Raw genomic sequence first — 115343 nt, 5'->3', positions numbered from 1 at the left:
AGCTGTCAAAGGTAGTGCCGTTGGTGAGCTTGCCGGTGTAGTGAACAGTCACCACGTCGGTTGGCTTAGGCTGGGCGCCGTCGGCCTTCTTCACGATCTTGTACTGCAGACCGGAAGCGGTGGTGACGACGCCGTCTTTCTTGGCGTTGTCTTCGAGGAATTTCTTGCCGGCAGCTGCCGACTCTTCGCTCATTTTGGTCATGCGCTCTTCGGCACGCTTTTGCAGCGCGGCGAAGGCTTCAACCAGTTCGTCATCTTTGAGCTTCTGCTCTTTCTTGCCGACAGCATCTTCAATGCCTTGGGCTACCGCTTTGGAGTCCAGGTCATCCATGCCTTCTTGGGCAAGGCTCTTGCCCATGTTCAGGCCGATGCCATAGGAAGCTTTTTGCGCCGGGGTTTTCAGCTCTACGCTGGTTTGCGAATCACAACCCGCAAGTACCAGGCTAACCAGGGCCACCGCCGCCGCCAACCGATGCTGTTTCATGCTATTTCCTTGTTCATGCGCCAAAAGGGCATTCGAATAAAGTCGCGAGCTTATCAGGCGGCCCCGACCAATGGCTACCGGCATGTGAGCAGGAAACTTCTGATAAGTTCACGTGTTTAAAAGCATTTCCATTTATCATGGGCCACCGCGACGGATCGCGGGACCGCCTGCCAGCAGGCTAATCGCTACTTGCCGCACCTGTGGCGCAGTGGCATAACAACGCGACAATTCGACAAGGATAGTTATCTTGCGCATTTTTTCCCGAGTTTTACTCCTGATACTGATCGCACTGGGCCTGATCCTGGCCGTGGTGCTCTATTACACCCTCAACCCCAAGCTGCCGGATTACGTGCCCGTGAAACAGGTGCACTATCAGGAGCAATGGAGTGCCGCCGACCGCCAGACCTACTACTTCACGCCCCAGGGCACTCAAGTAAAAGGCCTGCACTACGACTGGTTCACCGCCCTGGAGCTGCCGTTCTCCGAGCAACGCTTTGCCGCGCCGCAGTACCTGGCGCGCTTTGGCTTCCTGGTCGATCCCAAACAGGTGCCCACCGCGCAAAACCCTGGCAACCTGCCGGTAGGGTTCGCCCGGCACCAGAACGCCGACAGCAAGGCTCAGTACCTGGATATCACCTGTGCGGCCTGCCACACCGGCGAATTACACTTCCAGGGTCAGGCCCTGCGTATCGACGGCGGCTCGGCGCAACACGTACTGCCCTCCAGCGTTCCCACGTTGCGTGGCGGCAGTTTCGGCCAGGCCCTGGTCGCCAGCCTGGCCGCTACCTATTACAACCCATGGAAGTTCGAGCGCTTTGCCCACAAGGTCCTGGGGGATCAGTACGACGCCCAGCGCGATCAACTGCGCAAGGACTTCAAGCAATCGCTGAACCAGTTCCTCAAGGTTGCCTGGAATGACACCCACCGCGGCCTTTACCCCACCGAAGAAGGCCCGGGCCGCACTGACGCCTTTGGGCGCATCGCCAACGCCAGTTTTGGCGACGCTATTTCCCCAGACAATTATCGCGTCGCCAATGCGCCGGTGGACTACCCGCAGTTGTGGGATATCTGGACCTTCGACTGGGTGCAGTGGAATGGCTCGGCCCAACAGCCCATGGCGCGCAACATCGGCGAAGCTCTTGGCGTAGGCGCGACCCTGACGTTCTTCGACACTGCCAGGCAACCGCTCAAAGGCGATGCCCGCTACCCGTCCAGCGTACGGGTGCGCGACCTGCACCTGATCGAAGAAACCCTGCAACGGCTCAAACCGCCGACCTGGCCGCAAGACTTGTTCGGTGCCATCGACAAGCCCCTCGCCGCCCAGGGTCGCGCACTCTTTGCCGAGAACTGCGCCGGCTGCCACCTACCCACCGTCACCCAGGAAAACGGCCGTCCGGTGCAGCAGTTGAAAATGCTGCCGGTGAACTACATCGGCACCGACCCCGGCACGGCCAACAACATTGCCGACCAACGCTATGACCTCAGCGCGTTGCAATGGGACCCAGCCGAACTGGCCCGGCTCAATGTCGAACTGCACCCCACCCCCACCGCGCCGCTGGACCTGAAAAAAATGTCGGTGGCCCAGGGTTTGGCCTATGTCACCGCCTTCGTCGAAGAGCATGCCTACCGTGCGGCCGGCGTTACCGCGGCCGAGCGCCCAGGCCTGGACGGGTTCGGCCTGCCCATCGGCGTGCGCGAATTGCGTGCCTACAAGGCGCGGCCACTGGCAGGCGTATGGGCCACCCCACCATTCCTGCACAACGGTTCAGTGCCGACGATCTACCAACTGCTCTCGCCCCAGGACGAACGCAGCACTACCTTCTATAAAGGCACCTTCAACTACGACCCGCGTCACCTGGGGTTTGAGACCATCGCCTTCAAGAATGCCTTCCTGTTCGATACCAGAATCACCGGCAACCACAACAGCGGCCACGAATTCCGTGCCGGCGAACGTGGCAATGGCGTGATCGGCCGTGGCCTGCTGCCGCAGGAACGCTGGGCGCTGCTCGAATACCTCAAGGTGCTGGGCGGCCCGCTGGAGCAACAACTGCCATGATTATCCGCTCGCAAAACAAGGACCGCTCCATGCTTGCTCGTCTCTGGCTACGCCTTGGCGCCTTTGTTGGCAAAACCCTGCTGTGGCTGCTGGGCCTGGGCCTGCTGGGGTGGGTGTTGGCCACGGCCTGGTTCGCCTGGCAGCACAGGGGCCCGGTGTCGGTGAAGGAACAGATCCCGCCGGGTGAAGCGGCGATGACCCAAGGCATCATCCAGACCGCCGTACGCATCGTTGACCAGCATCGCGAAGGCACTCGCTACCTGCGTGATGCCCATGCCAAGGCCCATGGGTGCGTGAAAGCCGAGGTCAGCGTTCTGGCAGATCTCGACCCGGCCTTGCGCCAGGGTGTGTTTGCCGAGCCGGGCAAGACCTGGCAGGCGACGATGCGCCTGTCCAACGGCAACGCTTATCCGCAATTCGACAGCATCCGCGATGCCCGCGGCATGGCCATCAAGCTGTTGGATGTGCCGGGCAAGCAACTGATGGCCGACCAGCAAGCGCGCACCGAACAGGATTTCGTGATGTTCAGCCACCCGAACTTCTTTGTCAGCGATGTCGCGGAATACGCGCAGAACATCGGTGCGCAAGCGGATGGCAAGAAGGTCCTGGCGTTCTTTCCCAAGCTCGACCCGCGCAGTTGGCAAGTGCGTCACTTGTTTATCGCCCTGGCAACCCTGGCGCCCGCACCGGCCAGCCCGACGCAGACGACTTACTTTTCAGTGTCGCCCTACAAGTTTGGCGCGGCCAACGCCAAGTTTCGCGTCGCGCCAGACCCGCAAAGCTGCCCGGATTATGTATTGCCCAAACAGAACCAGGACCTGCCCAACTTCCTGCGCAGCGCGCTCAACCAGCAACTGTCCACCGATCGTGTAGATGCGTGTTTTGTGCTGCAGATCCAGCGGCAAAACCCGCAGGCGTTCATGCCGATCGAAGACACCAGCATCGAATGGAAGGAAAGCGACGCGCCGTATGAAACCGTGGCCAAGGTCAGGATTCCCGCCCAGGACTTCGACACGCCGGCGCAGAACCTGGCGTGCGATAACCAGTCGTTCAACCCCTGGTTCGGGCTGGAAGCGCACCGCCCCATCGGTGGCATCAACCGGCTGCGTAAAGCGGTGTACGAGGCCGTCAGCGATTACCGCCACAGCCGCAACGCACCGTAAGGCGCGTTAAATCGCAGGCGAAAAAAAACCCGCTCAATGAGCGGGTTTCTTTTGGCTACCTGGCGTTCAGTATTCCAGGTGACCGAATATGGCGCAGCGGACGGGACTCGAACCCGCGACCCCCGGCGTGACAGGCCGGTATTCTAACCGACTGAACTACCGCTGCGCGTAACACTTGAAGCGAATGGTGGGTGATGACGGGATCGAACCGCCGACCCTCTGCTTGTAAGGCAGATGCTCTCCCAGCTGAGCTAATCACCCTTCGTTTCGGTGTGGGCGCATCATACACCAAAAAATCGTAATGTCTTGATTTAAATGCAATTTATTTAAAAAAAGTTTAGCGCACGATTTTTTGCCATATTTCGGACAGAAAAAAACCCGCTCAATGAGCGGGCTTTCTTTGGTTACCTGGCGTTCAGCATTCCAGGTGACCGAATATGGCGCAGCGGACGGGACTCGAACCCGCGACCCCCGGCGTGACAGGCCGGTATTCTAACCGACTGAACTACCGCTGCGCGTAACACTTGAAGCGAATGGTGGGTGATGACGGGATCGAACCGCCGACCCTCTGCTTGTAAGGCAGATGCTCTCCCAGCTGAGCTAATCACCCTTCGTTTCGGTGTGGCGCGCATTCTACGGAGCGACCCTAAGTCTGGCAAGCACTTTCTTAAATCTTTTTTTTCAGCCCTTCCAATGGCTTAGGCAGGGTTGGCCTGCGGCGTGATCAAGAGAATAATGCCCCCCTTTGTATAGAGGAGAGACTCACCCCATGTGGTTCAAGAACCTGCTTATCTATCGCCTGACCCAAGATCTGCCTGTTGATGCCGAGGCGTTGGAAGCGGCCATGGCCACCAAGCTGGCGCGCCCTTGTGCAAGCCAGGAGTTGACCACTTACGGTTTCGTCGCGCCTTTTGGTAAAGGTGAAGACGCTCCCCTGGTTCACGTCAGCGGCGATTTCCTGCTGATCGCCGCTCGCAAGGAAGAACGCATCCTGCCGGGTAGCGTGGTGCGTGATGCACTTAAAGAGAAAGTCGAAGAGATCGAAGCCGAGCAAATGCGCAAGGTCTATAAGAAGGAGCGCGACCAGATCAAGGATGAAATCATCCAGGCCTTCCTGCCGCGTGCCTTTATCCGTCGCTCGTCGACCTTCGCTGCAATCGCGCCGAAACAGGGCCTGATCCTGGTCAACTCGGCCAGCCCCAAGCGTGCCGAAGACCTGCTGTCGACCCTGCGTGAAGTGATCGGCACCCTGCCCGTCCGCCCTCTGACGGTAAAAACCGCACCAACTGCAATCATGACTGACTGGGTCACCACCCAGAAACCGGCTGATGACTTCTTCGTCCTCGACGAATGCGAACTGCGCGACACCCACGAAGACGGCGGCATCGTGCGCTGCAAACGCCAGGACCTGACCGGCGAAGAGATCCAGCTGCACCTGACCACCGGCAAGGTCGTAACCCAACTGTCCCTGGCGTGGCAGGACAAGCTGTCCTTCATGCTCGACGACAAAATGACAGTCAAGCGCCTGAAGTTCGAAGACCTGCTGCAAGACCAGGCGGAACAGGACGGCGGCGATGAAGCTCTGGGCCAACTGGATGCCAGCTTTACCTTGATGATGCTGACCTTCGGCGATTTCCTGCCGGCGTTGGTCGAGGCACTGGGCGGCGAAGAGACACCACAGGGCATCTAAGCAACACCGATCCAATGCGGGCACAGTCAGTGTGGGAGCTGGCTTGCCTGCGATAGCGGAGTGTCAGCCAGAGCAGTGCCGACTGATACACCGCTATCGCAGGCAAGCCAGCTCCCACATTTGATTGCATCGACAACTCGGAAATCGAATAAAAAAGGACATCCCCATGCGCGCACTCGCCGCCTTGAGCCGCTTCGTCGGCAACACCTTTGCCTACTGGGTGTTGATCTTTGCCGTTGTCGCCTTTCTCCAACCCAGCTGGTTCATCGGCCTGAAAAGCGCCATCGTCCCACTGCTGGGCCTGGTGATGTTCGGCATGGGGTTGACCTTGAAACTGGAAGACTTCGCCGAAGTCGCTCGCCACCCGTGGCGCGTGGCCTTGGGCGTGGTCGCGCATTTCGTGATCATGCCGGGCGTGGCATGGTTGCTGTGCCAGGCGTTCCATTTGCCTGCGGAAATTGCCGTTGGCGTGATCCTGGTCGGCTGTTGCCCAAGTGGCACGTCGTCCAACGTCATGACCTGGCTGGCCCGGGGTGACCTGGCGTTATCGGTGGCGATTGCCGCGGTCACCACCCTCCTCGCCCCGCTGCTCACACCGGCGTTGATCTGGCTGCTGGCCTCGGCCTGGCTGCCAGTGTCGTTCATGGAACTGTTCTGGTCGATCCTGCAAGTGGTGCTGCTGCCCATCGTACTGGGCGTGGTCGCGCAGCGCTTGCTCGGTGATCGGGTAAGGCATGCGGTGGATGTGCTGCCACTGGTGTCGGTGGTCAGCATTGTGATCATCGTCGCGGCCGTGGTTGCCGCAAGCCAAGGCAAGATTGCCGAGTCGGGCCTGCTGATCATGGCCGTGGTGATGCTGCACAACAGCTTCGGTTACCTGCTGGGCTACTTCACCGGGCGCCTGTTCAAGTTGCCCTTGGCGCAACGCAAGTCGCTGGCCCTGGAAGTGGGCATGCAGAACTCCGGGCTGGGTGCCGCGCTGGCCAGTGCGCACTTTTCGCCACTGGCGGCGGTGCCCAGTGCGTTGTTCAGCGTCTGGCACAATATTTCCGGCGCATTGCTGTCGACCTATTTCCGCCGCATGAGCGAAAAGGAAGACCGCCGCGCCCTGGAAACCACGCCGTAACTTGATCGCCCGGTCCAATTTCGGCACTCTACCGAACTTCGCGGGGACGACCTCGCGACGCTATCAAGCGCTCACCCGGGGACGACCCCACTTTGATAGAAGCGAGGTCATCATGTCCTGGATCATTCTGTTTTTTGCCGGGTTGTTTGAAGTGGGCTGGGCCGTCGGCCTGAAGTACACCGACGGGTTCAGCAAGCCGCTGCCCACCGCCCTGACGATTGCCGCCATGGCTGTCAGCCTTGGGTTGTTGGGGCTGGCCATGAAGGAATTGCCGCTGGGCACCGCCTATGCCATCTGGACCGGCGTGGGGGCCGTGGGCACCGTGATTGCCGGGATTATACTGTTTGGAGAATCCATGGCGTTGTTTCGGTTGGCGAGTGTGGCGTTGATTATTTGCGGGCTGATTGGGCTCAAGATTTCCACCTAAGCCACTACCGCTATCGCAGGCAAGCCAGCTCCTACATTTTGAATTGTGAATACAGTCAAATGTGGGAGCTGGCTTGCCTGCGATGAGGCCCTGATAAACAACAAAAAACTACCTGGCACTCCCCCGCAAACCGCCCACCACAGCCTGCAACTGCTCAGGCGTTGCCGCTTCCACAGCCACCGGCTCGCCCGCCACCAACACCACCCGCGACCAGATCCGATGAAACAAACCCTTGTTCGGATCACGGCTGAAGAAACTCCCCCACAACCCCTGCAATGCCATCGGGATCACCGGCACCGGCGTCTCCTCCAGGATGCGCGTCACCCCACCGCGAAACTCATTCATCTCGCCATCAGCTGTCAGCTTGCCTTCCGGGAAGATGCACACCAGCTCGCCATCCTTGAGGTACTGGGCAATGCGCGCGAACGCCTGCTCGTAGATCTGAATGTCTTCATGGCGCCCGGCAATCGGAATCGTCCCGGCGGTGCGGAAGATAAAATTGAGCACCGGCAAGCGGTAGATCTTGTAGTACATGACAAAGCGAATCGGCCGACGTACTGCGCCACCAATCAACAGCGCATCGACAAACGACACATGGTTGCACACCAGCAACGCCGCGCCTTCATCCGGGATGGCTTGCAGGTTGCGATGCTCCACGCGGTACATGGAATGGCTGAGCAGCCAGATCATGAAGCGCATGGTGAACTCGGGGACGATTTTAAAAATGTAAGTGTTAACCGCGATGTTGAGCAGCGACACCACCAGGAACAACTCGGGGATCGACAGCTTGGCCACGCTCAACAGCAGAATGGACACGATGGCCGAGACCACCATGAACAGTGCATTGAGAATGTTGTTCGCCGCGATCACCCGTGCCCGTTCGTTCTCGGCGGTACGCGACTGGATCAGCGCATACAGCGGCACGATGTAAAAGCCGCCGAACACCCCCAGGCCGAGGATATCGAACAGCACCCACCACGCCTGGCCGTAGCTGAGCACCGCGAGCCAATCGTTGGCTTGCACGTTCTGCGGGAAGCCGCCGGAGTGCCACCACAGCAGCAGGCCGAACACGGTCAGGCCAAATGAGCCAAACGGCACCAGGCCGATTTCCACCTTACGCCCGGAGAGCTTTTCGCACAGCATCGAGCCCAGGGCGATGCCCACCGAGAACACCGTGAGGATCAAGGTCACCACGGTTTCGTCGCCGTACAACCATTCCTTGGCATAGGCAGGTATTTGCGTGAGGTAAATCGCGCCGACAAACCAGAACCATGAGTTGCCGACAATCGAGCGCGACACCGCCGGCGTCTGCCCCAGGCCCATGCGTAAAGTCGCCCAGGACTGAGTGAAGATATTCCAGTCCAGGCGCAGCTGCGGTGTCGAAGCCGCTGCGCGCGGGATGCTGCGGCTGGCCAGGTAGCCCAGCACCGCCACGGCCACAATCGCCACCGCCACCACCGGCGCGTAATGGGTGGAAGACATCATGATCCCGGCACCGATGGTGCCGGCCAAAATTGCCAGGAACGTGCCCATCTCCACCAGGCCGTTACCGCCGACCAACTCATCGTCGTGCAATGCCTGGGGCATGATCGAGTACTTCACCGGGCCGAACAGCGCCGAGTGAGTGCCCATGGCAAACAGCGCCAGCAGCATCAGTTCAAGATGATTGGTCAGAAAACCCGTCGCGCCCACCGCCATGATCACGATCTCGCCGATCTTGATCGCGCGGATCAACGCGTCCTTGTTGAATTTCTCGCCAAACTGCCCGGCCAACGCCGAGAACAGGAAGAACGGCAGGATAAACAACAAAGCACACAGGTTGACCCAGATGGAGCGGTCGCCCTCGATGGAGAGCTTGTAAAGGATGGCCAGGATCAGCGATTGCTTGAAGATGTTGTCGTTGAACGCGCCCAGCAACTGGGTAATGAAAAACGGCAAGAAGCGCCGCGTGCGCAGCAAGGTGAATTGGGAAGGATGGCTCATCGTCGTCCGTGTTCCTGCGTGGCCTTTATTTATCAGGCCACGACTTTACCTAATCCTGCTTACTTATTCGCTAGCCCGGCAATACAAGGCGAAACAAAAAGCTCGCCTTTATAAGCGCCCTGCACGGTGCGCTTGGCCACGATCAGCCACATCAGCGCCAGCGCAACCACCAGCACACTGCCAAACACACTGAAAAACGCCAGCTGTAACAGGCTCGCCAATTTAAGCGTGGCCAAGGCGTAAACCCCCAATGGGAAGGTGAAGCCCCACCAACCCAGGTTGAACGGGATACCGGCGCGCAGGTAACGCAGGGTGATCAACACCGCAATCAACATCCACCACAAGCCGAAGCCCCACAGGGTGATGCCCGCAATCAGGCCCAGGCCGTGGGCCATTTCACCGACACTGGCCAGGCCATTGGTGGCAAAGATCGCGGGGGCATCCGTACCGAGCAGCAACATGCCCAGGGCACCGGTACCGATCGGGCCCAGGGCCAACCAGCTCGACGCGGCCATATTGGCGTGAGGCAACTTATGCAAGGCCATGCGCAGCATCAGGATGGTCAGGATGCTGAACGCTACCGGCAGGGAAAACGCCCACAGCACGTAGCTGGTCACCAACATCACCAGTTGCGAATGGGCATCGGCCAAGTGCGGCGCGAGCAAGCCGCCGCTGGCCGCCGCCACTTCGGCCGCCACCACGGGCAACAGCCAGACGGCGGTCATCTGGTCGATGCTGTGCTCCTGGCGCGTGAACATCATGAACGGGATCAGTACGCCGCAGGCCAGGGACATGGCGACGTCCAGCCACCACAAGGCCTCGGCCAACGGGATCACATCACCGCCCCAGCGCGGCAGGCCGAACAGCAGCAAGCCGTTGAGAATGGTCGCCAGCCCCATGGGGATGGTGCCGAAGAACATCGAGACCGTTGAGTGCCCGAAGATGCGTCGCGCCTCGTGGAAAAACATCACCCAGCGGGCGGCATACAGCACGCTGAACAGCACAAACAAGCCGATAGTGAACAGCCACAGGCCCTCGGCGACGGCATGCAAGCCGGGCAGGTTGACTGGCAGCTGGGCCAAGGCCAGGGCCAGCACACCGGTGCCCATGGTCGCGGCAAACCAGTTCGGGGTGAACTGGCGAATCACTTCCCGGGGACGGGCCAGGTGACTGAAGGGTTTGTAGCGGTGAGTGGTCGAGCAGGTCATGGTTAATCCTCTTCCTCATATGAGGTTGAGGCCATGATAGAACCTGATCGAATATCTATATAACGGGTAATATCTCTAACTGTTATCTGTTTTATCTATATTAACCACGTTTATGCCCTCGCCTTTGCTGGCGCCGAGTCCCGCCACCACAACCCACCAAGGGCCCCGAGAGACAGCAAGATAAGCACCGCACCGTAGCCGTCCGTGGTCGCGACCAGGCCAAACACGCGGCTCAGGTTACCCGCCAACAACGCCGGCACGCAGAACGCCAGGTAACTCAATACATAGAACGCCGACATCAGGCCCGCCCGCTCATGGGGCAACGCCAGGCCCACGATGCTGCGCACACTGCCCATGAAGCCGCCGCCGAACCCCAGGCCTGCGATCACACTGGCGACAAAGAACAGCCACAGGCTGGCGATGTTTACGGCAACCAGCAGCAACCCCACGCCCACGGCCAGCAGTGCAGCCGACACGCGCATGACCCTGTCAGCCGCGTGGTTGCGCAGGCTGTAGATCATCACCGCGCCGCTCAAGGTCACCACCGCCACCAGCCCGCCGCCGATCAAGTGCGAGGTCGACCCGGTGGCGACACGCACCAACGACGGTGCCAACGAGGAAAAAAACCCACCCAGCGCCCACACGGCCACATTCAATGGCATCGCCAACCACAACGCGCGGCGCGCCTGCGGCGGCACATGCAGGGTTGGCGCCAGGGACTTCAAGGCGCCGGGTATGCGGCTGACCGTTTCAGGCAGGCGCCAGATATACAGAGCCTGTAACACCATCAAGGCCAGCAGGGTGTAGTAGATCAATTGGGTTGGCCACGGCGCGAACTCCACCAGCAGCCCGCTGCCCAGGCCACCACTGGCCATGCCGAGCATCGGTGCAAGGCTGTTGAGCATCGGGCCGCGGACGCGGTCGGTATCGAGCAGCGTCGCACTCAATACCGCTGTGGCAGTGCCAGTCGCGAAGCCCTGCAGCGCGCGGGCGGCCAGCAGGCAGGCGGTGCTGTCCGCGTTGATAAACAGCAGCATCGCCACACTATTGAGCAGCAGCGCGACGAAGATCACCGGCTTGCGCCCCAGGTAATCCGAGAGCGACCCCACCGTCAGCAGGGCCGCCAGCAGGCTCACGGCATAGACACCAAAGATGGCCGTGAGCATGGCCGCCGAAAAATGCAGGTGGTCTTGATACACCTGGTACAAGGGCGTCGGCGCGCTGGAGGCGGCGAGAAAGGTCAGCACCGTGATCACTAGAAAAGCCAGACTGGACCGCTGAGAGATGACACTGGACATGGGCACGCTCCGCTAAAGCTAATATTTTGCTTTTGCGCAGTGTGCTATTCGCTGGCGCTTAAAGCAAATTCTTTGTGTTAAGGTCTTGCCCATGGCGATCAAAGAAGGCCTCCGCCCGGGGGGCCGCAGTGCCCGGGTACAGGAATCCGTCCACAGGGCGGTGCGCGAATTGCTGGAAGCCCATGAGCGTTCCAGCGTCACCGTGCCGATGATTGCGGCATGTGCAGGCGTCACGCCGTCGACCATTTACCGGCGCTGGGGCGATCTGTCAGTACTGCTCGCCGACGTCGCCCTGGCCCGTATGCGCCCCGATACCGAACCGGCCAACACCGGCAGCCTGCGTGGCGACCTGCAAGCCTGGGCCGAGCAATACCTGGATGAGATGAGTTCGGACGTAGGCCGCAACATGATGCGCGACGTGCAAAGCAGCCCGACGCCAGGGTATTGCGTGAGCATCCTGAGTGGGCAGTTGCAGGTGATTGTTGACCGCTACCCGCAGGAACAGCCGCCGAGCGTTGACCATCTGATCAACCTGCTCGCCGCACCGACGGTGTTTCGTATTCTGTTTTCGGCCCAGCCTTTGGCGGTAGAAGAACTGCATGCCCTGATCGAACTGGCACTGAAAATCTAAGGCACGTGCGCCGACCAGAATGTGGGAGCTGGCTTGCCTGCGATGCAGACACCTCCGTACACCCGTCAAGCGAAGTCGATACCATCGCAGGCAAGCCAGCTCCCACATTTGTTCTGTGTGCATCCAATAAAAAACGGCCTCTGATGAGGCCGTTTTGTTATTTCCAATCCCACATCATGTACGCATCCCACGCCCACTCACCAGCAACCGCGCACAACCGATATACAGCACCACGGTCGCAACGATCATAAAGGTGATCGCCACACTGATCTTGATATCCGACACGCCCAGAATGCCGTAGCGGAAGGCGTTGACCATGTGCAGCACCGGGTTGGCCAGGGACACCGTCTGCCAGAACGGCGGCAGCAAGGTGATGGAGTAAAACACCCCGCCCAGGTAGGTCAGCGGCGTGAGCACGAAGGTCGGGATGATGGAAATATCATCGAAGTTGCGTGCGAACACGGCGTTGATAAAGCCCAGCAGCGAGAAGATCGTCGCCGTCAGCACCACCACCAGAATAGTGACACCCAGGTGATGCACCTGCAGGTGGGTAAAGAACAGGGACAGCAGCGTCACAATCACTCCCACCATCAGGCCACGCAACACGCCGCCCAGGGTGTAGCCGATGAGGATGGTGTGCGGTGACACCGGCGAGACCATCAGCTCTTCGATGGAGCGCTGGAACTTGCTGCCAAAGAAACTCGACACCACGTTGCCATAGGAGTTGGTGATCACCGACATCATGATCAGGCCCGGCACGATGTATTCCATGTAGGTGAAGCCACCCATGTCGCCGATCTGCCGGCCGATCAGGTTACCGAAGATCACAAAGTACAGGACCATGGTGATCGCCGGTGGCAGCAGGGTCTGCGGCCAGATCCGGGTAAAGCGCTTCACTTCGCGATAAACAATGGTTTGCAGCGCGACAAGGTTGGGTTGCAGTTCGGAACTCATACCGCCACCTTCGCCAGATTTTTCTCCACCAGGGACACGAACAACTCCTCAAGGCGATTGGTTTTATTACGCAGGCTCAGCACTTCGATGTTCTGAGTCGCCAACTGGGTGAACAGCGCGGTGATGCCCATGGCCTTATCCACCTGCACCTCCAGGGTGTGGCTGTCCACCAGCCGGCTTGGATAGCCGAGCAACTGCGGCGCCACCGACAGGTTGCTCTTCAGGTCGAGCAGGAAGGTTTCCACATGCAACTGGCCCAGCAGGTTGCGCATGCTGGTGTTCTCGACAATGGTGCCGTGGTCGATGATGCCGATGTTGCGGCACAACTGCTCAGCCTCTTCCAGATAGTGGGTGGTGAGGATGATGGTGATGCCCTTCTCGTTCAGTTCGGTGAGGAAGGTCCACATCGAGCGGCGCAGCTCGATATCCACGCCGGCTGTAGGTTCGTCGAGGATCAATAGGCGCGGCTCATGCACCAAGGCGCGGGCGATCATCAGGCGTCGCTTCATGCCACCGGACAGCGAGCGCGAAGGTACGTCACGCTTGTCCCACAGGCCCAGTTGGGTCAGGTACTGCTCGGCGCGTTCCTTGGCGACTTTCGCCGGAATGCCGTAGTAGCCGGCCTGGGTCACGACAATGTCGAAGGTCTTTTCGAACTGGTTGAAATTGAATTCCTGGGGCACCACGCCAATGGAGCGCTTGAGCGCTGCCGGGGATTTGTCCAGGTCATGGCCGAAGATATTCACCGTGCCGCTGGTCTTGTTGACCAGGGTGGAGAGAATGCCGATGGTGGTGGATTTGCCGGCACCGTTGGGGCCGAGCAAGGCGAAGAAGTCACCTTCGGCAACGTCCAGATCGATACCACTCAGGGCCTGGAAACCGTTGCCGTAGGTTTTGGTTAGCTGCCGGATGGACAGAGCGGAACTCATATGGAAGTACGCACCAAAGAAGGGAATAGAAAGAATAGATGAAGGCACACCGCAGGTAGTTCAACCTGCGATGCAGTGCGAGCATGGTGCTTGCCCATGCCGCACAAGTACAGTCACCCGTATTAATAGTGTGTATTAAGTCAACGCGGTCATCACCGCCTTGCGGTAGGCCGGGCGCTGCTGCAGGCGCTGGTACCAGGCCTCCAGATGGGGCATGGCAGGGCGTTCGATGGGCATCTCGAACCAGGCGTAGATGAAGCAGCCCAAGGGAATATCGCCCATGCCGAACGCCTGGCCGGACAGGTAGGGTTGCTCGGCGAGGGCTTGTTCGACGGTTTTGAGCGCGTCGATACAGGCTTGGCGCCCGGCATTGATGCTGTCCCAGTTTTGCTGGTCAGCCGGGGTGCGCACGATGCCCCAGAACACCGCTTTGAACGGATCGGCGAGCGTGGAAGTGGTCCAGTCCATCCACTTTTCGGCGTTGGCCCGGGCTTGCAGGTCGCTGGGGTAAAAGTCCGATGCCTGCTTGGCGCACAGGTAACGCACGATGGTGTTGGATTCCCACAGCACAAAGTCGCCATCTTCGATCACCGGCACCCGGCCATTGGGGTTCATGGCCCGGTATTGCGGGGTATCGACCACACCAAAAGCCCCGCCCGCATCAATTGCTTCATAGTCCAGGCCGAGTTCCTCGGCGCACCACAGTGCTTTCCTGACGTTTGATGAATTTTTACGACCCCAGATCTTCAGCATGACCGCGCCTTATCGTTGATGAACATGGCTTGATGAACGCAGCAGCATACGCCGGTTCAGCCGCGGCTTAAATCGCCCTGCATATCGCCGAGCAAGGTGGGCGCATCGTCGCCAAACAGGTGCGGGTAGCACTGGCGGATATGCCCGAAGAAAAATGCTTCGGGCACGTCAGCAAATTGCCCGTGGTCCACCACGTACTCCATAGAACGCTGGCCCTGGCGATTGAACGCGTGGAACACGCTGTCGTGCAGCCCATCGAATTCCAACGGCGGCACGTCGAACACTTCGCACAGTTGCTGGTTGAACGCCGGAGTGGCCTTGACCCAGCGGCCGTTCAGGTAAAGCTCGGTATAACCGTGCATGGCGAACACGTCACTTTTGAGCAGAGCGAGCAGTCGCGGTGTGGACAGGTGGTTGCGCACGTCCGCCAGGCCAATGCGTGCGGGAATGCCGCAGTGGCGCGCGCAAGCGGCGAGCAACGTAGCTTTGGGCACACAGTAGCTTTCGCCGGCCGCCAGGGCGAAGCTGGCGCTCAAGGTGTTGGGGTCACGGCTGAAGGTATAGGGGTTGTAGCGAATGGCCTCACGCACCGCGTAGTAAAGACTGACTGCCTGGTCACTTAAATCCGGGCGGGTTCCGCGATGTTTCTCGGCGAACTCCACCACCACAGGGTGGTCACTATCGATGAAGCGGCTGGGACTCAAGTACGTATTCATGAGCTTGATCTCCGAGGGGAGCCTGGAGTTTAACCACCAGGCCTGCCAGAGAGATAACGACGATTCGGCCAAATGCCGGCGCCGGCTGATGGGTTGCCCAGTACACCTTGTTACACCCTGATCACCCGGCTTGTTCGGATGCCGACTAAGCTCCCTGGTGGTTTCGCCCCTGGTTCACGGAGGATTGAATATGCTGTTGTTGTGGATACTGGTGCTGGTGGTCGGCATTGCCTACCTGGCACACCGCCGTACTGCCCCCCTGCCCGCCCTGGGTGTGGTCGCCGTCTACCTGCTGGCGATGGGCGCCTGGAGCCACGCACCGGGTTGGCTGCTGCTGATCTTCTGGGTACTCCTGGCCGTGGTGGCCGCGCCTTTGCTGCTGCCTGACCTGCGCCGCCAATACTTCACCAAGCCGCTGTTCAGCTGGTTCCAGAAAGTGCTGCCGCCGATGTCCGAGACCGAGCGCGATGCGATTGATGCCGGTACCGTGTGGTGGGATGGCGAGCTGTTCAGTGGCCGCCCGGACTGGGACAAATTGCTGGCCTACCCCAAGGCGCAATTGACCGAGGAAGAGCAGGCGTTCATCGACGGCCCCACCGAAGAACTCTGCGCCATGGTCAGCGACTGGGAAATCGGCCAGGCCATGGACCTGCCGCCGCAAGCCTGGGAACACATCAAGACCCATGGCTTCTTCGCCCTGATCATTCCCAAGGAGTACGGTGGCAAGGGCTTCTCCGCCTATGCCCACTCCCAGGTCGCCATGAAACTCGCGACCCGCAGCGGTGACCTGGCCTCCACCGTGATGGTCCCCAACTCCCTCGGCCCCGCCGAACTGCTGCTGCACTACGGCACCGAGGAACAGCGCAATCATTACCTGCCGCGCCTGGCCCGTGGCGACGACATCCCGTGCTTCGCCCTCACCGGCCCGCTGGCCGGCTCCGATGCGGGCGCCATGCCCGACACCGGCGTGATCTGCAAAGGCGAATGGCAGGGCAAGGAAACCCTCGGCCTGCGCCTGAACTGGGAAAAGCGCTACATCACCCTCGGCCCGGTCGCGACCCTGCTCGGTCTGGCCTTCAAGGCTCATGACCCAGACCACCTGCTGGGTGAGGAAGAGGACCTGGGCATCAGCCTCGCGTTGATTCCTACCGACACCCCTGGCGTGGAAATCGGCCGTCGTCACCTGCCGCTTGGCGCCGCCTTCATGAACGGCCCCAACTCCGGCAAGGATGTGTTCATCCCCCTGGAATACCTGATCGGTGGCCAGGAAATGCTCGGCAAGGGCTGGATGATGCTGATGAACTGCCTGTCGGTCGGCCGTTCGATCTCGCTGCCCGCCGTCGGCACCGGCGCCGCCAAGTTCACCAGCCTGGTGACCGGGCAATACGCCCAGGTGCGCGAACAGTTCAACGTACCGCTGTCGGCCTTCGAAGGCATCCAGGAAGCCCTGGCACGCATCGGTGGCAACGCCTGGCTGATGGACAGCGCGCGCATGCTCACCGCCAACGCCGTGGACCTGGGCGAGAAGCCGTCGGTGTTGTCGGCGATCCTCAAGTATCACCTGACCGAACGCGGCCGTGAGTGCATCAGCCACGCCATGGACGTGCACGGCGGCAAGGGCATCATCATGGGCCCCAACAACTACCTGGGCCGCAACTGGCAGGGCGCACCGATCTTCATCACCGTGGAAGGCGCGAATATCCTTTCGCGTAACCTGATGATCTTCGGCCAGGGCGCGATTCGCTGCCACCCCTTCGTGCTCAAGGAAATGGCCCTGGCCGGCCGCGAAGACCATGACCAGGCGTTGAAGGAATTCGACGGCCTGCTGATGCAACACATCGGCTTCGCCGTCAGCAACGCCGCCAGCACCCTGGTGCTGAACCTGGGCTTCGGGCACTTCGAAAAAGCCCCGGGCAACCGTTTGAGCCAGGGCTACTTCCGTGCCCTGAACCGCCAGGCGGCTGCGTTTGCCCTGCTGGCCGACCTGAGCATGATGTTGCTGGGTGGCGAGCTCAAGCGCCGCGAACGCTTGTCCGCTCGCCTGGGTGATGTGCTCAGCCACATGTACCTGGCGTCGGCGGCGCTCAAGCGTTATCACGACCTGGACTCGCCGGACCATCTGGAGCCGCTGTTTGCCTGGGCCATGGAAGAAAGCCTGGGCGAATCGGAACGCGCGTTGGATGAGCTGCTGAGCAACTTCCCGAACAAGGTGCTGGGCTGCCTGTTGCGGGTGATCGTGTTCCCATTCGGGCGTCGTCATACCGGGCCGTCCGACGCGCTGGATGCCAAAGTGGCAGCCGTGATCGGCCGCGCCAAAGGCGACCCGACCCTGGAAGAATTGCTGGCCGGCTGTTATCGCCCGCAATCAGCAGAAGATCCCGTGGGCGCCCTGCAACATGCCTACGACCTGCTCGGTGCCAGCCACCCCTTGCAGAAAAAACTCCACAGCGCGCTCAAAAGCGGCCAGGTCAAGCCGGCTGCCGGCGAGCATGCCATCGACGCGGCCCTGCAGGCCGGCGTGCTGCAACCGGCCGAGGCACAAACCTTGCGCGATGCCGAGGCTGCGCGACGCAAGGTGATCGACGTGGATGATTTCAGCAAGGAAGAGCTGATGCAGGCAGAAGGTAAAGTCCGCTGAGTCGAGCGGTCATATAAAAACGGGCGCGAGAGGCTTATACTCTCGCGCCCGTTTTTGCTTTAGAGGCCTTATCTCGTGTCCAACGTCGTTGCCGATCATCTTGTCTTGCTCGACCACTTGCGCAGCATCCTGGTTGCCGTCGGCGAAGCCGAACAGGTACCCGAGGAAAGCCACTCGCTGTTCCTGGAGCGTTTCGACGAACTGCGCGCCCTGTTGCCAATCGACCCGATCGAAAGCCAGTACCTGGGCCAGGACCTGATGAGCCAGGTCATCCTGCGCTACCCGCAAATCGCCCACCTGGTGCCCCGTGACCTGCTGTGGTTCTTTGGCGGCGACTGCCTGCACTTCATGCCCGACGAAGAACTGGACCTGTACCAGGCCCTGGAAGAACGTCGCTATGAAGCCGAACAGAACGACGAACCGTTCGACTGGAACCAGGAAAAACAGCTGCTGGCCATGCCTCAGGACCAGAGCAAGCACTGACAACTATGCTCGTTCCTACGCTCTGCGTGGGAACCTATCCTGTGACGCTCTGCGTCACCCGTGCACAGGCATAAAGGCAGGACGCGGAGCGTCCAGGTGGCATTCCCACGCAGAGCGTGGGAACGAGCAACCGCGCTCCTACCGTCGGCGCAGCGTGGGCTCCCTGGCCATGCACTCCACCAGATAATCGATAAACACCCGCAACTTCGGCGGCAGGTAACGTGTGGGCGAATGCAGCAACCACGCCTCGCCATGGTACGACGCAATAAAATCCCACCCCGGCAACACCTGCACCAAATCTCCTGCTTCCAATGCGTGCCGCGCGGTGAAATACGGCAAGCTGGCAATCCCGACATGCTGCAACGCAGCCTCGAGTCGCACCCCGGTGTGGTTCGCCGCATACCGGCCGCGTACGCCGACCGTTACCGCCTTGCCAGCCTGGCGAAACTTCCAGCGTGAATCTCCCGGTGTCTCACCCAGATAGATGCAACTGTGCCCGAGCAGATCATGGGGATGGCTCGGTGTACCGTGCTCGGCCAGGTACTGCGGCGTCGCGCACAGCAAATGTTCGATGGGCAACAGTTGGCGCCCGACCAAACCTGGCGGTGGGCTGTCGGTGATGCGGATGCTCAAGTCGACGTTGTCGTCGATCAAATCCACATGCCTGTCTTCCAGGATCAATTGCACATCCACCTTGGGATAGCGCCGCAAAAATTCCGGCATATGCGGGTGCACCACAAATCGCCCCACCGCCTTGGGCACACTGACCCGCACCAGCCCCTCGGCTTCAGGGGTAAATTGCCCACTGATTTCCATCACCGAGCGCGCCGCATTGACCATCTCCTGGCAACGCTTGAACACCTCCTCGCCGCCCTCGCTCAGGCGCAGCTTGCGCGTGGTGCGTTGCAGCAGGCGCGTGGCCAGGGCTTGTTCCAGGCGCGAGATGCTGCGGCTCACCGCCGAAGGTGAAACGCTGAGTTGCCGCGCCGCTTCGGAGAAGCTGCCGGTTTCCACGACCTTGACGAAAATCGCCATTTCACCCAATAGCGGCAAAGGAAGATTGATGCTCATGACGCACAGATCCATTGATAATTGAGCGGATTATCACTCATCTGCGCACTATTTATACTGCCCACAGAACCCTGATGCGGATGTAGATGATGACCGAGCGCCTGTTTTTTACCCACGACCACCTGACGGCCGAGCTGGAAGTGCTCAGTTGCACCCCGTACGAAGAGCAATTCGCCGTGATTGTGCAGTCGACCATTTTCCATCCCCAAGGCGGAGGCCAGCCGTCCGACACCGGCTGGCTCGGCGACAGCCAGGTGCTGCGAGTCATGCAGGAAGCCGAACAGGTGGTGCACTACGTCGACCGACCTCTGGAGCCCGGTCTCGTCGTTGCACGAGTCGACGCACAGCGGCGCGCCTTGCATACGCGTCTGCATTCGGCGGGGCACTTGATTGGCAATGCCGGCGAACGCCTGGGCTGGATGCCGATCAAGGCCCACCATTGGCCCGGCGAAGGCAAGATCACTTTTATCCGTGGCGAGACCGCGCAAGACATGGATGCGCAGGCGCTCCAGCAGTGGGTCAACACATGGATCGCCGCCGACTATTCCCGCCATATGACGCTGGAAGACGGCACCCGCGAAGTCGGCTTCGGCGAATTACCGGCGTACGCCTGTGGCGGTACGCATGTTCAAGCGTTGAGCGAACTGGGCCAGGTAACGATCCTGGCGTTGTCGGAGAAAAAAGGCGCGCTCTCGGTGCGCTACAGCCTCGCTGATACCCTGACACTGTAGGAGCGAGCTTGCTCGCGAAGACCGTTAACGATAACGCGGGATACCTGATTCTCATCGGCGCCCTTTGGTTTTTCGCGAGCAAGCTCGCTCCTACAGGGCCACGCTCGGCTGGTCCGATTCATTGATGAACGACTTCAACGTCGACACCGTCGCCGCCGGGTCACGCGGGTCGCTGATCGCACGAAAATTCGTCAACATGGTGTTGGCCGCCAACTCCACCGACACATACCCACGCTGGCGACTGTCGAAAAACTTCACATGGGGGTTGAGCGGCATGATCTTCATGAACGCGTCGTAGGGAGGGCCATCTGAGGTGACCGACGAGCCGACGAACTCGGTGGCGACCACCGCCGAGTCTGGCCTGTCGGCGTCGAGATGCAGGTCGGTGGCCCAGAACGAATGTATATCCCCTCCCCAGAACACCGGGTTCTTCACGCGATTGCGCACGATCGACGCCAGCATCCGTGAGCGGTTCGCCATGTAGCCATCCCAACCATCGGTCCAGCGGCCAAGCTTATGGTTGGTCAAGTCACGCTGCATCAGCGGCGCCACCAGCAAATCCTGGGCGATGACATTCCACTGCGCACTGGACTGGGCAAACCCCTGGTCCAGCCAAGACTCTTGCTGCCAGCCGAGCAACGTGCGGCCAGGGTCACGCAGGTCGCTGCAAGGGGTGGTGACAATATGCCCTTGGTGGCTGCCATTGGCCGCGATGCAGGGTTGCTCGGAACGGTACTGGCGACCGTCGAGCACATGAAAACGCGCGAGCCGCCCATAGTCCAGGCGCCGGTAGATGCGCATGTCCGGCCCCTTCGGCACGCTGCTGGCACGCAGGGGCATGTGTTCATAAAACGCCTGGTACGCCGCGGCCCGTTGCTTGAGAAACTGCGCCACCGCCACCTTCGGGTCCTGGGACCAGCGGTTGGCGTAGTCATTCTGTACTTCGTGGTCGTCCCAGGTTACGACGCTGGGAGCCGCGGCGTGCAGGGCCTGCAGGTCTGGATCAGTCTTGTACAGTGCGTAGCGGTTGCGGTAATCACTCAGGCTTTGCGCATTGCCGCTGCCGTGCGAACGAAACACCTTGCCCGACTCCGCAGCATAGGAACTGTCGTAGATGTAATCACCGAGGAAAAACACCAGGTCCGGCTGCTCGGCGGCAAGGTGTCGGTAGGCGCTGAAATAGCCACGTTCCCAGTGCGAGCAGGACACAAACCCCAGCCGGGCCGAGGCCATGGCCTGCAGCGGCGGCATCGTGCGCGACTGGCCCACCGGGCTCTGCGCACCGAGCCCTTCAAACTGGTACCAATACGGCCGATCCGCCGCCAGCCCCGCCACTTCGACATGCACTGCGTGAGCGAAACGCGGCGTCGCCAGTACTTCGCCCTGCTTCACAATGCGCGTCATCGCCGCATCGCTGGCCACCCGCCAACGCAGCGGCACCGAGCGACTCAGGCCGCCACGGCCATCCGCGGCGTTGAACAACGGCGCCAGGCGCGTCCAGATCACAAAGCCATCTGGCAACGGGTCACCGGAAGCCACGCCGAGGGTGAACGGATAATCCACCCCGGCACTGCGCGCAAACGGGCTGAGAATCGAAAACGCGCTCGCGACCGCCAGCCCGCCGAGGACCCGGCGCCGGCCATGGTCCACTTCGCCGCTCACAGGCAGCGCTCTAAGTCGTCGCGCACGGTGGCAAACCCGAGCAAGTCCTCATACACGCCGTTCTTTAAAAACGCCTGGCGCATGCAGCCTTCATAACGCAGGCCGATCTTTTCCATGACCCGCGCCGATTCCTTGTTGCGCGCGAAACACTGGCTGCCCACGCGCTGCAACCCTAGCGCCTCGAACCCGAAGTCCATCACCGCACTCGCCGCTTCCGCCGCATACCCCTGGTTACGGCAGTGCGCCGCCACCCAGCCACCCAAGTGCCCATAGTGATGCCGAGCATTGATACGCAGGCTGACCATGCCGACCAATTCGTCAGTGCTGCGCACATGCATCCCCAGGTTCAGCAGTTCACCAGTGCGGTACTTGTCGGCGGCCCCGACAATAAAATCCTGGGCGGTTTCCAGGGTGTAGGGCGCTGGAATGTTCGCCGTGTTGTCGGCAATTTTCGGCCCGTTGGCAAGCGTGAAAAGCACCTGCGCCTGATGCATTTGCAGGGCGCGCAACAGCAGTCGCGGGGTCGTCAATTGAGGCAATGCAGTAGGCATGGAGGCCGGCTCTCAAGATAAATTTCTCAAGCATGGATGCCCCGAGTGTCAGTTTCATTACGCCCGAAAACTGACCGGTAAGTTTTCTGAAAGACGCGTCCTAGAGCCTCTAAACGGTCAATTAAAGTTAACCAATCGGTCATTTTTGGCTGTTAGCGTTTTGCCCCTAATTCAATGACGGGGTAACGGAATGAGAACCTGGGACGAACCCAAGAAACGCAAGGCGCACATCGAGCTGATCCCGATGATCGACGTGATGATGTTCCTGCTGGTGTTTTTCGTACTGGTGAGCCTGAACGTGATTCCCGCGCTCGGCATGAAGACCCAATTGCCCAGCGCCAGCAGTTCGCAGCAGCTCAAGCCGCAAAACAAATTCATCCTCACCCTGGGCCTGGAAGGCCAGTTGCAACTGGACGGCAAGGACCTGACGGTGGAGGCCCTGGTGCCGGCGCTGAAGGCTGCCGAAAAGCCCGATACCAAGTCGACGATCATCGTCAACAGCGACAAAGGCGTGGAGGTTTCGCGCCTGGTGGAAGTGATGGACACCCTGCGCCTGGGTGGCTTCACCTCCGTGTCCATCGCCACGCGTAAGTCCTGATCATGTACGTTCTGTTTCGTGCGCGTCAGCTGCTGGGCAGTGTCCCGGCCCTGATCGCCCTGGTGCTGATTGCACTGGGTATCCAGTCCCAGACGTTGAAGGTCGAGCCGGTGTATGACGAGTCGGCGGTCGAATTGGCCTTGGTTGAGCCGGAACCGGAAGTCATACCGGAACCGGTGGTGGAGCAAGAACCGCCACCGCCGGTGATCGAAGAGGAAGAGGCCGAGCCGGCGCCCCCGCCGCCACCGCCCAAGCCGCTGCCAAAACCCGAACCCAAGCCAAAGCCAAAACCTGTGCCCAAGCCTGCGCCCGTGGTCGCCAAGCCCGTGCCGACGCCGCCACCGGTGGCCGCCAAGCCAGCCCCGGCCGCCGTCACCCAAGCGGCACCGACGCCAGCCCCACCGGCGCCACCGAAGGTCGATGGCCAGGCCCTGGAAAGCGGTTACCTCAAAGGCTTGCGCAACGAACTGGACACCTACAAGCAGTACCCCACCGGGCGCCAGGCGTCCCTCGAACGCCCGAGCGGCGAGGTGGTGGTGTGGCTGTTGGTAGACCGTCAGGGCCGCGTCCTCGACTCAGGTTTACAAACCCAGGCCTCGAGCATGTTGCTCAACCGGGCAGCCACCAACAGCTTGCGTCGCATCAAGCAAGTCAAACCGTTCCCCGAGCAAGCCTTCGGGGGGCGCAATGAGCAGCGCTTCACCGCCACCTTCAACTACAGCGTGCAATAAGCACCCGACACCAGGACGACAGTGATGAAGTTCACCCGTATTCATCTGGCACTTGTGGCCGCGACCAGCATGAGCCAGGGACTGGTCATGGCAGAGACCAGCGACAGTGATGTCGGCACCATTGGGGTACAAGGCAAGGCGACCGCCGGGGGCGGTTACATGGTGCCGGAGGAAAGCATCAAGGGCCGCTCCACGGTGACCAAGGAAGCACTGGATAAACAGGCGGCCACCGGCAATGCCATCGACAAGCTCAAGTACACCCCGGGCTTGAACATCTCCAGTGAAGACAACACCGGCCTGTCGGGCTTTCGCTTCACCATGCGCGGCATGAACTCCGACCAGGTGGGCATGTCGGTGGACGGCATGCCGATCAACGACTCCGGCAACTACGCGCTGTACTCCAACCTGCTGGGCGACCCGGAAAACATCGACCAGATCTTCGTCACCCAGGGCGCTTCGGAATCCGACGGCCCGCACATTGGTTCCAGCGGCGGCAACATTGGCATCGTGACCATTCGCCCGACCAAGGAAACCGGCGCCTTCGTCAAACAGGTCGTCGGCAGCAATGCCACGCGCAAGACTTTTGCCCGCCTCAATACCGGCGAAATCAACGGCCTGAGCAACTGGCTGTCGGTGTCCCATACCGAAGGTGAGATGTGGCGCGGTTCGGGCGCAGTACGCGCGGACAAGGTGGAGTGGAACAGCTTTTTCGACGCTGGCAATGGCAACACCGCCAACCTGATCCTCAAGTACCACGAGCAGGACAACAACAGTTACAGCCAGTTGACCAAGGCGCAGTTCCAGCAATATGGCCGCAAGTACGACCCTTATCCGGCAACACCCAGCGTGGGCAGCAACGGCAAGTACAACAGCTATTACGCCCTGGCGCAGAACCCGTTCCAGACGTTCACCGCCGTGCTCAACACCCAGTTCAAACTGGCCGATAACCTCGCACTGTCGGTGATCCCGTATTACTACTGGGGCAATGGCAGCGGCGTCGGTTCATCCAGCTATGCCCTCAACCGTGGCTCCAACCAGGGCGGTGTGTTCGACCTCGGCAACCTGCCCACGGCCGCCCAATACAACGCCGACGGCACACCCAACAGCGGCGTGTACTACCGCCCTTCACGCACGCAAACCTGGCGTCCGGGTATCACCACCAAGCTGACCTGGGACCTTGGCGACCACAGCCTGCAATTCGGTTACTGGTACGAGCGCGCACGCCAGAGCCAGACCCAGCCGTTCATTCCGCTCAAGAGCAACGGCAAGCCAGTGGATACCTGGCCAGATTCCAACAGCGCCATCGTCGATGCCAACGGCAACACCGTGCAGGGTCGCGACCGTTTCACCGTGACGCCAGCGCAAAAGGTCTGGGCCCAGGACACCTGGTACATCAACCCGGACTGGACCCTCATCGCAGGCCTGGCCTACATGAACGTCGAGCGTGAAGGCACCAACCACGGCAGCCTCAACGAACGCCCGGAAAAACGTAACCAGACCTACAACAAACTGCTGCCCAACGCCGGCCTGAAATACCAGCTGGACGAGCGTGACCAGTTGTTCTACAGCCTGTCGCGCAACATGCGGGTACCGCAGAACTACGTGCTCTACGACAAAGGCGCCGGCTCGATCGACGCCGAACCGGAAACCAGCTGGAACCACGAACTGGGCTGGCGCTACAGCGGCGACGATATGAACCTGGCCGCCACCCTGTTCTACATGGACTTCAAGAACCGCCAGGTTTCGTCCCGGGACATCAACGGTGACTTTGCCGACATCAACGCCGGCTCCGTGGTCAACAAAGGCCTGGAGCTGGAGTGGAGCGGCCAGTTGCCCCACCACTTCAATTACTACACCTCCTACACCTACACCAAGGCCGAGCAGCAGGATGACCTGACCGTCTACAACGCCGGCAAACCCATCGTGCTGCCCACCAGTGGCAAGCAGTTCGCCAACGTGCCCAAGAACATGCTGGCGGCCAACATCGGGTATGACGACGGGCGCTTCTACGGCACCTTCGGTGGCAAGTACACCAGCAAGCTCTACGGCGACCTGACCAACGACGAGGCGATTTCCGGTCGCACCGTGTTCAACCTCGGCGCCGGTATTTACCTGCCGGTGGACAAGAAAGTGGTCAAGGACGCGACCCTGCGCCTGAACGTCGACAACCTGTTCGACAAGAAATACCTGGACGGCGTGTACACCACCAAGACCAACGCGGCCAGCTACAGCGGTTTCCGCGATGGCGACCCTGCGTACATCGTCGGCCTGGACCGTACCGTCACGGTTTCGCTGGAAGCGAATTTCTAAGACTCACCCCAAGAGGAACACCATCATGGATATGAACCTGCTCCACGACGTCACTTTCTATGTGATGTACGCGGCGATGGCCATTGCGATCTTCATCGCCATCGAACGCGGCATCTACTTCGCCTACGTACGCCGCCAAGCACGCGCATTGATCGACGCCCTGGGCGCCAATGTGCACGGCGAGCGTGACCTGCCGGACAACCTGACCCGTCGCGACAGCCTGCCGCTGAACATGATCTTGCCGGTGCTGGCCCAGAAGGCGACCCACGGTTCGCGCAAGGACCTGGACGACGAAATCGATACCCAATACCTGAAGACCCGCGCCCCACTGGCCCGCAGCCTGTGGATCATCGAGACCATCACCACCGCCGCCCCACTGCTGGGCCTGCTGGGCACCATTCTCGGCATCATCGACACCTTCAAGGCGCTGGCCACCGCGGGCGTATCGGACCCAGGGCAGATTTCCGGTGGTATCGGGACGGCCTTGTTTGCCACGGGATTAGGTATCGCCATCGCGCTTTTTTGCGTGGTGTTCCACAACTTCTTCCAGGACAGCCTGGAGCGCATCAACGACCAGTTGAAGATCCTGTTGATCCGCACCGCCACCGGCGCCCGCGCACAGGATGAAGTGACTCATCGCGTGCCCACCCCGCTGCACAGCCGCACAGCCTGACCTGCAGGGCGGGCGCCTTGGGCGCTCGCCTTTACCTTTGGTGCGATGAGACGCTTATGTCCCTTTCGATAAAGTTGCGTATTGCCGGCCTGACCGGCTTGCTCCTCAGTCCGCTGGCCCAGGCGGACTTTTCCATTCCAGGTTTTGAATTGGTGCATACCGTGCCTGTGGACACCGCCCTGGGCACCGACGATTTGCGCCAGCCCGGCCCGGTATGGATCGAGCTGTTCGACGGCGCCAAAAGCCACATTGATATCGGCCAGTTCTACGCCGCGGACCACCCTGGCTCGGTGATGAACAGCGTGCTTGAACACCTGGAAGCCGCCGGCAAACGCGGCGTGAAGATTCGTTTCCTGCTCGAAGAAAAAGGCATCAAGCTGTCGGATGCCGCCACCCTGGAACGCTTGCGCGCCATTCCCAACCTGACCTTGCGCGTGCTGCCCTACGGGCAACTGAGCGGCGGCATCATCCACGCCAAGTACCTGCTGGTGGATGGCAAGCAGGCGTTTGTCGGCAGTCAGAATTTCGACTGGCGCGCCTTGGAACATATCCACGAAACCGGGCTGCGGATCACTGACGAAACGGTGGTGGGCCAGGTGCAGGCGATCTTCGAGCAAGACTGGCAAGCCCAGGCAGCGCTGGAGGGTAAACAACCGGTGCCGCTACCCGCCAGCGGCCCTGCACCCGCACGTACCGGCAACTACCTGGTGGCCAGCCCGCAACGCTACAACCCGCCCGGCGTGGGCGACTCACAGCTGGAACTGCCGCGCCTGCTGGGCGAAGCCCAAAAAGAGGTGCGCGTGCAATTGCTCGACTACGCGCCGCTGTCCTACGGACCGGATCGAACCCGACCGTACTACGCGGTGATCGACAACGCCGTGCGCGCCGCCGCAGCCCGTGGCGTGTCGATCAAACTGATGGTGTCCAACTGGAATACCGACCCGCTGGAACTGCCCTATCTCAAGAGCCTGGTGGTGCTGCCCAATATTGAGATCAAGATCGTCACCCTGCCCGAAGCCAAGCAAGGCTTTATCCCTTATGCGCGGGTGATACACAGCAAAACCATGGAGATCGACGGGCAAGTGGCGTGGGTCGGCACCAGCAATTGGTTGGGCGGCTACCTGGATAATTCGCGCAATCTGGAGGTGGTGATGCGCAGTGAGGCGATGGCCAGGCGTGTAGGCCAGTTGCATGAACAACTGTGGGATGGGCCTTACGCTAGAGCCTTGAGCGTGACGCAAGAGTATCCCGCGCCCCACCCTGGCCAGCATTGACCTTGGGCACCTGAGTAATGGTAGTGTGTGGAAATGTTTCTGTCTCTTCCGTCAGAAATCTCCTACTCACTACCTGCAAAGGAATGCCTTCAACCATGCACTTTCCACTTAAGCAATTGGCGGTTGCCACCCTGTTCGCCGCCAGCCTTTCGGCCGTCGCCACGCCCGCATTCGCCAACATCAGCGCGGACCAGAGCACGGCAATCCTGAAGCAGTTCAACGAGACCTCGGTTACCGATTTCCGCGGTTTCCTCGGCACTCTGGCCCAGGGCGAGCTGGGCAAAGCGGCCGACACCGGCCCGGCTATCAGCGCGTTTGTGGGCAACAAACCCCTGAGCGCCGAGCAACAGAACGAGATCAATCGCCTGCTGGGCATTTACACCCGCGTTAAATATGGCAAAGCCGCGCTCGAAACCCTGCGTGAACTGGTGGAAGTCCCGACGTTCAACGTAGACGGTCTGCCACAGTACAAAAACCCGGAATTCCTCAAGATTGCCGCAAAGATCGAGGCCCTGGCCAAGTCCTTCAACCTGAACTTCCGTAACGTCGACAACCGCGTGTACGAAATTTCCCTGGAAGGCAGCGGTGATGAAGTCGTGGGTGTGCACGCCCATGCCGATGTGGTGCCCGTTACCCCGGAAAACTGGGTGCTGCAAGACGGTACCAAACTCGACCCGTTCAAGGTCACGCTGATTGGCGACCGCATGTATGGCCGCGGTACCGAGGATGACAAGAACGGCATCGTGGTGGCGATGTACGCCATGAAAGTGATCAAGGAAGAAAAACTGCCACTGGCGCGCACGTTCAAACTGCTGGTAGACACCACTGAAGAAACCGCCGGTGATGCCATTCCTTACTACTTCGAACGCAACCCCGTGCCGCAATACAACCTGGCGCTGGATGGCGGTTACCCGGTGGTGATCGCCGAAAAAGGCTCGGGTACCGTGATGGCCACCTTCCCGGTGCGCAAGGGCGAAGGCAAAGGCGCAGAAATCATCGCGATGACCGGCGGCAAGGCGAACAACCAGATTCCATCGGCCTCGGTGGCCACCCTGGTCAGCGACACCCCCGCCGAACTGGCCGCCAGCCTGCAACAGGCCGGTGCCGACTATGCCAAGCGCAACGGTGGCGACTTCCAAGTGACGGCCAAGGTCGATGGCAAGGACGTCAAACTCACGGTTACCGGCGTATCCGCTCACTCTTCCGAGCCTGAAACCGGGGTCAACCCGGTGGCGCGCATGCTGGACCTGATCCACAGCCTCGACGGCAAGGTCGCCCTCCAGCACAACCACATCACCGATGCCGCGCGCTATGCCGCCGACAACTGGGGCCTGGATTACCTGGGCGGCAAATTGGGTGTGGGCTACGCGGATGATTTCATGGGGCCGTTGACCACCTCGCTGACGTTTGTGGGGCAGGATGACAAAGCCTTCAAACTGGCCGTGAACCTGCGCGCACCGAAAGGTAAAACCCCGGAGGCGCTCAAGGCGCAAATCGAGCAGAAGCTGAACGCCTGGGACAAGAACGCCAAGGTCAACGTGAGCTTCACTTACTCGCTGGACACGCCGATGTACCGCAACCCTGAAGGCGAATGGGTAAAAGCCTTGCTGGCAGTGGCCACTGAAAACCTGGGCATGGCGCACAAATTCGGCACCTCGGCCGGCGCAACCTCGGTGCACGACCTGCCCAACGGCGTGCAATTCGGCCTGGCCCGCCCGGAAGAGAAGTACACCGGGCACACCGACAGCGAATTCAAAACCGTCGACCAGTTCCTGCTGGACCTGCAGATCGTCACTGAAATGATGGGCCGCGTCGGGCAGTTGCCGAAGCTCTGACCCATCTGGTACCCAAGCGAGGCGGCGAAGGCAACGGCACAGGCACCCTCTTCAGCGCCTGAGCCACCGCTTTCGCAGCCTCGCTAAAGCTCGACAGCTCCCACAGGGGATCGGCGGTGTGGGTGAGATCTCGCTTTGCAGGGCCATCGCGTCAAACACGACTCGGCAACAATGACAGCTCTTCAGCCTTGCAACATCAGCATGTCTTCAAAGAACCCCCCCACCGGCTCAGTGGGATGGCACAGCTGGATCTCCAATACCCAGGCCATTTCACTCGGTGGGATCTCCAGGTCAGCCAACTCCTTGCTTTCGAACAATGCATGGGGAAAATCCGCAAGGCGGTGCCCCGCCAGGTTGCGCGCCAGCCTCCAGCCCTTTGACGCAGCGCTCTGCTCGGCGAAGTCGTAGAGCTCACGCCCGGTCAGACCACGCAGCCACGCCTGGCGTGTTTCATCGAAGACTTCATGCAAGGCCGTCGTACAGGCCTGGTGCAACGGCCCATCGCCAAACACAAACGTATCGCCATAGTCGCCTTCGTAGCCATCCCACACCGGGCCAAGATCGACCACGGCAATGTCATTAGCGCGCAGCCTGCGCTGACGATCAATACCCTCGCGCGGTGGGCGCACAGTGTCGGCGCCAAAACGAATGTAGGTCGGATGCCAAGTGTGCGAAGCGCCCATGGCCTGCAGTTGCCTCGCGGCCATCTCAAGGGCCTCGCCGGTGGTCATGCCGACTTTCAACTGGCTGGCAATCGCCGCCAGGGCACGTATGGATTTTTCCCGCGCCGCCAGCATGCCGTCCAAGGAATAACGCGGGCCGACTTTCTCCCACACCGGGTCAAACGATAGGGAGACTGCTCCAGCACTTGACCGACCACTGGCGACAAACGCCTCCGCGATAAACCGGTGGCTGGGCAACCCCGCTTCAAGGCAGTGGATGCGTACCTGGCCGAGCATTGCACCGTTGCCGCACGCATAGACCTGGGCCTGTTCCCACTGATGCCCATGACTCATTGCAACCTCCTGAACCCTGCCCTCGGAGGACCGCACGGGATGCCAGCGAAAACGGGGATGCTCAAGCATCAGGTGGTCGAGGAAAGCGCTGTCATAAAAGTCTGCCGATTGCGCGCCGCCCCAATACAACGTCACGTCGGCATCGCGCTTGAGCGCGGTCAGCAAGATAGGCTTGATGCCCGCGTAACCAGTACCCGTAGCGAATAGCACCACGGGCGCCGCCTCATCGTCCTGCCAGGTACAGGCACCAAACGGCCCTTCCACGTGCAGACGCTCACCCACGGCGAGACCCCCCAGGATACCCTCGGAAAAATACCCGCCACTCACCCGGCGAATCTGGAAGACCAAGCGCCCATCGTCCTCATCGGGCAGGTTGGCAATCGAGAAGCAGCGCGTATCACCGTCCGCCAGGTGGAACTTGAGGTATTGGCCAGCCCGCACCGCCACTGGGGTTTCGGGCATCAATACCAACTCGATCACATCGGGGCCCAGCGCACGCTTGCTGTGAACCTGCGCCGCCACTACCAGCGCGGGTGTATCCAGCGACCAGCCGGGAATATGCAGGCGCATGTCGCCACAGGCGTGGCTCTGGCATAACAACATCTCATTGGCTGCCAAAAGATAAGAAGGCTGCGGCGCACCCGGCGCCAGGCGTTTGGCCCGGTACGCACCTTCGGCGACCACCACCTTGCACGAACCGCAGGCGCCACGGCGGCAGGAGAACGGCACGGCCAGGCCACTGGCGAGCATGGCGTCGAGCAAGAGTTCATCGCCCGCTTCAAAGCTTTTCCCCGAGGGCGACAGTTCGATGACATGACGTTTATTCATAAAGACCTCGGGATAAGTAAGGCTTGATTGTTGCGCTAGACTAGGCCCATTAAAACCTCCAGATTTGGATACTTCAGATGGTCCAGATGCGTAAATGGCGTCCACTGCTCCGGCTTGAAGAAGGTGCAAGCCAGGCGACTTACCGCAAGATCGCCGAAGGCTTGGTCAATGCAATCCTCGAAGGCCGCCTGCCGCCCGGGACGTTACTGCCGGGCACGCGGGAAATGGCACACTTGCTCGACGTCAACCGCAAGACGGTGATCCTGGCCTACGAAGAAGCCATGACCAAGGGCTGGCTGACCAGCGAGCCGCGCCGTGGCACCTTCGTCAATGTAAAGCTGACACTCAAACACCTGCCCAGCGTTACGCAACCGTCATTCGCGCCGCCGTTACTGGAGCAACCGCTGGTACCCTATTTCACCCATAACGCCCAAGTGGTCGCTCTACAGCATCGGCGCGATGCGCTGTTTTTCGACAACGGCACCAGCGACCACCGCCTGCTGCCCCAGGCAGTTCTGCACCGTTACTATCGCCATGCACTGCGCAACAGCTTTGCCTCCAATACCGTGCGCTACGGCAGCGAAGGCACCGGCTATCACTTGCGCTGCGCCCTGGCCGAGATGCTGCGCAACAACCGTGGGCTGACGGTCACTGCCGAAAATATCTGCCTGACCCAGGGCACCCAGATGTCCCTGTTCCTGAGCGCCAGCCTGCTGCTCAAGCCCGGCGACGTGGTCCTGGTGGAACGTCTGAGCTACCCACCGGCATGGGAAATTTTCCGCAAGCTCGGGGCGAAGTTGGTCACGGTCGACATCGATGATGAAGGTTGCCGCACCGACCAGATCGAGCGCTTATGCCGTGAGCACAAGGTGCGCATGATTTACCTCACGCCTCATCACCAATTCCCCACCACCGTGAGCTTGCACGCTGCACGCCGGCAGCACTTGCTGACGTTGGCCGCGCTGCATGACTTCTGCATTATCGAAGAGGACTACGACCACGAATACCATTTCAGTGGCCGCCCTTACCTGCCGCTGGCCAGTGACCGCGCCCAACGCCATGTGCTCTACATCGGCTCGTTGTCCAAGGTGCTGGGCTCGACGTTCCGCTGCAGCTATATCGTGGCGCCCACCTCTGTGATTGAAGCCCTGCAACGCAATGCCGCGCTGATGCTGGGCGATACCGACGCGGTCGCTCAAGCCATGCTGGCAGACCTGATCAATGAGGGGGAGTTGAAGAAGCATTTGCGCCGCGTGTCGAAAGAATATCGGGCGCGCCGCACGGTATTGCAAGATTGCCTGGATCAGGCGTTTGGTGCTCGCATACAAGTGCGCGAGCCCGAGGGTGGTTTGGCGCTATGGGTACGTTTCGAGGAAGAAATAGACGTCGATAAGTTGGCAAGCACTGCACTGGACCACGGCGTTGTGGTGCGCAGTGGTCGTCAGTTTTCCCCCAACGACCAACCGGTAAACGCGCTGCGCCTGGGCTTTGCCTCCCTCGACCGGGACGAAATCCAGCAAGCCACTCAGCGCCTGGCCCGGGCGATGAACGCCATGGGCAGGCGCTGAAAAACTTACCCTGCGGCCCCTAGAAATGGCAGCGCCAGGTACAACTTGATCACCACCGCGTTAGCGATATCGATGAAGAACGCGCCCACCATCGGCACCACCAGAAACGCGATCTGCGAAGGCCCGAAGCGCTGCGTCACCGCCTGCATATTGGCAATCGCCGTAGGCGTGGCGCCTAGCCCGAAGCCGCAATGGCCTGCCGCCAGCACCGCCGCATCGTAGTTGCGGCCCATCACCCGGAACGTCACGAAAATCGCGAACAGCGCCATCAGCAATGCCTGTGCGGCCAGCAGAACGACTATCGGCAAAGCCAGTGCCGCCAAGTCCCAGAGCTTGAGTGACATCAGCGCCATCGCCAGGAACAACGACAAACTGACATTGCCCAGCACCGAGACTTCGCGTTCGAACACCTGATGCCAGCCGAGCATCGACAGCCCATTGCGCAGCACCACACCGACGAACAATACGCACACGAACGTCGGCAATTCGAAAGCGGTGCCTTGGATGGCGGCATTCAACAAGTTGCCGCCCTGCAGGCTGATCGCCACCAGCGCCAGGGTCTCGATAAACGAAAACGCGGTGATCAGGCGCTCTTCGTTCGGTTGCTCGAACCCCTTGGCCAGGCTCGATTGCGGTTGCCCAATACCTGGAACCTCGACCCGCTTGATCAGAAAACGCGCCACGGGCCCGCCGATCAGTCCACCGAGCACCAGGCCAAAGGTCGCCGAGGCAATCGCTAATTCAGACGCAGACGCCACGCCATACTGCTCACTGAACACCGCGCCCCAGGCCGCACCGGTGCCATGCCCACCGGACAAGGTCACCGAGCCCGCAAGCAGGCCCATCAATGGGTCAAGGCCGAGCGCCGAGGCCAGCGCGATACCCATGGCGTTTTGCACCACCAGCAAGCCCGTTACCACCAGCAGAAACACCGCCAGGATCCGCCCGCCTTTCTTCAGGCTGGCAAAATCGGCGTTCAAACCGATAGTGGCAAAGAACGCCAGCATCAACGGGGTTTGCAATGAAGGATCGAAGCGTACTTCGATATCGGCAAACGCGCGCAACGCCAGGAGCAGCATGGCGACCAACAGGCCACCGGCTACTGGTTCCGGAATGTTGTAGGTACGTAAGAAGCCGATGCGAGCCACAAGCCCGCGCCCCAGCAATAGCACCAGTGAAGCGGCAACGAGGGTTGAATAGAAATCGAGTTGAAGCATCCGGTCAGTTCTCTGAAGTGGACAAGGAGAATGGGTGGCCAGAGTAGAGAGCACAGGGCGAAAAGGTATCGCCCCCACAAAAAACACAGACTTTCCCTACAAGCCTCACAATAATAACCTACAACCGCCTGCACCTCGCCCCTCCAGAGATACGCAGAGTAGACTTACCGAGGACGCCTTCGCAGCAGAGGCCAGTTGGAGGCGATCTCCCCCGGCTCAGCGTCACGCCCTGCGATTCGCACCAGGTCTGGAAACTCAAGCAACAGGGCACGATTGCCCCGGCCAATGTGCTCCATCACGGCCAGGGTAATGTTTTCACGCACCATGCCCGTCGAAACGTAATACATGGCCCAGGCTTGCTCTGGCGTACAGAGGCCGATCTGTTCTTCAATCTCTTTGTAGGCCTTGTAGTCGTCCGACTCTAAATAACGCTGATCACGACCCTGGCGCATGCTGTCTCCCTCCCCGACCCCGTCACGTACCGCTTTTGACCTTGGTCCAGACCCGTGTGCGAATGCGCTCCGCCTTCAGCGGCAAGGGCTCAAGCGGAACCAGTGTGGCCATGGTCTTTTTATCGGGATAAATCCAAGGGTTATCCCGCAACTTTTGCTCGACGAACTCAGTGGCATCTTTGTTGGCGTTGGGATAGAGCATGTAGTTGGACGTCTTGGCTATCACCTGCGGCTGCAGCATGTAGTTGATGAACGCCAGAGCGGCCTTTGGGTGGCGAGCATCCTTGAGCAACACCCAGTTTTCAGACCAGACCAAGGCGCCTTCGCGCGGCAGGCTGTAGGCAATCTTGCGGCCGCTGTTGGACTTTTCATTAATCGCCTGAGCGGCCAGCGCACCATTGGCCCAGCCGACGACTGCACAGATATTGCCGTCCGCCAGGTCGGCGTCGATTCTGGACGAGTCGAAATAGAGCACATAGGGACGGATTTTCAACAACAGCGCCTGGGCCTTCTGGTAATCCTCTGGATCGGTACTGTTACTGGGCAACCCCAGGTAGTGCAAGGCGATCGAAATGATTTCGCTGGGGGAGTCGAGCATGGCTACGCCACAAGACTTGAGCTTGCTGATGTTTTCTTCTTTGAAGATCAGGTCCCAACTGTCCACCGGGGCGTCATCGCCCAGCGCCGCCTTGACTTTATCCACGTCGTAGCCAATGCCAGTGGTACCCCAGACATAGGGCACGGCGTAGCGATTGCCTGGGTCATTGACCGCCAGCAGGGAGAGGATGTCAGGGTCGATGTGCGAAAGGTTACTCAACTGCGCGCGATCCAGCGGCTGCAGCACCCCAGCCTTGATCAAGCCGGGTAATACATTGGAGGTGGCCACGACCAGGTCATAGCCGGTGCGCCCAGCCATGACCTTGCTCTGCATGATTTCGGCGCTGTCGAAAGCATCCATATGCAGCTTGATGCCGGTCTCCTGCTGGAATTGCCTGGGCGTCTGCGGTTCAAGAAACCCGAACCAGTTATACAGATACACCGAAGATTCAGCGGCGGCTGCGGGCGTGCTGGTTGCAGCGCCCAGGAGCGAAGCTAAAAAAATAGCTCGCAAGTGTGCTCGACTCATATGACTATCCCTGTCCACACGACACGCCTTCATGGCTATCGTAAGCTCGGGGTGAATATACCGAGCATCAACGAATAGTAAATACCTACAAGTACTTAGCTCTGGCCTGCAAAGCCCTAACCCTAAAGGGGTAGAACATGTCGCTTGACCTTCATAGCCTGGCTTGGCACCGATCGGTTGGAAAACTGATCATGCAGCTCAATCGCCCGGAGTTCTGGAGTTCTTTGATTCGCGTATTGAATGAATATGTGCAGATAGACAATTGGGTGGTGCTGGTTTTTGGCGACCACGCGGTGCGCGTGATCAGCCTGCCCGAAGTAGCAGACAGCGAAGAAATCGACGCCTTTATTCACCGCTATGTGAAAGGCCTGTATCTGCTGGACCCGTTCTATATCGCTGATCGAGAAAACCCACAGAGCGGGTTCTTCCATCTGCTCGATATTGCGCCGGAACACTTCCGGGAAACCGAGTACTACCAACAATATTTCGCGCAATACATCTCGGTCGATGAGGCGCAATACAATGTACGGCTCGATGCCGGTACAACGCTGTGCATGTCGTTTGGCAGCAACCTGCGATTCACCCAGGCGCAGATAACAGTATTGGACATGATCAAGCCGTGGGTGACGGCATTGATGCATCAACGTATGTTTTTTGAAACTGACCCGACGAAAAACCTCGCCGAGCCGGCCCCATGGGCCGAGGCACTTACTCAGTTGGAAACACAAGTAACGGCACGTGAAAAGGACGTGCTCAAGTTACTCCTCAGTGGGTTCTCCAACAAAGAGATCGCCGGCAAGCTGTCGCTGTCGACAGAAACCATCAAAGTCCACCGCCGCAACATCTACAGCAAGCTGAATATCAAATCTCAGTCCGAACTGTTTGCGCGTTTTTTCATGCCACGGCAAGAGATCCCTTCGACGCTTTGAACGGGGTGGTGCGCTGGCGAAGTAAATTGCGCACAAACAAAAACGCCGATCATCACTGATCGGCGTTTTCGTTAAATATGGAGCGGGAAACGAGACTCGAACTCGCGACCCCGACCTTGGCAAGGTCGTGCTCTACCAACTGAGCTATTCCCGCAAATGGCGTCCCCTAGGGGACTCGAACCCCTGTTACCGCCGTGAAAGGGCGGTGTCCTAGGCCACTAGACGAAGGGGACACGCTACTGAAACACATGGTGTGTGTTCCAGTGCCCAGAGGCCTTGTCCGAAGACTTGGTCCTGGTTTCACTCAATGCCGCCCGAAGGCCACACTGCTTGTAAATTGGAGCGGGAAACGAGACTCGAACTCGCGACCCCGACCTTGGCAAGGTCGTGCTCTACCAACTGAGCTATTCCCGCATATGGCGTCCCCTAGGGGACTCGAACCCCTGTTACCGCCGTGAAAGGGCGGTGTCCTAGGCCACTAGACGAAGGGGACACACCTACAACATTCACTCCCTACCGCGTTTCGCTGTGTGCTTTACGCTGTAAGTGGCGCGCATTCTATGGATGGATTGAAAGGTCGTCAACCCCCAAGGATAAATTTATTTAAATCAATGACTTCGCCATGGTTTCACGGCCTTCGCGGGCATTGGCACCGTCCAAGCCTTGGCGCCTATATTCTGGCGTTCGACAAGACGCTATAGTTCACCCTGACAAATGATGGCAATGTGCATCCATTCAGGAAGCGCCTACCTATATAGAAGAAATCACCTGGGCAACTGGTCGATCGGTCCTATCCGCCGGATGACCCAGTCACTACACTCCACAGCACACCCTATTAAAGAGGTCACACCGGTGACACCACTCATGATCACCCTGCTGGTAATAGCCGGGATCGTAATACTGATCGCCATTGGCTACATGAACCACGTGGTGGAAAACAACAAGCTGGAAAAGAAGCGTACCGAGATCGAGCTTAACGATCGGCTGCGTCGCTGCGGTGAAATCACCGAGACCTTCCCCGGCCAACTGATGACCCCAGCGCTCAAGCTGTTGCTGGCTCGCCTGGAACTGAACGTCAACCAGCGCCTGTTGAACCTCAACAAGTCCAGCACACCGCTCAAGGCCCGCATCAACGAACTGAATGCGCTGATCGCCCAAGGCGAATCGATTCCGGTGCCCAACCCACCGGCCCCGATCCAGACCGAAGCCAAGGCCAAGGACGTGCGCTTCCTGCTCGAAGCCCTGCACGGCCAAGTCACCCGCGCCGCCCAGGATGGCTTCCTGCCGACCAACGAGGCCAAGCACTGGATCAAGGAAATCCGTCATATCCTGGTGCTGCTGCATATCGAGTTTTTCAACAACCTCGGCCAGCACGCCCTGCTGCAAGGCCAACCCGGCCAGGCACGCCTGGCGTTCGAGCGCGGCGTGCAGTACCTGCGCAAACAACCGGAGCCGGTGCTCTACAGCGCCCAGTTGCAACTGCTGGAGTCCCAACTGGCGCGCGCCAACTCCACAGTGCTGACCAACAGCAAGCCGGCCGAGGACGAAGTCAACGAGCTGACCGAGGGCTTGAAGGTCGTCGATGCCGACGCCGAGTGGAAGAAGAAAGCGATCTACGATTGATGGCAACGCGAACGCAATGCTCATAGCAACGAAGATCAAAGGTGGTGGCTTGCCTACGAAGACGTCGGCCCAGCAAACATTGATGTTGACTGACACACCGCTTTCGCGAGCAAGCCCGATCCCACAGTGGGATTGTGGGGTGTCAGGTAGGTGAGCATCGGCTGGCAGGCCTTCATCGCAGGCAAGCCAGCTCCCACAGTGAAATCATCACATGCCATCAATGTGCACCTATCCCCCCGCTCCCGACTAGCGTAAAAAAGTGCCCCTCACTCCGTGAAATTAGAGGCCTGTTATGCCTGTCGCCGTGATTGATGGACAACCGCTGCACTATATCGACCAGGGCGCCGGCCCTGTCGTGCTACTGGGTTCGAGTTACCTGTGGGCCAGCGACATGTGGGCGCCGCAGATTGAAGCGCTGTCGCAGCAATACCGCGTGATCGTCCCCGAGTTGTGGGGCCACGGTGAGTCCGGGCCGTTGCCAGCACCCACCCATTCCCTGGATGACCTCGCCCGCCAGGCCCTGGCGTTGCTGGATCACCTGAGCATCGAGCAAGCCAACCTGGTGGGCCTCTCGGTCGGCGGCATGTGGGGCGCACGCCTGGCATTGCAGGCTCCCGAGCGCATCAACAGCGTAGTGCTGATGGACACCTACCTCGGGGCCGAACCCGAAGCAACGCGCCAGTATTATTTCTCGCTGTTCAAGATGATTGAAGACGCCGGGGCGATCCCCGAACCGTTGCTGGATGTGATCGCACCGATCTTCTTCCGCCCGGGCATCGACCGCGAATCCGCGCTGTACCGGGATTTTCGCCAGTCACTGCAAGACTTCCCCAGAGAACGTTTGTTGGACAGTATCGTGCCGCTGGGCCGCCTGATCTTCAGCCGCGAAGACATCTTGGCGCACTTACCTGCATTGGACTCCGACACCACCCTGGTGATGTGCGGCGAGCAGGACAAACCCCGGCCACCCGCCGAGTCCGAGGAAATGGCCGACCTGATCGGTTGCAGCCTGATCCTGATCCCCGAAGCCGGGCATATCTCCAGCCGCGAGAACCCGGATTTCGTCAACGAGGCGCTGCTGACCTTCCTCGCCAACCACGCCTGATCGCCCCGCCCTCAGATCGCAGCGCCTACGCTGCGATCAAAGGTGGAAATGCCCCACCATCCCCTTGAGTTGCGCGCCCAACTGCGCCAACTGGATGCTCGAGGCGGCATTGCCTTGCATGCTCAACGCCGAATGATCGGCACTCGCCCGAATACTCGTGACGCTGCGGTTGATCTCTTCGGCCACCGAGCTTTGCTCCTCGGCGGCGGCGGCGATCTGTTGGTTCATCTGCTGGATCAATGAAACAGCCGCCGCAATGCTGCCCAAGGCCCCTTCGGTTTCCAGCGCATCACTGACCGCCAGTTTCACCAACTCGCCGCTCTGCTGGATCTGCTGCACCGAGGACTGCGCCGCACTGCGCAGCGTGCTGACCAGCCGTTCGATTTCCTCGGTCGATTGCTGGGTGCGCTTGGCCAATGCCCGCACTTCATCGGCCACCACTGCAAAGCCACGCCCCTGCTCACCAGCACGCGCCGCCTCAATCGCAGCGTTCAAAGCCAACAAGTTGGTCTGTTCGGCCACGCTCTGGATCACGCTCAAGACGGTACCTATATTCTGGATTTGCGCGCTGAGGCTTTCGATACTGGCGCTGGCACTGTTGCTGGATGTGGCCAGCAACTCGATACGCTGCAGACTCATGCGCACCACCTGCTGGCCGCTATCGACCTTGGCATCCGCGGTCTGCGCGGCTTGGGCCGCCTGCTCGGCATTGCGTGCCACATCGTGCACCGTGGCGGTCATCTGGTTCATCGCCGTAGCGACTTGCTCGGTTTCGTCCTTCTGGTTGCTGACTTCGGCAGTGGTTTGCTCGGTGACGCTGGACAATGAATGCGCGGAGCTGGCGAGCTGTTCGATCCCCGCCTGCAACCCGCTGACCATCTGGCTCAAGCTGTTGCCCATCTGCTGCATCGCCTGCATCAGTTGGCCGATTTCATCACGCCGGCTGATCTCCATGCGCCCACTCAGGTCACCCGAGGCGATCTGCTGAGCCACGGCGATTACCGCCCGCAACGGCGCAACAATCAAGCGGGTGATCACCCATGCAGCGATCAAGCCCACCAGCAGCGCCAGGGCAGATGAACCGATGATCAGCAGCGTGCTGTGCTGCAACTGCGTTTGCATGGACTGGTCTTCGGCGGCGTACGCCTGGTTGACCCGATTCACCACTTGCTCGGCGCGGTCATGCAACTGGGTGTAGACCACTTTTTCCTGGGCCAACAGCCCGGTGTATTCGCCGAGCTTGTCACTGAACGACGCGATATGCCCGGAGACTTCATTGAGCACGGTCTGGTAGCCGGGGTCCTTGACCGTGGTTTTGAGTTTCTCGACTTCAGCCAGGGCCTGGTCGGCTTGCTCGATCTTGCCCTGCCCGGCGTCGTCTGCGTCCGCCCTGCGGCTCTGATCCAGGCGCACCCGCGCCTCGTTCATGGCCTGCAACATCAGACGCGACACCTGGCTGACCTGCCCCGCCTGCTCGATAAACTCCGCGCCCTCCTTGCCTTGGCTTTCCTTGAGGCCATAGGCACCGTCGTCCGCCAGCCCGGCTTGCAGCACATCCAGGTTATTGGCCACGCTGGACACCGACCAACTGGCCATTTCCAGGGCGAGGTCCTTGGTCTGGGTCAACTCGACGAACTCATCGAATGCCTGGCGATAGGCGACCAAGGCTTGCTCAACGTCACCCATCACTCGCTCGTTGCTGGCAGACCGAGCCTTGAGACGCGTGGCCTGGGCCAGCAGCGCATCGACACTGGCATGCAGGGCATCAACGGCCTTGGGGTCGGCGTGCAACGCATAGTCCTGCTCGATCAAGCGCACCTTGAGCAGGTCGCTGTTGAGCGTGGACATCGACGTAAGGCCTTCGAAGCGCTGCCCGATGGTCTGCAGGGACCACACACCGATGGCCGCTACCAAGGCCGTCAGCAGCAGTACCAGGGTAAACCCCAAGCCGAGTTTTTTTGCCATACCGAGGTTGGCGAAACGTCGTTGCACGCCCGAAATCATTGCACTTGATCCTCTTGCAATGGCAAATGCCATAAGCCAGGTTTACAAGCAGCGAGATTCGCAACCCCGAGGCACTGAGCACAAGCCGCTGGCGCCGGAATAATGGCAAAAAGCTACATGCGCGTCGTTTTCAGAATGGTCGAGGTCGATCTTGCCGCGCCCATGGCTCGGAACAGCGTCAATGCGCGTTGATCAGCCGCGTAGGCCACATTGATGCGTAACCATTCGCTGCGCTCACCCGTGGGGCTGAACAATGCGCCGGGCGACAGCAACACACCCAGCCGCTGGGCACAGGCTTGCAATCGCGAGGGATCGGCCATGCCGGGTCGTGCCCACAGGAACATCCCGCCCGCGGGTGCGGCAAATACCTGCCACTCTTCATCCTCCAGTACCTGCAACGTGGCGGCCATCTGCGCATTCAAGCGCTTGCGCAGACGCTGCACCCACTTACGGTAAGTGCCGTTACTCAGCAACGTCGCCACCATGGCTTCGGCAAACCGTGAAGTGCCGATGCCTGTCAGGGTCTTGAGCTGGGCCAATTGCGTAATGATCGCAGCACTGGCACACAGGTAACCCACGCGCAGGGCGCTGCTCAGGGTCTTGGAAAAGCTCGACACATAGATCACCCGGTCATCATGGGCCAGCGCTGACAAGCGCGTACAACTGGCATGCTGCAGGTCGCCGTACACATCCTCTTCGATAATCAGGAAGTCGAGTTCGCGGGCCAGCTCCAACAACCGCTCCGCCACCGGACGGCACAGGCTGGTGCCGGTGGGGTTGTGATACAGGCTGTTGATGAACAGGCACTTGGGCCGATGGGTTTGCAGCAGCGCTTCCAATGCCGGGATATCCGGGCCGCCATGGGCACGTGGCACTTGCAGCAGCGTGACCCCTCGAAAGGCCAGTTGGCGGTAGAGATTGCCATACCCGGGTGTTTCGACCACCACCTCATCACCGGGCTTGAGCAACGTGCGTATCAGCAGGTCCTGGGCATGGCTGGCGCCATGGGTGGTCAGGATACAGTCCAGGCTGGCGGGCACGTGAATCTGCGTCAGGCGCTTGAGCAGTTGTTCGCGCAACGCCGGCAGCCCCAAGGGTGTGCTGTAGTTGAACAGGCCACCAGTGTCGGTGCGGCTCAGTTCACGGATCGCGTAGCTGATGTCATCGCTTTCGCGCCAAGTGTCGGGTAACCAACCGCAGCCCAACTTCAGCTCGCCCAGCGGGCTATCAGTAAATGCACCCCAGCCTTGTTCCGCACCTTCATACCAATGGTTTTCGTGGGCCGTGGTGGGATGCGCCACCACGAACCCCGAACCCTGCCTGGGAGCCAGCAGCCCCTGGGCCACCAAGCGCTCGAATGCCTCGATCACGCTGGACTGGCTCAGCAGGTTATCGAGGGCCAATTGGCGAATGGACGGCAAGCGTGTGCCAGGGCTCACCCCCTCCTTGCGAATCCATTCTGCCACCGCGCCGACGATCTGCTGAACAACCGGTACCAGGGCTTGTCGATCGATCCCTAAATCCATGAGCCACTCACTTAAACTGTCTGTTAACCCAAAGCAGTTAAGCACAGAAGCCTGGTAAAACCGGTCGCAAACTTTTATTAAATTATTGATTTTATTAGATTATTTACCTGAAGAAACATATTCAGCCACGGCACTCTGCCAGCTATGGAAACGCCCCACATCACCCCGCGCTCTTTTCAAACAGCGTGCCAAGCGCGGTCCTAGATCGCCGTCGCGCCACCGTCCACCGCCAGGGCCTGACCGGTGGTAAACGCTGCGCCATCACTGCACAGGTACAACACGGCGCTGGCGATTTCCTCAACCTTGCCAATGCGTCCCACCGGGTGCATGGCTGCGGCAAACTCAGCCTTGCGTGGGTCGGCCTCATAGGCGCGACGAAACATGTCGGTATCAATCACGGCCGGGCAGACGGCATTCACGCGAATTTTCTTCTTCGCGTACTCGATGGCCGCCGATTTGGTCAGGCCAATCACCGCATGCTTGGACGCCGCATAGATGCTCATCTTCGGTGCCGCCCCCAGCCCCGCCACCGATGCGGTGTTAACGATGGCCCCGCCGCCCTGGGCCAACAGCAACGGCAACTGATACTTCATGCACAGCCACACGCCTTTGACGTTAACCCCCATGATCGCATCGAATTCATCAAGACTGCCGTCGGCCAGCTTGCCCTTTTCGATCTCGATGCCGGCGTTGTTGAAGGCGTAGTCCAGGCGCCCATAGGTGGCGACGGTTTGTGCCATCAATTGCTGCACGTCCGTGTCGAGCGTGACGTTGCAGCGCACAAATATCCCTTCGCCACCGGCCTGGTGGATCAGTGCCACAGTGCCCTCGCCTCCTGCCACATCAAGGTCCGCGACCACCACCTTCAAGCCTTCGGCGGCGAATGCCAGCGCGGTGGCGCGGCCAATACCAGCAGCGGCGCCGGTCACCAAGGCGACCTGGCCGGAAAACGTCATGCTCATGGGAACTGTCCTGTGGGGGTTAGTAACGGTGGAGCGAGTCTAGCCAACGCCCGCAGCCGTGCGTCAGCACTATCAGAAGGCCGGTTGGCGCTGCATGAATCGCAGTGATAAAGCCGCACGGCTGATTATCAGCGAAGCCTATTACCGGGCATTCGCCTGCTTTGCACACCCTTGCCCTTCTGCCACTGAGGGTCTATCACTCATGTTCCATTTCTAAAGAGTCCTTGCCATGACCGCCCAGACCAACCGCCAATTTCTGCTCGCCAAACGCCCGGTCGGTGCCGCCACGCGAGAGACCTTCACTTACCAGGAAGTGCCAGTGGGCGAACCCCAGGACGGCCAAGTGCTGGTGCGCAATGAATACCTGTCCCTCGACCCGGCCATGCGTGGCTGGATGAATGAAGGCAAGTCCTACATCCCACCAGTAGGCATCGGCGAAGTGATGCGCGCCTTGGGCGTAGGCAAGGTGATTGCCTCGAAGCATCCGAACTTCGCGGTGGGGGACTACGTGAACGGTGCACTGGGCGTGCAGGATTACTTCCTCGGCGAGCCCCGTGGTTTCTATAAGGTGGACCCCAAGCTGGCACCTCTGCCCCGCTACCTGTCCGCCCTGGGCATGACCGGCATGACGGCGTACTTTGCCCTACTGGAGACCGGCGCCCCGAAAACCGGTGACACCGTGGTGATCTCCGGTGCTGCCGGTGCCGTGGGTAGCATCGCCGGGCAGATCGCCAAGCTCAAAGGCTGTCGCGTGGTGGGGATCGCCGGTGGCGCCGAAAAGTGCAAGTTCCTGGTGGATGAGCTGAGCTTCGACGCCGCCATCGACTACAAAAACGAAGACGTGCCCGCCGCCCTCAAGCGCGAGTGCCCCAAAGGCGTGGACGTGTATTTCGATAACGTCGGCGGCGATATTCTCGACGCCGTGCTCAGCCGCCTGGCGCTCAAAGCCCGCGTAGTGATTTGCGGCGCAATCAGCCAGTACAACAACAAGGAAGCGGTCAAAGGTCCGGCCAACTACCTGTCATTGCTGGTCAATCGTGCGCGCATGGAAGGCTTTGTGGTGATGGACCACGCGGCGAACTTCGCGGCGGCGGGTCAGGAAATGGCCGGCTGGATGGCCCAGGGCAAGCTCAAGAGCAAGGAAGATATTGTCGAAGGGCTGGAGACATTCCCGGAAACGCTGATGAAGCTGTTCAATGGCGAGAACTTCGGGAAGTTGGTGCTCAAAGTCAGCTGACACACCACGAAAACAGATGTGGGAGCTGGCTTGCCTGCGATGCAAGCAACTCGGTCTCTAAGTGATACCGAGTTGATACTATCGCAGGCAAGCCAGCTCCCACATTTTTGCCGCTCTAAAAATCAGGCGATCTCGGCGACGACCGCTGCCAACGCCTTGGCAGGATCCGCCGCCTGGCTGATCGGACGGCCAATCACCAGGTAATCCGAGCCCGCATCCAGGGCCTGGCGTGGGGTCAGGATGCGGCGCTGGTCATCCTGGGCGCTGCCGGTAGGACGGATACCCGGTGTCACCAGTTGCAGCGAGGGGTGAGCGTTCTTCAGGGCCTGGGCTTCCAGGGCTGAGCACACCAGGCCGTCGAGGCCGGCTTTCTGCGCCAGGGCTGCCAGGCGCAACACCTGAACCTGCGGCTCGATATCCAGGCCAATGCCCGCCAGGTCCTCGCGCTCCATGCTGGTGAGCACGGTTACACCGATCAACAACGGTTTTGGGCCGCTGCGCTGTTCCAGCACTTCGCGGCAGGCGCTCATCATGCGCAGGCCACCGGAGCAGTGCACATTGACCATCCACACGCCCATCTCGGCCGCGGCTTTAACGGCCATCGCCGTGGTGTTGGGGATGTCATGGAATTTCAGATCCAGGAACACTTCGAAGCCTTTGTCACGCAGGGTGCCGACGATTTCCGCCGCGCAACTGGTGAACAGTTCCTTGCCGACCTTGACCCGGCAAAGCTTGGGGTCCAACTGGTCAGCCAGCTTCAGTGCGGCGTCACGGGTGGGGTAATCCAGGGCGACGATGATAGGAGTCTGGCAGACGGACATTGGAATGGGCTCTCAGGCAAGTCGAAATCGGCGCGGATTGTAGCGCAAGCAGCGCCGTTGCGGGATCCGATGATCGGTAAATACCGATCAAGCGCCCAATATAGGCGATTCAGGATGATTGTTTCAGCGCCGATACATTCACGACATGCCCTCAATACGCCGTCCGGCTAGCCTCGCGCACATGACCGTCCGCCCAGCACTTCCAGCCCTGGAACTGGGCGCCTATGCTGACAGCCACAACCAGGCAGATGACCTCGCTATGCATACCCCTTGCGACCCTGTAAACGAAGCGCCAAAAGACGCGGTGATCACCGAAGACAAGCGCTGGAACACCCGCGCACTGATTGTCGACGACGACGTGCCGATCCGCGAACTGCTGATCGACTACCTGGCACGCTTCAATATTCTCGCCTCAGGCGTCACCGACGGCACCGCCATGCGCCAAGCCATGCAAGCGGAGACCTTCGATGTGGTGGTGCTCGACCTGATGCTGCCGGGCGAAGACGGGCTGACATTGTGCCGCTGGCTGCGCGCCGAGTCGGATATTCCGATTTTGATGCTCACCGCCCGCTGCGAACCCACAGACCGCATCATCGGCCTGGAACTGGGGGCAGACGACTATATGTCCAAGCCGTTCGAACCCCGGGAACTGGTCGCGCGTATCCAGACCATCCTGCGCCGGGTGCGTGATGACCGCACCGAACAGCGGGCCAATATCCGCTTCGACACTTGGCGCCTGAACAGCGTGCTGCGCCAGCTGGTGGCCGATGATGGCCTGGTGGTGCCGCTGTCCAACGCCGAGTTTCGTTTGTTGTGGGTGTTCATCGAACGCCCCCGCCGTGTGCTGAGCCGCGAACAGCTGCTGGACGCGGCCCGTGGGCGCTCTATCGAGGCCTTTGATCGCAGCATCGACTTGCTGGTGTCGCGCCTGCGTCAGAAGCTGGGGGATGACCCCAAGGCTCCGCAACTGATCAAGACCGTACGCGGCGAAGGCTACCTGTTCGACGCCCGGGATATCGGTTGATGCGCGCGCCCTTCAATACGCTGTTCGGGCGACTGTTCGGCCTGTTGCTGGTGGCGATTGTGCTGGCCCATGTGCTGGCGTTCTTCTGGTTCCACCACTACGGCCCGCCGCCACCGCCCCGCGCGGCGTTCGTCGAACAACCGGACGGCAGTCTCACGCCCTTGCACAAGACGCCTCGCCCCTGGTTTGGCGGCCCGGTGGTACCCCTGACATTTCAATTTATCTCGCTGATCATCGCCGCCTGGTACGGCGCCAAACTGCTGAGCCGGCCGATCCAGCGCCTGAGCGCGGCGGCCGAGCGCTTGAGCGTCGACCTCGACAGCCCGCCCCTGGTGGAATCCGGCCCTCGCGAAGCGCGCCAGGCGGCCTCGACCTTCAACCTGATGCAAAAGCGCATCCGCGAACAAGTCAGCCAGCGCGCCCGCATGCTCGGCGCGGTCTCCCATGACCTGCGCACCCCCCTCTCGCGCCTCAAGCTGCGCCTGGAACAGATCGAAGACCCCAAGTTGCAAGGCCAGATGCGCCAAGACCTGGACGACATGATCGGCATGCTGGATGCCACCTTGAGCTACCTGCACGAACAGCGCACCAGCGAGACACGACATTGGCTCGACGTACAGGCATTGGTGGAATCCCTGAGTGAAAACGCTCAGGACCAAGGCCGCGACGTGAAATTTTCCGGCACCTGTACACCGTTGCAGGTACAGCCGATGGCGCTGCGCTCATGCCTGAACAATTTGATCGACAACGCCCTGCGCTATGCCGGCACCGCCCGGGTAGAACTGGCTGACAGCCGTGGCGCCCTGGTGATACGGGTGATCGACCACGGCCCGGGAATCGCCGCCGATAAGCGCGAAGCGGTGTTCGAGCCGTTCTTTCGCCTGGAGGGTTCGCGCAACCGCAATTCCGGAGGGGTCGGTTTGGGGATGACCATTGCCAGGGAGGCCGTCGAGCGACTCGGCGGCCACCTGAGCCTGGAGGACACACCGGGCGGTGGGTTGACGGCGGTGATGTGGTTGCCGAGGGTTTAAGAAGGCAGTCGCACGACCTGCACCTGTGGGAGGCCAAAAATGTAGGAGCGAGCTTGCTCGCTCCTACAGAAGGCCCGTTATGTAGTCACCGATCAGTTACACGGTTTGTCTTCACGACGCACTTGCGCCTGGCTCGCGCTCCAGTCTGTCAACAGGCTGTAGGCCACCGCCAGCAACGTCGGGCCAATAAACAGGCCGATAAAGCCGAACGCTATCAACCCACCAAACACACCCAACAGCACAATCACCAACGGCAGGTTGCCGCCACGGCTGATCAGGTACGGCTTGAGCACGTTATCCACGCCGCTGATCACGAACGTGCCCCACACGCCCAGGAATACCGCGTAGGTGTAATCGCCCTTCCACGCCAGCCACGCCGTGGCCGGGATCCACACCAGCGGCGGCCCCATGGGAATAAGGCTGAGCAGGAAAGTCACGATACCCAGCACCAGCGCGCCCGGTACGCCAGCGATGAGAAAGCCGATCAGGGCCAGCAGCGCCTGGGCCGCAGCAGTGCCGATCACACCATTGACCACCCGCTGTACCGTGCCGGCCACCAGTTCGATGTAATAGCCAGCGCGCTCGCCAATCAGGCGCTCCAACAGGCGGTGCACAAACATCGCCAGGCGCGGCCCGTCACGGTAGAAAAAGAACACGAAGACCAGGCTCAGGGTCAGCTCAAGAATGCCGCCGCCAATTTGCGCACTGCGCGCCAACAACCAATTGCCGACCTGGCCCAGGTACGGCTTGATGCTCACCATCAGCGCCGCTCCTTGTTGATCAATGCTGTCCCAGGTCGCCACCAGACGCTCGCCTACGAAGGGGATCGACCCCAACCAGGTCGGCGCCTCGGGCAAGCCGTCGACCTGGATGTCCTTGATGAGCGCCACCGCATCACGCACATGGTCAGCCAGGTTGAACCCCAGCCATACCAATGGCACCGCCACCAGCAACATCCAGCCCAACGTCAGGATGCCAGCGGCCAGGGATTCTCGGCCGCCGAGCCAACGGGTGAGCAAACGCATCAGCGGCCAGCTGGCAAATGCCAGCACCGCGCCCCAGAACAGCGCCGACCAGAACGGCGCCATGACCCAGAAGCTGGCACCAAACAGCACCAGCAGCAGGATTTGCACCAGCAGGCGATCGTTATTGAGCATCGGGTATCTCGAAAAGAAGGCTGTAGGAAGAGAGCTTAGGCGAACGGCACGGGTCCGCTCGCCCTGTGGTGCTTAGCGTATCAGATGCAGATGCAGCCCTTGGGTTTCACCGGTGCCGGTTTCCAGACGGGCGGTGCGCACGCCCTTCTCCACCAGCGCCTGGCGCCAGGCCTCGGCCTGCGGCCCGCTCAGGCTCACGCGCAGGGTGGTGTCGAGGTTCAAGGCTCGGGATATCAAGGTCAGCCAAGTGTCGTCAGGCTCGGCGCCCAGCGCGGGAAAATCCAGCTCGCCGGTACTTTTGAGTTCACGCAGCAGGGTCGCCGAGGTGGGCAGCAGCTCGCCCAAGGGCGCGCTGGCGTCGAGTTGCTCCACATGCAGGTAGGCGCGGCGGTTACCACGTGTGATCCCGTACAGCGCGACCAGGGAATTGTCCTGCGGGGCGGCCAGGCGTAGCAGCAGGTATTCCTGTTGGCCGTCGGCGCCCACCAGCTTGGCGTTGCCAAACACTTCGTTGGCCCACAGGCTGCTTTCGCCACAATCGCGGGCCTTGCACCAGAACAACAACTGCGCACCCTTGGCCTGCAAAGCTTCGCGCGTTGCGGTAAAGGCGGCGCTGGAGCTGTGTTCGGCGGGCAATTCATAGGTGATTGCAGTGGCTGGGCCGCGTGCGATGGCCTGGCCTTCATAACGCAACTGGCCGCTGATCTTGCGGATTGCGCCCATGGGGTAAATGCGTTCCTTGTCTTCAGCGGGGCGGTAATCGACGATTTGCGCATCAACCTGACGGGCTACCGCCGGTAGATCCTGGCTGCCAGGCAGATCGGCGGCAAATACCAGGGGGCTGAAACAACAAAGGCCCAGGGCACGGATACATCCTTTACCCAGGCTCATCGGATCAGTGAGCCCTGGCCAATGTTGGTCACAGCGATATCGAGTGTGTTCATGGTTGACTCCCTTTCAATCCGCCCAGCCTCGGCAGTTGACCTCGCCAAGTCAAGGCGTGGAGAAGAACCGATTGAAACAGTCTGCAACAAGAGCCGCACCGGGCTCGTCATTCAGGTGTAAATGATGGCCGCCTGGCAGCATGGTAACCGTGAAGGGTAGCTGAGAAAGCAATTCGGAATGTTTCGCCAGCATGCCGTCAGCCGCGACCACCAACTGGGTAGGGCACCCTACCCTTCGCACGAAGGCCATGGCTTGTTCGTCGGTCAGGCGCATCGGCGACGCCAGAGTCAGGCGGCTATCGCTGCGCCAGGTATAACCGCCCGGTACGGGCATCAAACCGCGCTGGGCCAGGAGCTGCGCCGCTTCACGGCTGACCGCGACCACGCCTTTCATCCGCGCCTCGACCGCTCGATCAAGGCTGTTGTAGACCGGCTTGCGCTTGTCCTGCAGGCTCAATTGCGCCTGCAACGCCATGCCCAGGCGCTCGGCCGCGTTCTCGCCGCTGGCGGTCGGTGGGATCACGCCGTCAATCAGGCCCAGGTGTGTCACCCGCTCCGGCAAGGCCCCGGCCACTACCAGAGAGACGATGGCGCCCAGGGAGTGGCCAAGTAATGCAAAACGTTTCCAGCCCAGTTGCTCAGCCACCTGCAGCACGTCGTAGACGTAATCCCACAAGGCATAACCGGCGCCAGCCGGGCGGTGCGCCGAATGCCCATGCCCCGCCATGTCCAGAGCGACGATGCGCAACCCTCGCAGCTTGGGCGCCAGGCGCGCAAAGCTGTTGGCGTTGTCCAGCCAACCATGGAGGGCAATTACCGGCAGGCCGTCCTCGGGCCCGAACAGATGCGCGGCCAGTTCGATGTGCGGCAGGCTCAGGCGTACCTCTTCGACGGGCGTACTCATGCGCAACTGCGCTCACGGGCCTGCCAGCGGGCGAACAGGGTCTTGATCAAGGCAGCAGTGTCCTGAGGGCGTTCGAGGGGAAACATATGGCCACCGGGCATGGTGAGCATTTCGCCCATGGGCAAGCGGTCGACACCGCTGGCATGGTGACGCATCACCACCCGGCTCTGGCGGCCACGCACCACGGCCAGCGGCACCTTCAACTGGCGCACCTGGCCCGGGCTGGTGTGGGGCACGCCGCGATAGATGCTGATTTCGGTGGCTGGGTCGAACCGCAGGCGCAGGCGATCGCCCACTTGCTGCAGGCCATGTTGCAGGTACGCGTCAAAGCAATCGGGGTCAAAGCCACGGAACAAGGTCTTGCCGGCGAAATAGCTGCGCGCGGTGTCCAGGTCGGTGAATTCTTCGCGCCGGCCAAGCGTGCGCCCAGCCGGGGTGAGGCGGTCGATAAAGCCAAAGCGCTTGGCAGCGCGGATCACCCAGCGGTCTGCGCGGGTGAGCACCGGCGAATCCAGCATCACCACGCCCCGGTACAGGTGCGGGCAGCGCATGGCCGCGTGTAAATGCAGCACGCCACCCAGGGAATGGCCCACGCCCCATACCGGCTCTGGCTGCTGCTCCAGATGATGGATCAGCTCGTCCACCAGGTTTTGCCAGTTATCATCCACCGGGAACCTGGGGTCGTGACCGTGCTGCGGCAGATGGGCCACCGCATATTCCGGGGCCAGGGCGGCAAACAGCTTGCCGTAAGTGGCCGAAGGGAAGCCATTGGCGTGGGTAAAAAACACGTGCTGCGACATACAGGTTCCATCAACAAAAACAGAGGGGGATTGTCACCATGCCCGGCCCTTACAGCAATGACTGTAACTGCCAGGAATGATGACACTCACGCCACGCCTATCGCGCCGGCGGTTGTTCACCCAGCGGCACCACGGCCATGGTCAGGCGCGAGACACAACTGGCCTTGCCCTCGTCGCTGCTCAGGCGGATGTCCCACACCTGGGTGGTACGCCCGATATGAATAGCCTTGGCCACCGCAGTTACCCGGCCGCTGCGCACGCCGCGCAGGTGGTTGGCGTTGACCTCCAGGCCCACGCAATAGAACTTGCTTGCATCAATGCACAAGTAGGCGGCCATGGAGCCGACACTTTCGGCCAGCACCACCGAGGCGCCGCCGTGCAGCAGGCCGTAGGGCTGATGGGTGCGGTGGTCGACCACCATACTGGCGGTAAGGGATTCGTCGTCGAAGCTTTCGAAACGAATATCCAGCATTTCACCGATGGTGTTTTTCTGGATCGCGTTGAGGTGTTCGATATTCGGTTGGGTACGCCACAGGCTCATACGGTTGTCCTTGTTGGTTTTATTACGGCCCTAATCCTGCCACAAAACGGTTTCGGCGCGCGTGCTCCATGCTTGCAATTGTGGCCCGTACGTCGACTCGATCACGTTGCGTTTGATCTTCAAGGTCGGCGTGAGAAAACCGTCTTCCACCGCCCATTGGTCTTTCACCACCACCAATTGCCCCATGCGTTCATGCTTGTCCAGGCCCGCGTTCACCTGTGCCAGCCAGCGCTCAAGGCCGCTGCCGAGGGCTTGGCGGTCCTCGCCGGGCGCCGACAACACGCACAGCCCTATCGGCGCACTGAGCCCCTCGCCGACCACACACACCTGTTCAATACGTGCATGTTCGGCCAGGCGGTTTTCAATCGGCGCCGGGGCTACATATTTGCCTTTGCTGGTCTTGAAAATTTCCTTGAGACGCCCGGTCAGGCGCAGGCGACCGTCCGCGTCCTGCTCGCCCTTGTCACCCGTGCGCAGGAAGCCATCTGCGGTGAGCGTATCCGCGGTTTTCTGCGGGTCCTTGAAGTAGCCCAACATGGTCGCGCCACTGTGTACCTGCACTTCGCCTGACGGGTCGATACGCACTTGCACGCCTGGGCAGGGCTGGCCGATCCAACCGAGCGTTTGCCCACCTGGGCGACACACATGGGAATAGCCGCAGTTTTCGGTCATGCCGTACACCTCCAGCACATCCAGGCCCAGGCGCTGATACCAACGCAGCAACGCCTCGGGCACCGGCGCGGCGCCGGACAGGGCGATGCGCAGCGCATCCAGCCCCAGGCCGGCGAGAATTTTATGGCCGACGCGTTTGCCGATAAAAGGCAGGCGTAACAGGGTATCGAGGCGTTTTTCCGGGATTTTGGCGTAGACGCCCAGTTGGAATTTGGTCCAGATGCGCGGCACGCCAAACAAGGCCGTCGGCCGCGCCCTGCGCAGATCGGTGAGGAAGGTTTCCAGGCTCTCGGCGAAAAAAACGGTTTGCCCGGTATAGATCGACGCCATTTCTACAAACATCCGCTCCGCCACATGGCACAGCGGCAGGTACGACAGCAACCGGTCGCCCTCCCCCAGGCCAAACAGCTCAGTACCGCCCGAAGCAGCAAACCCCAAGGCGCCGAAACTGTGCATCACCCCTTTAGGCAGGCCGGTCGTACCGGAGGTGTAGATGATAGTGGCCAGGCTGGCGGCATCCGGTAGCGGGTTGTCCTGGATCGGTGAACAGGCTTGCAGGTCCGCCCAACTGAAATCGAAAGTCTCTTCAGGAGGGCACAGCGGCAGACTGATAGTCGGCACACCCACAGGAACGCCAGGCGCCATCGCCGACCAATCATCCAGCTTGCCGATCAGCGCCAACCGCGCCTGCGAGTGAGTCAGCACATGGGCGACTGAGTCCGCGGTGAGGTTGGGATAAAGCGGCACCGACACATGCCCTGCCATCCAGATCGCCAGGTCGGCGATGATCCAGTGGGCGCAGTTTTTTGAAATCAGCGCAATGTGCGAGCCCTGGGGCAACTCCCGCGCACGCAGCCAGTGCGCGGCGCAACGAGCCTGGTGGCCGACCTCGCCCCAGGTGAGGGCCTGCACCTCACCGCCGCCGATGGGCTGAACGAGGAAGACTTTGCGCGGGTGCCGCGCTTCACGCTCGAAGAAGACCTGCAACGGCAAACGAAAAGCGACAGGCATGGGACGCGCTCCTTTGTGATCCGAGATACAGCCAACCAAGCACTTGCTTGGTTGACTGTATAGCACAGACGAAGGAAACGGCCTGCCGCTCACCACGATGCGAAGCGAGACGCTCTTGATCTGCTCTTGATCTCAGGCGCCCCGTCGAACCACGCTGGCCGGAATTCCGGGGCCTTTTCCAAAAGTGACCCGCCGTTGAACTCTAAGTGGCCGTTACTGCAGGAGTGGATATGTACTCGGTATAACAGTGTCGCCTGTCAGGTCGTCATCGCAGGCAAGCCAGCTCCCACAATTGGATCGCGGGGTGTCAGCGAGATAGGCGTCGGCGGCAGGCCGTCGCGGGAGCAAGCTCCCTCGCCACAGCGTCGCACGATGCCTAAGGATTCTTCACATCCACCAGACTCATCAAGCCAGCCAACGGAAAGTCACCCTCAAGCTCCGCCAGGCTGGCCGTGTACATCGGCTGTGGCTGGCGCTGGTGTCCATGCTGCAGAAAACTGATCAGGCTACCCACCAGCGGTTGGTGGCTAACCAACAGCACGTCGTCGTCGGTGTCGAGTTTCTCCAGCACTCGCTGGACATCCCCATCGGGCGTCAACCACGGCACCGTGCAGATCTCAGGCTCAAACCCCAGCACATCGCGCACCAACTGCGCCGTCTGCTGCGCCCTAACATAAGGGCTGGCAATGATGGCGCCCAAGGGCTGGCCAATCAGGTGCGCAGCACTGCGCAATACTTCAGCACGCCCATGCTCGGTAAGGTTGCGCTCGGCGTCCGTGCGCGCATGCGCTTGGGCCTCGCCGTGACGCAGAATCCATACTTTCATAGCTTCGGCTCTTCATCGCGCACCGGGTGCGGTGCCGGCGGTACGCTGTGGGCCGCTTCGCCTTCGGGGGCGCGTGGGGTTGGCCAATCGGCGAACGGCCAGGGCTTTTGCTCGGTGTGGAAGCTGCCGAAGCGGCCAATCTGCGCCAGGAACTGGCTGAGGCTGTCGCCAAAGTTCATCAGGCCCAGGTTCGGTGCGCCGTAGATCAGCCGGTAAATCAATTGCACCACCACCAGCGCACCGAGCAGGAATTGGGCTACCTGCCACACCAGCGCAAACACCAGCATCCACAGGATGCGCAAGACAATCGACTCGTATGGGGGGGCAGCTTTGGGATCGTTCATGACGCGTTCCTCAGTTGAAACCACTGGTGGAAATAAAGTCGACATCGGTCTTGGGCTCGGCCCGCATCAGCAACTCGATGACCTGGTTCAGGGTGCGCCCTTCGAACAGGATCGCATGCAGGCCGGCGACCAGCGGCATGTACACGCCCACTTCCTGGGCCTTGGCCTTCAAGACCTTGAGGGTGTTGACCCCCTCGGCCACTTCGCCCAGACGCGTCACCGCTTCCTCCAGGCTCAGCCCTTGGCCCAAGGCGAACCCGACCTGGTAGTTGCGGCTTTTGGGCGAAGAACAGGTGACGATCAAGTCCCCTACGCCCGCCAGGCCGAGGAACGTCATCGGGTTGGCGCCCTGGTTCACCGCAAAACGTGTCATCTCGGCCAGTGCGCGGGTAATCAGCATGCTCTTGGTGTTCTCGCCCATGCCCAGGGCCACGGCCATGCCAGCAATGATCGCGTAGACGTTTTTCAAGGCCCCGCCCAATTCGACGCCGAAGCGATCGCCGCTGGCGTAGACCCGGAAAGTACGGCCGTGCAACACGGCCTGGACGCGCTCGCACAAAGCCTCGTCTTCACTGGCGACCACGGTGGCGGTCAACGCGTGCTCGGCGACTTCCCGAGCAAGGTTTGGCCCGGACAGCACGCCAATGCGCGCCTGAGGGGCGATTTCGGTGAGGATTTCACTCATCAACTTGAAGGTGTGGGCTTCGATGCCCTTGGTCAGGCTGACCAGTAACTTGCCGGCCAAGCGTTCGGCGTGTGGCGCCAGTACCGAGCGCAAGGCGCTGGAAGGCAGCGCGACAAAGCACAGGTCGCAGGCCGTGAGGGTTTCCAGCAGGTCGGTCACCGGCTCGACGGCGGGATGAATCTTGATACCTTTAAGGTAACGAGGGTTTTCGCGATGCACGCGAATGGCTTCGGCCTGCTCGGGGTCGCGCATCCACTGGCGCACCGCGTGACCGTTCTCGGCCAGCAGGTTAGCCACGGCGGTACCAAAACTTCCGCCTCCCAGGACCGCAATAGGGCGCTGTTCAGTCATATGCAATCCGTTAATCCATACCAGTGGCGATGGCGGCATTATACGGGGCGCCCCGCTTGCGGCCAGCCCCCGTATCAATTCGCGCGAGTCAGAAAATGCCAGAGGCGTGCGAAGTAAATGCAAGTCCGACGACTGGCAAACAGCCGCACCTCGGTTAACATGGGCGGCTATCCGCAATTAACAAGGCCGTGCCGTGTATCTGGGCCCTCCTCCTCGCTCATCATTGTTGTTGGTGCTGTTGTGCGCTACCTGCTCGCAGGCCGACGATCTGTTCCTCGACAGCCAGCCGCTGCCGCAGGTCTTGACCGCCACGCGTCTCAAGCAATCGGCCGCCGCCGTGCCCGGCAGCATGACGGTGATCGACAGTGAGCTGATCAAGGCCAGCGGTGCCCGGGACATCTCGGAACTGCTGCGGCTGGTCCCGGGGATGATGGTCGGCTACACCAGCGGCAACCAGGCGTCGGTGAATTACCATGGCACCAGCGCCAGTGACGCACGGCGCATGCAGGTGCTGATCGACGGTCGCTCGGTCTACCGCGCCGGCCTGGCCACGGTGGATTGGAGCGATATCCCAGTGGCCATGGAGGACATCGAGCGCATCGAGGTCTTTCGCGGCCCCAACACCGTCAGCTACGGTGCCAATGCGCTGATGGCGGTGGTGAATATCCTCACCCGCTCGCCAGCCAACAGCCACGGCTCGCGGGTAAAGGTCATCCGTGGCGAGCGTGGCATCAATGACTTCTATGCCAGCCAGGGTGTGGGCTGGGAGACCGGCGATTTGCGCTTGTCTCTGTCCGGGCAACAGGACGATGGTTTTGACAGCGACGCGGTCGGCGCCGACCGCCGTGACGGGCGTCGTCTCAACCGTTTCAGCCTGGCGGTGAGCCAGGCCTTGAACGCGCAACAAAGTCTCGATTGGCAACTGGACGTCAAGGAAGGCACCAACCAGCGCCCTTATACCTACACCCCGGTGTTTGCCGGAATTACCGAAGGCGGCACCAATTCCGATGTCACCGCCAAGGACTACGCAGGCTCCCTGCGCTGGAACTTCGACTTCAACCCCGACCACAGCCTGTATATCCAGGGCTCGGCACAGCAATGGGACCGCAAGCAAATCTGGAAAGCCTGTGACGCCAAGGCCTCGTTCAGCCCTGAACTGACCCAGTTATGGCAGCTCAACCCCAACTATGCCGAATTGCTGGCACGGCACATGGACACCTACAGCCAAGGCTCCGCCCCACCGGGTAACGCCGCCGAACAGGCCTTGGCCAACCAGGTGCTGGACCAGTGGCGCAACGGTGCCAACCAAAGCGTGTGCGGCGATATCGACCAAAGCACCCGCGAAAGCCGCTACGACGTGGAGATCCAGGACACGCTCAGCCTCTCCGACAGCCTGCGCCTGGTCAGCGGTATGAATTACCGCTATGACCGCGCCGACTCCGAAACCTACTTCAATGGCACCCTGGACGACACCACCTGGCGCCTGTTCGGCCACCTGGAATGGCGCGCCAGCGAGCACTGGCTGCTGCAAGGTGGCGCCATGTACGAAGACACCCACCTGAGCGGCAACTCGCTCACGCCGCGTGTGGCGGTCAATTACCTGATCAATCCTCGCCACGGCTTGCGCGCGGTGTACTCCGAGGCAATCCGCTCGCCGGACATGTTCGAGAACAACGTCAATTGGAGCTACCGCGTCACCAATCTCAGCTCCCCGACCTACGGGCAAAACGCCGGTCAATATTTTGTCGTGACGCGCGGCCCTGGCAACCTCGACAAAGAGTTGATGCGTTCGCGCGAACTGGGCTACAACGGCTTCTTTGCCGAGCTGGGGCTGAATGTCGACGTGAAGCTGTTCTATGACGAAATCACCGACATGATCAGCTCGCCGCTGCGCAACAACCAATACATCGCCAGCAACGCCAACAGCTCGCGTTTTAGCGGTGCCGAGTCGCAGTTCGACTGGCGCGTGAGTGACGCCGACCGCCTGCGCCTGACCTATGCTTATGTAGACGCCACCTCCAGCAACCCGCTGGACAAAGCGCAAACCGCGCGTAACAGTGGCTCGGCCGGTTGGCTGCGTGAGTGGGGCCAGGGTTGGTCCAGCGCCTTGTTCTACTATGGCGACGACGCACTCAACCAATATCGCTTCCAGCGGGTCGACCTGCGGGTGGCCAAGCGCATTGCCGTAGGCAAAGCCAATGTGGAGCTGGCGGGCATGTTGCAGCAACGCCTGGATGACCAGCCCACCACCTGGGCCGACAACAACTACGACCATCGCCACGTTCTCTACTTCAGCGCCGAGCTGGACTTCTGACATGGCCGACCAGTCACGGATGACCCTCTTGTTGGTTTCACGGTTTTGGCGCCGCGGCCTGCTGCTCGTCTGCCTGTTGCTGACAGCGCCGGCGTGGAGTGCCGACATTCTGCTGACGGCCGCCGAAGACAGCGCCGGCGTGCGCGCCTTTACCCAGGCCCTTGCCCAACAACGCCCCGAAGACCAGGTCAGCTTCACGCCACTCAAGCAGTTGCCAGCGCCCAGTCACCTGCCTGCCAGCACACGCCTGATTCTCCTTGACCTGCCGGGTCTGGACTGGCGCCTGCAGGATGCTCAGGGGCCACCAACCCTGGTGCTGCGCATCAGCCGCCTGCAGGCCCGACAACGCCTGGGCAACTCCCACCCGGCAAAAATCAGTCTGCTATGGAGCGACCCGCCGCTGGAACGTCAGCTGCGCCTGATCGCCAATATCCTGCCCCAGGCCCGGCGCGTCGGCGTGCTGTACGGGGTCGATAGCGAATTCCTGCTGCGCGAACTGATCCAGTTCGCCAAACCCATGGGCCTGGAAATCATGCCCCAGCCCTGGGACAACACCAGCGACAGTCGCCCGCTGCAAACCCTGTTCAAAAACAGCGACGTGCTACTGGGCCTCGACGATCCGCAGCTGTACAACCCCAAGACCGTAAAAAACCTGTTGCTGAGCAGCTACGCCCAACAACTGCCATTGGTGGGGCCCAATGCTGGGTTCGTGCGGGCCGGCAGCCTGGCCAGCACCTACAGCGATCAATCCGACTGGCTCGCGGTACTGGACCGACTGCTGGACCAGCCGCCGGCCAGTTGGCCCAGCACGCTCTACCCGCAGTACTTCAAAGTCGTGGGCAACCCACAAGTCGCGCGCTCACTGGGCATCGAACAGGTCGATGAAATCGCCGTTGCCGCCCGCCTGGCCGAAGGAGAACAACGCCCATGACCTTGCGCCGTCGTTGGGATATCAACACCCGCACCCAGCTCATTACCTTGGGCCCCGCGCTGCTGTTGACCCTGCTGCTCATCACCTTCTTCACCTTCGTGCGCATTCAGGACTTGCGCCAGGAGCTGGACCACACCGGTCAATTGATCGCCAACCAGCTGGCGCCTGCCACTGAGTACGGCGTGATTTCCGGCAACAACGATGTGCTTGAAACCCTGCTGCGTGCGACCTTGGCCACACCCCATGTGCGCTTCCTGGAGATCCAGGACAGCGCCGAGAACATTTTGGTGTATGTGGAGCAGCCGTCCGAGCGGCATGACCGTTCGCTGTCGGTGAAGGTGTTCCAGGCACCGATCCGCCTGCAACACATCCAGCTCAACAATGACTTTTTCCAGGACAACCTCAGCGAACCCAAGGCACCCCGCGCGGACTACCTGGGGCGGGTGATTGTGGGCATGTCCAACGACGCTTTCAGCCAGCGCCAGCAGGAAATCCTGTTCAAGGCAGGGGTCCTGGCGCTGTTTGCCCTGCTGTTTACCTTCCTGCTGGCGCGACGCTTGTCGGCCAGCCTGTCACAGCCGATCAGCGCCATGGGGCACGCGGTCAAGGCCATCCAGCAAGGCGATTACAAGACGCCACTGCCCATCGTCGATGACTCGGAATTGGGCGACCTCTCGCGGCATATCAACAACCTGGCCGAGGGCCTTCAACAGGCCAGTCGCGAACAGCAACAAGCCATGGCGCAGTTGATCCAGACCCGTGAAGAAGCCGAGCGGGCGAACAACGCCAAGTCAGATTTCCTGGCGATGATGAGCCACGAACTGCGCACGCCCATGAATGGCGTGCTGGGCATGCTGCAACTGCTGGAAACCACGGAGATGACCGAGGAGCAGACTGAGTACGCGGCGCTGGCTTGCGAGTCCACCGAGCATTTGCTCAAGGTGATCAATGACATCCTCGATTTCTCACGCATTGAACGCGCCGCCCTGGAACTGGAACATATTCCGTTCAGCCTGGCCGATCTGATCAACAGCTGCGCCCAGGCTTTCCAGCACAGCGCCCAGCAGCGCGGGCTGAGCCTGGAACTGCCCATTCCCATGGGCATGGAGGCTCTGCGTGTGCGCGGCGACCCGACGCGGATCCGCCAGATTCTGGTGAACCTGATCGGCAATGCATTGAAATTTACCGAACATGGCAGCGTGACCGTGGAGCCCCACTGGCAAACCCTGGACCATGAGTTGGTGTGGTTCACCTGCACCGTACGCGACAGCGGTATCGGTATTTCCGCCGAACGCCTGGATTTGATGTTCGATGCCTTCCAGCAGGCAGACAGCTCCATTTCCAGGCGTTACGGTGGCACGGGCCTGGGCCTGCCGATTGCGCGCAACCTGGCCGAACGTATGGGTGGCACCTTGCGCGCCCAGAGCGAAGAAGGTCGAGGTTCAGTGTTCACCTTGGAGATTCCGCTGGCCATTGACCAGCAGCATGCCCCGGTCACCGCACCTGACGCGCTTGGCAAAGCCAGCGCCGGCGATGGGCGCCACGTGCTGTTGGTAGAGGACAACCCGGTCAACCGCACCGTGGTCGAAGCGATGCTGCGCAGCCTGGGTTTTGAAGTCAGCCTGGCCACGGACGGCGCCGAGGCGATCCGCAGCGCCGAGAGCCTGATTTTCACCGCTATCCTGATGGATTGTCGCCTGCCCTTGATCGACGGCTACGAAGCCACACGGCAGATTCGCCAACTGCCCGGTTGCGCCGATCTGCCGATCATCGCCCTGACGGCCAACGCCTTGCAGGGCGATCGCGAAGCCTGCCTGGCAGCCGGAATGAACGATTACCTGGCCAAGCCGTTCAAACGCACGGATTTGCAGCAAATCCTGCAGCGCTGGGTGCAATAGCGCCGCGCCATCAGCCAACTGCGACTGGCGTGAAAGACGAAAGTGCGGCAGTCTTAGGCACCCGAACGGGCTGATAAACAGGCCCGGTTTAAAATTTCAGTGAACAAGTGTACATTCAGTGCCTTGCCGCTGTGACTTTCACTACAACGCAATAGTCTATGTGTAGGCTGCCGCTATGAGGCATGAACGCTTCATTCGGTTCGGGAAGATTTGCCCTACCCTGCCGCATGGGATTATTGAGGAGCTCGCATGACCAAACAAAACGCCTTTACTCGGGAAGACCTGCTGCGCTGCAGTCGCGGTGAGCTGTTCGGCCCAGGTAACGCGCAACTGCCCGCCCCGAACATGCTGATGGTGGATCGCATCACCCATATCAGCGAAGAGGGTGGCAAGTACGGCAAAGGTGAATTGGTCGCCGAGCTGGATATCACCCCTGACCTGTGGTTCTTCGCTTGCCACTTCGAAGGCGACCCTGTGATGCCAGGTTGCCTGGGCCTTGACGCCATGTGGCAACTGGTCGGCTTCTACCTGGGCTGGCAAGGCCTGCCGGGCCGTGGTCGCGCCCTGGGTTCGGGCGAAGTGAAGTTCTTTGGCCAGGTACTGCCGAGCGCCAAGAAAGTCACCTACAACATTCAAATCAAGCGCGTCCTCAAGGGCAAGCTGAACCTGGCCATCGCCGACGGTTCGGTGACTGTCGACGGTCGCGAGATCTATACTGCCGAAGGCCTTCGGGTCGGCGTATTCACTTCCACTGACAACTTTTAAGGGTTATCCGCATGCGCCGCGTCGTTATCACTGGTCTGGGCATCGTTTCTTGCCTGGGCAATGACAAAGAGACCGTCACCGCTAACCTGCGTGCAAGTCGCCCTGGCATCCGCTTCAACCCGGAATATGCCGAAATGGGTCTGCGTAGCCAGGTTTCCGGCTCCATTGACCTGCCCCTCGAAGAACTGATCGATCGCAAGATCTATCGCTTCGTCGGCCACGCTGCCGCCTACGCCTACCTGGCCATGAAAGACGCGATCGCCGACTCCGGCCTGAGCGAAGACCAGGTTTCGAACGTACGCACCGGCCTGATCGCCGGCTCCGGCGGCGCATCGACCCTCAACCAAATGGAAGCGCTGGACATCCTGCGCGAAAAAGGCGTGAAGCGCGTCGGCCCTTATCGTGTCACGCGGACCATGGGCAGCACCGTTTCCGCCTGCCTGGCTACGCCATTCCAGATCAAGGGTGTGAACTACTCGATCTCCTCCGCATGCGCCACCAGCGCCCACTGCATCGGGACTGCCGTTGAGCAGATCCAACTGGGCAAGCAGGACATCGTATTTGCCGGCGGCGGTGAAGAAGAGCATTGGAGCCAGTCGTTCCTGTTCGACGCCATGGGCGCATTGTCCACCCAGTACAACGAAACCCCAGAAAAAGCCTCCCGCGCTTACGACGCCAAGCGTGACGGTTTCGTCATCGCCGGCGGTGGTGGCATGGTGGTGGTCGAGGAGCTGGAACACGCCCTGGCCCGTGGCGCGAAGATCTACGCGGAAATCGTTGGCTACGGCGCGACGTCCGACGGCTACGACATGGTTGCGCCAAGCGGTGAGGGCGCCATCCGCTGCATGCAGATGGCAATGTCCACCGTCGACACCCCAATCGACTACCTGAACACCCACGGCACCTCGACCCCGGTCGGCGATGCCAAGGAAATGGAAGGCGTGCGTGCGGTATTTGGCGACAAGGCTCCGAAAATCAGCTCCACCAAGAGCCTGTCGGGTCACTCCTTGGGCGCCGCTGGCGTTCACGAAGCGATCTATTGCCTGCTGATGATGGAAGGCAACTTCATGGCCGGCTCGGCCAACATCGACGAGATTGATCCGGTTGTGGCCGATATGCCAATCCTGACCAAGACCGTTGAAAACGCCAAGATCGACACCGTGATGAGCAACAGCTTTGGCTTCGGTGGCACCAATGCCACCTTGGTACTCAAGCGCTGGCAGGGTAAGTAAGCCCGCAGGTTGATCACACGAAAAAGCCCCGACTGGTTCGGGGCTTTTTTTTGCGCTTTGATTTGAAACCGCGTCGCCTTCATCGCAGGCAAGCCAGCTCCCATGTTCGACCGCGTTCATCCTGAAGGAATACGGCCCAGTGTGGGAGCTGGCTTGCCTGCGATTGGGCCAACCCGGTTCCCCGCCCTACACCGAAAACCGCGCCACCATCGAATTCAGATCCACCGCCAACCGCGACAACTCCTGGCTCGCTGCACTGGTCTGATTGGCCCCGGTCGATGTCTGGTGCGCCAGGTCGCGGATATTCATCAAGTTACGATCCACCTCCCGCGCCACCGCCGCCTGCTGCTCCGAGGCACTGGCGATTACCAGGTTGCGTTCGTTGATCAAGGTGAATGCCGAGGCAATCTCTTCCAGGGCCATGCCCGCCGATTTGGCGATATCCAGTGTGGAGCGCGCCCGAGTATTGCTCTGCTGCATCGAGCTGACAGCCTGGTCGGTGCCCTGCTGAATCCCGCTGATCATCTGCTCGATTTCCTGGGTCGACTGTTGCGTGCGATGGGCCAAGGCCCGCACTTCATCGGCTACCACCGCAAACCCGCGCCCGGCATCCCCCGCTCGCGCCGCTTCAATCGCCGCGTTCAGTGCCAGCAAGTTGGTTTGCTCGGCAATCGAGCGAATCACATCCAGCACTGTGCTGATGCCATAGACCTTTTGCGCCAGCGCTTCGACCTGGGTCACATTGGCGGTCACATCGGTCGCGAGGGCTTCAATCGACACCACCGTCTGCTGCACCTGCTCACGCCCTTGCTGGGCAATCCGGTCGGATTCGCGAGACGCCTGGGAAGTGGCCACGGCATTGCTCGCCACCTCCTCCACCGCCACCGTCATCTGATTGACTGCCGTGGCCGCCTGTTCGATTTCCTGGTTCTGCTGGTGCAAACCACGGGTCGCATCCTCGGTGACGCAACTGAGCTCTTCGGAAGCCGACGCCAATTGGTTCGACGATTCTGATATGCGCCGGATAGTGTCGCGCAAGCTCTCCTGCATGCGCTTGAGCGCCTGTTGCAAGCGCGCCGGCTCGTCGCTGCCACTGAGCCTGATGTCGCCCGTCAAGTCGCCACTGGCAACGCCCTGGGCCACTTTCAACGACTGTGCCAGCGGCAGCACGATGCTGCGTGTCAGCCACACCGCCAGGCCAATCGTGACCAACGCCGTGACGCCAATCATGGTCATCACCCAGACCCGCGACTGGCTGAACACCTGCTGTGCCAGCCGGGCGGCCTCGTTGGCGCTGGACTTGTTCAGATTGACCAACTCACGCAGCGTCACGGCCATCTGGTCAGCCATCTGATTCATTTCGCCATTGACCACCGCAATGGCCTCCTCCAGCCGATTGGCCTTGGATAAGCCCACCACCTGCTCCTGGCGTTGCAGGTACTGCTGCTCCTCGACCTTGAAGCGATCAAACAGCACGCGCTCCTCAGGCAAGACGATCAATGCCTCGTACACGCCTTCAGCGTGGTGCAAACCGGTTTTGATCTCGGCAATTTTCTGCTCGTTCTGCGCCACCGCCTGGGGGTCGCGGTTGACCAACAAGCGCAACGTCAGCGCCCGAATGCGCAACACATCCTGGTTCATCTCCCCCACCGCCATCACGCTGGGCAGCCAGTTGGTCTCCACCTGGTCCGACTGCTGGCGCATATTGGCCATCTGCAACAGGGCAAAGCCGCCCAAGACGAACACCATCAACGCCAGCACACCAAAGCCCAGGCCGGCGCGAGGGGCGATATTCAAACTGCGGATATTCATGCCAGGGTTCCTTCCAAAAGTACTGCATCCACCTGCAGCGGGTCTCTTGGACGTTATCGGCACCTCAGGTCATTGGCGTAAGATCAAAACGCGATATCAAGGCGCGTCGCCATCGCCATGCGGCTTGGGCAGGATGGCGAGGAAGTTGTCGCGCGCAACCTTGTGGGCAACGTCTTCGGGCAACGCATCGAGGAAAGGATCGAAACGGCGCATCTCCTTGCCCAACTTATTGAAGCGCCCCACAACATCGGAGCCGAGCATGAAGCGATCCGGGAAGCGCTCCACCAGCGCAACCCATTGCGACCGTGGCTTGCCGGCGTCATCCAGCAGATAGGGCGTGAGCATGCTCCAGGACAGGTCGATATACAGGTTGGGGTACGCCTCAAGCAGGCGCGTCAGGGTAGGCAACAAAAAGTCCATCTGCACCTGATGACGGTGAATTTCCTTGCTGGTACCCGCATGGGCCCAGATAAAACGCGTGTGCGGGTGATTGCGTAACGGCTGTTCGACTTCCGCCAGGTACAGCGGGTTGCGCTCACGTTTGGAGGTGATGTTGGAGTGCAGCATCACCGGCAGGTCGTTTTCGGCCGCCAGGTGATAGATGCGCGTCATGGCTTCGTTATTGGCGCGCGGGGTGTCACCGGAGGTCAGGGCGGTAAGGTCATCGTGCCGGGTGAACACTTCACCGATGCCCTGCCACAGCCCTGGGTTGAGGTCGAGCATACGCTGGATGTGGGCGGCGGAGTTTTTGTCGTTGGGATTGAAACCGGCGAGGAAGGGATGAAAGTGCTGGCGTTGCTCGGGGGAAAGTTTATTGACCGCCGCCGCGACGACCACATCCGTGGCGCTGTACCAATAGGCATCGGCGTCGTCACCGGCGTAATAGCGCGGGCGCTTGGGCTCGTCTTCGTGCCATTTCTTGGCCACGGGAATCCCGGAAATCATGACGTGCTCAATGCGGTTGTCCGCCATGGCCTTGAGCAGCTTGTCCATGCCGGCGGTTTCCTGGAAAAAATCCACGTAGTGCAGGTGCGCGTCGCTGTAGGCATAGTCACGGGCCTGCGCGACAAGGCTGCTGGCGGCGAGCAACAAGGCAAGACTCAGGCGGGCTCCAGACACGGTAAAACCTCAATAAGGGTTGAAACGGGTAGACCTTGCGCCAGCCTTCAGGGTTCAGCATGGAAAAAACCGGAACACTGGGGTGCCAGCATGCTCTATAACTGCATGACCTTCATCCTGCGCCCTTATGAGGTTTGCCATGCCTGTTACCGTTAATACGCTGAACGCTGAAAACTTCCGTCACAGCGTGAATATCAATAATCACGAGCTGTTTACCGACCTGCCCAAGAGCCTGGGCGGTGACGATTCGGCGCCCTCCCCCCACGATTATTTCGATGCTGCGCTGGCGTCGTGCAAAGCCTTGACCGTAAGGCTCTACGCGCAGAAAAAAGATATCCCGCTGACCGGCGTGACCGTGGAGGTCACTCACGACAGCGACGAAGAGCAAAAGGGTAAATACAAACTCAACGTCAAGCTGACCCTCAAGGGCGTACTCACCGACGCCCAGCGCGATGAACTGCATCGCGTGGCCGATAAGTGCCCGGTACATAAGCTGATGACCACCGCCGAAGTCACTATCGAGACGAAATTGTCGGAAGGCGCCTTCAGCCAATAGCCCCAACTTCCCATCGAGCGGGTTATGCTCAAAGCATCCAACCCGCTCAGACTGGGATGCCCATGACCACCCTCACCGTGATTCGCCCTCGCCTCGAAGATGTAGAAGGCCAGCCTATCCTGCGGCCCCTGCCCTCGCGTGAATGCCGCAGCGTCGGTCCCTTTGTATTTTTCGACCATATGCTGCCGACCCGCTACGCACCGGGTAACGGCATGAATATCCGCCAGCATCCCCACATCGGCCTGTCCACCCTCACCTACCTGTTTGAAGGCACCTTGCAGCACAAGGACAGCCTTGGCTCGGACCAGGTGGTGCAAGCCGGCGATGTCAGCTGGATGACCGCCGGCAGCGCGATTGCCCACGTCGAGCGCACACCTGAAGCGGTCAAGGCCAGGGGTTTCAACCTGCATGGCCTGCAGGTGTGGCTGGCCTCGCCCAAGGACCACGAGACCGGGCCCGGACACTACAGCCACCACCCAGCCGCAAGCTTGCCGATGAGCGATAACCTCGGCGTGCAGGTGCGTTTGATCGCCGGTGATGGCTTTTGCCTCAGATCACCGGTGCCGGTGCTGTCGCCGACGCTGTATGCCGAGGTACAGATGCAAACCGCCACCACCCTGTTGATTCCTGATGAACATGAGGAACGCGCGGTGTATGTGCTGGAGGGTGAGGTGCAATTGGACGGTGAAGCCCTGGAGGTCAACAGCTTGGTGGTATTGCCGACTGGGCAGGAGATGACTCTGTATGCCGAGAGTGATTGCCACCTGATGGTATTTGGCGGGGCACCGCTGGATGGGCCACGGCGGATCAACTGGAATTTTGTGGCGAGCGACCCGGCTGTGATCGAGCAGGCGAGACAGCGTTGGGCGGCTGGGGATTGGCCCACTGTGCCGGGGGAGTCAGAAAGAATCGAGTTGCCTGTTAGATAGCATTCGCGAGCAAGCCCGCTCCCACATTTCGATCTGTGAACGCACTCAAATGTGGGAGCGGGCTTGCTCGCGAAGAGGCCCGAACAGGCGCCGAAGCATCAGCCCTTGAACACTTCATCCAACAAGTTATGCATCGACTGGAAAGCCCGTGCGGCGGTCTTGGCGTCGTACATCATCTTGCCCGGCACATTGGCATGGGGGTCGGTGAAGGAATGCACCGCGCCGCCGTAGCTGAGCAACTGCCAATCCACACCCGCCGCGTTCATTTCATCTTCGAACGCTGGCAGTTGCTCTTTGGGCACCAACGGGTCCGAGGCGCCATGCAGCACCAGCACTGAACCCTTAATGTTCTTCGCGTCTGCGGGGTTCGGTGTATCCAGAGTGCCATGGAACGACACGGCAGCCTTCAGCGGCGCGCCGGTACGGGCCAGTTCCAGGGCGCAGCAACCGCCAAAGCAGAAGCCGAAGGTGGCCAGTTTGGACGTGTCCACCGCGGCTTCAACCTGGCCTTGCAGTTGCTCGAAGGCGGCTTGCATGCGCTTGTTCAGCAACGGGCGATCATTCTTCAACGGCATCATCGCCGCGCCCGCTTCATCGCCATTTGAAGGACGTACGTTTTGCCCGTAGAGGTCGGCAATCAGCACCACGTAGCCTTTGCCGGCAACGGCCTTCGCAATCTCTTCGGCCCCCGCACTCACGCCCATCCAGTTCGGCGCCATCAGCAGTCCCGGCAACGGGCCCTTGTGGCTGGCATCGAATGCCAGACGGCTTTCATAAGACTGGCCATCAATCTGATAGACCACGGAACGTACAGTGACTTGGCTCATCATTTTCTCCAATTCAGATGGATTGACGATGCTCCCTGTAGGAGCGAGGGGGACGCCTAGTTCTTGCTCGCGAAAAACGTGAGATCACCGCGCTCATTCAGCATTTGCGCGTTATCGTTGACGTTCTTCGCGAGCAAGCTCGCTCCTACAGTAGAGCCAGAACGAAAAAACCCGCCGAAGCGGGTTTTTCTACAACGGTGTTAAACCGACAATTCAACCAACAGCTTGTTCAGTCGGCGCACATACGCGGCCGGGTCCTTCAAGCTGTCGCCGGCTGCCAGGGCGGCCTGGTCGAAGAGGATGTGCGACAGGTCGCCAAACCGCTCTTCGCTCTGCTCGCCATCGAGTTTCTCGATCAGCGGGTGAGACGGATTGAATTCGAAGATGGGCTTGGAATCCGGCACTTTCTGGCCGCTGGCTTCGAGGATCTGGCGCATCTGCATACCCAGGTCCTGCTCGCCGATAGCCAGGATCGCCGGGGAATCGGTCAGGCGGTGGGAAACCCGCACTTCACTCACCGCTTCGCCCAGGGAAGCCTTGATGCGCTCAACCAGGCCCTCTTTGGACTTGGCGACTTCTTCGGCTTCTTTCTTCTCTTCTTCGGAGTCCAGGTTACCCAGGTCCAGGTCACCACGGGCCACGTCGACGAAGGTTTTGCCGTCGAACTCGGTGAGGTAGCTCATCAGCCACTCATCGATACGGTCGGTCAGCAGCAGCACTTCGATGCCTTTCTTGCGGAAGACTTCCAGGTGCGGGCTGTTCTTGACCTGGGCGTAGGTTTCGCCGGTCAGGTAGTAGATCTTGTCCTGACCTTCCTTGGCACGTGCCAGGTAGTCAGCCAGGGACACAACCTGCTCGCCGTCTTCGCCTTGAGTCGAGGCAAAACGCAGCAAACCGGCGATTTTTTCCTTGTTGGCAAAATCTTCCGCCGGGCCTTCTTTCATGACCTGGCCGAAGTTTTTCCAGAAGCTCTTGTATTGCTCAGGCTCGTTCTTCGCCAGCTTTTCCAGCATGTCGAGTACGCGCTTGGTCAGCGCCGACTTCATGGAGTCGATGATCGGGTCTTTCTGCAGGATTTCCCGCGACACGTTCAGCGACAGGTCGTTGGAGTCGACCACACCTTTGATAAAGCGCAGGTACAGCGGCAGGAAGGATTCCGCCTGGTCCATTACGAACACGCGCTGCACGTACAGCTTCAGGCCTTTTGGCGCCTCGCGCTGGTACAGGTCGAACGGAGCACGGGCCGGTACGTAGAGCAGCGAGCTGTATTCGAGCTTGCCTTCAACCTTGTTGTGGCTCCAGCTCAGCGGGTTCTCGTAGTCGTGCCCGATGTGCTTGTAGAACTCCTGGTATTCCTCGTCCTTGATCTCGGTACGCGGACGGGTCCACAGGGCGCTGGCGCGGTTGACGGTTTCCCACTCCACCGCAGGGGCTTCTTCGCCTTCGGCAACGGTCTGTTCCTTGGGCAACTCGATCGGCAACGCGATGTGGTCGGAGTACTTCTTGATGATGTTGCGCAGACGCCAGCCATCGGCGAATTCGTCTTCACCGGCTTTCAGGTGCAGCACGATGCGCGTGCCACGGTCAGCCTTGTCGATAGTGGCGATTTCAAATTCGCCCTCGCCCTTGGAAGCCCAGTGCACGCCCTCGCTGGCGTCAAGGCCGGCGCGGCGGCTGAATACTTCAACCTTGTCGGCGACGATGAAGGCCGAATAGAAGCCCACACCGAATTGGCCGATCAGGTGAGAGTCTTTTTTCTGGTCGCCCGACAGGTTCTTCATGAAATCTGCGGTGCCGGACTTGGCGATGGTCCCCAGGTGGGTGATCGCATCGTCACGGCTCATGCCGATACCGTTGTCTTCGAGGGTGACGGTCTTGGCGTCTTTGTCGTAGCTCACACGGATTTTGAGTTCCGCGCCGCCTTCCAGCAACTCGGGCTTGGACAGGGCTTCGAAACGTAATTTATCGACAGCGTCAGAGGCGTTCGAGATCAATTCGCGAAGGAAAATTTCCTTGTTGGAATACAGCGAATGGATCATGAGGTGCAGCAGTTGCTTCACCTCGGTCTGGAAGCCCAGGGTTTCCTTTTGAGTTTCCACACTCATGGTCATCAAACTCCAATTGGATGGCAGTGGCCGCGCCCTTGAGGGTTGGCGGCGGGTTGTCATCAAAGTTGGGGACTAAGCCCAGGATTTCAAGGGCGGACCAATTCCTCAATTTTGAAATGTGCCCGGGCAGTGGCAATCGGTTCGGCCGGCGTGCTCTGCCAAGCGGTAATCGCCACGTTGGCCACGCGCCGGCCCTGGCGCCATACCTGACACTTGGCATAGGTGTCCCGAAACTGGCCGGCGCGCAGGTAATCCAGGGAGAAGTCGATGATTTTCGGCAGGCCCGGAGCGCCAGTGAACACCAGCAGGTGCATGGCGGCTGCCAGCTCCATGAAGCCGGCGATCACCCCGCCATGCAACGCTGGCAATATGGGGTTACCAATATTGTCCTTGCTGGCCGGCAGGCGAAACAGCAACTCATCCCCCAGGCGGGTGCATTCGATGCCGATCAGCCTGGCATAGGGCACCAGCTCGAGCAGCGCATCGTAGTCGCCACGATCGAGGGCTTGCTCCAGGCGCGTCTTGAACCGATGCGTCATGCCTGTTCTCCCTTGATGACAGTGCCCAAGCCTTGAGTCCCTTTGAGGCGCTTGCCCATGCGCATGAACGTGCCTACCACATGGGCGATAGGTTGTTGCGGGTCATCCTGATAGGCAACGCCACGGGTGAAGATCACGTCGGTGGTGACCCGGTAGCATTGCGCGAAGCCATACACCGGCTTATGGGGTTCGGCGGGATGCATGTAGTCGATACGCAGGTCCAGGGTGGGGCACACCTCGAACTCGGGCAATACGCACAGGGTCGCCATGCCGCAAGCGGTGTCCATCAAGGAGGTCAGCGCGCCGCCGTGGATCACCCCGGTCAGGGGATCACCGACAATATGCGGCCCATAAGGCAGTACGAGGGTCATGCCCTCCTCGCTGGCTTCATGCACCGCCACACCCAGCACCTGGCAATGGCGCAGGGCCGAAACGAAGCGCACGGCACGCTCCAACAAAGGGTTTACGGTCATTGTTTTTAGACTCTTATTAGTGTGAATTCGGCGGATTGGAATGACTGGGTAAAGTTCCTGTACGAAACATGCTATATATCTGTGGGACATAAGGAACTAATGCTGGCCCCTTGGGTTCGAAAGGCCAGTAGATATCTTCAATAAGGAGAAACACCCCATGCGTAAGACATTAGCTATTTCCATGATGCTGGCCGCTGCTCTCGGTCTGGCTGCCTGCGACAAGAAATCCGAAGACAAAGCCCAAGACGCTGCTGCACATGCTGAGCAAGCTCAGCAAGATATGGCTAAAGCACAGGATAAAGTGAACGACGCTGCGAAAGAAAACGCCGAAGCTGCCAAAGCTCAGGCCGAATCGAACGAAGCTGCTGCAAAAGAAGCTGCGCCTGCCGCACCTGCAGAACCTGCCAAGCAGTAATCGCAGGGTTTGAAGCTGTATTGCAGCAAAAAGAAAGCCCGCTGACTAAGCGGGCTTTTCTTTGTCTGCGATTTACTGCCAGCGCTACGATGCGCCCTCTTTTACAGCGTCGACTGCTGGCATATCGGTCGGGGTATACACCATCACCTGCAATACATCGGAATGGAACTCGCGGCGGTACAGCACCAGCACCACCCCGCTGCTCATCAACATGAACAACCAGGGGCTGACAAACCAGGCCAGCATGGTCATGCCGAAGTAATACGCACGCAGGCCAAAGTTGAACTGGTTGGCCGCCATCGAAATCACCCGCGCCGCCCGCAAGGCAAATGCATTGCGCTCCTGCTCCGACACATGTCGTTCACCAATCATCGGCGCCGAGCCCACCAGCACCGCCGCGAAGTTGTACTGGCGCATGCACCAGCTGAAAGTAAAAAACGCATAGACAAATACCAGGGCCAGGCACAGCAACTTGACCTCCGACATGCCCTGGGACGCCTGCTGCACCATCGGAATGTCTGCCAGCAACGACACCGCCCGCTCCGAAGCACCGAGCACGGTCAGGATACCCGCAAGGATGATCAAGGTACTGGAGGCAAAGAACGAGGCATTACGCTCCAGGTTGCCGATCACGCTGGCATCGGCGATGCGGTTATCGCGCAACAGCATGCGGCGCATCCAGTCTTCACGGTACAGGTGCAACACGCTGGCCAGGCAGGCCGTATCTCGAGCTTTCCAGGTGGCATAACGGGTATAGCCGCCCCAGCAGAGAATGAACCACAGTGCGGCAAGCAGGTGGACTTGATTGGTTTCGACGAACGACATGCGGGTCCTTCTAAATGTGAGCCCGGTGAGTTGTGCAACAAATATCAAAACCCCGGCCGTACTACCTGTCTTTCATGAGAATTCCTGTTTCCAGATGTACATGAGTTCGGCCTTGGAACCAATAGGACGCCTCCACTCACTTAGTTGGCCCCAGGGCACGAAGCCTTGATCATTTCTCAGGCGGAAGGAACTGCATATCTATCCTTAGGATGTTAAATGCGCTCAACGTCTCTCTCTGTCAGCCAAACACCTGCGCCGCAAGCGATCCAGCTGTCCGTGGGCACAGCCTCTGAATCGACAACGCAACACCCGCCTTTATCGCATCACCCTCAGCCCAAGCCGTTGGGACTAGACCCGGATGATCGGATCAAAATCCAAGTAGCCGGCATAAAGCCAGTCGTTGCCAATGATACAGGGCCGAACGCAGTCGCCGCGCAATCCCAATTGATTGAGCAGCATCAGGCGTACAACCAGAAAATTATTGATTTACTCAGTCAGCAGATGACATTCCAACGCTTCACCCAGGCTCAGTTGAAAAAAGCCTTTCCCCAGCTCACATCAATCGACCCGAACATTATCCACGTCAACACCTATCGAAAACAGCCGCCGGCAGAGCCCGTGCTGATTTCTACGCAAAGCTTATCGGAGGCATTGCTCGAAAAAGTCGCGCAAGTCCACATAAACGCCGTCACTGGCACGCCCAACACTGAAGAGCACAGTGCCGACATACAAACGGGCTTTTACATTGACGGACCTGCGGGTGCTCCCCAAACCAGGCTGGAGCATCAGGGTTCCCTGCTGACGCTTGCATACGATATCGCAACCCGCTTTTCAGGCGCGCTCAGTAGCTACTGGAAAAGATCACCCGTAGGCTCTTCCAAGCAGCCATCACGTTCAGCCCAACTGCTCGCCCTGCATCGGCAAATGCTTTCCACCGAGGCAGCCCTGCGGGTTGAAGACGGAACCCTCAGCGAGGCTGGCAAAAAGTTGATCGACACCGCCTTTCAGTACCCCACCCTTGAAGCACGCGAGCGCGAACTTCCCGCAGGGGATCGGCCTGGGGTGTATCCGATCCGGATAGATGACAACTCCGCCAACGGCGCATTTTTAGCCGGTTGTTTTCTTATCACTCGCAGCGACGGCTCGTCGGCCGAGGCACCTTACGCCGCAAGTGACACCCGTAATATCGGGCTGGATGACACCACCGGGCCTGTAGTGCTTTATACCCCCGGGGACGGTTTCGAGGAGTTCGCGAGCCCTGGCAAAGCCCGCGAAGCATTGATGCAGAGAATCGATAATGATGACGAGAAGGCCAACCTGCTACTCAAAAGTCTACCGGTGTCGGTAGAGCACAGTCGAAACCCTCCGTGGGGTGATGATTTAATGCTGGGGTTCGCCCCCGTCTGCGGCGACGTCGTGGCACAAACCTTTCCCCAGTTGTTGCAGCGACAGGCTGACGAGGTCAATGAAACCATGCGGGCCGGGTTCGCCCAAGCGCAAGCCGAAGCTGGCTCCTCTCGCACACCGTCGTTGCTCTCTGCCCAAACTGTCGAAACCATCAATGATGCAGCGGATCTTTCACTGCATTTCGATGGCAGTAATGCCCTGCTCGCACGCAATGAACAACTGCACAACAAACTGCAGCCACAATGGCTTAAAGAACTGACTCCCCAACAAGAAACGAGCTATAGGGAGCTGGAGGAAGCACAGGATACAAGCCTTACGCACTTGCAAGCGCTATTGGCAAACATCCCGGCCCCCAACATTTTCGCCAAACAGTTGCTGGCCCAGGCGTTGAAAGCCAAGCTGCCGGACCGCTACCAGCACGAGGAAATAGACCCTGACCACGTGATGGTTCAGATGACCACACAGCAGTCGAGCAATCGCGGCCTTTTAGGTTCCGCAAACGCGCCAAAGCCGCAGATCCACACCCGATCGCTTACCGACCTGACGCTCATGAACACAACGCCATGGCATGAAAGCTCGCCGACGAGCACCTGGGCCGCTCGCGTCGTAAGTGCCAATGGAAAATACCTGCTGACCCTGGATAAGCCGTTTCTCGAGGACCTGATCAGCCAAACCGATGTGGGCGGCAAATACCTCAAACTACTGGATGACACACTCAGCCCCACTGCCACCTCCGACGAAGCCAGGGTGCTGCCCGACGCGTGGAAAAACCATCTGAAGGCAAGGATGGCCAAGGACGCGTTCATCACCAGCCTGGATCCCGACGCCTATCTGAACAGGCAAAAAATCGCCGAACAATGGATCGAAGCGACACTTGAGCATAGCGACTCCACCACCTGGCCAATCGTGAATGGTGCGTCCATCGTCTCGCATAGAGTGGTCCTGAACGGCAAACCCGTCCAGGGCATGATGGTCATCAAACCGACCAACCACCCCTCGCTGGTGCTGTACAGCCCGGATGCTCCCGACGGACGTCCTTTCAGAGAAATTGTGGACGAGGATCAACTTAACGCGCTGCTGAACACGTCCGAGTGGATGTCCTACATGGATCAGCGGGTATCACCTGTTGATCGATACGATATTCACGACACCCTGTTTTTGCCTCAGCTCGGCACGTGGCTCAAGAAATTCGCGGCCGACCATGAAGCGGGCATCCGGCTGAAGCCGTTCAAAGGTAGCATCACTGAAAACCTGTACATGCAGGAGGTGGGGTTACTCAGAGGGAGAGCGTCGGTTGGGATGACAACCAGCGCAGAGATATCGGCCCGATCCACAGCCAACAAATTAATGTTCGCCGCAGACATAGCCCAATTCGTTCTAAGCCTCATCCCGGTCAACGCTGGTATGTCAGCCACCAACAGGCTCTCCAAGGCTGCGCTAAGAACGTTGCGTACACCCGGACAAAGCCTGCCCAAGCTCCTCACCCAACCGGGACGCTGGGGGGCGGTGTACAACGACTTCGCCATGGCTGCGTCGGGTATCCCTTTACTCAAAAGGACCCCGTTGCGCCCAGTGTTCAGAACCCCTGGGCGCACGCTCCAACAGCGACTGACAATCACGGCAGGTACAAACGGTACGCCAAGCGGTCACGTCGTACCGGTTCCGGGTACGTCGATATCGGCCGGCCGCCCCTCAAGCATCCCGACTCAATTGCCGAACCCGGCCCACCCTGTACAGAACCGTGGGGACCTCGCCGCGTACGCACTGGATAATCAGCTACTGGCAGGAAAACCGCTCAGCGCCACCGGGCCACAACAAGTCGGTGAAAAATGGTTGATCCGTTACGCCGATAACTCAGACGTGAGCAGGGTCTATCAAATAAGCCCAGCGTTCAAATTCGAATCAGGATTTGTAAACGTTATAAACCCCGAGACAAAGCGTCGGGTGGCTACGCTTTTGAACAAAGGGAACGGCGAATGGGTGCTAACCGGTTTGCCGGGAGGCGCCAAACTACCTCAAACGCTAGCCCCCCTACCGCAGCCTCATTCTGCCTCCTCGGCGGAAAACCTAGTGCCTGCAAGCAGCTCCTCCACCTCCGGCAGTTCGCGAATAGAGCCGCCCATTCGAAAACCACTTGCAGTGCTGGTCAATACCAGGGCTCGTGACCTGAACGCCGAGCTGCATCTGGCCGGAGCGGCATTGAACCCCCGAGCGGCCCGAGCGGAACTGGTTCGCATCACAAAGCCGGATGACCTGAAGGTTGTATTGAAACCCGATACAGTCAGCAAGTTCGTCTTCACTCAAGACAACCAACTGATCATCGGTACTATCGACAAAAGTGCACCGCCAAAATGGTTATCACATCCTGCCATCGCGGAAATCGGTGCTGGCAGTGGCCAATCAGAAAAGGTAGTCAGCGCAGGCTATATAAGGAAAGACGCCTTCGGGAAATTCCACCTTTCCGATGTCTCTGGACACTATCTACCCAAAAAAAGCGATTTAAGGCCCGCCCAGGAATATTTGAGGAACATGGGAGTGGATTCGACAAAGAGCAAGTTCCCGATACCCTGAAACAGGCATCCTGGCTTGGCACTGCGTACAAAAAAAGCCCCGGATCATTTGATCCGGGGCTTTTTAATTGCAGCGTATAAGTCAGAGGTTTTAAGCGATCGCTTCGCTACGCTTGCCCAGCATACGGTCGATCACCACAGCCACCACCAACGTCATCACCGACGGCACCAGCCACGCCAAGCCTTGTTCGCTCAACGGCAGGTTTACCAGTTGCGTAGGCATCCAACCCGCCAGGCCCGCCCCCTTGAGTGCGTCGATGCAGCCAAAGATGAACGACACCAGCATCACCGGGCCGACGATACGGCCCTGTTCCTGCCAGAACCCTTTGCAGAAGCTCAAGGCCACCAACACGATGCACGGCGGGTAGATCGCGGTCAGCACCGGGATCGAGAAGGCAATGAGTTTGGTCAAGCCCAGGTTGGACACAAACAGCGAGAACAGTGCCAGGATCACCACCAGGGTCTTGTAGGACAGCGGCAGGATCTTACTGAAGTACTCGGCGCAGGCACAGGTCAGGCCCACGGCGGTCACCAGGCATGCCAGGGAAATCAGCACGGCGAGGAAACCACTACCCAGGGAGCCGAACGTGTATTGCACATAGGCGTGCAGTACCGCCGCGCCATTGCTGGCACCCGCGGCCACGGCATGGCTGCCCGAACCCAGACGGAACAGGCTGACGTACACCAGTGCCAGGCCCACGCCGGCAATCAGCCCGGCAATGATCGCGTAACGGGTGATCAGCTTGGGCGACTCGACGCCACGGGAGCGGATAGCGTTGACGATCACAATGCCGAACACCAGGGCGCCCAGGGTATCCATGGTCAGGTAACCATTGATAAAGCCTTGGGAGAACGGCGCGGCAACGTATTCCGGCGTGGCAACCCCCACCTCACCGGCGGGCAAGGCAAACGCAGCGATACCGAGGATAGCCAGGGCGATGATCTTCAGCGGCGCCAGGAAACGGCCCACGGTGTCCAGCAGTCGCCCTGGATACAGGGAGACAAAGAACACCACCAGGAAATACACCGAGCTGTAGAGGAACAACGCCAACGGGCTTTCACCGGTCAAGGGCGCCAGGCCCACTTCAAACGATACTGTTGCGGTGCGTGGGGTCGCAAACAGCGGGCCCACTGCCAGGTAGGCCGCTGCCGCCAGCAGGCCACCGGCAATCTTGCCAATCGGGCTGCTCAGCGCGTCCATGCCACCACCGACCTTGGCCAGGGCGATCACGGTGACCACCGGCAAACCGACTGCGGTGATCAGGAAGCCCAGCGCCGCCATCCACACATGCGGCCCGGACTGCAAACCCACGATAGGCGGGAAGATGATGTTGCCGGCGCCCACGAACAGGGCAAAGGTCATAAAGCCCAGCGCCAGGATATCCTGGCTTTTCAACACTTTCATTTGAGGAAATACCACACTACTGAATCGGAATTTAGAGAGGGCTTCCCTATGGATGAGGGAAATGCTGCCGGCCCTTGTGGGGACCGACCGGTCTAGCGCGCAGCTTCCTTTTGGGACGCGGACGCATAAAGAGGCGGCTAGAGTACAGAATCAGGCTGACAAACGCACTGTTGCGGGGCGAACTGTCCGATAAGCGACATTTGAATGTCGCGTTTTCATACTTAATTTGCCCATACAGTTTATTTGTAGGAGCGAGCTTGCTCGCGAAAAACTCACAGGCGCCGCGTTCATTCAGAGAGCACGCGTTATCGTTGACGTTTTTCGCGAGCAAGCTCGCTCCTACAGAAGGGCCATATCGCAGACACAGAATGCACAAAGGCCACCCGAAGGTGGCCTTTGTGTGGTGAAGCGTCAGCTAAGCGCGAGGCTTACTTGACAGCCCAACCGGTCAGCTCGGCCAGGGCCTTGCCGATGTCTGCCAGCGAACGCACGGTTTTAACGCCTGCGTCTTGCAGTGCAGCGAATTTCTCGTCTGCAGTGCCTTTGCCGCCAGAGATGATTGCGCCAGCATGGCCCATGCGCTTGCCCGCAGGGGCAGTCACACCAGCGATGTAGGAAACAACCGGCTTGGTCACGTGTGCCTTGATGTAGGCAGCCGCTTCTTCTTCAGCCGAACCGCCGATCTCACCGATCATCACGATCGCTTCGGTCTTCGGGTCTTCCTGGAACAGCTTCAGGATGTCGATGAAGTTGGAGCCTGGGATCGGGTCACCGCCGATGCCGACGCAAGTCGACTGACCGAAACCGGCGTCAGTGGTCTGCTTTACAGCTTCGTAGGTCAGGGTGCCGGAACGGGAAACGATACCGACTTTACCTGGCAAGTGAATGTGACCTGGCATGATGCCGATCTTGCATTCGCCTGGGGTGATCACGCCTGGGCAGTTAGGGCCGATCAGGACTACGCCCAGCTCGTCGCACTTAACTTTAGCGTCCAGCATGTCCAGGGTAGGGATGCCTTCGGTGATGCAGACGATCAGCTTGATGCCGCCGAACGCCGCTTCCAGGATCGAGTCCTTGCAGAAAGGAGCTGGAACGTAGATCACGCTGGCAGTGGCGCCAGTGGCTTCTACCGCTTCTTTCACGGTGTTGAACACGGGCAGGCCCAGGTGCTCGGTGCCGCCTTTGCCTGGTGTTACGCCGCCAACCATCTGGGTGCCGTATTCGATGGCTTGCTGGGTGTGGAAACTACCTTGCGAACCGGTAATACCCTGGCAGATAACTTTGGTGTCTTTATTGATCAGGACGCTCATTACTTGCCCTCCGCAGCTTTGACAACTTGTTGAGCAGCGTCGGTCAGGCTGGTAGCCGCGATGATGTTCAAACCGCTTTCTGCCAGTACTTTAGCGCCCAGTTCAGCGTTGTTACCTTCAAGGCGAACAACAACCGGGATTTTAACGCCGACTTCTTTCACTGCACCGATGATGCCTTCGGCAATCATGTCGCAACGAACGATGCCGCCGAAGATGTTGACCAGTACTGCGGCGACGTTGGAGTCGGACAGGATGATCTTGAACGCTTCGGTAACGCGTTCCTTGGTAGCGCCACCACCTACGTCGAGGAAGTTGGCTGGCTTGCCGCCATGCAGGTTGACGATGTCCATGGTACCCATGGCCAGGCCGGCACCGTTGACCATGCAGCCGATGTTACCTTCCAGGGCTACGTAGTTCAGTTCGAACTTGGCAGCGTGCGCTTCGCGCGGATCGTCTTGCGACGGATCGTGGAAAGTCTTCAGCTTAGGCTGACGGTACATGGCGTTGGCGTCGATGTTGATTTTGGCATCGAGGCAGTGCAGATCGCCGTCAGCCTTGATCACCAGCGGGTTCACTTCCAGCAGGGCCAGATCGTGATCCTGGAACAGTTTGGCCAGACCTACGAAGATCTTGGCGAACTGGGCAACTTGCTTGCCTTCCAGGCCCAGCTGGAAAGCCAGCTCGCGACCCTGGAATGGCTGAGCGCCAACCAGTGGATCGATAGTGGCCTTCAGAATTTTTTCTGGGGTTTCGTGAGCGATTTTCTCGATGTCCACGCCACCTTCGGTGGAAGCCATGAACACGATGCGACGGCTCGAACGGTCAACGACAGCGCCCAGGTACAGCTCTTTAGCGATATCAGTGCACGATTCAACCAGGATCTTGGTGACTGGTTGGCCATTGGCATCAGTCTGGTAAGTCACCAGACGCTTGCCCAGCCACTGCTGTGCGAAGGCCTTGGCGTCTTCTTTGCTGCGAACCAGCTTGACGCCGCCCGCTTTACCGCGACCACCGGCGTGGACCTGGGCTTTGACAACCCACTCGCTGCCGCCGATTTTGTCGCAAGCTTCTGCTGCTGCTTCCGGGGTGTCTACTGCGTAGCCCTTGGAAACTGGCAGGCCGTATTCAGCGAACAGCTGCTTACCCTGATACTCGTGAAGATTCATGCTTTTTACCGTCTTCGTTAGGTACTGCGCATTCGGCGCTGCGCTCATTATGAGTGCCGCGCCACCTGTGACTGCTGCTTGCGCAACTTGCGGGGCTTATGGCCCGTAAAGCTGCGCAAGGCTGCGTCCAGCGGATATTCCGCGGTGAGTCTTGCGCGCAAGGCTCACGACGGGCAACTCCGCCGTGGTTTCTTATTATCTCGCTTAGCGCTTCTTGCGGTTGGCGATGTGGATGGCGCCGCCATTCACTGCCAACGCTGCTTCGTGCAACGCTTCGGACAGGGTCGGATGGGAGAAGACCATCATGCCCAAGTCCTCGGCACTGGTGCCGAATTCCATGCCGATCGCGCCTTGCTGAACCAGTTCTGCAGCGCTTGGGCCAATTACGTGGACGCCCAAAACGCGGTCAGTCTTGGCATCAGCGATGACTTTGACAAAACCACCGGTGTCGTTGGCTGCCATGGCACGGCCAGAAGCGGCAAACGGGAAGGTGCCGACGTTAACTTCAACGCCTTCAGCTTTCAACTGCTGTTCGTTCTTGCCGACCCATGCAATTTCCGGGTGGGTGTAGATAACCGATGGGATCAGGTCGTAGTTCATCTGGGTCTTGTGACCCTTGATGCGCTCGACAACCATGATGCCCTCTTCGGAAGCCTTGTGGGCCAGCATCATGCCACGAACCACGTCGCCAATGGCATAGACGCCAGGCACGGTGGTAGCGCAATGATCGTCAACGTGGATGAAACCACGCTCGTCGATGTTCACGCCGCTGTCGGAAGCCAACAGGTCATTGGTCACTGGGCGGCGACCAACGGCAACGATCAGCTTGTCGAAGGTGATGGTCTGCTCGCCGTCTTTATCGGTGTAGGTCACCACGACTTCTTCGCCGTTGACCTTGGAACCGGTAACACGGGCGCCAAGCTTGATGTCCAGACCTTGTTTGGTCAGGGTTTTCAGCGCTTCCTTGGAGACTGCAGTGTCAGCCGCCAGCAGGAACGTGTCCAGGGCTTCCAGCACGGTGACTTCAGCGCCAAGGCGCGACCATACCGAGCCCAGCTCCAGACCGATGACGCCAGCGCCGATCACGCCCAGGCGCTTAGGCACAGCCTGGAATTCCAGGGCGCCGGTCGAATCAACGATCACGTTGTTATCAACAGGAGCAGGCGGAATGTCGATTGGACGCGAACCTGGCGCCAGGATCACGTTTTCGGCTTCGATGACTTCAACCGAACCGTCTGGCTTGGTGACTTCAACTTTCTTGCCGGCCAGCAGCTTGCCGTGGCCTTGAATCGAAGTAACGCCGTTGGCCTTGAACAAGGTCGCAACGCCGGAAGTCAGGCCTTTGACGATGTTGGCTTTACGGCCGACCATTGCTGGTACGTCCATGGTCACGCCAGCATGGTTGATGCCGTGGATCGCGAAGCCGTCTTGGGCTTCGTGGAATTTCCAGGAGCTGTCCAGCAGCGCCTTGGACGGAATGCAACCCACGTTCAGGCAAGTACCGCCCAGCGCCAGTTTGCCTTCCTTGTCGGTGTATTTTTCGATGCAAGCAGTGGAGAGGCCCAGTTGCGCAGCCTTGATGGCGGCAACATAGCCGCCAGGGCCTGCACCAATCACTACAACGTCAAATTTCTGTGTCATGAAATAGATCCTCTATTAGCTTCAAGCGTCAAGCCACAAGCTGCAAGCCAAACTGCGTTTACTTGCAGCTTGCAGCTCGCAACTTGAAGCTGCTCCAATCAAATATCCAGGAGCAGGCGAGCCGGGTCTTCCAGCAGGTTCTTGATGGTCACCAGGAACGTCACGGCTTCTTTACCGTCGATCAGGCGGTGATCGTAAGACAGTGCCAGGTACATCATTGGGCGGATCACGACCTGGCCGTTGATGGCCATCGGACGCTGGATGATGTTGTGCATGCCCAGGATCGCGGCTTGCGGTGGGTTGACGATCGGCGTCGACATCATCGAACCGAAGGTACCACCGTTGGTGATGGTGAAGGTACCGCCGGTCATCTCGTCGATGGTCAGCTTGCCGTCACGGGCTTTCTTGCCGAAGCCAGCGATGCCGCCTTCGATTTCGGCCAGGCTCATCAGCTCGGCGTTACGCAGGACTGGAACCACCAGGCCACGGTCGCTGGAGACGGCAACGCCGATATCTGCGTAGCCGTGGTAAACGATGTCGCCGCCGTCGATGGAAGCGTTGACTGCCGGGAAGCGCTTCAGCGCTTCGGTGGCCGCTTTCACGAAGAACGACATGAAGCCCAGGCGCACGCCGTTGTGGGACTTCTCGAACAGGTCCTTGTACTTCGAACGCAGGGCCATGACTTCGGTCATGTCGACTTCGTTGAAGGTGGTCAGCATCGCCATGTTCGACTGAGCTTCAACCAGGCGCTTGGCCACGGTGGCACGTACGCGAGTCATCGGTACGCGCTTCTCGGTGCGGTCGCCAGCGGCAAACACAGGCGCAGCGGCAGCAGGCGCTGCAGCCTTGGCAGGTGCGGCAGCCGGAGCGTTCTTCTTGGCTTCAACTGCGGCAACCACGTCTTCCTTGGTCACACGGCCATCTTTGCCGGTGCCCTTGATGGAAGCCAGGTTGATGCCGTTTTCTTCAGCCAGTTGACGCGCAGCCGGAGCAGCGATTGGATCTTCGCCACCGGCTGCCGGCGCAGCGGCAGGCGCCGAAGCAGCCGGTGCAGCAGCGGCAGGAGCAGGCGCTGCAGCAGCGCTGCCCTCTTCGATCGAGCCCAGTACCTGGTTCGACAGAACGGTAGCGCCCTCTTCAGCAACGATCGCGCCCAGCACGCCGTCAGCTTCGGCCAATACTTCCAGAACGACTTTGTCGGTCTCGATGTCGACGATCAGGTCGTCACGCTTGACGGCCTCGCCTGGTTTCTTGTGCCAAGTGGCAACGGTGCCATCGGCAACCGATTCCGGGAATGACGGGGCTTTGATTTCGATAGCCATTATCTGTAGGTCCTTAAAATTCGGTTTCAGTCAGCGCGAAGGCGTTAAACAGTGAAAGCATCTTGCAGCAGTTTTTCCTGCTGCTCGGCGTGCATCGACGCATAACCACAGGCAGGTGCAGCAGAAGCATCACGACCGGCGTACTCAAGGACCAAGGCCTTGTTGTGGTTGCCGATGCTGCGACGCAGATGATGCTGGCTGCTGTACCAGGCGCCCTGGTTCATCGGTTCTTCCTGACACCACACTACGTTCGTGAGGTTGGTGTAAGGCGCGATGATCTCCATGAGGTCATCTTCCGGGAACGGATAAAGCTGCTCGATACGCACGATGGCGATGTCTTCGCGGCCTTCGGCACGGCGTTTTTCCAGCAGATCGTAGTAGACCTTGCCGCTGCACAGGATCAGGCGAGTGACCTTGGCGGCGTCCAGCGTATCGATCTCTGGAATCACGGTCTGGAACGAACCTTGGGCCAGATCTTCCAGGGTCGAAACGGCCAGTTTGTGACGCAACAGCGACTTCGGCGTCAGCACCACCAGCGGCTTGCGCAGCGGACGGATCACCTGGCGGCGCAGCAAGTGGTAGATCTGGGCCGGGGTCGTCGGCACGCACACCTGAATGTTGTGCTCGGCGCACAGTTGCAGGTAACGCTCCAGACGGGCCGAGGAGTGCTCCGGGCCCTGACCTTCATAACCGTGTGGCAGCAGCATGGTCAGACCGCACAGACGGCCCCACTTGTGCTCGCCGCTGGTGATGAACTGGTCGATAACCACCTGGGCACCGTTGGCGAAGTCGCCGAACTGGGCTTCCCAGATCACCAGCGCGTTCGGCGTGGTGGTCGAGTAACCGTATTCGAACGCCAGTACGGCTTCTTCGGACAGGAACGAATCGTACAGGTCGAAACGTGGCTGGCCTTCGTACAGGTTCTGCAACGGGATGTAGGTGCCCGCGTCTTTCTGGTTGTGCAATACAGCATGACGGTGCGAGAACGTACCGCGGCCGATGTCCTGGCCGGTCATGCGGATCGGGTGACCTTCGAACGCCAGGGTCGCGTACGCCATGGTTTCGGCGTAACCCCAGTTGATCGGCAGGCCGCCAGCTTGCATCTTCTGACGGTCTTCGTAGATCTTCGCAACCTGGCGCTGTACGACAAAGCCTTCGGGAATTTCCAGCAGCTTGGCGGACAGTTCCTGCAACGTCTTCAAATCGAACGAGGTATCGTGACGTGCAGTCCAGGTGTGACCCAGGTATGGGCGCCAGTCAACGAACAGCTCTTTGTTCGGCTCCTTGACCAGGCTTTTCACTACATGCAGGCCGTTGTCCAGCGCGTTGCGGTATTCGTCGACTTTCGCCTGAACACGCGCATCGTCAACCACGCCGGCCTTGGTCAGGCTTTCGGCGTACAGCTCACGGGTGGTGCGCTGCTTGGTGATCTGCTGGTACATCAACGGCTGGGTGCCGCTTGGCTCGTCCGCTTCGTTGTGACCGCGACGGCGGTAGCAAACCAGGTCGATGACCACGTCACGCTTGAACTGCATGCGGTAGTCGACAGCCAGTTGGGTCACGAACAGCACGGCTTCCGGATCATCGCCATTCACATGGAGGATCGGCGCCTGGATCATCTTGGCAACGTCGGTGGCGTACTCGGTGGAGCGCGCATCCAACGGGTTGCTGATGGTAAAGCCCACCTGGTTGTTGATGACGATGTGAACGGTACCGCCGGTCTTGAAGCCGCGAGTCTGCGACATCTGGAACGTTTCCAGGACCACGCCTTGACCGGCGAATGCCGCGTCACCGTGGATGGAAATCGGCAGCACTTTCTCACCGGTGGCGTCGTTACGACGATCCTGGCGAGCACGCACCGAACCCTCGACCACTGGCGAAACGATTTCCAGGTGGGAGGGGTTGAATGCCATGGCCAGGTGAACTTCACCGCCGGTGGTCATCACGTTGGACGAGAAGCCCTGGTGGTATTTAACGTCACCGGAACCCAGCTCGACCTTCTTCTTGCCTTCGAACTCGTCGAACAGCTCACGCGGGTTCTTGCCGAAGGTGTTGACCAACACGTTCAGGCGACCACGGTGAGCCATGCCGATCACGATTTCCTTGGTACCATAGGAACCGGAACGCTGGATCAGCTCGTCGAGCATCGGAATCAGGCTTTCGCCGCCTTCCAGGCCGAAACGCTTGGTGCCTGGGTATTTGGTGCCCAGGTATTTCTCGAGGCCTTCGGCCGCGGTCACGCGCTCCAGCAGGTGGCCGCGCACATCGGCGGACAATACCGGACGGCCACGCACGCCTTCCAGGCGGTGCTGGAACCACTGGCGCTGCTCGGAATCGGTGATGTGCGTAAATTCAGCGCCGATGGTGCGGCAATATGTCTGCTGCAACGCTTCGTGAATTTCGCGTAGGCTCGCTTCCTCTTTGCCGATGAACAGGTCGCCGGCACGGAAGGTCGTATCAAGATCGGCATTGGTCAAGCCGTAATGATTGATCGACAGGTCTGCAGGTGCAGGACGCTGCCACAGCCCCAGCGGGTCAAGCTGGGCTGCCTGGTGGCCACGCATACGGTAGGCCTGGATCAGTCGCAGTACTTCAACTTGCTTCTTCTCATGCTCACTGCTCACGCTGCCGGCGGAAACCGGTTGGGCGCGGCGCTGGTTCTTTGCCAGCAGCACGAACTGATCGCGAATTGTTGCGTGCGATACATCGGTGGCAGCGTTGCCGTCTGAAGACAACGTCTGAAATTTGGTGCGCCATTCTTCTGGCACAGCGTTAGGGTCGTGCAGGTAGAGCTCATAAAGCTCTTCCACATAGGCAGCGTTACCACCTGAAAGATAGCCGCTGTTCCACATGCGCTGCATCACGCTTTCTTGCATGCTTGGTCACCCTCGATTTGGGGACACCACCGGCGAAAACACCGAGTTTGCTTGCAAAAGGCCAAGTGCAGCGACCAAAACAAGCCACTTAGGATCACGCTGATAGTTCGGGTACCAACCCGAATGCCCCTGCTTGTCTCATTTCTTCAAAATAAGAGCCGCGGCTTTGTAAGTCGCTGCTCAAGTTAAAACTACGGCGCCGGTTGAAGCCTGCGCCGCAGCATTTACGGGCACAACGGTCCTGCTTTTACTACAACGTCAGTTACACGCCGCTCTGTAGCAGCATGTTACGGATGTGACCAATGGCCTTAGTCGGGTTCAGGCCTTTAGGACATACGTTGACGCAGTTCATGATCCCGCGGCAGCGGAATACGCTGAACGGGTCATCCAGCGAAGCCAGACGCTCGGACGTCTTGGTGTCGCGACTGTCTGCCAGGAAGCGGTAGGCTTGCAGCAGCGCAGCTGGACCCAGGAACTTGTCCGGGTTCCACCAGAAGGACGGGCAGGATGTCGAGCAGCAAGCGCACAGGATGCACTCGTACAGGCCATCGAGCTTTTCACGTTCTTCCGGGGACTGCAGACGCTCGATGGCCGGAGCCGGCGTGTCGTTCTGCAGGAACGGCTTAACTTTCTCGTATTGCTTGTAGAAGATGCTCATATCGACGACCAGGTCACGGATAACCGGCAAACCTGGCAGCGGACGAACGATCAGCTTGTTGCCTTTGACCACGGCGGACAGCGGCGTGATGCACGCCAGGCCGTTTTTGCCGTTGATGTTCATGCCGTCGGAACCGCACACACCTTCACGGCAAGAGCGACGATAGGAGAAACCCTCGTCCTGCTCTTTGATCAGTGCCAGTACATCCAGCACCATCAGGTCTTTACCACCGGTATCGACCTGGAATTCCTGCATGAACGGCGCAGCGTCCTGATCAGGGTTGTAGCGATAAACACTGACTTTCAACATGGCAGCCACCCTTAGTAAGTCCGAATCTTCGGTTCAAACGTCGGTACCGTCTTCGGCGAGAAGTTCACGGCACGCTTGGTTACGCGCTTGTCACCCGGGAAGTACAGGGTGTGGCACAACCAGTTTTCGTCGTCGCGATCTTCGAAGTCTTCACGAGCGTGAGCACCACGGGATTCTTTACGAACCTCGGCGGCGATCGCCGTCGCTTCAGCCACTTCCAGCAGGTTTTGCAGTTCAAGGGCTTCGATACGAGCGGTGTTGAACGCCTGGCTCTTATCGTTGATCTTGACGTTGGCGATGCGCTTGCGCAGGTCGGCCAGCTGGGCAATACCCTTCTGCATGTATTCGCCGGTACGGAACACACCGAAGTAGTTCTGCATGCAGCTTTGCAGCTCGCGACGCAGGGTTGCTACGTCTTCGCCATCAGTGCGCTCGTTCAGAGCGTTCAGACGCGCCAGGGCAGCTTCGATGTTGGCGTCGGTGGCGTCATCGTATTCGATGCCGTCAGTCAGCGCTTTTTCCAGGTGCAGGCCGGCCGCGCGACCGAATACCACCAGGTCAAGCAGCGAGTTGCCGCCCAGGCGGTTGGCACCGTGAACCGATACGCAAGCCACTTCGCCTACCGCGAACAGACCATGGATGATCTCGTCCTCGCCTTCGGCGTTCTGGGTGATTGCCTGGCCGTGAATGTTGGTCGGCACGCCGCCCATCATATAGTGGCAAGTTGGAACCACCGGAACCGGAGCAACTACCGGGTCAACGTGGGCAAAGGTCTTGGACAGCTCGCAGATACCAGGCAGGCGGCTGTGCAGCACTTCTTCGCCCAGGTGATCGAGCTTGAGCAGTACGTGGTCGCCATTCGGGCCACAGCCGTTACCGGCGATGATCTCTTTAACCATCGAACGAGCCACAACGTCACGACCCGCCAAGTCTTTGGCGTTCGGAGCATAACGCTCCATGAAACGCTCGCCGTGCTTGTTGATCAGGTAACCACCTTCACCACGGCAACCTTCGGTCACCAGTACACCGGCGCCGGCGATGCCGGTCGGGTGGAACTGCCACATTTCGATGTCTTGTACCGGTACGCCAGCACGCAGAGCCATGCCGACGCCGTCACCGGTGTTGATCAGGGCATTGGTGGTCGACGCGTAGATACGACCTGCACCACCGGTCGCCAGCACAGTAGCCTTGGCGCGGATGTAGGTGGTTTCACCGGTTTCGATGCAGATGGCGATCACACCGACGAACTCGCCTTGTGCGTTCTTGACCAGGTCTACCGCGTAGTACTCGTTCAGGAACGTGGTACCGGCTTTCAGGTTGCCCTGATAAAGGGTGTGCAGCAGCGCGTGACCGGTACGGTCGGACGCAGCGCAGGTACGGGCAGCCTGCCCGCCTTTACCGTAGTCCTTGGACTGGCCGCCGAATGGACGCTGGTAGATACGGCCTTGCTCGGTACGGGAGAACGGCAGACCCATGTGGTCCAGCTCGAACACCGCGGCCGGGCCTTCCTGACACATGTATTCGATAGCGTCCTGGTCACCGATGTAGTCGGAACCCTTGACGGTATCGTACATGTGCCAGCGCCAGTCATCGTTCGGGTCGGCGGAGGCAATGGCGCAGGTGATGCCACCCTGGGCCGATACGGTGTGCGAGCGCGTCGGGAACACCTTGGTGATCACAGCAGTCTTGTGACCGCCCTGGGCCAGCTGCAGCGCAGCGCGCATGCCAGCACCGCCGCCACCAATAATGATGGCGTCGAATGAAATAGTTGGAATGTTAGCCATGAATCAGATACCCCAAAGAATCTGCACACCCCAGACGAAGTAAGCGAACATCGCAACGCCGCATACTGCCTGGAAGAGGAAACGTACTGCAGTCGCGGACTTGCCCAGCGCCATCGGCGTCAGGTAGTCAGTCGCGATGGTCCACATGCCGACCCAGGCGTGAGCGCCCAGGGCTACAAGGGCCAGCAGACTGAAGATTCGCATCGCATTGTGGGAAAACAGGCCGTGCCATTGCTCATAGCCTATGCCCGGGTTTGCGACGAGGTATCCGATCAGGAAAATGAAATAAGCCGCGAGAACGACCGCAGACACACGCTGTGCCATCCAGTCATAGAGGCCCGAACGCGACAGATTCGTTACGCTGGTTACCATATCCAAACTCCTGCCAGAACGATCAGCACCACGGAAATGGCGACGATGATTTTCGAGCCCAGGCGGCCGCCTTCCAGCGTCTCACCGATGCCCATGTCCATGATCAAGTGGCGCACACCGGCTACCAGGTGATACAGAAGAGAGGACAGGAGGCCCCATGCTACGAACTTGGCCAGCGGGCTGGTCAAGCATGCCTTCACCTCGGCGTATCCTTCCTCGGAACCCAGGGATTTGCTCAATGCATAAAGCATGATGCCCAAGCCCAGGAACAGGATGATGCCGGAAACACGGTGCAGGAACGACGTAACGCCGGTGATGGGGAGTTTGATGGTCCTTAGGTCTAGGTTTACAGGTCGTTGGCTATTCACGGCTTTTTTTCACACTGAAGAGCCCCTAACAATCAGGGCAAAGTTGTTGGGGAGTGCGACTGGTCAGGTAAGCACCACCCAGGGAGTGCGACCCCCAATGAAAGCAAGCCCAAAAGCCCTTGGCGGTCGGTGGCCGAGTATAGACAGTTAGGTTACTAATGACAACGCGCACACCTCACCCTAATAGCTGATTGCGCTGGCGGGATAAAAGGCGTAAATGGCAGTCAATTTCGACGAAAAAGTACGGTTAAAGCCTTCTGGCGCAAGACTTTAGGCAAATTGACATCTGGATTTATATCAATATAGTGGTGCGGGCCCTGCGTGGGGGGTCTGTCTGATGATTTGAAGCATAAATAGGAGGCCACATGGCTGACAAAAAAGCGCAGTTGATCATCGAGGGCGCAGCCCCCGTCGAGCTGCCCATTTTAACCGGCACCGTTGGTCCCGATGTTATCGACGTACGGGGCCTGACGGCCACGGGCCGTTTTACTTTCGACCCAGGCTTCATGTCGACCGCTTCCTGCGAGTCGAAGATCACCTATATCGATGGTGACAATGGCATTCTGCTTCATCGCGGCTACCCGATCGAGCAACTGGCTGAAAAGTCGGACTACCTGGAAACCTGCTACCTGCTGCTAAATGGCGAATTGCCAACAGCCGAGCAGAAAGCCCAGTTCGTCAGCACCGTGAAGAACCACACCATGGTTCACGAGCAGTTGAAGACCTTCTTCAACGGCTTCCGTCGCGACGCCCACCCGATGGCCGTCATGTGCGGTGTAGTAGGCGCCCTGTCGGCCTTCTATCACGACTCCCTGGACATCAATAACCCGCAGCATCGCGAAATTTCCGCGATCCGCCTGGTTGCCAAGATGCCTACCCTGGCCGCAATGGTTTACAAGTACTCCATGGGCCAACCCATGATGTACCCGCGCAACGACCTGACGTACGCGGAAAACTTCCTGCACATGATGTTCAACACCCCGTGCGAGATCAAACCGATCAGCCCGGTGCTCGCCAAGGCCATGGACCGGATCTTCATCCTCCACGCCGACCACGAGCAGAACGCTTCCACCTCTACCGTGCGCCTGGCGGGCTCTTCGGGTGCCAACCCGTTCGCCTGTATTGCCGCCGGTATCGCCGCACTGTGGGGCCCTGCCCACGGCGGTGCGAACGAAGCCGTATTGACCATGCTCGATGAAATCGGCGATGTGTCCAACATCGACACCTTCATCGCCAAGGCCAAGGACAAGAACGATCCGTTCAAGTTGATGGGCTTCGGTCACCGGGTCTACAAGAACCGCGACCCGCGCGCTACCGTCATGAAGCAGACCTGCGACGAAGTGTTGAAGGAACTGGGCATCAAGAACGATCCGCAACTCGAACTGGCCATGCGCCTGGAAGAGATCGCCCTGACCGACCCGTACTTCATCGAACGCTCGCTGTACCCGAACGTCGACTTCTACTCGGGGATCATCCTCAAGGCGATCGGCATTCCAACCAGCATGTTCACCGTGATCTTCGCCCTGGCGCGGACCGTGGGCTGGATCTCCCACTGGAAAGAAATGCTCTCCAGCCCGTACAAGATTGGCCGCCCGCGCCAGCTGTACACCGGCTACGAGTCGCGTGACATCACCAAGCTGGAAGATCGCAAGTAAGCACTTGACTGCTTGTTTGTACTGAGAACGGCCTCCCTTAGTGGAGGCCGTTTTTGTTTGTGTGGCCTGATCTACCGCCATCGCAGGCAAGCCAGCCACAGTTGACCGGGCTCACACAGCCTGGCTGGCCCGCGAATCTACACAACTTTGGTGCGACGCTGAGCCTGTGGCGAGGGAGCTTGCTCCCGTGACGGCCTTATAGCTGGCGCTTATCTACCTGACACACCACCATCCAAATGTGGGAGCGGGCTTGCCTGCGATAGCGGCCTGACAGCCGACACCTATTTACCTGACGCCCCACGACCCAACTGTGGGAGCGGGCTTGCTCGCGAAGGCGGCCTAACAGTCAACACAGTTGGACCGGGTACATATCCGTTATTTAGGTAACGGCCACCTAGGGTTCCGCCCTGACGGCGGCTTACTTTTGAAAAGCGCAAAAGTAAGCAAAACGCTCTTGCCCCACCACTCGGCACCTCGCCTAGGCTCGGTGTGCCCGTAATCCGCCAGTGATTTGGGGGGCCGCCGCCACGCGCCATCCATGGCGCGGGGCGGCTAAACCGGCATCCCTGCCGGTTTACCCCCCAAATCCCTGTCGAATTCCGGCCAGCGTGGTTTAACGGGGCGCCTAAGATCAAAAGCAGATCAAGATCAAGAGCGGCTCGCTTCGCATCGTGGTTACCGTTGGCTGCTACAACCTACAACGTTGTGTAGATGCCAATGCCGCGATGAGGCCAGCCCAGGCAAAAAAAATACCCCAGCCTTACGACCGGGGTATCTCTTATGCAGCTGACGACTTAGTGATTAACCGCCCCACTCGCCCCCAGGCCAGTCTGCGAACGCACGAACTGCGGGAAGTACAGCGCACGCTCTTTCTCTGCCGCCGCCGACTTGTCGGTGATGGAGAAGAACCAGATGCCGACGAACGCAATGATCATCGAGAACAGCGCCGGGTACTCGTACGGGAAGATCGCCTTTTCATGGTGCAGGATCGACACCCAGATGGTCGGGCCGAGGATCATCAAGCCCACGGCGCTGATCAAGCCCAGCCAGCCGCCAATCATGGCGCCGCGGGTGGTGAGGTTTTTCCAGTACATGGAAAGCAGCAGCACCGGGAAGTTACAGCTGGCAGCGATGGAGAACGCCAGGCCGACCATGAACGCAATGTTCTGGCTTTCGAACAGGATACCCAGGCCGATGGCCAATACACCCAAGGCTACGGTGGTGATCTTCGACACGCGAATCTCATCTTTCTCGTTGGCCTTGCCTTTCTTGATCACGCTGGCATACAGGTCATGGGACACCGCCGAAGCACCCGCCAGGGTCAAGCCGGCAACCACCGCCAGGATGGTGGCAAACGCCACGGCCGAGATGAAGCCCAGGAAGATACTGCCACCCACCGCGTTGGCCAGGTGCACCGCCGCCATGTTGTTACCACCGAGCAAGGCGCCCGCTGCATCCTTGAACGCCGGGTTGGTGCTGACCAGCAGGATCGCACCGAAACCGATGATGAAGGTCAGGATATAGAAGTAGCCGATGAAGCCGGTTGCGTACAGAACGCTCTTACGCGCTTCCTTGGCGTCGCTCACCGTGAAGAAGCGCATCAGGATGTGCGGCAGGCCAGCGGTACCGAACATCAGTGCCAGGCCCAGGGAGAATGCCGAGATCGGGTCTTTCACCAGGCCGCCGGGGCTCATGATCGCTTCACCTTTGGGGTGAACCTTGATCGCCTCGGAGAACAGCATATTGAAGTCGAAGTTGACGTGCTTCATCACCATCAGCGCCATGAACGAGGCACCGGACAGCAACAGTACCGCCTTGATGATCTGCACCCAGGTGGTCGCCAACATGCCGCCGAACAGCACGTACATGCACATCAGGATACCCACCAGGATCACCGCCACATGGTAATCAAGGCCAAACAGCAGCTGGATCAGCTTGCCCGCGCCAACCATCTGCGCGATCAGGTAGAACGCCACCACCACCAGCGAGCCACACGCCGACAGGCTGCGGATCTGGGTTTGCCCCAGGCGATAGGACGCCACGTCGGCAAAGGTGTATTTGCCCAGGTTACGCAAGCGCTCGGCGATCAGGAACAGAATGATCGGCCAGCCCACAAGGAAGCCGATCGAGTAGATCAAGCCGTCGTAACCGGAGGTGAACACCAACGCGGAAATCCCCAGGAAGGACGCCGCCGACATGTAGTCACCGGCAATCGCCAGACCGTTCTGGAAACCGGTGATCTTGCCGCCCGCCGCATAGTAGTCCGCCGCCGACTTGTTGCGCTTGGACGCCCAATAAGTGATGCACAGGGTGGCGCCGACAAACGCGACGAACATCACAATGGCCGAGACGTTCAGCGGTTGCTTGTGCACTTCACCGGTCAATGCGTCCGCCGCCCAAACGGCCGGAGCCAACAGCGAAGCACCGAATAGAGCCAATAGACGCCGGATCATTGCGCAGCCTCCTTGAGAATCGCATTGTTCAGGTCGTCAAATTCGCCGTTGGCCCGACGCACGTAGATGCCGGTGAGAATGAAGGCCGACACAATCAGCCCGACGCCCAGGGGAATACCCCAGGTAATCGAGGAACCGGGGCTGATCTTGGCCCCCAGCACTTGTGGCCCGTAGGCAATCAACAGGATGAAAGCGGAGTAAAGCCCTAGCATGATCGCCGAGAGAATCCAGGCGAACCTTTCCCTTTTCCTGACCAGCTCCTTGAAACGCGGGCTGTTTTGAATCGAGAGGTAAATGCTGTCGTTCATTGTTTTTATCCTCGCAGCACAGCTTTTTATTATTTTGGAACGTATCCACTGTATGCGGCTGCGCAATGGGTTCCAGACGACCTTAGTAGTAGATCGAGCTTAGCGAGGATTTGTAAAAAGTGTAGGAGCGAGCTTGCTCGCGAAAAACGTCAACGATAACGCGTTCATTCTGGATGATCGCGGTGCCTGTGCGTTCTTCGCGAGCAAGCTCGCTCCTACAATTGGGGCGGGGTTATTTAGCAGTCCATTCGGCGACGCGCTCGGGGTGCTTGGCTACCCAGTCCTTGGCCGCGGCGTCCGGCTTGGCGCCTTCTTGAATCGCCAGCATGACTTCACCGATTTCATCCTTGGAGGCCCACTGGAATTTCTTCAGGAAGGCTGCGACTTCCGGCGCTTTCTTCTCCAGGCCCTTGCTGCCGATGCTGTTGACGGTTTCAGCAGCACCATAAATCCCTTTTGGGTCGTCCAGGAAACGCAGTTTCCACTTGGCGAACATCCAGTGCGGCACCCAACCGGTGACCGCAATCGACTCCTGCTTGTCTTCGGCGCGGGTCAGTTCGGCAATCATCGCCGCACCCGAGCTGGCTTGCAGTTTGTAGTCCAGGCCATATTGCTTGATGGCTTCGTCGGTCTTGAGCATTACGCCCGAACCGGCGTCGATGCCGACGATCTTGTTTTTGAAGGTGGTATCGGTCTTGAGGTCTTCAATGGACTTGGCCTTGACGTATTCAGGCACGATCAGGCCGATCTTGGCGTCTTTGAAGTTGGGGCCGTAGTCGACCACCTTGTCCTTGTTCTTGGTCCAGTATTCACCGTGGGTTACAGGTAGCCAGGCGGAAAGCATGGCATCGAGTTTGCCGGTGGCGACGCCCTGCCACATGATCCCGGTGGCAACCGCTTGCAGTTTTACGTCGTAGCCGAGCTTTTGCTTGATCACCTCTGCCGCCACATGAGTAGTGGCCACGCTGTCGGACCAGCCGTCCACGTAGCCGATGCTCAGGGTCTTGCTGTCGGCACTGGCCAGTGTGGAGCCCATCGCAACTACCAGAGTGGCAGCTGCGCCCAAGAGTCGTCGCATCTTCATAGTACTTCCCCGAAAGTGCTGCGCCCGACGGATGCCGAGCGACGTCAAACTGTTGTTATAGGGTGCACCGCGCCCCCTTCACGCGCATCGATCCGGTTGCTGAGGCATCAGTGGAGTACTGACAGTTTTATCTTCAACCTGCGTAGGCATTTGCCCTGCTCTGTCAGCGACCTTGGTTGAGCAGGAAACGACATCACATCGCCAGCAGGATGCTTTGTAGGCGTTATCGCCAGAATCCCGCCCGAAGTTTGCATGTCAAAATTATGCAGCCCCACAGGGCTGCGGCAAATCCGGGTAAGATGCGCGCCTTTGCTCCCCCAGATAAGCCGACCATGCCCGCGACTGCCCGCTTCCCTGCCCTGCCCTATTTCTTCGCCTTGATCCTCGGCGTGCTTGCCCTTGTCGGCTACTGGTACGGCCTCGGCCGGCCCGTGGTGTTGCCAGACGTCGCCAGCGCCAGCCATAAGCTGCAATGTGCGTCCTACACACCGTTCGACAAAGACCAATCCCCATTCGATCAACCGTTCGCGTTGCGCCCCGAGCGCATGGACGCCGACCTCGCGCTACTGGCTACGCGCTTTGAATGCATTCGCACCTACTCCATGACCGGCCTGGAGGCCCTGCCGGACATGGCGCGCAAGCATGGGTTGAAAGTGATGGCCGGGGCCTGGGTCAGCAGCGACCCCGTGGCGACCGAAAAAGAGATCAACGAGTTGATCGCGGCGGCCAACGCCAGCCCGGACGTGGTGACCTCGGTGATCGTCGGCAACGAAGCCCTGCTGCGCAAGGAAGTCACCGCCAAGCAACTGGTGGCGCTGATCCATCAGGTTAAAAGCCAGATCAAGCAGCCCGTCACCTATGCCGATGTCTGGGAGTTCTGGTTGCAACACCCGGAAATCGAGCCTGCGGTGGACTTCCTGACCATTCACCTGTTGCCGTATTGGGAAGATGAGCCGTCCGGCATCGACCAGGCGCTCAAGCACGTGGGCGATGTGCGCCAGACCTTCGGCCATAAATTCGCGCCCAAGGACATCGTGATCGGCGAAACCGGCTGGCCCAGCGAAGGTCGGCAGCGCGAAACCGCCGTGCCCAGCCGGGTCAATGAGGCCAGGTTCATGCGCGGCTTCGTGGCCATGGCCGAAGCCAATGGCTGGCGCTACAACCTGATCGAAGCCTTTGACCAGCCATGGAAACGTGCGAGTGAAGGGGCTGTGGGTGGTTACTGGGGGCTGTTCGATGCAGACCGTCAGGACAAAGGTATCCTCGCCGGCCCGGTGACCAATGTGCCGTACTGGCGGCTGTGGCTGGGCGTCGGCGGGCTCATCCTGCTGGGCACCCTGGTGCTCGGCGGCCGCGTTCGCAGCACTCGCTCTGCGTTAATACTGCCGTTGCTAGGGGCCGTCGCAGCGTGCTCCATCGGCAGTTGGGCCGAACTGACCCGCGTTACCGCGCGTTTCAACGATGAATGGCTATGGGCAGGCTTGCTGGTGGTCTTGAACCTGCTGGTGCTGGCTCATGCCGCCCTGGCCCTCAGCGCCCGGCAAGGCTGGCGTGAGCGCGGGTTCAACTGGCTGGAGCAGCGCGCCGGCTGGTTGATGGTAATTGCCGGGTTTGCCGGTGCGGTGATGATGCTGGCGCTGGTGTTTGACCCGCGCTATCGCAGCTTTCCAAGCGCAGCGCTGGTGTTGCCGGCCCTGGTGTACCTGATACGCCCGGTGACCGGGCCACGTCGGGAGATTGCGTTGCTGGCCTTTATCATCGGTGCCGGCGTTGCGCCGCAGTTGTACCGTGAAGGGCTGTTGAATCAGCAGGCCTGGGGTTGGGCAGTGGTCAGCGTGCTGATGGTTGCGGCTTTGTGGCGTTGCTTGCGAGTGCGCAAGGCGTAACACCGCTATCGCAGGCAAGCCAGCTCCCACATTTGACCGCGCTCACAGATAGAAATGTGTGAACACAGTCAACTGTGGGAGCTGGCTTGCCTGCGATGAGGCCACATCAGGCGCCGCGAGGCTTCCTGACCAACCGCAACCCCGCAATCACCACCGCAAACACCGCAAACGTCGTGTTGTACAGCGCCAGCGCCGGCAACCCGAACACCAACCCCACCACCGCCAACGCCCACCCCGCACGCCCCGGTACAAAAAAGCCCAGCACCGAAGTGATCAACGCCGCCCACCCCAGCAGCTTGAAATGAATCATCAAACCCAGGTTCGAACGCACCTGGCATTCCCAGCGGCTGGCCTCATCAGCGCAGATGCCAACCCATTGCCCATCCTCCATGAAGCCATAGCGTGCGGCATAACTGGCGGCCAGCCATAACGGCAGGGCAATAAGCAGCAGGATCAACGGCAAACGACGGGACATGGGGCACTCCGATAGGCAAAAACGGCGCCCAGCTTAATCCCACGGCGGCCGTTAGCAAGGTGTTCGCACAGATATCTGTTCAACAAAGCATGGCAAAGTGTATCGTCTCGCTACTATTACCCCGATTCCGACGTTTTTTCCGACTTTTCGTGCCGAGTGCTGGCACTTCGGTGACAAGGCGGTGGTCATAGCCTGCGAACTTCATTCAGCCCGTTCCTCTTAGGGATTAAGTCATGCTCCGTTCCTTGCGCTGTGCTGCCTTGCTGGGCAGCCTATTTTTGAGTGCGTCAGCACTGGCCGTCGATATCGACCAAGCCAGCTATGGCTACCCTTTGACCAACCCGTTCGAAGCGACCATCGCCACCACACCTCCCGATCTGCGGCCAACCCTGCCGACCGATGACGAGATCACCCAGTCCGACTACACCCTGACGATGCGCCCCGAGCGCGAGTTCAGCCTGCCGGACAATTTCTGGGCGGTGAAGAAACTCACCTACCGCATTGCCAAGCAGGACCGCGCCGCGCCTTTGATCTTCCTGATCGCCGGCACCGGTGCACGCTTTGACAGCAGCATCAACGAATACCTGAAAAAGCTGTATTACCAGGCCGGCTACCATGTGGTGCAGCTCTCCTCGCCAACCAGCTTCGACTTCATCAGCGCCGCTTCGCGCTTCGCCACCCCGGGCATCACCCAGGAAGACGCCGAAGACATGTACCGCGTGATGCAAGCCGTACGCGCGCAGAACGCCTCGTTGCCCGTGACCGATTTCTACCTCACCGGCTACAGCCTGGGCGCCCTGGATGCGGCGTTTGTCAGCAAGCTGGATGAAACCCGCCGCAGCTTCAACTTCAAGAAAGTGCTGCTGCTCAACCCGCCGGTCAACCTCTACACCTCGATTACCAACCTCGACAAGCTGGTACAGACCGAGGTCAAGGGCATCAACAACAGCACCACCTTCTATGAGTTGGTGCTGAGCAAACTGACGCGTTACTTCCAGCAAAAAGGCTACATCGACCTCAACGATGCCCTGCTTTATGACTTCCAGCAGTCCAAGCAGCACCTGACCAACGAACAGATGGCCATGCTGATCGGCACCTCGTTCCGCTTCTCGGCCGCCGACATTGCCTTCACTTCGGACTTGATCAACCGACGTGGCCTGATTATTCCGCCCAAGTACCCGATTACCGAAGGCACCAGCCTCACGCCGTTCCTCAAGCGTGCCCTGCAGTGTGACTTCGACTGCTACCTCACCGAACAAGTGATCCCGATGTGGCGCGCGCGTTCCGATGGCGGCAGCCTGCTGCAACTGATCGACCAGGTCAGCCTCTACGCCCTCAAGGACTACCTGCGCGACAGCCCGAAAATCGCCGTGATGCATAACGCCGACGACGTGATCCTCGGCCCTGGCGACCTGGGCTTCCTGCGTAAAACTTTCGGCGATCGCTTGACCGTCTACCCGCTGGGCGGCCACTGCGGCAACCTCAATTACCGCGTCAACGCCGACGCCATGCTGGAGTTCTTCCGTGGCTAAATATCTTCTGCTGCTCGCCGCACTGATGTGCGCAGGCGTGGCCAATGCCGACAACAGCAAGGCCCAAGAACCCGTCAAGGTCGATGCCGACGGCTTCAAGGAGCCGCTGACCAAGCTCAAGTTCAACCCAGGCTTGGACCAGCGCGAATTCGAGCGTTCCACGCTCACCGCGCTCAACGTCTACGACCCACTGGAGTCGTGGAACCGCCGCGTGTACCACTTCAACTATCGCTTCGACCAGTGGGTGTTCCTGCCGGTGGTGAACGGTTACCGCTATGTCACGCCGAGCTTTCTGCGCACCGGCGTGAGCAACTTCTTCAACAACCTGGGCGATGTGCCCAACCTGATGAACAGCTTGTTGCAGCTCAAGGGCCACCGCTCGCTGGAAACCACCGGGCGCCTGCTGGTCAACACCACCATTGGCATCGCGGGCCTGTGGGACCCGGCCACCGCCATGGGCCTGCCGCGCCAGAGCGAAGACTTCGGCCAGACCCTGGGCTTCTACGGTGTACCGGGTGGCGCCTACCTGATGCTGCCGATTTTCGGGCCGTCGAACCTGCGTGATACCGGCGGCCTGCTGGTGGACTACAGCGCCGAATCGCAGATCAACTTCCTCAACGTGTCTGAAGTCAGCTCCAACCATCCGGAAGTCTGGGCCCTGCGCGCCGTCGACAAGCGCTACCAGACCAGCTTCCGCTACGGCCAGATGAACTCGCCGTTCGAGTATGAGAAGGTGCGGTATATCTACACCGAATCGCGCAAGTTGCAGATCGCCGAGTAAACAGCAGCGATAAAAAAAGGCCATTCGATTGAATGGCCTTTTTTATGCCTGCGGTTTCACCCTCGCAGTGCTTTCCAACCTTTACCTGCCACGCTGACCACTGCCAGGACGACTGCGCCGGCGATGATACCCGCCACTGCATTTAGCAGCGTTGGCATCAGCCACGCGAACGCGCCGGTGCTCTGGCTCACGGTTTCGATCCAGTGATGCACCACGGGCACGCCATGGGTGAGGATACCGCCACCAACCATGAACATCGCCGCCGTGCCGATCACCGACAAGCTCTTCATCATGTAGGGGGCCGCACTCAGAATCGCGCCGCCAATACTGCGCGCCACCTGGCCCGGCTTCTGCGTCAGCCACAGCCCCAGGTCGTCGAGCTTGACGATACCGGCCACCAATCCATATACGCCGATGGTCATGACAATGGCGATACCCGACAGCACGATCACCTGCTGCGTGAGCTGCGCGTCGGCGACGATGCCGAGGGTGATGGCAATGATTTCGGCGGAAAGAATAAAGTCGGTACGGATCGCGCCCTTGATCTTGTCTTTCTCGAATGCCACCAGATCGGTTGCCGGGTCGGCCACAGCTTCAGCCAACTGTGCGTGTTCGGCTTGATCTTCAGCCTGGCTGTGCAGGAATTTGTGCGCGAGTTTTTCGAAGCCCTCGAAACACAGGTAGGCGCCGCCGAGCATCAACAGCGGTATCACCGCCCAGGGTGCAAAGGCGCTGATCAACAGGGCCGTCGGCACCAGGATCAGCTTGTTGATAAACGAGCCCTTGGCCACCGCCCACACCACCGGGATTTCTCGCTCGGCGCGCACGCCGGAGACCTGCTGGGCATTCAGCGCGAGGTCATCGCCCAGCACGCCCGATGTCTTCTTGGCGGCCATTTTTGTCATCAGCGCGACGTCATCGAGTACCGCCGCGATATCGTCGATCAACACCAACAAGCTGCTTCCTGCCATGAACCGGACTTCCGTTAGAGAGAGATGGCGCGAGCATAGCGCGGCGCGGGACCTTGCGGGCAGATTGTTGAGGCTTGCGGATGGCCGGTGCTACCATGCGCAACCGCCTGTCATGGCAAGGAAACGTCTGGTTTATGAGCAGCATTCGCGAGCGCAACAAAGAAAAAATCCTGCGGGCGGCGAGCGAGGAGTTTGCCGACAAGGGCTTCGCCGCGACCAAAACCAGCGACATCGCCGCCAAGGCCGGGCTGCCCAAGCCCAACGTCTATTACTACTTCAAGTCCAAGGACAACCTTTACCGCGAGGTGCTCGAAAGCATTATCGAGCCGATCCTGGCCGCCTCCACGCCGTTCAACCCCGAAGGCGAGCCCAAGGAAGTATTGAGCAACTACATCCGCTCCAAAATCCGCATCTCCCGCGACCTGCCGTTCGCCTCCAAGGTGTTCGCCAGCGAAATCATGCACGGCGCCCCACACCTGAGCGCCGACCAGGTTGAGCAGCTCAACGCTCAGGCCAAGCACAATATCGACTGCATTCAGAGCTGGGTTGACCGTGGCCTGATCGCCGCGATCGACCCCAACCACCTGATGTTCAGCATCTGGGCAGCCACCCAGACCTATGCCGATTTCGACTGGCAGATCTCGGCGGTAACCGGCAAGGCCAAGCTGGATGAGGCCGATTATGAGGCGGCGGCGCAGACGATTATTCGGTTGGTGCTCAAGGGGTGTGAGCCGGATTGATAGACCGCGGCGAGGCTATCGCAGGCAAGCCAGCTCCCACACTGATTGCACTCACACAGTTGAATTTGTGAACACCGCCAATGTGGGAGCTGGCTTGCCTGCGATAGCTTACTCACAGTCAGAACGATTCAAGCCGACGCCCCCGCATCCGCCATCAACCCCACTCCTTCTATCGCCGTGATCGCACACTGCTCGTCAATATCGGACGTGTCCCCGCTGATCCCGATCGCGCCCAGCACCATGCCGCTCTGATCCCGAATCAACACCCCACCCGGCGCCGGCACGACGCTGCCCTGCCCCAGGCTGTTCAACGCCGCGATAAACGCCGGGCGCTGTTGGGCGTCCAGCGCCAGCAAACGTGAACCCTTGCCCAGGGCAATGGCGCCCCAGGCCTTGCCGATAGCGATTTGCGGGCGTAGCAGGCTGGCGCCGTCTTCGCGTTGCAGGGTGACCAGGTGGCCGCCGCTGTCGAGCACGGCGATGGTCAGTGGCGCAGCCGAAATGGTGCGGCCTGCAGTAAGGGCCTGGGTGGCCAGTTGGGTGGCGAGTTTCAAGGTTAAAGCGCTCATAGGTGCCGTCCTTATCTTGTTATGGGTAACGCGGTGAGGTCTGTTTGATCAGATGCTCGATCACACAAATAGAACACAATGATATTTGTTTTTGTATACAATATTTTCCAACAAAGGCTCCATACGTCGAAAAAAGCGCTTCCGACGAACGCAAAGGTCAGTTTACGAAAGGCATTGACCAACGCCGCTCGCCGTGAATACACTTTGGACAGACACCACTTGTATACAATTACAAAACGCAAGAGGCACCAAAACCATGAGCAAAATGAGAGCAATCGAAGCTGCCGTCCTGGTGATGCGCCGTGAAGGTGTGGATACCGCCTTCGGTATCCCAGGCGCCGCGATCAACCCGCTGTATTCGGCCTTGCAGAAGGTGGGTGGCATCGATCACGTCCTTGCTCGCCACGTTGAAGGCGCCTCGCACATGGCCGAGGGCTACACCCGTACCAAGGCCGGCAACATCGGCGTGTGCATCGGCACGTCGGGCCCGGCGGGTACCGACATGGTCACCGGCCTGTACAGCGCCTCGGCCGACTCGATCCCGATCCTGTGCATTACCGGCCAAGCCCCCCGCGCCCGGATGCACAAGGAAGACTTCCAGGCCGTGGACATCACCAGCATCGTCAAGCCGGTGACCAAGTGGGCAACCACGGTGCTGGAACCCGGCCAAGTGCCTTACGCGTTCCAGAAGGCCTTCTATGAAATGCGCTCCGGCCGCCCCGGCCCGGTGCTGATCGACCTGCCGTTCGACGTACAGATGGCCGAGATCGAGTTCGACATCGACGCCTACCAGCCGCTGCCTCTGGCCAAGCCGCTGGCGACCCGTGTGCAAGTGGAAAAAGCCCTGGCTCTGCTCGACGCAGCCGAACGCCCATTGCTGGTGAGCGGTGGCGGCGTGATCAACGCCGACGCCAGCGAGTTGCTGGTGGAGTTCGCTGAACTGACCGGCATCCCGGTGATCCCGACCCTGATGGGCTGGGGCACTATCCCGGACGACCATCCGCTGATGGTGGGCATGGTCGGCCTGCAAACCTCGCACCGCTACGGCAACGCGACGATGCTCAAGTCAGACGTGGTGCTGGGCATCGGCAACCGCTGGGCCAACCGTCACACCGGTTCGGTAGAGGTGTACACCGAAGGCCGTAAATTCATTCATGTCGACATCGAACCGACCCAGATTGGCCGCGTGTTCACGCCGGACCTGGGCATCGTTTCCGACGCCGGCTCCGCGCTGACGATGTTCATTGAAGTGGCCCGCGAGTGGAAAGCCGCCGGCAAGCTCAAGGACCGCAGCGCCTGGTTGCATGACTGCCAACAACGCAAGGCCACCCTGCATCGCAAGACTCACTTCGACAACGTGCCGGTCAAGCCGCAACGCGTTTACGAAGAGATGAACCAGGTGTTCGGCAAAGACACCTGCTACGTCAGCACCATCGGCCTGTCGCAGATTGCCGGCGCGCAATTCTTGCATGTGTACAAGCCACGCCACTGGATCAACTGCGGCCAGGCTGGTCCACTGGGCTGGACCATTCCCGCGGCGCTGGGCGTGGTCAAGGCCGACCCGAGCCGCAAAGTGGTGGCCTTGTCGGGCGACTATGACTTCCAGTTCATGATCGAAGAACTGGCGGTGGGCGCACAGTTCAAGCTGCCGTACATCCATGTGGTAGTGAACAACTCATACCTGGGCCTGATCCGCCAGGCCCAGCGTGGGTTCGAGATGGACTACTGCGTGCAGCTGTCCTTCGACAACCTCAACGCCCCAGAACTCAACGGCTACGGCGTCGACCATGTGGCGGTTGCCGAGGGCTTGGGCTGCAAGGCCCTGCGTGTGTTCGAGCCAGGCCAGATCCAACCAGCCTTGCGCCGCGCCCAAGAGATGATCGAAGAATTCAAGGTGCCGGTGATCGTTGAGATTATTCTGGAACGGGTGACCAATATTTCCATGGGCACCGAGATCAACGCCGTCAATGAATTCGAAGACCTGGCCCTGGTCGGCAACGACGCGCCGACTGCCATTTCCCTGCTCGATTAAGGAGAACCCTATGCCGCGCTTTGCTGCCAACCTGTCCATGCTGTTTACCGAACAGGATTTCCTTGCCCGCTTCAAAGCGGCTGCCGATGCCGGCTTCCAGGGCGTGGAGTACCTGTTCCCGTATGAGTTCAGCTCTGCCGACATCAAGGCGCAGTTGGACGCCAACGGCCTGACCCAGGTGTTGTTCAACCTGCCTGCCGGTGACTGGGCCAAGGGCGAGCGCGGCCTGGCTTGCCACCCGGACCGGGTCGAGGAGTTCCGTGCCGGGGTCAAACTGGCAATCGCCTATGCCCAGGTCTTGGGCAACACCCAGGTCAATTGCCTGGCGGGAATCCGGCCACAAGGCGTCGATGACGAGACCGTGGAAAAGACCTTTGTCGCCAACCTCAAGTACGCCGCCGAGAAGCTGCAAGCGGCGGGTATCAAGCTGGTGATGGAGATGATCAACACCCGCGACATTCCCGGCTTCTACCTCAACAACACGGCGCAGGCCCTGTCGATTCGCGAGCAAGTGGGCAGCGCCAATCTGTTCCTGCAATACGACATCTACCACATGCAAATCATGGAGGGCGACCTGGCGCGGACCATGGCGGCGCACCTGGGCGAGATCAATCACATTCAGCTGGCGGACAACCCTGGGCGCAACGAACCAGGTACCGGCGAGATCAACTACCGCTTCCTGTTCGAGCATCTGGACCGCATTGGTTACGCGGGTTGGGTCGGCTGTGAGTACAAGCCGTTGACCACTACCGAGGCGGGTTTGGGTTGGCTCAAAACCCACAACGCCATCTGACACAACACAAAACAAAACAATGTGGGAGCTGGCTTGCCTGCGATGCAGACACCTCGCTGTATCAGGCATACGGGGGTGATGCCATCGCAGGCAAGCCAGCGCCCACACTAAAAGAGGTTTTTGATCATGGCTAAAATCGGATTTATCGGCACCGGCATCATGGGCCAACCCATGGCCGCCAACCTGCAGAAAGCAGGCCATCAACTGTTTCTCTCCGAACATCACGGCAAGGCTCCGGCTGAACTGATCAGCGCCGGCGCCGTGGCGCTGGCCAACCCGCAACAAGTGGCCCAGGAAGCCGAGTTCATCATCGTCATGGTGCCCGACACCCCACAAGTCGATGACGTGCTGTTTCGCGCCGACGGCGTGGCTGCGGGCCTGTCACCGAACAAGGTGGTGATCGACATGAGTTCGATCTCCCCTACTGCCACCAAAGCATTCGCCGCCAAGGTCAACCAGGCCGGCGCGCAGTACCTGGACGCCCCGGTGTCCGGTGGTGAAGTCGGTGCCAAGGCCGGCACCTTGAGCATTATGGTCGGTGGCGAACCGCAGACCTTCGAACGCGCGCTGCCGCTGTTCCAGAGCATGGGCAAAAACATCACCCTGGTAGGCGGCAATGGCGATGGCCAGACCGCCAAGGTGGCCAACCAGATCATCGTTGCCCTGAACATCCAGGCGGTGGCCGAAGCGTTGTTGTTCGCCTCCAAAAACGGCGCCGACCCAGCCAAAGTGCGTGAAGCGCTGATGGGTGGCTTTGCATCGTCCAAGATCCTGGAAGTGCACGGCGAGCGCATGATCAAGGGCACCTTCGATCCGGGTTTCCGCATCAACCTGCACCAGAAGGACCTGAACCTGGCCCTGGCGGGCGCCAAGGAACTGGGGATCAACCTGCCGAACACCGCCGGCACCCAGCAAGTGTTCAGCACCTGCACGGCAATTGGCGGCGGCAACTGGGACCACTCGGCGCTGATCAAGGGCCTGGAGCATATGGCGAATTTCTCGATTCGCGATAAATAACCCACACCGCTGATCGTTCCCATGCTCAGCGTGGGAATGCCTCTTGTGACGCTCCGCGTCACGCTTTGGGCGCAGAGCGTCCCGGACTGCATTCCCACGCAGAGCGTGGGAACGATCGCAGAGCGTGGGAACGATCGCTGCACCTCTAATAACAAGAATCCCCCGGGAGCCCGCTTATGTCGGTCGATCCGCAACACCTGCTTCGCGAGCTGTTTGCCACAGCCATCGATGCCGCCCACCCCCGGCAAGTCCTTGAACCCTACCTGCCTGCCGACCGCAGTGGCCGTGTGATCGTGATCGGCGCCGGCAAAGCCGCGGCCGCCATGGCACTGGTCGTCGAAGACTGTTGGCAGGGCGAGGTCTCGGGCCTGGTGGTCACCCGCTACGGCCATGGCGCGCCATGCAAAAAAATCGAAGTGGTCGAAGCCGCCCATCCGGTGCCGGATGCGGCCGGCCTGGCCGTGGCCCAGCGCGTGCTGGATCTGATCAGCCATCTGGGTGAAGACGACCGCGTGATCTTCCTGCTCTCCGGCGGTGGCTCGGCACTACTCGCCCTGCCCGCCGAGGGCATCACCCTGGCGGACAAGCAAGCCATCAACAAAGCCCTGCTTAAATCCGGCGCCACCATTGGCGAGATGAATTGCGTGCGCAAGCACCTCTCGGCGATCAAGGGCGGGCGGTTGGCCAAGGCTGCGTGGCCGGCCACGGTGTACACCTACGCGATCTCCGATGTACCGGGCGACCAGGCCACGGTGATTGCCTCGGGCCCGACCGTCGGTGACCCGAGCACCTCACAACAGGCCCTGGCGATCCTCAAGCGTTACCACATCGACGCCCCCGCTTCGGTGCGCAGTTGGTTGCAGAACCCGGCCTCGGAAACCGTCAAGCCCGGCGATCCGGTGCTTGCCCGCAGCCACTTCCAATTGATCGCCCGCCCGCAGCAATCCCTGGAAGCGGTAGCAGTAAAAGTGCGCCAGGCCGGTTTCAGCCCGCTGATCCTCGGTGATCTGGAAGGCGAAGCCCGCGATGTGGCCAAGGTACACGCCGGCATCGCCCGCCAGATCGTGCAGCACGGCCAGCCACTGGCGGCGCCGTGCGTGATCCTTTCGGGGGGCGAAACCACCGTCACCGTACGCGGCGACGGCCGTGGCGGACGCAACGCGGAATTCCTCTTGAGCCTCACCGACAGCCTCAAGGGCCTGCCCGGCGTGTACGCCCTGGCCGGCGATACCGATGGCATCGACGGTTCAGAAGACAACGCCGGCGCGATCATGACCCCCTGCAGCTACCGCCGTGCCGAAGCCCTGGGCCTGTCGGCCAGTGATGAGCTGGACAACAACAACGGCTACGGCTATTTCGCCGCCCTGGGCGACTTGATCGTCACCGAGCCGACGCGCACCAACGTCAACGACTTCCGCGCCATCCTGATCCTTGAGACTGCCAACCATGACGCCTGACAAGAAGGTCAAAATCCTCGCCACCCTGGGCCCGGCCACCGACGGTATCGATGACATCCGCGAGCTGGTGGAGGCCGGGGTAAATATCTTCCGCCTCAACTTCAGCCACGGTGACCACGCCGACCATGCCCAGCGCTACCAGTGGATTCGCCAGGTCGAGCGCCAGCTCAACTACCCGCTCGGCATCCTCATGGACCTGCAAGGGCCGAAGCTGCGGGTGGGACGCTTTGCCGAAGGCAAGGTGCAGCTCCTACGCGGCCAGGCCCTGCGCCTGGACCTGGATGAAACCTTGGGCGACCAACGCCGGGTCAACCTGCCCCACCCGGAAATCATCGCGGCCCTGGAGCCGGGCATGGACCTGCTGCTCGACGACGGCAAGCTGCGCCTGCGCGTAATCACCAAGCATGCCGATGCCATCGACACCACCGTGCTCAATGGCGGCGAACTGTCTGACCGCAAAGGTGTGAACGTCCCACAAGCGCTGTTGGAACTGAGCCCACTCACCACCAAGGACCGCCGCGACCTGAGCTTCGGCCTGGAGCTGGGTGTGGACTGGGTGGCGCTGTCGTTTGTGCAGCGCCCGGAAGACATCCGCGAAGCCCGCGAGCTGATCGGCGATAAAGCATTTTTGATGGCCAAGATCGAAAAGCCTTCGGCGGTGCAACGGTTGCGTGAAATCGCCGAACTGAGTGACGCGATCATGGTGGCCCGGGGTGATCTGGGCGTGGAAGTGCCGGCCGAGAGCGTGCCGCAGATCCAGAAAGACATCATCAGCACCTGCCGCCAACTGGGTAAGCCGGTGGTGGTGGCCACGCAGATGCTCGAATCCATGCGCTTCTCGCCGGCACCCACCCGCGCCGAAGTCACCGATGTCGCCAACGCGGTGGCCGAAGGTGCAGATGCGGTGATGCTGTCGGCCGAAACCGCCTCGGGCGAGTACCCGCTGGAAGCGGTGCAGATGATGAGCAAGATCATCCGCCAGGTGGAAAACGGCCCGGACTACCAGGCACAGCTGGATGTCAGCCGGCCCAAGGCAGATGCCACGGTGTCGGACGCCATCAGCTGCGCGATCCGCCGCATCAGCAGCATCCTGCCGGTGGCGGTGCTGGTGAACTACAGCGAGTCCGGCAGTTCCAGCTTGCGCGCGGCGCGGGAGCGGCCCGTGGCGCCGATCCTCAACCTCACACCCAACCTGTCCACGGCGCGGCGCCTGAGCGTGGCGTGGGGCGTGCACTCGGTGGTCAATGATCGGCTGCGCCAGGTGGATGAGGTGTGTTCCACCGCACTGGAAATTGCCCAGGCCCAGGGCATGGCGCAGCGTGGCGATACCTTGGTGATTACCGCAGGGGTGCCGTTCGGGCAGCCGGGGTCCACCAATTCGCTGCGTATAGAGACGCTGATTTAGCGCCTGTCAGGGCCTCATCGCGGGCAAGCCCGGCTCCCACATTTGATCGAGTTTGCATGTCGAACATCAATCAAATGTGGGAGCTGGCTTGCCTGCGATGAGGGCAACTCGGTCTTATTGACTCAACCCAAATGCACAACCCAACCTGCCCCGACTGGGCCGAAGCCCTGCTCAACGGCTTCAGCCAAATCTTCCTGCAGCGCCACCCGCTGTGCGGCCTGCTGTGCCTGCTGGCGATCCTGATCGGTGCCCCGGCCTTGCTTGGCGGTGCCTTGCTGGGGGGCGTCGCAGGGTTGCTCACGGCCCAGCGCCGGGGGTATCCCAAAGCCGAGCGCCAGGCCGGGCTGTATAGCTACAACGGCGTATTGCTGGGCCTGTTGATCAGCCAGCACTTTGCCTGGTCGGCGCTGGTGCCGCCGCTGATCCTGGCGTGCGGCGGCTTGAGTGCCATCCTCACTCGGCACTGGTTGAAACACGCGACCCAACCCCTGGATTTGCCAGCGTACACCGCGCCCTTTGTTGGCCTGGGCTGGTTGCTGCTCGGCCAGGCCCCGGAGAACACCCTTGCGCTGAGCGAGCCCGACACTGTCGCTGTACTGGCCGCACCCTTCACCGGCCTTGGGCAAATCATGCTGCTGGACCAGCCCCTGGCGGGTGTGCTGATCGCCCTGGGCTTGCTGCTGGCCGACCGTCGCGCCGTCGCGTGGGCCTTGGGCGGCGCCACTCTCGGCATGCTGGCCGGCCTGTGGTTGAACGACCCCACTGGCGCCCTGCTCGGCCTGCATAGCTATAACCCCGCGCTGGCCGCGCTGGCCCTGTGCTCGTCGCGTCGCCAGCCTTGGTTGCCACTGCTGGGTATCGGCCTGGCCATCCTGCTCACCCCTGGCTTTTGCGGCCTGCACCTGCCCGCGCTGACCGCGCCATTTATTCTCGCGTGCTGGCTGGTGCGCGCCGGTCAGCGAATGCTGCACAAGCCTCACATGGACAGCCCGTTCGAATCGCCCTAGGCTTGCTCGATATTCGTTTCAGGCAGGGTTTATGGACAGCAACAATGACTGGCGCCAGCGCCTCTACATCATGGTGTTCCAAAGCGACACCGTCGCCGGGCGGCGCTTTGACGGCATCCTGCTGCTGATCATCCTCGCCAGCCTGGTGATCGTGATGCTCGACAGCATCGACACAATCCATCAGAACTACGCCGACGTGCTGGCCTATATCGAGTGGGGCTTCACGCTGATCTTCGCCATCGAGTACGGCCTGCGCCTGTATTGCTCGCCCAAGCCGCTGCGCTATGCCTTCAGCTTTTATGGCTTGGTGGACCTGCTCGCCATCGTCCCCGGCATCCTCGCGCTGTACTACAGCGACGCCCAGTATCTGCTGATCATCCGCATCATCCGGATGCTGCGCATCTTCCGCGTGCTCAAGCTCAGCCCGTATCTCAAGCAGGCCAACTACCTGATGGCGGCGCTGCGCGGCAGCAAGCAGAAGATCGTGGTGTTCCTGGTCAGCGTGTGCACCCTGGTGACGGTGTTCGGCACCTTGATGTACGTGATCGAAGGCCCGGAACATGGCTTTACCAGTATTCCCAAGGGCATCTACTGGGCGATCGTCACCCTGACCACCGTGGGCTTCGGCGATATCGTGCCCAAGACGCCCCTGGGCCAGGTGATTTCTTCGCTGGTGATGATCACCGGTTACTCGATCATCGCCGTGCCGACGGGTATTTTTACCGCTGAACTGGCCAGTGCCATGCGCGGCGAACAGCTGCATACAGACTGCCCAGTGTGCAAGAAGGACAGCCATGAACCCAACGCCGCGTTTTGCGCGCGCTGTGGCAGCAATCTGTTTCGCAAACTGGAATAAGCAAAGTTCGTTTTAATCTTTAAAGCTCTATGCAGGCCCGGCTATAGTCGCTGGCAAATTGCCTCCCTCTTCTCGAACAACAAGGAATGAGCAGTGAAAAAAATCCTCAGCGCCTCTCTACTGGCCGCCGGCCTGGCCTTGGCGGGCTCCGCCCAGGCAGCGACCACCCTGCTCAACGTCTCCTACGACGTGATGCGCGACTTCTACAAGGACTACAACGCCGCTTTCCAGAAGCACTGGGCAGCCGAGCATCCGGACGACAAGCTGACGCTGCAGATGTCCTTCGGCGGCTCCAGCAAACAGGCACGCTCAGTGATCGACGGCCTGCCCGCCGACGTGATCACCATGAACATGGCTACCGATATCAATGCCCTGGTCGATAACGGCAAGCTGGTGCCGGACAACTGGGTGACGCGCCTGCCGAACAACAGTGCGCCATTCACCTCAGCCACGGTGTTTATTGTGCGCAAAGGTAACCCCAAGGCGTTGAAAGACTGGCCCGACCTGCTCAAGGACGGCGTGCAGGTAATCGTGCCCAACCCTAAGACCTCGGGTAACGGCCGCTACACCTATCTGTCGGCCTGGGGTTACGTGCTGAAGAACGGCGGCGATGAAGAAAAGGCCAAGACCTTCGTTGGCAAGTTGTTCAAGCAAGCGCCAGTGCTGGACACCGGTGGCCGCGCCGCCACCACCACCTTCATGACCAACCAGATTGGCGACGTGCTGGTGACCTTTGAAAACGAAGCAGAAATGATCGCCCGCGAGTTTGGCCGTGATCAGTTCGAAGTGGTCTATCCAAGCGTTTCCGCCGAAGCCGAACCGCCGGTGTCGGTGGTGGATAAAGTGGTCGAGAAAAAAGGCAGCCGTGCCGTGGCCGAGGACTACCTCAAGTATCTGTGGTCGCCCGAAGGCCAGGAAATTGCGGCCAACAACTACCTGCGCCCACGGGACCCGAAGGTGCTGGCAAAGTACACCGACCGGTTCCCCAAGGTGGACTTCCTGTCGGTGGAGAAGACCTTCGGCGACTGGCGCACAGTGCAAAAGACCCATTTCAATGATGGCGGGGTGTTTGACCAGATCTACTCTGGCCAATAACCCATCTGACTGAATCAACTCGGTCAAACCTGTGGGAGCTGGCTTGCCTGCGAAAGCGATCTATCAGTCATATTTCTGGTGACTGGTGCACCGCCATCGCAGGCAAGCCAGCTCCCACTTTTTTGCGTAGGGCAGATGTGTCTGAATGTATCATCAGCCGGCATAAGTGATATCACCACAAGCAGCCTACTCACTTGAGAGCCTTGTCTTTACTCTCTCACGCCATCGTCCTTCGCCTTTATGAGTACACCATGAACGCAACCTCTCACGCTGCAGGCACCATGACCCGGGGCATGGTCATGCTGTTCGCGTTTTGCTGCGGCGCCATCGTCGCCAACATCTACTACGCGCAACCGATCATCGAGCTGATTGCCCCAGACATTGGCCTGACGCCGGCAATGGCCAGCCTGATCGTGTCCCTCACGCAAATCGGCTATGCCCTGGGCCTGTTTTTCCTGGTGCCTCTGGGCGACCTGCTGGAAAACCGCAAGCTGATGATCACCACCACCGTCGTGGCGATCGCCAGCCTGTTGGGTGCGGCGTTTATCGAACAGCCGAACCTGTTCCTGCTGGTGTCGCTGCTGATCGGTTTCAGTTCCGTCTCGGTGCAGATCCTGATTCCGCTGGCCGCACACCTGGCGCCGGCCGAATCCCGGGGCCGGGTGGTCGGCAGCATCATGGGCGGCCTGCTGCTGGGCATTCTGCTGGCACGGCCGGTGTCGAGCGTGGTGGCCGACCACTTCGGCTGGCGTGCGATGTTCATAGCGGCCGCCGCACTGATGGCGTTTATCAGCGTGGTGCTGATGCTGACAATCCCCAAGCGCCAGCCCGATCACAGTGCCAGCTACGGCCAGTTGCTGCGCTCCCTGGGCACCCTGTTGCGTGAGCAACCGCTGTTGCGCCAGCGGGCGTTCTACCAGGGTTGCATGTTCGCTGCCTTCAGCCTGTTCTGGACTGCCGTACCACTGGAACTGGCGCGTAACCACGGCCTGAGCCAAAGCGAGATCGCACTGTTTGCCCTGGTCGGTGCCCTTGGCGCCATCGCCGCGCCCATGGCCGGTCGCCTGGCCGATGCCGGCCATACCCACCGCGCCTCGTTGCTGGCGATGCTGTTTGGCGCGCTGAGTTTCCTGCCGGCGTTGGTACACCCGCTCTACAGCGTGATCGGCCTGGCAGTCACCGGTGTGGTTCTGGACTTCTGCGTGCAGATGAATATGGTCCTCGGCCAGCGCGCCATCTACGCCCTCGATGCCAACAGCCGCAGCCGCCTGAACGCGCTGTACATGACCAGCATTTTTATCGGCGGTGCGTTCGGTTCGGCGATTGCCAGCAGCGTGTATGAACATGGCGGCTGGTTGGCCGTCATGCTGGTGGGCAGCGCATTTGCGCTGGTGGCCTTGTTGCGCTTCCTGAGTGCGTCACGTAAAGCCGCGTTGGCCACTGCCCAAGCGTCCTGACGGGGCCTTCGGCTCATAAAAACTTTTCACAACGCACAAAGGGGCGGGACTTAATCAATCATTGAGTAAGTCCCGCCCCGCATTGCGTCAAACAATCGCGCCCCCTGCCGCCCCTGTATAGTGCTCAACGAAGTTCAGCGCTACCTTGCCGTCGCGTGCCATTTGCGACAGGTCGATCTTGTCTTCTCCGTATTGAAGTCCACCAACAAGTCGGCATGGGTGCGTATTGAAAAATATGAGCTCCGTCTCCGGGTTTTATCTGAGCGCTGGCATTACCCATGCACTACTGGGTCAGGTGTTCACGCTGTGCCCGTGCTCCAGGCAACACAGCAAGCGTTCGACGGTATGCGCCAACGGGCCGGAATTATCCAATACGAACAACCCCGCGCCATGACCGGCAATCAATTCGGCAGTGAACCGCGCATTGCGCGCGAGGCGCTCCTCGATATCCGCCAATGACTCCCGCCCACGCGCAATCAGACGCTGGCGCAGCACCGATTGGTCCACCGTCAGCAGCAATACCAGCAAGGTCGGATAACGCTCACGGGTTTGCGCCAGGTGCGCACGGGAACCGTTGACCAGAACGTCGTCCCCCGCGGCCAGCCAATCGTCGATTTCCCTGGGGATGCCGTAGGACAAGCCATTAGCCTGCCAGCTCAAGGCAAATGCGCCCTCGGCCTCCATGGCCGCAAACTGCTCGGGGCTCACACCTTGCGCCGCTTCGCCCACCGCCTCCGCGGACCGAGTGATCACCCGTCGCACCATGCGGCACCCACGCTCAACCAGACGTGGGCGTGCGGCATCCAGCAGACTGTCTTTGCCCGAACCCGATGGCCCGATGAGATAGATCAACCTGCCTGCCATTAAAAACCCTCTTCGCTTGTCCCCACACCGGTACATCCCCGGGACCACTGCGCGGCGCCTGGTTTGCACCCGGGGAGCCGCGTCGTAGTAGCCGCAGGAAAGTATACCTAGCAATCCTTCCCACGCCAGGCCAGCGATAGCCACATCACTACAGCGCACTGCGCATTCGGCGCATGCGTCGGGCTTTAATTGCTTGGCCCTACCGTGATCTACACAGTGCGTTTGAAAGCCATGAAAAAGGCGACCCTCAGGCCTAATGCCAGTCAGTTAAGAGCTAGAGCAGACAACCAGTGACT

At 60.1% G+C, this 115343-nt stretch carries 97 protein-coding genes and 8 tRNA genes (1 of these 105 running past the window's edge); 45 read left to right on the top strand and 60 right to left on the bottom strand.

Annotated elements, in window-relative coordinates:
• A protein-coding gene (locus HU730_RS00525) for an FKBP-type peptidyl-prolyl cis-trans isomerase (RefSeq protein ID WP_003190133.1) crosses the window boundary here: on the bottom strand, positions 1-484 show its 5' portion. 257 nt of this gene lie to the left of the window's left edge; only the first 484 of its 741 coding nucleotides appear in the window; it begins with the start codon at positions 482-484; its stop codon lies beyond the left edge, outside the window.
• Positions 485-731: 247 nt separating this feature from the next.
• Here HU730_RS00525 and HU730_RS00520 point away from each other — a divergent pair, with 247 nt between their 5' ends.
• Together HU730_RS00520 and HU730_RS00515 are read left to right on the top strand one after the other, a co-directional pair.
• A complete protein-coding gene (locus tag HU730_RS00520; RefSeq protein WP_106118725.1) occupies positions 732-2540 on the top strand; it encodes a di-heme-cytochrome C peroxidase in 1809 nt (602 codons plus the stop codon).
• 29 nt (positions 2541-2569) lie between these two features.
• Positions 2570-3703 (top strand): catalase family protein, encoded by a 1134-nt coding sequence (locus HU730_RS00515; protein WP_032901960.1) that lies wholly within the window; start codon positions 2570-2572, stop codon positions 3701-3703.
• An 89-nt stretch (positions 3704-3792) separates the two neighbouring features.
• Here HU730_RS00515 and HU730_RS00510 read toward each other — a convergent pair.
• From HU730_RS00510 to HU730_RS00495, 4 genes are all read right to left on the bottom strand, one after another.
• Positions 3793-3869 (bottom strand) — tRNA-Asp (locus HU730_RS00510).
• A 19-nt stretch (positions 3870-3888) separates the two neighbouring features.
• A tRNA-Val gene (locus HU730_RS00505) sits at positions 3889-3964 on the bottom strand.
• Positions 3965-4141: 177 nt separating this feature from the next.
• A tRNA-Asp gene (locus tag HU730_RS00500) sits at positions 4142-4218 on the bottom strand.
• Between the two features lie 19 nt (positions 4219-4237).
• Positions 4238-4313 (bottom strand) — tRNA-Val (locus tag HU730_RS00495).
• Positions 4314-4472: 159 nt separating this feature from the next.
• Here HU730_RS00495 and rdgC point away from each other — a divergent pair.
• From rdgC to sugE, 3 genes are all read left to right on the top strand, one after another.
• A complete protein-coding gene (rdgC, locus tag HU730_RS00490; RefSeq protein ID WP_005786703.1) occupies positions 4473-5393 on the top strand; it encodes a recombination-associated protein RdgC in 921 nt (306 codons plus the stop codon).
• Between the two features lie 166 nt (positions 5394-5559).
• The gene (locus HU730_RS00485) at positions 5560-6519 is read left to right on the top strand and encodes a bile acid:sodium symporter family protein (protein WP_003190129.1); all 960 of its coding nucleotides are present in this window, start codon (positions 5560-5562) and stop codon (positions 6517-6519) included.
• A gap of 112 nt (positions 6520-6631) precedes the next feature.
• A complete protein-coding gene (sugE, locus tag HU730_RS00480; protein WP_010211634.1) occupies positions 6632-6946 on the top strand; it encodes a quaternary ammonium compound efflux SMR transporter SugE in 315 nt (104 codons plus the stop codon).
• A 108-nt stretch (positions 6947-7054) separates the two neighbouring features.
• Here sugE and HU730_RS00475 read toward each other — a convergent pair whose 3' ends face one another.
• The 3 genes from HU730_RS00475 to HU730_RS00465 all read right to left on the bottom strand — a co-directional run bounded on the left by HU730_RS00475 (position 7055) and on the right by HU730_RS00465 (position 11435).
• On the bottom strand, positions 7055-8929 hold the full coding sequence (locus HU730_RS00475) for an MFS transporter (protein ID WP_186527881.1): 1875 nt from the start codon (positions 8927-8929) through the stop codon (positions 7055-7057).
• Between the two features lie 59 nt (positions 8930-8988).
• Positions 8989-10137, bottom strand: coding sequence for a TDT family transporter (locus HU730_RS00470; protein ID WP_034127234.1), 1149 nt, complete (start codon positions 10135-10137; stop codon positions 8989-8991).
• 110 nt (positions 10138-10247) lie between these two features.
• A complete protein-coding gene (locus HU730_RS00465; protein WP_186527880.1) occupies positions 10248-11435 on the bottom strand; it encodes an MFS transporter in 1188 nt (395 codons plus the stop codon).
• A 91-nt stretch (positions 11436-11526) separates the two neighbouring features.
• Between HU730_RS00465 and HU730_RS00460 the strand changes: the two genes are divergently transcribed.
• Positions 11527-12066, top strand: coding sequence for a TetR/AcrR family transcriptional regulator (locus HU730_RS00460; RefSeq protein ID WP_089042723.1), 540 nt, complete (start codon positions 11527-11529; stop codon positions 12064-12066).
• A gap of 174 nt (positions 12067-12240) precedes the next feature.
• Here HU730_RS00460 and HU730_RS00455 read toward each other — a convergent pair whose 3' ends face one another.
• From HU730_RS00455 to HU730_RS00440, 4 genes are all read right to left on the bottom strand, one after another.
• Complete coding sequence (locus tag HU730_RS00455) at positions 12241-13020, bottom strand: ABC transporter permease (protein WP_005786689.1); 780 nt, start codon at positions 13018-13020, stop codon at positions 12241-12243.
• Positions 13017-13949, bottom strand: a complete 933-nt coding sequence (locus HU730_RS00450; RefSeq protein WP_186527879.1) for an ABC transporter ATP-binding protein — start codon at positions 13947-13949, stop codon at positions 13017-13019. Before HU730_RS00450 ends, HU730_RS00455 begins: the two co-directional genes overlap by 4 nt.
• A gap of 135 nt (positions 13950-14084) precedes the next feature.
• The gene (locus HU730_RS00445; protein ID WP_032892575.1) at positions 14085-14702 is read right to left on the bottom strand and encodes a glutathione S-transferase; all 618 of its coding nucleotides are present in this window, start codon (positions 14700-14702) and stop codon (positions 14085-14087) included.
• A gap of 56 nt (positions 14703-14758) precedes the next feature.
• A complete protein-coding gene (locus HU730_RS00440; protein WP_054897863.1) occupies positions 14759-15418 on the bottom strand; it encodes a transglutaminase family protein in 660 nt (219 codons plus the stop codon).
• A 190-nt stretch (positions 15419-15608) separates the two neighbouring features.
• On the opposite strand from HU730_RS00440, the gene HU730_RS00435 reads away from it, so the two are divergent.
• Together HU730_RS00435 and HU730_RS00430 are read left to right on the top strand one after the other, a co-directional pair.
• Positions 15609-18056: an acyl-CoA dehydrogenase gene (locus HU730_RS00435; protein ID WP_186527878.1), complete on the top strand. Its 2448-nt coding sequence runs from the start codon at positions 15609-15611 to the stop codon at positions 18054-18056.
• A 75-nt stretch (positions 18057-18131) separates the two neighbouring features.
• On the top strand, positions 18132-18539 hold the full coding sequence (locus HU730_RS00430; protein WP_003190109.1) for a PA2817 family protein: 408 nt from the start codon (positions 18132-18134) through the stop codon (positions 18537-18539).
• 138 nt (positions 18540-18677) lie between these two features.
• Here the strand turns inward: HU730_RS00430 and HU730_RS00425 are convergent, their stop codons facing one another.
• A complete protein-coding gene (locus HU730_RS00425; RefSeq protein ID WP_186527877.1) occupies positions 18678-19610 on the bottom strand; it encodes a LysR family transcriptional regulator in 933 nt (310 codons plus the stop codon).
• Positions 19611-19699: 89 nt separating this feature from the next.
• Here HU730_RS00425 and HU730_RS00420 point away from each other — a divergent pair, with 89 nt between their 5' ends.
• Positions 19700-20341 (top strand): serine-tRNA(Ala) deacylase AlaX, encoded by a 642-nt coding sequence (locus HU730_RS00420; RefSeq protein WP_034127270.1) that lies wholly within the window; start codon positions 19700-19702, stop codon positions 20339-20341.
• Between the two features lie 90 nt (positions 20342-20431).
• Here HU730_RS00420 and HU730_RS00415 read toward each other — a convergent pair whose 3' ends face one another.
• Both HU730_RS00415 and HU730_RS00410 read right to left on the bottom strand, forming a co-directional pair.
• Positions 20432-22003 (bottom strand): alkaline phosphatase D family protein, encoded by a 1572-nt coding sequence (locus HU730_RS00415; RefSeq protein WP_186527876.1) that lies wholly within the window; start codon positions 22001-22003, stop codon positions 20432-20434.
• Positions 22000-22554, bottom strand: coding sequence for a GNAT family protein (locus HU730_RS00410; protein WP_186527875.1), 555 nt, complete (start codon positions 22552-22554; stop codon positions 22000-22002). The genes HU730_RS00415 and HU730_RS00410 overlap by 4 nt, the downstream gene beginning before the upstream one ends.
• A 190-nt stretch (positions 22555-22744) precedes the next feature.
• Here HU730_RS00410 and HU730_RS00405 point away from each other — a divergent pair, with 190 nt between their 5' ends.
• The 6 genes from HU730_RS00405 (at position 22745) to HU730_RS00380 (ending at position 29975) form a co-directional block, all read left to right on the top strand.
• Positions 22745-23152 (top strand): biopolymer transporter ExbD, encoded by a 408-nt coding sequence (locus HU730_RS00405; protein WP_014717774.1) that lies wholly within the window; start codon positions 22745-22747, stop codon positions 23150-23152.
• Positions 23153-23154: 2 nt separating this feature from the next.
• Positions 23155-23883 (top strand): energy transducer TonB, encoded by a 729-nt coding sequence (locus HU730_RS00400; RefSeq protein ID WP_054921700.1) that lies wholly within the window; start codon positions 23155-23157, stop codon positions 23881-23883.
• Between the two features lie 24 nt (positions 23884-23907).
• On the top strand, positions 23908-26193 hold the full coding sequence (locus tag HU730_RS00395; protein WP_034127226.1) for a TonB-dependent receptor: 2286 nt from the start codon (positions 23908-23910) through the stop codon (positions 26191-26193).
• A gap of 25 nt (positions 26194-26218) precedes the next feature.
• Positions 26219-26866 carry a MotA/TolQ/ExbB proton channel family protein gene (locus tag HU730_RS00390; protein WP_186527874.1) on the top strand — a complete coding sequence of 216 codons (648 nt, stop codon included), beginning with the start codon at positions 26219-26221 and terminating at the stop codon, positions 26864-26866.
• Between the two features lie 56 nt (positions 26867-26922).
• Positions 26923-28140 carry a phospholipase D-like domain-containing protein gene (locus tag HU730_RS00385; RefSeq protein ID WP_054897854.1) on the top strand — a complete coding sequence of 406 codons (1218 nt, stop codon included), beginning with the start codon at positions 26923-26925 and terminating at the stop codon, positions 28138-28140.
• 95 nt (positions 28141-28235) lie between these two features.
• A complete protein-coding gene (locus tag HU730_RS00380; RefSeq protein WP_127881408.1) occupies positions 28236-29975 on the top strand; it encodes a dipeptidase in 1740 nt (579 codons plus the stop codon).
• A gap of 182 nt (positions 29976-30157) precedes the next feature.
• Here HU730_RS00380 and HU730_RS00375 read toward each other — a convergent pair whose 3' ends face one another.
• A complete protein-coding gene (locus tag HU730_RS00375) occupies positions 30158-31819 on the bottom strand; it encodes a M24 family metallopeptidase (protein WP_186527873.1) in 1662 nt (553 codons plus the stop codon).
• A 77-nt stretch (positions 31820-31896) separates the two neighbouring features.
• On the opposite strand from HU730_RS00375, the gene HU730_RS00370 reads away from it, so the two are divergent.
• Complete coding sequence (locus tag HU730_RS00370; protein ID WP_034127221.1) at positions 31897-33387, top strand: PLP-dependent aminotransferase family protein; 1491 nt, start codon at positions 31897-31899, stop codon at positions 33385-33387.
• A gap of 5 nt (positions 33388-33392) precedes the next feature.
• Here HU730_RS00370 and gltS read toward each other — a convergent pair whose 3' ends face one another.
• The 3 genes from gltS to HU730_RS00355 form a co-directional block, all read right to left on the bottom strand.
• The gene (gene gltS / locus HU730_RS00365) at positions 33393-34604 is read right to left on the bottom strand and encodes a sodium/glutamate symporter (protein ID WP_034127220.1); all 1212 of its coding nucleotides are present in this window, start codon (positions 34602-34604) and stop codon (positions 33393-33395) included.
• 164 nt (positions 34605-34768) lie between these two features.
• A complete protein-coding gene (locus tag HU730_RS00360) occupies positions 34769-35056 on the bottom strand; it encodes a hypothetical protein (RefSeq protein ID WP_034127219.1) in 288 nt (95 codons plus the stop codon).
• Positions 35057-35078: 22 nt separating this feature from the next.
• Entirely contained in the window at positions 35079-36182 is a 1104-nt protein-coding gene (locus HU730_RS00355) for a polyamine ABC transporter substrate-binding protein (RefSeq protein ID WP_054920044.1), read from the bottom strand.
• A 137-nt stretch (positions 36183-36319) separates the two neighbouring features.
• On the opposite strand from HU730_RS00355, the gene HU730_RS00350 reads away from it, so the two are divergent.
• Positions 36320-37111, top strand: a complete 792-nt coding sequence (locus HU730_RS00350) for a LuxR C-terminal-related transcriptional regulator (protein WP_034127217.1) — start codon at positions 36320-36322, stop codon at positions 37109-37111.
• A gap of 78 nt (positions 37112-37189) precedes the next feature.
• Here HU730_RS00350 and HU730_RS00345 read toward each other — a convergent pair.
• The 4 genes from HU730_RS00345 to HU730_RS00330 form a co-directional block, all read right to left on the bottom strand.
• A tRNA-Gly gene (locus HU730_RS00345) sits at positions 37190-37265 on the bottom strand.
• A gap of 3 nt (positions 37266-37268) precedes the next feature.
• Positions 37269-37344, bottom strand: a tRNA-Glu gene (locus tag HU730_RS00340).
• A gap of 105 nt (positions 37345-37449) precedes the next feature.
• A tRNA-Gly gene (locus tag HU730_RS00335) sits at positions 37450-37525 on the bottom strand.
• 3 nt (positions 37526-37528) lie between these two features.
• Positions 37529-37604, bottom strand: a tRNA-Glu gene (locus HU730_RS00330).
• Positions 37605-37963: 359 nt separating this feature from the next.
• Between HU730_RS00330 and HU730_RS00325 the strand changes: the two genes are divergently transcribed.
• Complete coding sequence (locus HU730_RS00325; RefSeq protein WP_034127216.1) at positions 37964-38734, top strand: hypothetical protein; 771 nt, start codon at positions 37964-37966, stop codon at positions 38732-38734.
• Positions 38735-39026: 292 nt separating this feature from the next.
• Positions 39027-39839 carry an alpha/beta fold hydrolase gene (locus HU730_RS00320; RefSeq protein WP_054898853.1) on the top strand — a complete coding sequence of 271 codons (813 nt, stop codon included), beginning with the start codon at positions 39027-39029 and terminating at the stop codon, positions 39837-39839.
• Between the two features lie 36 nt (positions 39840-39875).
• On the opposite strand, the gene HU730_RS00315 is transcribed toward HU730_RS00320, so the two are convergent.
• The 3 genes from HU730_RS00315 to HU730_RS00305 all read right to left on the bottom strand — a co-directional run bounded on the left by HU730_RS00315 (position 39876) and on the right by HU730_RS00305 (position 44331).
• Complete coding sequence (locus HU730_RS00315) at positions 39876-41843, bottom strand: methyl-accepting chemotaxis protein (RefSeq protein WP_106117819.1); 1968 nt, start codon at positions 41841-41843, stop codon at positions 39876-39878.
• A 113-nt stretch (positions 41844-41956) separates the two neighbouring features.
• Positions 41957-43369, bottom strand: coding sequence for a PLP-dependent aminotransferase family protein (locus HU730_RS00310; protein WP_106117820.1), 1413 nt, complete (start codon positions 43367-43369; stop codon positions 41957-41959).
• A 200-nt stretch (positions 43370-43569) separates the two neighbouring features.
• Positions 43570-44331: an SDR family oxidoreductase gene (locus tag HU730_RS00305; protein ID WP_003190072.1), complete on the bottom strand. Its 762-nt coding sequence runs from the start codon at positions 44329-44331 to the stop codon at positions 43570-43572.
• 229 nt (positions 44332-44560) lie between these two features.
• Here HU730_RS00305 and HU730_RS00300 point away from each other — a divergent pair, with 229 nt between their 5' ends.
• Positions 44561-45568, top strand: coding sequence for an NADP-dependent oxidoreductase (locus HU730_RS00300; protein ID WP_096142942.1), 1008 nt, complete (start codon positions 44561-44563; stop codon positions 45566-45568).
• A gap of 122 nt (positions 45569-45690) precedes the next feature.
• Here the strand turns inward: HU730_RS00300 and pyrF are convergent, their stop codons facing one another.
• Complete coding sequence (pyrF, locus tag HU730_RS00295; protein ID WP_003190068.1) at positions 45691-46389, bottom strand: orotidine-5'-phosphate decarboxylase; 699 nt, start codon at positions 46387-46389, stop codon at positions 45691-45693.
• Positions 46390-46648: 259 nt separating this feature from the next.
• Here pyrF and HU730_RS00290 point away from each other — a divergent pair, with 259 nt between their 5' ends.
• Together HU730_RS00290 and HU730_RS00285 are read left to right on the top strand one after the other, a co-directional pair.
• Positions 46649-47413 (top strand): response regulator, encoded by a 765-nt coding sequence (locus HU730_RS00290; RefSeq protein WP_186526677.1) that lies wholly within the window; start codon positions 46649-46651, stop codon positions 47411-47413.
• Entirely contained in the window at positions 47413-48444 is a 1032-nt protein-coding gene (locus tag HU730_RS00285; protein ID WP_186526673.1) for an ATP-binding protein, read from the top strand. Before HU730_RS00290 ends, HU730_RS00285 begins: the two co-directional genes overlap by 1 nt.
• 92 nt (positions 48445-48536) lie before the next feature.
• Here the strand turns inward: HU730_RS00285 and HU730_RS00280 are convergent, their stop codons facing one another.
• The 9 genes from HU730_RS00280 to HU730_RS00240 form a co-directional block, all read right to left on the bottom strand.
• Entirely contained in the window at positions 48537-49601 is a 1065-nt protein-coding gene (locus tag HU730_RS00280) for an AI-2E family transporter (RefSeq protein WP_003190063.1), read from the bottom strand.
• Positions 49602-49673: 72 nt separating this feature from the next.
• Positions 49674-50492, bottom strand: coding sequence for a DUF4892 domain-containing protein (locus HU730_RS00275; protein WP_054920057.1), 819 nt, complete (start codon positions 50490-50492; stop codon positions 49674-49676).
• A 102-nt stretch (positions 50493-50594) separates the two neighbouring features.
• Entirely contained in the window at positions 50595-51449 is an 855-nt protein-coding gene (locus HU730_RS00270; protein WP_186526672.1) for an alpha/beta hydrolase, read from the bottom strand.
• Positions 51446-52249, bottom strand: coding sequence for an alpha/beta hydrolase (locus HU730_RS00265; protein WP_044273029.1), 804 nt, complete (start codon positions 52247-52249; stop codon positions 51446-51448). Before HU730_RS00265 ends, HU730_RS00270 begins: the two co-directional genes overlap by 4 nt.
• Positions 52250-52346: 97 nt before the next feature.
• Positions 52347-52790: a hotdog fold thioesterase gene (locus HU730_RS00260; protein WP_014717751.1), complete on the bottom strand. Its 444-nt coding sequence runs from the start codon at positions 52788-52790 to the stop codon at positions 52347-52349.
• Positions 52791-52820: 30 nt separating this feature from the next.
• Complete coding sequence (locus HU730_RS00255) at positions 52821-54473, bottom strand: AMP-binding protein (RefSeq protein WP_186526671.1); 1653 nt, start codon at positions 54471-54473, stop codon at positions 52821-52823.
• Positions 54474-54849: 376 nt separating this feature from the next.
• The gene (gene sixA / locus HU730_RS00250) at positions 54850-55299 is read right to left on the bottom strand and encodes a phosphohistidine phosphatase SixA (RefSeq protein WP_034127206.1); all 450 of its coding nucleotides are present in this window, start codon (positions 55297-55299) and stop codon (positions 54850-54852) included.
• Positions 55296-55643, bottom strand: a complete 348-nt coding sequence (locus HU730_RS00245) for a DUF4389 domain-containing protein (RefSeq protein WP_003190047.1) — start codon at positions 55641-55643, stop codon at positions 55296-55298. Before HU730_RS00245 ends, sixA begins: the two co-directional genes overlap by 4 nt.
• Positions 55644-55653: 10 nt before the next feature.
• The gene (locus tag HU730_RS00240) at positions 55654-56679 is read right to left on the bottom strand and encodes an NAD(P)H-dependent glycerol-3-phosphate dehydrogenase (protein ID WP_034127205.1); all 1026 of its coding nucleotides are present in this window, start codon (positions 56677-56679) and stop codon (positions 55654-55656) included.
• 193 nt (positions 56680-56872) lie between these two features.
• Between HU730_RS00240 and HU730_RS00235 the strand changes: the two genes are divergently transcribed.
• From HU730_RS00235 to fabB, 5 genes are all read left to right on the top strand, one after another.
• Positions 56873-58993 carry a TonB-dependent receptor gene (locus HU730_RS00235; RefSeq protein ID WP_186526670.1) on the top strand — a complete coding sequence of 707 codons (2121 nt, stop codon included), beginning with the start codon at positions 56873-56875 and terminating at the stop codon, positions 58991-58993.
• Between the two features lies 1 nt (position 58994).
• On the top strand, positions 58995-59924 hold the full coding sequence (locus tag HU730_RS00230; RefSeq protein WP_034127204.1) for an ABC transporter substrate binding protein: 930 nt from the start codon (positions 58995-58997) through the stop codon (positions 59922-59924).
• Positions 59921-61822, top strand: coding sequence for an ATP-binding protein (locus HU730_RS00225; RefSeq protein WP_186526669.1), 1902 nt, complete (start codon positions 59921-59923; stop codon positions 61820-61822). Before HU730_RS00230 ends, HU730_RS00225 begins: the two co-directional genes overlap by 4 nt.
• Before the next feature lie 249 nt (positions 61823-62071).
• On the top strand, positions 62072-62587 hold the full coding sequence (gene fabA / locus HU730_RS00220; RefSeq protein ID WP_003190035.1) for a 3-hydroxyacyl-[acyl-carrier-protein] dehydratase FabA: 516 nt from the start codon (positions 62072-62074) through the stop codon (positions 62585-62587).
• An 11-nt stretch (positions 62588-62598) separates the two neighbouring features.
• Positions 62599-63819, top strand: a complete 1221-nt coding sequence (gene fabB / locus HU730_RS00215; RefSeq protein ID WP_003190033.1) for a beta-ketoacyl-ACP synthase I — start codon at positions 62599-62601, stop codon at positions 63817-63819.
• Between the two features lie 186 nt (positions 63820-64005).
• On the opposite strand, the gene HU730_RS00210 is transcribed toward fabB, so the two are convergent.
• Both HU730_RS00210 and HU730_RS00205 read right to left on the bottom strand, forming a co-directional pair.
• On the bottom strand, positions 64006-65631 hold the full coding sequence (locus HU730_RS00210; protein WP_060772677.1) for a methyl-accepting chemotaxis protein: 1626 nt from the start codon (positions 65629-65631) through the stop codon (positions 64006-64008).
• 96 nt (positions 65632-65727) lie between these two features.
• The gene (locus HU730_RS00205) at positions 65728-66750 is read right to left on the bottom strand and encodes an amidohydrolase family protein (protein WP_186526668.1); all 1023 of its coding nucleotides are present in this window, start codon (positions 66748-66750) and stop codon (positions 65728-65730) included.
• Between the two features lie 139 nt (positions 66751-66889).
• On the opposite strand from HU730_RS00205, the gene HU730_RS00200 reads away from it, so the two are divergent.
• Both HU730_RS00200 and HU730_RS00195 read left to right on the top strand, forming a co-directional pair.
• Complete coding sequence (locus HU730_RS00200) at positions 66890-67306, top strand: OsmC family protein (RefSeq protein WP_034127200.1); 417 nt, start codon at positions 66890-66892, stop codon at positions 67304-67306.
• A gap of 62 nt (positions 67307-67368) precedes the next feature.
• Entirely contained in the window at positions 67369-68235 is an 867-nt protein-coding gene (locus HU730_RS00195; protein ID WP_186526667.1) for a pirin family protein, read from the top strand.
• Positions 68236-68333: 98 nt separating this feature from the next.
• Here HU730_RS00195 and HU730_RS00190 read toward each other — a convergent pair whose 3' ends face one another.
• The 4 genes from HU730_RS00190 to HU730_RS00175 form a co-directional block, all read right to left on the bottom strand.
• The gene (locus tag HU730_RS00190; protein WP_186526666.1) at positions 68334-69062 is read right to left on the bottom strand and encodes a dienelactone hydrolase family protein; all 729 of its coding nucleotides are present in this window, start codon (positions 69060-69062) and stop codon (positions 68334-68336) included.
• Positions 69063-69262: 200 nt separating this feature from the next.
• The gene (gene htpG, locus HU730_RS00185) at positions 69263-71167 is read right to left on the bottom strand and encodes a molecular chaperone HtpG (RefSeq protein ID WP_014717738.1); all 1905 of its coding nucleotides are present in this window, start codon (positions 71165-71167) and stop codon (positions 69263-69265) included.
• An 89-nt stretch (positions 71168-71256) separates the two neighbouring features.
• Entirely contained in the window at positions 71257-71709 is a 453-nt protein-coding gene (locus tag HU730_RS00180) for a PaaI family thioesterase (protein ID WP_186526665.1), read from the bottom strand.
• Complete coding sequence (locus HU730_RS00175) at positions 71706-72182, bottom strand: PaaI family thioesterase (RefSeq protein ID WP_014717736.1); 477 nt, start codon at positions 72180-72182, stop codon at positions 71706-71708. Before HU730_RS00175 ends, HU730_RS00180 begins: the two co-directional genes overlap by 4 nt.
• 157 nt (positions 72183-72339) lie before the next feature.
• Here HU730_RS00175 and HU730_RS00170 point away from each other — a divergent pair, with 157 nt between their 5' ends.
• Positions 72340-72597, top strand: a complete 258-nt coding sequence (locus HU730_RS00170; protein WP_034127196.1) for a hypothetical protein — start codon at positions 72340-72342, stop codon at positions 72595-72597.
• Positions 72598-72681: 84 nt separating this feature from the next.
• Here HU730_RS00170 and HU730_RS00165 read toward each other — a convergent pair whose 3' ends face one another.
• Entirely contained in the window at positions 72682-73422 is a 741-nt protein-coding gene (locus HU730_RS00165; protein ID WP_034127195.1) for a DUF599 family protein, read from the bottom strand.
• A 216-nt stretch (positions 73423-73638) separates the two neighbouring features.
• Between HU730_RS00165 and HU730_RS00160 the strand changes: the two genes are divergently transcribed.
• A complete protein-coding gene (locus HU730_RS00160) occupies positions 73639-77400 on the top strand; it encodes a DUF6543 domain-containing protein (protein ID WP_186526664.1) in 3762 nt (1253 codons plus the stop codon).
• A gap of 90 nt (positions 77401-77490) precedes the next feature.
• On the opposite strand, the gene brnQ is transcribed toward HU730_RS00160, so the two are convergent.
• The 10 genes from brnQ to sdhC form a co-directional block, all read right to left on the bottom strand.
• A complete protein-coding gene (gene brnQ / locus HU730_RS00155) occupies positions 77491-78804 on the bottom strand; it encodes a branched-chain amino acid transport system II carrier protein (RefSeq protein ID WP_003190014.1) in 1314 nt (437 codons plus the stop codon).
• 428 nt (positions 78805-79232) lie between these two features.
• Entirely contained in the window at positions 79233-80114 is an 882-nt protein-coding gene (gene sucD / locus HU730_RS00150; protein ID WP_003190013.1) for a succinate--CoA ligase subunit alpha, read from the bottom strand.
• Positions 80114-81280 carry an ADP-forming succinate--CoA ligase subunit beta gene (sucC, locus tag HU730_RS00145; RefSeq protein WP_003190011.1) on the bottom strand — a complete coding sequence of 389 codons (1167 nt, stop codon included), beginning with the start codon at positions 81278-81280 and terminating at the stop codon, positions 80114-80116. Before sucC ends, sucD begins: the two co-directional genes overlap by 1 nt.
• A gap of 204 nt (positions 81281-81484) precedes the next feature.
• Positions 81485-82921: a dihydrolipoyl dehydrogenase gene (lpdA, locus tag HU730_RS00140; RefSeq protein WP_003190010.1), complete on the bottom strand. Its 1437-nt coding sequence runs from the start codon at positions 82919-82921 to the stop codon at positions 81485-81487.
• Between the two features lie 98 nt (positions 82922-83019).
• Complete coding sequence (odhB, locus tag HU730_RS00135; RefSeq protein ID WP_034127192.1) at positions 83020-84243, bottom strand: 2-oxoglutarate dehydrogenase complex dihydrolipoyllysine-residue succinyltransferase; 1224 nt, start codon at positions 84241-84243, stop codon at positions 83020-83022.
• A gap of 44 nt (positions 84244-84287) precedes the next feature.
• Complete coding sequence (locus tag HU730_RS00130) at positions 84288-87119, bottom strand: 2-oxoglutarate dehydrogenase E1 component (protein ID WP_034127191.1); 2832 nt, start codon at positions 87117-87119, stop codon at positions 84288-84290.
• Between the two features lie 262 nt (positions 87120-87381).
• Entirely contained in the window at positions 87382-88086 is a 705-nt protein-coding gene (locus HU730_RS00125; protein WP_003172807.1) for a succinate dehydrogenase iron-sulfur subunit, read from the bottom strand.
• Between the two features lie 11 nt (positions 88087-88097).
• Positions 88098-89870: a succinate dehydrogenase flavoprotein subunit gene (gene sdhA / locus HU730_RS00120; RefSeq protein ID WP_010211741.1), complete on the bottom strand. Its 1773-nt coding sequence runs from the start codon at positions 89868-89870 to the stop codon at positions 88098-88100.
• Between the two features lie 3 nt (positions 89871-89873).
• Positions 89874-90242: a succinate dehydrogenase, hydrophobic membrane anchor protein gene (gene sdhD, locus HU730_RS00115; RefSeq protein WP_003172805.1), complete on the bottom strand. Its 369-nt coding sequence runs from the start codon at positions 90240-90242 to the stop codon at positions 89874-89876.
• A complete protein-coding gene (gene sdhC / locus HU730_RS00110; protein WP_014717729.1) occupies positions 90236-90610 on the bottom strand; it encodes a succinate dehydrogenase, cytochrome b556 subunit in 375 nt (124 codons plus the stop codon). Before sdhC ends, sdhD begins: the two co-directional genes overlap by 7 nt.
• Before the next feature lie 365 nt (positions 90611-90975).
• On the opposite strand from sdhC, the gene gltA reads away from it, so the two are divergent.
• A complete protein-coding gene (gltA, locus tag HU730_RS00105; protein ID WP_014717728.1) occupies positions 90976-92265 on the top strand; it encodes a citrate synthase in 1290 nt (429 codons plus the stop codon).
• A 794-nt stretch (positions 92266-93059) separates the two neighbouring features.
• On the opposite strand, the gene HU730_RS00100 is transcribed toward gltA, so the two are convergent.
• The 3 genes from HU730_RS00100 to HU730_RS00090 form a co-directional block, all read right to left on the bottom strand.
• The gene (locus HU730_RS00100) at positions 93060-94718 is read right to left on the bottom strand and encodes a cation acetate symporter (protein WP_044273012.1); all 1659 of its coding nucleotides are present in this window, start codon (positions 94716-94718) and stop codon (positions 93060-93062) included.
• On the bottom strand, positions 94715-95026 hold the full coding sequence (locus HU730_RS00095; RefSeq protein WP_003190001.1) for a DUF485 domain-containing protein: 312 nt from the start codon (positions 95024-95026) through the stop codon (positions 94715-94717). Before HU730_RS00095 ends, HU730_RS00100 begins: the two co-directional genes overlap by 4 nt.
• A 232-nt stretch (positions 95027-95258) precedes the next feature.
• Positions 95259-96110, bottom strand: coding sequence for a glycine betaine ABC transporter substrate-binding protein (locus HU730_RS00090; protein ID WP_003233255.1), 852 nt, complete (start codon positions 96108-96110; stop codon positions 95259-95261).
• Positions 96111-96442: 332 nt separating this feature from the next.
• Between HU730_RS00090 and HU730_RS00085 the strand changes: the two genes are divergently transcribed.
• The gene (locus HU730_RS00085; RefSeq protein ID WP_186526663.1) at positions 96443-97996 is read left to right on the top strand and encodes a glycosyl hydrolase family 17 protein; all 1554 of its coding nucleotides are present in this window, start codon (positions 96443-96445) and stop codon (positions 97994-97996) included.
• A gap of 106 nt (positions 97997-98102) precedes the next feature.
• Here HU730_RS00085 and HU730_RS00080 read toward each other — a convergent pair whose 3' ends face one another.
• Positions 98103-98471, bottom strand: a complete 369-nt coding sequence (locus tag HU730_RS00080) for a hypothetical protein (protein WP_014717724.1) — start codon at positions 98469-98471, stop codon at positions 98103-98105.
• Positions 98472-98704: 233 nt separating this feature from the next.
• On the opposite strand from HU730_RS00080, the gene HU730_RS00075 reads away from it, so the two are divergent.
• Together HU730_RS00075 and HU730_RS00070 are read left to right on the top strand one after the other, a co-directional pair.
• Positions 98705-100003 (top strand): serine/threonine protein kinase, encoded by a 1299-nt coding sequence (locus HU730_RS00075; protein ID WP_032892643.1) that lies wholly within the window; start codon positions 98705-98707, stop codon positions 100001-100003.
• Positions 99996-100784, top strand: coding sequence for a VacJ family lipoprotein (locus HU730_RS00070; protein ID WP_003189993.1), 789 nt, complete (start codon positions 99996-99998; stop codon positions 100782-100784). Before HU730_RS00075 ends, HU730_RS00070 begins: the two co-directional genes overlap by 8 nt.
• A gap of 56 nt (positions 100785-100840) precedes the next feature.
• Here the strand turns inward: HU730_RS00070 and HU730_RS00065 are convergent, their stop codons facing one another.
• Positions 100841-101755 (bottom strand): DUF808 domain-containing protein, encoded by a 915-nt coding sequence (locus HU730_RS00065; protein WP_186526662.1) that lies wholly within the window; start codon positions 101753-101755, stop codon positions 100841-100843.
• Positions 101756-101889: 134 nt separating this feature from the next.
• Between HU730_RS00065 and HU730_RS00060 the strand changes: the two genes are divergently transcribed.
• Positions 101890-102495, top strand: coding sequence for a TetR/AcrR family transcriptional regulator (locus tag HU730_RS00060; protein ID WP_032897537.1), 606 nt, complete (start codon positions 101890-101892; stop codon positions 102493-102495).
• 128 nt (positions 102496-102623) lie between these two features.
• On the opposite strand, the gene HU730_RS00055 is transcribed toward HU730_RS00060, so the two are convergent.
• On the bottom strand, positions 102624-103064 hold the full coding sequence (locus HU730_RS00055) for a heme-binding protein (RefSeq protein WP_105226279.1): 441 nt from the start codon (positions 103062-103064) through the stop codon (positions 102624-102626).
• Between the two features lie 256 nt (positions 103065-103320).
• Between HU730_RS00055 and gcl the strand changes: the two genes are divergently transcribed.
• The 9 genes from gcl (at position 103321) to HU730_RS00010 (ending at position 114183) form a co-directional block, all read left to right on the top strand.
• On the top strand, positions 103321-105096 hold the full coding sequence (gene gcl, locus HU730_RS00050) for a glyoxylate carboligase (protein ID WP_003189987.1): 1776 nt from the start codon (positions 103321-103323) through the stop codon (positions 105094-105096).
• Positions 105097-105106: 10 nt separating this feature from the next.
• The gene (gene hyi, locus HU730_RS00045; RefSeq protein ID WP_014717718.1) at positions 105107-105889 is read left to right on the top strand and encodes a hydroxypyruvate isomerase; all 783 of its coding nucleotides are present in this window, start codon (positions 105107-105109) and stop codon (positions 105887-105889) included.
• A 126-nt stretch (positions 105890-106015) separates the two neighbouring features.
• A complete protein-coding gene (locus HU730_RS00040; protein WP_034135176.1) occupies positions 106016-106906 on the top strand; it encodes a 2-hydroxy-3-oxopropionate reductase in 891 nt (296 codons plus the stop codon).
• A gap of 176 nt (positions 106907-107082) precedes the next feature.
• On the top strand, positions 107083-108363 hold the full coding sequence (locus HU730_RS00035) for a glycerate kinase (RefSeq protein ID WP_186526661.1): 1281 nt from the start codon (positions 107083-107085) through the stop codon (positions 108361-108363).
• Positions 108353-109768, top strand: coding sequence for a pyruvate kinase (gene pyk, locus HU730_RS00030; protein ID WP_060764483.1), 1416 nt, complete (start codon positions 108353-108355; stop codon positions 109766-109768). The genes HU730_RS00035 and pyk overlap by 11 nt, the downstream gene beginning before the upstream one ends.
• 131 nt (positions 109769-109899) lie before the next feature.
• Positions 109900-110775, top strand: coding sequence for an urea transporter (locus tag HU730_RS00025; protein WP_054920108.1), 876 nt, complete (start codon positions 109900-109902; stop codon positions 110773-110775).
• Between the two features lie 31 nt (positions 110776-110806).
• On the top strand, positions 110807-111631 hold the full coding sequence (locus HU730_RS00020) for an ion transporter (RefSeq protein ID WP_014717713.1): 825 nt from the start codon (positions 110807-110809) through the stop codon (positions 111629-111631).
• Positions 111632-111724: 93 nt separating this feature from the next.
• Entirely contained in the window at positions 111725-112726 is a 1002-nt protein-coding gene (locus HU730_RS00015; protein WP_034127182.1) for a sulfate ABC transporter substrate-binding protein, read from the top strand.
• 251 nt (positions 112727-112977) lie between these two features.
• The gene (locus HU730_RS00010) at positions 112978-114183 is read left to right on the top strand and encodes an MFS transporter (protein ID WP_096142953.1); all 1206 of its coding nucleotides are present in this window, start codon (positions 112978-112980) and stop codon (positions 114181-114183) included.
• Between the two features lie 291 nt (positions 114184-114474).
• Here the strand turns inward: HU730_RS00010 and phnN are convergent, their stop codons facing one another.
• Positions 114475-115047, bottom strand: a complete 573-nt coding sequence (gene phnN, locus HU730_RS00005; RefSeq protein WP_186526660.1) for a phosphonate metabolism protein/1,5-bisphosphokinase (PRPP-forming) PhnN — start codon at positions 115045-115047, stop codon at positions 114475-114477.
• Positions 115048-115343: the final 296 nt, after the last annotated feature.

Origin of the sequence: Pseudomonas sp. SWRI22 (genome assembly GCF_014268395.2) — a bacterium.
Classification (GTDB): domain Bacteria; phylum Pseudomonadota; class Gammaproteobacteria; order Pseudomonadales; family Pseudomonadaceae; genus Aquipseudomonas; species Aquipseudomonas paracarnis.
The sequence above is the reverse complement of the archived record's forward strand: the minus strand, read 5'-3'. Positions and strand labels throughout refer to the sequence as shown.

What these genes read in the sequence shown, in the direction of transcription:
- HU730_RS00515 (WP_032901960.1), top strand. Translation starts at nt 2,570, where the DNA reads ATGCTTGCTCGTCTCTGGCTACGCCTTGGCGCCTTTGTTGGCAAAACC.
- rdgC (WP_005786703.1), top strand. Translation starts at nt 4,473, where the DNA reads ATGTGGTTCAAGAACCTGCTTATCTATCGCCTGACCCAAGATCTGCCT.
- HU730_RS00485 (WP_003190129.1), top strand. Translation starts at nt 5,560, where the DNA reads ATGCGCGCACTCGCCGCCTTGAGCCGCTTCGTCGGCAACACCTTTGCC.
- sugE (WP_010211634.1), top strand. Translation starts at nt 6,632, where the DNA reads ATGTCCTGGATCATTCTGTTTTTTGCCGGGTTGTTTGAAGTGGGCTGG.
- HU730_RS00475 (WP_186527881.1), bottom strand. Translation starts at nt 8,929, where the DNA reads ATGAGCCATCCTTCCCAATTCACCTTGCTGCGCACGCGGCGCTTCTTG.
- HU730_RS00470 (WP_034127234.1), bottom strand. Translation starts at nt 10,137, where the DNA reads ATGACCTGCTCGACCACTCACCGCTACAAACCCTTCAGTCACCTGGCC.
- HU730_RS00465 (WP_186527880.1), bottom strand. Translation starts at nt 11,435, where the DNA reads ATGTCCAGTGTCATCTCTCAGCGGTCCAGTCTGGCTTTTCTAGTGATC.
- HU730_RS00460 (WP_089042723.1), top strand. Translation starts at nt 11,527, where the DNA reads ATGGCGATCAAAGAAGGCCTCCGCCCGGGGGGCCGCAGTGCCCGGGTA.
- HU730_RS00455 (WP_005786689.1), bottom strand. Translation starts at nt 13,020, where the DNA reads ATGAGTTCCGAACTGCAACCCAACCTTGTCGCGCTGCAAACCATTGTT.
- HU730_RS00450 (WP_186527879.1), bottom strand. Translation starts at nt 13,949, where the DNA reads ATGAGTTCCGCTCTGTCCATCCGGCAGCTAACCAAAACCTACGGCAAC.
- HU730_RS00445 (WP_032892575.1), bottom strand. Translation starts at nt 14,702, where the DNA reads ATGCTGAAGATCTGGGGTCGTAAAAATTCATCAAACGTCAGGAAAGCA.
- HU730_RS00440 (WP_054897863.1), bottom strand. Translation starts at nt 15,418, where the DNA reads ATGAATACGTACTTGAGTCCCAGCCGCTTCATCGATAGTGACCACCCT.
- HU730_RS00435 (WP_186527878.1), top strand. Translation starts at nt 15,609, where the DNA reads ATGCTGTTGTTGTGGATACTGGTGCTGGTGGTCGGCATTGCCTACCTG.
- HU730_RS00425 (WP_186527877.1), bottom strand. Translation starts at nt 19,610, where the DNA reads ATGAGCATCAATCTTCCTTTGCCGCTATTGGGTGAAATGGCGATTTTC.
- HU730_RS00420 (WP_034127270.1), top strand. Translation starts at nt 19,700, where the DNA reads ATGACCGAGCGCCTGTTTTTTACCCACGACCACCTGACGGCCGAGCTG.
- HU730_RS00410 (WP_186527875.1), bottom strand. Translation starts at nt 22,554, where the DNA reads ATGCCTACTGCATTGCCTCAATTGACGACCCCGCGACTGCTGTTGCGC.
- HU730_RS00405 (WP_014717774.1), top strand. Translation starts at nt 22,745, where the DNA reads ATGAGAACCTGGGACGAACCCAAGAAACGCAAGGCGCACATCGAGCTG.
- HU730_RS00400 (WP_054921700.1), top strand. Translation starts at nt 23,155, where the DNA reads ATGTACGTTCTGTTTCGTGCGCGTCAGCTGCTGGGCAGTGTCCCGGCC.
- HU730_RS00395 (WP_034127226.1), top strand. Translation starts at nt 23,908, where the DNA reads ATGAAGTTCACCCGTATTCATCTGGCACTTGTGGCCGCGACCAGCATG.
- HU730_RS00390 (WP_186527874.1), top strand. Translation starts at nt 26,219, where the DNA reads ATGGATATGAACCTGCTCCACGACGTCACTTTCTATGTGATGTACGCG.
- HU730_RS00385 (WP_054897854.1), top strand. Translation starts at nt 26,923, where the DNA reads ATGTCCCTTTCGATAAAGTTGCGTATTGCCGGCCTGACCGGCTTGCTC.
- HU730_RS00380 (WP_127881408.1), top strand. Translation starts at nt 28,236, where the DNA reads ATGCACTTTCCACTTAAGCAATTGGCGGTTGCCACCCTGTTCGCCGCC.
- HU730_RS00375 (WP_186527873.1), bottom strand. Translation starts at nt 31,819, where the DNA reads ATGAATAAACGTCATGTCATCGAACTGTCGCCCTCGGGGAAAAGCTTT.
- HU730_RS00370 (WP_034127221.1), top strand. Translation starts at nt 31,897, where the DNA reads ATGGTCCAGATGCGTAAATGGCGTCCACTGCTCCGGCTTGAAGAAGGT.
- gltS (WP_034127220.1), bottom strand. Translation starts at nt 34,604, where the DNA reads ATGCTTCAACTCGATTTCTATTCAACCCTCGTTGCCGCTTCACTGGTG.
- HU730_RS00360 (WP_034127219.1), bottom strand. Translation starts at nt 35,056, where the DNA reads ATGCGCCAGGGTCGTGATCAGCGTTATTTAGAGTCGGACGACTACAAG.
- HU730_RS00355 (WP_054920044.1), bottom strand. Translation starts at nt 36,182, where the DNA reads ATGAGTCGAGCACACTTGCGAGCTATTTTTTTAGCTTCGCTCCTGGGC.
- HU730_RS00350 (WP_034127217.1), top strand. Translation starts at nt 36,320, where the DNA reads ATGTCGCTTGACCTTCATAGCCTGGCTTGGCACCGATCGGTTGGAAAA.
- HU730_RS00320 (WP_054898853.1), top strand. Translation starts at nt 39,027, where the DNA reads ATGCCTGTCGCCGTGATTGATGGACAACCGCTGCACTATATCGACCAG.
- HU730_RS00315 (WP_106117819.1), bottom strand. Translation starts at nt 41,843, where the DNA reads ATGATTTCGGGCGTGCAACGACGTTTCGCCAACCTCGGTATGGCAAAA.
- HU730_RS00310 (WP_106117820.1), bottom strand. Translation starts at nt 43,369, where the DNA reads ATGGATTTAGGGATCGATCGACAAGCCCTGGTACCGGTTGTTCAGCAG.
- HU730_RS00305 (WP_003190072.1), bottom strand. Translation starts at nt 44,331, where the DNA reads ATGAGCATGACGTTTTCCGGCCAGGTCGCCTTGGTGACCGGCGCCGCT.
- HU730_RS00300 (WP_096142942.1), top strand. Translation starts at nt 44,561, where the DNA reads ATGACCGCCCAGACCAACCGCCAATTTCTGCTCGCCAAACGCCCGGTC.
- pyrF (WP_003190068.1), bottom strand. Translation starts at nt 46,389, where the DNA reads ATGTCCGTCTGCCAGACTCCTATCATCGTCGCCCTGGATTACCCCACC.
- HU730_RS00290 (WP_186526677.1), top strand. Translation starts at nt 46,649, where the DNA reads ATGCATACCCCTTGCGACCCTGTAAACGAAGCGCCAAAAGACGCGGTG.
- HU730_RS00285 (WP_186526673.1), top strand. Translation starts at nt 47,413, where the DNA reads ATGCGCGCGCCCTTCAATACGCTGTTCGGGCGACTGTTCGGCCTGTTG.
- HU730_RS00280 (WP_003190063.1), bottom strand. Translation starts at nt 49,601, where the DNA reads ATGCTCAATAACGATCGCCTGCTGGTGCAAATCCTGCTGCTGGTGCTG.
- HU730_RS00275 (WP_054920057.1), bottom strand. Translation starts at nt 50,492, where the DNA reads ATGAGCCTGGGTAAAGGATGTATCCGTGCCCTGGGCCTTTGTTGTTTC.
- HU730_RS00270 (WP_186526672.1), bottom strand. Translation starts at nt 51,449, where the DNA reads ATGAGTACGCCCGTCGAAGAGGTACGCCTGAGCCTGCCGCACATCGAA.
- HU730_RS00265 (WP_044273029.1), bottom strand. Translation starts at nt 52,249, where the DNA reads ATGTCGCAGCACGTGTTTTTTACCCACGCCAATGGCTTCCCTTCGGCC.
- HU730_RS00260 (WP_014717751.1), bottom strand. Translation starts at nt 52,790, where the DNA reads ATGAGCCTGTGGCGTACCCAACCGAATATCGAACACCTCAACGCGATC.
- HU730_RS00255 (WP_186526671.1), bottom strand. Translation starts at nt 54,473, where the DNA reads ATGCCTGTCGCTTTTCGTTTGCCGTTGCAGGTCTTCTTCGAGCGTGAA.
- sixA (WP_034127206.1), bottom strand. Translation starts at nt 55,299, where the DNA reads ATGAAAGTATGGATTCTGCGTCACGGCGAGGCCCAAGCGCATGCGCGC.
- HU730_RS00245 (WP_003190047.1), bottom strand. Translation starts at nt 55,643, where the DNA reads ATGAACGATCCCAAAGCTGCCCCCCCATACGAGTCGATTGTCTTGCGC.
- HU730_RS00240 (WP_034127205.1), bottom strand. Translation starts at nt 56,679, where the DNA reads ATGACTGAACAGCGCCCTATTGCGGTCCTGGGAGGCGGAAGTTTTGGT.
- HU730_RS00230 (WP_034127204.1), top strand. Translation starts at nt 58,995, where the DNA reads ATGGCCGACCAGTCACGGATGACCCTCTTGTTGGTTTCACGGTTTTGG.
- HU730_RS00225 (WP_186526669.1), top strand. Translation starts at nt 59,921, where the DNA reads ATGACCTTGCGCCGTCGTTGGGATATCAACACCCGCACCCAGCTCATT.
- fabA (WP_003190035.1), top strand. Translation starts at nt 62,072, where the DNA reads ATGACCAAACAAAACGCCTTTACTCGGGAAGACCTGCTGCGCTGCAGT.
- fabB (WP_003190033.1), top strand. Translation starts at nt 62,599, where the DNA reads ATGCGCCGCGTCGTTATCACTGGTCTGGGCATCGTTTCTTGCCTGGGC.
- HU730_RS00210 (WP_060772677.1), bottom strand. Translation starts at nt 65,631, where the DNA reads ATGAATATCCGCAGTTTGAATATCGCCCCTCGCGCCGGCCTGGGCTTT.
- HU730_RS00200 (WP_034127200.1), top strand. Translation starts at nt 66,890, where the DNA reads ATGCCTGTTACCGTTAATACGCTGAACGCTGAAAACTTCCGTCACAGC.
- HU730_RS00195 (WP_186526667.1), top strand. Translation starts at nt 67,369, where the DNA reads ATGACCACCCTCACCGTGATTCGCCCTCGCCTCGAAGATGTAGAAGGC.
- HU730_RS00190 (WP_186526666.1), bottom strand. Translation starts at nt 69,062, where the DNA reads ATGAGCCAAGTCACTGTACGTTCCGTGGTCTATCAGATTGATGGCCAG.
- htpG (WP_014717738.1), bottom strand. Translation starts at nt 71,167, where the DNA reads ATGAGTGTGGAAACTCAAAAGGAAACCCTGGGCTTCCAGACCGAGGTG.
- HU730_RS00180 (WP_186526665.1), bottom strand. Translation starts at nt 71,709, where the DNA reads ATGACGCATCGGTTCAAGACGCGCCTGGAGCAAGCCCTCGATCGTGGC.
- HU730_RS00175 (WP_014717736.1), bottom strand. Translation starts at nt 72,182, where the DNA reads ATGACCGTAAACCCTTTGTTGGAGCGTGCCGTGCGCTTCGTTTCGGCC.
- HU730_RS00170 (WP_034127196.1), top strand. Translation starts at nt 72,340, where the DNA reads ATGCGTAAGACATTAGCTATTTCCATGATGCTGGCCGCTGCTCTCGGT.
- HU730_RS00165 (WP_034127195.1), bottom strand. Translation starts at nt 73,422, where the DNA reads ATGTCGTTCGTCGAAACCAATCAAGTCCACCTGCTTGCCGCACTGTGG.
- HU730_RS00160 (WP_186526664.1), top strand. Translation starts at nt 73,639, where the DNA reads ATGCGCTCAACGTCTCTCTCTGTCAGCCAAACACCTGCGCCGCAAGCG.
- brnQ (WP_003190014.1), bottom strand. Translation starts at nt 78,804, where the DNA reads ATGAAAGTGTTGAAAAGCCAGGATATCCTGGCGCTGGGCTTTATGACC.
- sucD (WP_003190013.1), bottom strand. Translation starts at nt 80,114, where the DNA reads ATGAGCGTCCTGATCAATAAAGACACCAAAGTTATCTGCCAGGGTATT.
- sucC (WP_003190011.1), bottom strand. Translation starts at nt 81,280, where the DNA reads ATGAATCTTCACGAGTATCAGGGTAAGCAGCTGTTCGCTGAATACGGC.
- lpdA (WP_003190010.1), bottom strand. Translation starts at nt 82,921, where the DNA reads ATGACACAGAAATTTGACGTTGTAGTGATTGGTGCAGGCCCTGGCGGC.
- odhB (WP_034127192.1), bottom strand. Translation starts at nt 84,243, where the DNA reads ATGGCTATCGAAATCAAAGCCCCGTCATTCCCGGAATCGGTTGCCGAT.
- HU730_RS00130 (WP_034127191.1), bottom strand. Translation starts at nt 87,119, where the DNA reads ATGCAAGAAAGCGTGATGCAGCGCATGTGGAACAGCGGCTATCTTTCA.
- HU730_RS00125 (WP_003172807.1), bottom strand. Translation starts at nt 88,086, where the DNA reads ATGTTGAAAGTCAGTGTTTATCGCTACAACCCTGATCAGGACGCTGCG.
- sdhA (WP_010211741.1), bottom strand. Translation starts at nt 89,870, where the DNA reads ATGGCTAACATTCCAACTATTTCATTCGACGCCATCATTATTGGTGGC.
- sdhD (WP_003172805.1), bottom strand. Translation starts at nt 90,242, where the DNA reads ATGGTAACCAGCGTAACGAATCTGTCGCGTTCGGGCCTCTATGACTGG.
- gltA (WP_014717728.1), top strand. Translation starts at nt 90,976, where the DNA reads ATGGCTGACAAAAAAGCGCAGTTGATCATCGAGGGCGCAGCCCCCGTC.
- HU730_RS00100 (WP_044273012.1), bottom strand. Translation starts at nt 94,718, where the DNA reads ATGATCCGGCGTCTATTGGCTCTATTCGGTGCTTCGCTGTTGGCTCCG.
- HU730_RS00095 (WP_003190001.1), bottom strand. Translation starts at nt 95,026, where the DNA reads ATGAACGACAGCATTTACCTCTCGATTCAAAACAGCCCGCGTTTCAAG.
- HU730_RS00090 (WP_003233255.1), bottom strand. Translation starts at nt 96,110, where the DNA reads ATGAAGATGCGACGACTCTTGGGCGCAGCTGCCACTCTGGTAGTTGCG.
- HU730_RS00085 (WP_186526663.1), top strand. Translation starts at nt 96,443, where the DNA reads ATGCCCGCGACTGCCCGCTTCCCTGCCCTGCCCTATTTCTTCGCCTTG.
- HU730_RS00080 (WP_014717724.1), bottom strand. Translation starts at nt 98,471, where the DNA reads ATGTCCCGTCGTTTGCCGTTGATCCTGCTGCTTATTGCCCTGCCGTTA.
- HU730_RS00075 (WP_032892643.1), top strand. Translation starts at nt 98,705, where the DNA reads ATGCTCCGTTCCTTGCGCTGTGCTGCCTTGCTGGGCAGCCTATTTTTG.
- HU730_RS00065 (WP_186526662.1), bottom strand. Translation starts at nt 101,755, where the DNA reads ATGGCAGGAAGCAGCTTGTTGGTGTTGATCGACGATATCGCGGCGGTA.
- HU730_RS00060 (WP_032897537.1), top strand. Translation starts at nt 101,890, where the DNA reads ATGAGCAGCATTCGCGAGCGCAACAAAGAAAAAATCCTGCGGGCGGCG.
- HU730_RS00055 (WP_105226279.1), bottom strand. Translation starts at nt 103,064, where the DNA reads ATGAGCGCTTTAACCTTGAAACTCGCCACCCAACTGGCCACCCAGGCC.
- gcl (WP_003189987.1), top strand. Translation starts at nt 103,321, where the DNA reads ATGAGCAAAATGAGAGCAATCGAAGCTGCCGTCCTGGTGATGCGCCGT.
- hyi (WP_014717718.1), top strand. Translation starts at nt 105,107, where the DNA reads ATGCCGCGCTTTGCTGCCAACCTGTCCATGCTGTTTACCGAACAGGAT.
- HU730_RS00040 (WP_034135176.1), top strand. Translation starts at nt 106,016, where the DNA reads ATGGCTAAAATCGGATTTATCGGCACCGGCATCATGGGCCAACCCATG.
- HU730_RS00035 (WP_186526661.1), top strand. Translation starts at nt 107,083, where the DNA reads ATGTCGGTCGATCCGCAACACCTGCTTCGCGAGCTGTTTGCCACAGCC.
- pyk (WP_060764483.1), top strand. Translation starts at nt 108,353, where the DNA reads ATGACGCCTGACAAGAAGGTCAAAATCCTCGCCACCCTGGGCCCGGCC.
- HU730_RS00025 (WP_054920108.1), top strand. Translation starts at nt 109,900, where the DNA reads ATGCACAACCCAACCTGCCCCGACTGGGCCGAAGCCCTGCTCAACGGC.
- HU730_RS00020 (WP_014717713.1), top strand. Translation starts at nt 110,807, where the DNA reads ATGGACAGCAACAATGACTGGCGCCAGCGCCTCTACATCATGGTGTTC.
- HU730_RS00010 (WP_096142953.1), top strand. Translation starts at nt 112,978, where the DNA reads ATGAACGCAACCTCTCACGCTGCAGGCACCATGACCCGGGGCATGGTC.
- phnN (WP_186526660.1), bottom strand. Translation starts at nt 115,047, where the DNA reads ATGGCAGGCAGGTTGATCTATCTCATCGGGCCATCGGGTTCGGGCAAA.